The following is a 111,373-nucleotide window of genomic DNA, read 5'->3' as shown; positions in this document are numbered from 1 at the left end:
TTGCGGGCACGCCGCTGGTGGGCCACCGCGCGGTGGTGCTGGCTCTCATCGGCGTGGGCGTGGTGAGCTTTGCACTGTGGGCGCACCACATGTTCACCGCGGGGCTGGGCAACCTCTCGCTGCTGATCGTGTCGGCAGCGAGCTTCATCGTCGCCATACCGAGCGGCGTGCAGGTGTTCGCATGGATCGCCACCTTCTGGCGCGGCCGCGTGGCGCTGAACGCGCCCACGCTGTTCCTGCTCGGCTTTCATTTCATCTTCGTGCTGGGCGGCCTGACCGGGGTGATGGTGGCGGTGCTGCCCTTCGACTGGCAGGCGCACGACAGCTACTTCGTCGTTGCACACCTGCATTACGTGCTGATCGGTGGCATGGTGTTTCCGGTGTTTGCGGGGTTCTACTACTGGGCACCGCTCTTCAACGGCCATTGCCTGTCGGAGCGCTGGGGCCGCTGGGTGTTCGGGCTGATGTTCGGCGGTTTCAACCTGGCGTTCTTTCCAATGCACATCGCGGGCATGCTCGGCATGCCGCGGCGCGTGTACACCTATGACGGCAGCTTGGGCTGGAACGCGCTCAACATGCTGTCGACCGTGGGTGCCTACATCCTGGCCGCCGGGTTGCTGATCTTTTTCATCGATGCGTTCCGCACGCTGCGGCGGCCCTCCACCGACCACGGCAATCCATGGGGCGCGGGCACGCTCGAATGGCTGCCGCCGCGGGAATACGGCGCGCGCAGCATCCCGCAGGTCGATTCGGCCTACCCGCTGTGGAAGAACCCCGCGCTGCCGCGAGAAGTCGAGGCCGGCCACCACTGGCTGCCCGGCACTGTGTTCGGCGGCCGGGAAACGCTGATGACCAGCCTGCGCGACGCACGGCCGCTGCACCTGCTGCGCCTGCCCACCGACAGCTGGTGGCCGCTGGGAGCGGCCGCGGGCACGGCGGGCTTCTTTCTTCTATTGACGGTTTCGCAGCCGCTGCCGGCGTTTGCATGCGGCGTACTCGCTGTAGCGTTCATCCTGCGCTGGTTGTGGGATTCGGATCAGCCGCCGCCGGTTGCAACCGTGGACGTGGGCCACGGCGTGCATCTGCCGGTGGGCGCGCACGGCAGCACATCGCATTCATGGTGGGCGATGATCGTGCTGATTGCGGTGGACATGACGATCTTCGTCTCGCTGCTCTACACCCACGTGCACCTGGCAATGGCGAGCGACGTGTGCCCGCCGCCCGGTGCCGCGCTGCCGGCCATGCGCTGGCCGCTGGCCGCGGCCTTGCTGCTCGCGGCCAGTTCGGGCGCCATGCTGGCTGCCACGCGCATGGTCCGCACCTCGCATGCGCGCGGCCAGCGCTGGCTGCGCGTGCTCGTGGCGCTGGCCATGGCCGGCGCGGCTGCCTCAGCCGCGCTCGACATCGGCGGGCATTTGCTGGAATCGCTCGACCCGCGTGCGGAAGGCTGGAGCGCATCGGTCGGCATGCTGCTGGGCTACCAGGCCTTTCACATCGCCGTGCTGATGCTGATGGGCGGCTACGTGCTGGTGCGCTCCTGGACGGGCCGGCTGCAGCCCGCGGCCCGCGCGACCATCGACAACACCGGGCTCATGTGGCACTGCGTGACCGCGCAGGGAATCATCGGTGCACTTACGGTGCAACTGGTGCCGCGACTGCTGGGTTGAATAGCACCGACGTGCTCGCAATCAGCACCCACTTCGCAACCCAGCCGGCGCCATAAAGCCCAAGGCCGAATACCCCGTGCGTCACCAGGCTCTGCAAGCGCGCCGCGGCCGGGCGCGGCGTGCGGCTGGCCGCAATGCCCGCGCCCATGCCCGGCTGCATCAAGAAGAACGGGGCCACCACGCTGCCGATTCCGACAATCAATGCAGGGCCGAGCGACGGCTGAAAAACCCAGCCAAGTCCCCACAACGCGAGCAGCACGCCCGCAAACAAAATTCCGGTCAGGTAGTGAGCAATCCAGCCGATCAGCCGCTCGCCCTTCACCGGCGGCGAGGCAGCAATCGGATGGTGTCGAAAGCGCCCACGCCCCAGATAGACGAATCAGCGGCCGACCAGGGCGTAGTCGAGCGAGGGAGCGCCCAGCAGCCGCTTGCGCACGACCGCCCAGATGTCCATCACCGCCGTTGCGCCGGAGCCAATCAGCACGGCGCACACCACGTAACTCACGGCCTCAGGCATGGGTGGCTCCCTTCGGCTCGGCCGGCACCGAAAGCGCCTGAGCGGCGATCATCCAGCAGGCGGCGGTGAAGCGAGCCCCGGCGCCGTATACATACGGCTCGAACGCGGCGCGAACGGTTTCGACGACCTCCGCGCGCCTGCGCTCGTCAGCCTCGTCCTGGAGAGCCAGGCCGACGGGGCCGAGCCGGGTGAGATAGCCCAGCAGATCGCTTTCTGAAAAAGTGCACTCCACGTCGATCGCACGAATGTCGATGCCGCCCCAGCCGCTCTCTTCGAGGATCGAAGCGACCCGATCCCGATCTGCAAAAGCAAACTGCCCCGCCGCGCCTGGCTTGCGGACTGGCAGATTTGGCAGCAGAGGCGCCGCAGCCTGCTCGGCAGTGGTCATGAACGGGTTTTCTGCAGCGCTGCGCCACGCAATTGCCCGAAGCGCCGCGCCATCGTTGGCGGCGTGCCGCAGGTTTGCAAAGGCCTGCACCGGGCTGTCGAAGAACATCACGCCGAAACGCGACACGATCATGTCGAAGCTTGCCGACTCGAAAGGGTATCTCTGCACATCGCCGCAAATGAAGCTTGCGGAGGCGCCCTCCCGCTCGGCGCGTGCGCGCGCTGCGGCAATCATCGGCTCGGAAATGTCGGCGCCGGTGCAGGCGCCCTCCCCGCCGAGCGTCCGTGCGATGGCCAGCGTGGTCGCACCCGTTCCGCAGCCCACGTCGAGCACCCGGCGCGCAGCCGCAGTGCGTGCCTCGCTCACCAGCAGGTTTTCAAACGGCGCGAACAACCGGTCGAGCGAGGCCTGAGCATCGACCCAGGCGCGCCCTGCGCGGCCGTTCCAGAGCGCGGCCTGTTCGTGGCCTTCCGCGGTGTGCTGTTTGATATTCATGGTCGTCGTTTTCCTTGCATGCCCCAAGAGGCGGAAGCTAGACTGTGCAACTTCAAGTCGACTTGAGGTCAAGAGGTAATGGCAGCAATTCATCTGGACATTGCCGAAGTGGCGCAGCAATCGGGCGTTCCCGCATCGACGCTGCGCTTCTACGAAGAGAAGGGGCTCATCGCCTCCACCGGCCGGCGCGGCCTGCGCCGCTTGTTCGACGCAGACGTGCTCGAGCGGCTGGCGCTCATCGCAGTGGGCCGTTCCGCGGGCTTTTCGCTCGAAGAGATCGGCCACATGTTCGCGCCCGGGGGAGTGCCGCGCATCGACCGGCAAGTGCTCGCGGCCAAGGCCGACGAGCTCGACAAGACTATTCGCAAGCTCACTGCCATGCGCGACGGCCTGCGCCATGCCACCGCCTGCCCCGCGCCCAGTCACATGGAATGCCCGACCTTCCAGCGCATCTTGCGGGCTGCAACACGCGCAGGCGGCCGAAAGGCGCCTACAACACGACGGTCTCTCGACCGATGTGGCTGAATTTTCGAACGCGGAGAGTTGCAGCTCTGGGCTTTGCAACATTGAACGCCGTCATCCCCAGAAATGCCGGCCGGAGACATCCTTCCATGACAAGTTCCAATCCGGTTATTTCTTCAGAGCGTGTCGAGGGGACCACCGTGTACAACGCGGCGGGCGACAAACTCGGCACCATCGACGACCTCATGATCGACAAGGTTTCGGGCCAGGTCCGCTACGCCGTGATGGAGTTCGGCGGCTTCCTGGGCATGGGCACCGACCGCTATCCGATTCCCTGGCCCATGCTGAAGTACGACCTTTCGCAGGACGGCTATGTGGTGCCGCTGGACAAGGCGCAGCTCGAAGGCGCGCCCAAGTATGCGAGCGACCGCGTGCCTGACTACGACGATACGTACAGCGGCACGGTGGACAAGTACTACGGTCTGTAAGAGAGCCAGAGGGAACGTTGAGCGCATCCCCGCCGAACCATGCGGTGGCGGCGGGGAGCGTCCTCCTCCTCAATCGACCTTCGACGCCTGGAAGTAAGGCTGCGAGGACTCCATGAACGCATGGTGCAGGCGCGCAAGCTCGCGCGCTATCTCCTGCGCCTGCAAGCGGGCTTGCTCTGAGCCCGCCTTCATCTCGCGAACGGCGGCCTCGAAACGAACGGTCGCCTCTTTCCACTCGCCGTAGCGCGCCAGGAACTCGTCCCAATCGAGGGCATTTTCCGCCCGCGGGCCTTCGAGCGGTGTTTCTCCCCGCGCGGCCTGGAGCTCCCAGGGGCTTGCTTCGACGTTCGGCCCTTCGGTGAATTCGTCGGCGGCCCTTTTCAGGTCTGCTGGCGATGGTGCGGGATGACCGGGGCTGTGGGATTCGCTCCTGTCGATTGGTTGGTTAGGTTGAGCCATGCAATTCTCCTGAAAGTGTCTTCATGGCACGGTCGGAGATTTTGGGGAGAGAGGATGTCGGACAGATGCCGGGCAGGTGGTCGGCCCCTTGGGAATTTGAGAAAGCCTGCTCGCTATACTGCGCCCATCACGTCCCACCATGGCGTGATTGGGTTTAGCAGCCCGAAGCACCTCTGCGACGAAAGCCGCAGTTCCCCGCAGAGCCTTGCGGCTTTTTCGTTCGTGCCTCCAGTTTTGGCGGCTCGGATGGGAGGGCGCGAGCCCTGCCGGTTCTCGCAAGAGGTGCCCGGTCTGCTAACCCGTCCGAGTCGCCGCCATCGTTTAGCAGCGAATGCGGCGGTTTTCGCAAACCGCACCTCTTGGAGGCCACTCATGGCTGCATCCGCTCGCGCCCCCGCGCTCCCCACCCCTTCCGAAAACGTCACAGCTGCGCCGGACGCGATACCAAGTCCAGACGCCGCAGCTGAATCAAGCTTGTGCCCGCTGCAAGACAGCGCCGAGTCGCTCGCGCTTCAGGCGTCCGATGACATCAACAACATTCACGACGTGCACCGCGCATACGCATGCCTCGAAGGACTCATCGAGACACAGCGCTTGAAAGACCCGGCAGAGGTCTACATGAACCGGAGCGAACTCGGCGCGCTCTTGAGGTTGCTTAACGCCGAACTGCAACACCGCATCTGCACCGCCGATACCGCGATCGAATCCGTGCGCGTGGCCTTGGCCGCGAGGGTTGCGCAATAAACTTCGTCCCACGATACGGGTCTTCGAGTACTACTCGTCCCATCTAACCTCTTCTTCTCGAATGTCTGGTTGACCCGACTGTATCGTCGGACGCGCGCTGCAAATGTCCGCTTCCGAACGAATTCTGAGGCGAGATCGACCGTCCGGTGTTGGCCGAAAGTACCCATTCGTACGTGTTCTGCAGATGTCGGCAATCGCTGCATGCCGGTCATACGCGCGAGTTCCTCACCTGGCCGCCGGATCCCAAAAGAGAAGCCCCCGCGAAGGTTTGACGCCTTTGTCCTGCTGGGGCGGCGAAGGAAGCGATCAGATTGCTGCTTGCTGGCTCGCTACGCATTCCTGGTCCCTTCAGGCGACGATGGGATGCAAGTCGAGGCAACCGCCTCAATGCGCGTGGGCCTGCGGCGCTGCGGCCGGCCGGTCTGGAACGGTCACTGAAACGGTCTCGCTGGTCAGAATCTTGTGGGTCGGGTCGGCGACCTCGATCAACATCTTGTGCACGCCGGGCGTGAGCCCGACGACGATGATCGGGTCCGAGCTGGTGTGCGCCCAGGTGCCCGGCCGGTCATCGACCGTGATGTGAAGGTGGCCTACACGCGGCGACACGCTTCGAGCCCCCTCGCCGAAGACCGGGATGACGCGCACGTTCTCGGTCCGGTACTGGATGATCACGACTCCCCGCGCCAGTGCCTCGGGCAACGGCGAATAAACGACCAGCTTGGGCTGCGACTCCGCCGCGATCGGCAGGATCGGCGCCGGGCGCCCGACCTCCACCGCGGCCTCGCCTGCCGCATGGACGGAAGTCAGGGCGAGCGAGGCAAGCGCTGCGGCGGCAACGAGGGACAGTTTTTTCATGTTGGTCTCCAACGGGAGTCGGTGAGATTTGCAGGGCGGCAACGTTCAGCCAGTCGCCGGCTTGTCGATCGCTGTGTACGCAGCCGGTCGCGTCGTGTTTGCCTACTTCGCCGGCACGAAGCCGGGCTTGCCCTTTTCAACGACATAGGTGGCGAGTTCCGACGCCTTGCCGTCGCCCACGTTCCTGGCCGAGTGAATCGCGCCGTCCGGGATGAACAAGGCATCTCCCTTCCTGAGCGTCACCGGCGGGTTGCCGTCGATCTGGTATTCGATCGTGCCTTCGAGGACATAGGCGACTTCCACGCCCGGATGCGAGTGCCTCGGTGCCAACACGCCCGGCGCGAAGTCGACGCGTACCTGCACGACCTTGCGCTCCGCGATGCCGAGATCGTGCTGCAGGACGTCGGTGCGTCCCAGTCCGGAGGGCTGGGCATAGGCCAGCGGTCCCATGCCACCGAAAGCGGCGACCAGCAACGCTGCCGCCATGAGCCGAGTCGTTTTCATTGGATGCTCCGTTATCTTGATAATTGGGAAGAACTCGCTGCATCAGGCGCCGCTGCGCACCGTGATGCGGGCGAACCCAGTGCCGGAGCGGGATGGGGTGCCGACGGAAGCACCATCGCCATAGGGATTGCCGGCGTGAGCAGCAGCGACGGCCTCGGCGCGGATCGACGCGCGATCGGCCAGGCCTGCGACTGCAACAGGTACTCCGGCCGACGCGCCTTCGGCATATGGGTCGGCGCTGCGGGCGGCAACTGCGGCCTGCGCGCGCACATCGGCACGGCTCGCGGTGGAACTGAACTGCAGCACGCCCTGATATTCCTCGGCACTGGCGCCAGCGGAGAGAAGCGAGGCGAGCGACATGGCGGCGATGGCGGTCAGAAGCTTTCGGGTGTTCATCGTGGATTCCTTCAACAACGGGATTGAGCGGTACATCGGCTGAACCGGTCTCACCCGGGTCTTGTCCGATGCGTCGATTGAATCGATCGCTTGTATCTCCGATGTGTCGAGCCGCCGGGGTTTTTGGACCCTCATGTATCCGAGTCGCCATGCGACACATTGGCATACAGAAAGGCGTGAATTCGAGCTGTCTAGCACCGCAAGCCAGCCCAACACAGGGGACAGGCTGGGGTGCACTTGTGTCCATGTAAGTACCCATCCAGTCCGTTCAAGCGAATTCTTCGCAGCGAACGCCTGGCGACACCGGGTGCCCGCAGATCGGCAAGGTACCAGTCCTGTGCTCAGGGATCGATCAAGTCCTCTCTTTGCAATCACCGAAATTTGGCGCGGTCAGAGGTGCTGGTGAGCAAGCACCGTGATCTGAACAGTCCACGACCATCTTTGCAAATCCGAGGCCCTCTAGCGGGCGCAGTTCGTAGAGCTTGTCATCGAAGAATGGCGTGCCATTCGACGCACCCATCTTTGCAATACCGGCGGTGGAGCGCTTGGCGTTGCGAATGCGTTGATTGATGCGGTTGCGGGCTGCGTATTCGGGGTGACTTTCCCGATACGCTGACCAGTAGGCAGAATTTCGTTTCGACCACGCGCGCAGGGCCTGCACCTGGTTCTGGAGGTAGTCGAGATCGCTTCGCCGCTTTGTTTGCTGCCAAAGTCGTCGTCGTTCGCGCTGGCACTGAGGCTCTGCGCAGTAGCGTTGGTGGGGCGCCTGCGCACGAGCGAGGAATGCACAGCCGCAAGCGGTGCACCATCGTTTGTCCATGAGCCGCTCCAAGAAGGTGCCCGGTGGAGGACCTGCGTGGTGTTGCTCGAATTTGGAGGCAACTTCGATGGATACTCGGCCGGCAAGAGTGGAAAAAGGTGGCGCGCTATCTCGCCGGAAGTGGCGGGCGATTCTTGCGGTACGAGTTCTTGACCGCAATCTTTCCCTCCCGGAAAGTGAACACGTCGCAACCGTTGACCTCGACGCGCGAGCCGTCTGCCTGCGTTCCGGTGAATGTCCATTCGGACACCCCGCGGTCGCCGCAAACGAAGTGATGAGGATAAAGCCACCGCGCGTCGGGAAAAGTCTTCCAGGCATCGGAGAAGCCGGCCTGAACGGCCTCTCTGCCGACGTACGAGGTTCCGCAAACCTCGAGGCCGGCGGACGCTTCGAACACACAGTCGTCTGTCATGAAGCTCATGAGCGATTCAACATCGTGGCTGTTCCAAGCAACGGCGAAGGCCTGCAGGGTTGCAACAGTGACATTCATATTCCACCCCCAATCTGGTGCGACTTGGGGATTGTTGCTCAGGTGAGTCGCCGTAGCATTGGAACGTCGAGCCGACCGGCGAATTCGAGAACGATCCCAACGTGACGGACAAGAAGTTTCCTGGAAATCCGACGCGCTCATACAGAAGCCGGCATCCTTTGAAGGTCGTCGGTGAGATCGAGTCCTGGGAGACCTTCGATGCCGGGTTCGTTCGGGAACTGAGGCGCCGTGTGCAGGAGGGCATGGGGGAAATTATCAACTAAGCCCATCATGGCTGGAGAACGCACGGGACCGGCTAGAGCCGGCCGTTCGCCGTGCCGGTACGATGCGACCAGAACCAGTCATTCGCTGGCGGCAGAATGCGGGCAAGACCAGGCCTGCTTGTTAGACCGAAATGCCCTGCCGTCCATACTTGAACCGTAAAAATGACCACCCCCTCGGCTGCGCACACCGGCGTTTCAGGCTTTTCATGGAGAGCCGCTGTGCTCGGCGCCGGATTTTCCGCCGGTGGCCAAGCCTTTCTTGGCACGCTGGTTGCGGTTGTCAGTCAACGAGTGTGGATGGCGAAGGGAGCGTCGCGGGAGCAAGCAGCCAGCTTGCTTGCGTCGAGCTTTTTTTCAACGGTCGGCCTTCTGAGCATGCTCGCAACTGTTTGCGCGGCCGCACTCGGCGGCTATGTATCCGCCCACTACGGGCGGGGCCGACCGTTGGTTCAAGCGAGCGCTGCGGGAGCCCTTGGCTTGCTGTTTCCGCTGGTTATGCTAGCAAGCCCTGAGGCTCAGACCGGTCCAATCTGGTTCTTTGGCTGGTCCTTCGGAATTCCTATGGCATCAGCGATTTTTGGGGGTTACCTATATGGCCTTAGGAACCCTTGCCGCCACGGGACTTAAGTCAGCCTGCGGCCATCAACGGACATCCATGAAATCACCGGCCGCTCTACTTGCTAAGTTGCATCGCACTCTGGAGGAGACGTATGCGCTCGAGCGGGAGACTGGCTTCCTGCGCTTAGATGCTATGCGATCAGATGCAACGTTTTGGGTCGCAGAGCAACTTGCGAGCGGCGCTTCACTTGATCTTCTGGAGGCGTCGCCCGATTGGCTGGTTGATGAACTCTATGAATGGGTCACGGTGTTCCGGCGGGATGGACGCTTCGGGTTCGTTTCCAACCTTGGCGAGGTAGATCACTCTGCTTTGTTCGCGCTCGTCGCTGCTAAGCTACCCGCCAAGCGGGTTTGACCTGTCTGTTTTGGCATGCCGGCCCTCGCGCTGCGCGCAGAAAGCGGCCAGGAGCGGAAGTTCAGAATGTTTGACCCATCCTTCATCAATACCTCAAGCGTCGACTATTGGTATGACGAAGGGTGCAAACACTCGCAGGCGGCTATCCGCGAAATGGGCGATGTGGATTTTGCGGAGATGGCCGCTGGCTGGGAAACCCAGAGTGTGGATTGGCAAGACAGGCTCGCCTACGTACTTGGCTGGGACATGTCTGCAAGAGAGGCGGCGTTGCTTCTGGCGATGTACCGCGTAGGGCCGGCGACGGTGCGCTTGACCGCAGCCGAATCTCTTCGAGGGCTTCCGCTTCAATTAGTTTCTCAGGCATTGCCCCCTGCTGATGCCGACAGATTGAAAGCAGAAGCGGGTCAGCCAACGAGCATCAACGCCATTTTGGAATGGGTGTCGAAAGACAGGCGTTGAGACAATCTTTGTCCGCATCGCGGAGTTTGAAGGTCTGCTTCGGAGAAGCATGAACTTCCGCTAGGGGCCCTATCCGGCTGTACGCCTTGCTCCAAAGCGGTCACTTAACGAGTGCGGTACACGGCCCCTACGTATGTCTGGCGACGACCTTCATGTAGCGATCAGGTGTGTGGTGGTCAGGTTTTATTCTGACGAAGGATGACAACCTTCACCGCGGTCGAACGGTCCCGCGCGCGCCCTTCGAGGGTGTTCTCATGTCTGGGCGCAGCGGCCGTCACGATGATGCGGCCTGGCGGGATGCCACGGGCCTCGAAATACTTGCGCATGAACTCTGCACGCTTGCGGTCCACAGCCCACTGCGGCATCTCGGTGCGTTCGTTGGGATCTGCGTAGCCGGTGATCTCGATGCGAGTCACCTCGAACCCCTCGCTGATCCTGGCTGCGAGCTGGTCCAGTTTGGAGAAGGCAAGGGGATGCGGGTAGGCTTGCATGAGGTTGAAAAAAACGTCCGCCTCGAGGGTAACCGCGACCACCTGCGCCCCGGCAACACGCCGCTTGAGAGCAATGGGCTGCAGATTGCTTGGGGCTGGCAAACCGTTGAGCTTTTGCAGGGCGGGAATGGATGCCTCGGTATCCCAGCCGCAACGATCGAGCAATGCTTGCAATTGCTCTGCGCTGGTGGCCGATTCTGCGTATTGGCGAGCGCAGACACTTGTGCTTGCTGGAGCATTGGAGGGGGCGTCAGCGGGCCTGCTGGCGCAACCAATAAGCCCTGCTACCAAGGCAGCGGCAAGCGAACACTCAAGGATGTAATTCATTTTTTCGAATTGGTGCTGTCAATCAATGCAATGAGACGCGGCTGGCGTGCTCGCTCTGTCTTCCATCGACGCTAGTCAGTCAGAGGGATGAGTTGGATCGACCCAACGAGCGTCCGCTCTTGGCCGGCTGACGTCAGTCGAGGGGCCTGCCGATTGCGAAATCACATTCCAGCCCAAGGATTGCCGCGACCGACGACTGCAGTTCTTCAACCAGTTCTGGATCCATAAACTTGTAGTTGTCGGGGATGTCCATGACGTGAACCGGTTTTTCAGCGATCACCCGGGTGAACTCGGCGAGCAGTCGTGACTTGTGCTTCTCCTCCATCACCAAGATCACGTCGGCCCAGCGAATGTCCTCTACCGACAACTTGCGTCGGGCATTCGGACTCGTTCCGGCCGAGCGAACGGACAACTTGGGGTGCTTGCGCCAGACCTGCTCGGCGGTGGGACTGCGCCACTGATTCCTGCTGCAGACGAACAAGACGTTTCGCCCCTCGCCGACGAACTCGCTCGCAGCTTCGCGCAGAAGCTGATTTTCCGAGACCCGCGGATAGTCGAATCCGAGTTGATCGGCCCGAGCCACCTTGTCGGATCGCGTGTAGAGGTCTTTCCACCGCTTTTCCCGCGGCCAGCTATCTTTTCCAGACATGCTTTCTGTTCCAAGAAAAAGGAAGGTTCGTCGATGCTAGCGAATGAACATTTCCATGAAATTGAGTGCTCGCACCGAATGACCGGTCTTGGCCGACTGTAGCCGGTCGCGACCTCGGAGCTTCGGGCCCGAAGCCGAAGTTCGTTTTGCTCCGAAGCGGTCGTTCAGCTAGGTATCAACCGCGTGAGAAAAGCCATCGTTCTGGTTTGCCGTCGTTCTCATCGAGGTAAGCGATGAACTCGTCGTCAGTATCGAGTTCGTGTCGGACTCGCTCAATGTGGTGGGACATTCCAGCAGCACGAAGCACGGCCGAAAGGCCTTCAATGTCGCGGTCAGCGCCGCAAGCTCCGTACAAGTACGAATCGCCCTCGCGCGCTTCGAAGAAGAAGCCGGTCGTGGGCGACACTCGGTCCTGAACAAGCACCCCGGTATTCGCCTCCTCTGACCACTCGATGGTCAACGGGAACGGACATGAAGGCAGATGGGGCCTGAGGGCCTCATGGCCTTTCGGGGCAAACACCTCGATTGAGAAGTCGTTATCCATCGATCATTCCAAAGTCTGGTTCTGACCGACTGTAGCCGGTCGCGGCCTTGGAGCTTTGGGTCTGAAGCGGACATCGCGCTTGCTCCGATGCAGCCACTCGCTTCATGCTCCACAAGCACAGGCGTCTCTCGCTTGAGCGAAAGTGCGTTAACTGTTCCTGGCTAAAGCAGCGTAGCGTGACGCTTCCCAAGCCTCCAGCCATCTACTCGCATCGGGATTGCTTAGCGAACTGCGGATGTACTCCCTGACCTCCTGCGACGTTTCATCATCCGCTCCGGCCAAGAACGCCAGTGTCGGTGCCACGCCAGCACCAACAAAAAATCCGACCTCCAGTTCACCGACGTCCTGGTTTAAATACTGGGCCTTCCAGATCTCTAGTGCATCCGCAGGCTCGCCACACCGGCTGAGCAGGTAGGCACAGTGGAAAATCCCCTCCGCGCTTTCCTCGTCGCCCGCAACGCTTCCTTCCCAGACGGCGGTTCTGAATGAAATCTCCTTGTCCAGCAAGCGAAGAAGTAACCGGCGATAGGGACGAGGCTGCGTTTTGAATAGCAATCGGTACAACGCCTGCCGTTCAGTTGCGCTGTCCAGCATGCGCTCTAGTTCAGCGGCTGGCTGTCCATCTTCGATGTAGGAGCGAAGCAGCTCTTCAGTGGTCATACGTGGTGGTGGATTTAAGCCTCAGTGGTCGATGTCCGCTGTTGGCCGAGTGCGGGCTCTGCCTTAACGGACTCGAAGTCGCCTCGAGATCGAGAGCAAGGACGCAGCTAGCGCGCTAGACATCGAGCGCTCGCTGCCTGCGGATTTGACGTTTCTCCTCAGCACTAGGCGGCTTGTAAGCGTCGGAACGGCGTCGCCGGAGGGACTTTATCGCGGTAGATCTTGCGCGCATCGCCCCAGGATCGTTCACCGTCTGGGCTTCTGCCCACTCCAATGAACCTTCGATGGGCGCTCCTCTCAACGCGCACAGGCAAAGCGTCTGCTGATATGCCGTCCCGGAGTTGGAGAATGTTCTGATCACGAGCTCTTGCAGCTTTTTCTGTTGTTCTTGCGGCGGCACCAACCCGTCATCGAAGCTCGTCAATCCGTTCAACGCGCCCAGCGCTCGCCAGAACGGATCATCTGGCTCGTCCGATAGAGGGGTGGTCGACATGCAGTAGTCCAACAACACCGTTACGCTAGATTCAGAGCGAACTTCGCTTAAAACCGCAATGGCAAATATTGCAAGTGCTCGATCGGCGAGCAACTGCTTCAGTGAGGCGATGCCGCCGCGGCCGTAGGCGATGCAGGCTGCAGCCCAGCGCGCGAGCGGCGTTACTCTTGTTCCGTCTGCCAGCACGCCGTCCTGGTGCCATCCATGCTGCTCGCAGAGCCGCTCAATCTCATCAGCACCGTCCGCGCCGTACGCGAGTGAAAACCGAATCAAGTCTTCCGGATGAACCGCGCCACCGTAGGACAGTGGGCCGGAGCCCTTGGCGGCCTTGCGGGCAAGATCATTGAATTTCATCGGAGTTCGGCAGGCGTGCTTGCGGCGATTATGTTGTTCGCCAGCTGCCATCTAGGCCAACGTGGCGAAGGTCTGCTTTGGCCGGATGTTGCCACAAGCGGCGGAGCAGAGATGAGCCAGAGGTGCCTTCCCAATCCTCAATAGCGTCCTGCTCAGGCGGCCCTCTTCGCAAGAATCCTGCGAGCGATCACATCAACCCCTTCGTCGGTTTCGCCTGCGCTCGGGTTCAGGGCCATGCGCAGAAGGTGCGGCTCGACCGCCGCCGCGAGTTGAGATGACGGATCAACAAGTTTCTCGAGTACCCAGTACTTCCAGACGTAATCCTCGGATTCGAAGATCGCGTGCAAATGAGGTGCCAGCGGCTCACCAATTCCGGCCAAGAAGGGAGTGAGGACCTTTGTGACAGGCCAGTTGATGTCTTGCATCCAGGCGAGCAACGCAGGAAGCAGCGCGTCGACGGCTGGGTAGCCGAGAGCGACGATTGCTTCTGCCTTTGGGAGATCGTGTTTGTCGACTGGTAGAAGGTGCGCCGTGTTGGGCAAAAAATTCTCCTTCCTCTTCAACAGCCGCTATTGGCCGGCTGCAGCCTGTTGCGGTCATCTGACCTTCAGCCCTGAGCAAGAAGGCTGTTGCTATTCGGCGTCTGCTTCTTCGTCGCGCAGCCACTCCTCAGCCTGCTCGATGCCAGCATCGCTTTCGACCAGGAAGGTATAGGAGAAGTCGAAACGAAAGGCGTTTGATTGCTTCGCCGCTCTCCACCCAACGGGCGAATTGGCCTGCTCGGAAGGGACGTCCTCTGGTCGCGTTAGCTGAGCGGTAGCACGGCGAAATATCTTGCCGGTCACCTGCACACTGAACTCAAGGGCCGCTCCAACCGCCCTCGGCTCATAGTACTCGCCGCAAGCGGCGATCGCCTCGGCAAAGTCCGAGAACGGTCGCCGTACCACGATTTCGCGTTGGTCTTGGAAGACGGAAAGAAAGTACATGTTTAGGCGAACTATGCCATCCGAACGTCACCGGCCTGCTTGTCCGTGGCAACGAATTCGACGATTGAGGTGTTGTTGACCGCCATTGGGAAGCTGGAGGAAAGTCCGCTGTTGGCCGACTGTAGCCGGTCGCGGGTTTTAGCTTTGAAGCCCGAAGCAGCCGGTCGCGTCGCCCCTAAGCGGTCAATCGCCCGATCACGCAGGGCGGGCGCTGCGACATGGACCGGGCCCGACATATTGCGTGGTTCAGCGGCGTTCTCACCAACCATGGAAGCGCTCCCAGGTTTGCACCGTGCCATCCGCAGCCAGCGCCTGGTAGGCGGGAAACTGCGCACCGGTCGCGCAGGCATGGTTGGGCAGTATCCGCAACCGGGTTCCCGCCGGGAAGCGCGCCACGATGTCCGGGTCCGCGGCGCCTTCGCGCGACAGGATGCCGTGCTCTTGGTTGGCGGCCGACAGCAGGTAGCCCTCGATCGGCGTCCCGTCCACGGTGCACACCTGGCCATAGCCGTAGTCGCGCTGCTGCTTGCCCGTGCCCCGGTCGCGGCTCATGGCCATCCAGCCGGCATCGACGATGGCCCAGCCCTTGTCGGCCTGGTGCCCGATGACGGTGGTGAGCACGCTCAGCGCGATGTCTTCAACGCTGCAGACGCCCACGTTGCGCATCACCAGGTCGAAGAAGACATAGACCCCGGCACGCAGTTCGGTCACGCCCTCTAGAGACGCGGCTTCCAGCGCCGTGGGCGTGGAGCCTACCGACACGATGGGGCACGGCAGGCCCGCGGCGCGCAGGCGCTGCGCAGCCTGGACGCAGCCAGCGCGTTCCTGCTCGGCCAGGGCGGCCAGGGCCTGGGGCGTGTGCAGTTCGTAGCTGGAGCCCGCATGCGTGAGCACGCCAGCCAGGCGCATGCCGCCTTCGTGCAGCGCGCGGCCGACTTCGAGCAGGACGTCCTCGCCCGGCTTGATGCCGGAGCGGTGGCCGTCGGTGTCGATCTCGATGAGCACCTCGAAGACGTGGCCATGCGTACGGCCGTATTCGGCGATGGCCCGCGCGCCCTCGACGCTGTCGGTCAGGATCTGCAGCGCGCAGCCGCGCTGGCGCAGGTCCAGCGCATGCGCGAGCCGGTGCGACGCCATGCCGACGGCATAGAGGATGTCGGTCACGCCGCGGGCGAAGAACTGGTCGGCCTCCTTCAGCGTCGACACCGTGATGCCCGCCGCGCCGGCGGCAAGCTGGGCTGCGACCACTTCGGCGCATTTGCTGGTCTTCACGTGCGGGCGGAAGCGCACGCCCAACGCATCGGCCTGCTGCTGCATGCGCGCGATGTTCCGCTGCATGCGCTGAAGCGACACGATCGCTGCGGGGGTGTCGATCTCGGCAAGATGACTTGGCGGGGCGTTCTGCATGTTGTTCTTTCGGATCAGTCCAGGTATTGGCCCTTGGCCTTGAGGGCCGGCACGTCGTCGCGGATGCCGCGCGCGATGAGCGCGGTGACGGCCGCGGGTGTTGCATCGGCGGGTGCGGGCAAGTCGACACCCAGCCCTTCCATCTGCTTGCGAAGCGCCGGATCGGCCACTGCCTGCTGCAGCGCGCCGGTCAGTTTGGCGAGCACGGGCTGCGGGGTGTCGCGCGGGGCGAAGAAGGCGTTCCAGGAACGCACGTCCAGGGCATGGCCAGCTTCCGCCGCGGTGGCTGCACGCGGCAGCTGCGTGAGGCGCGTGCCCGACAGCACGGCGACGGCCTTGATGCGCCCACCGGCGATCTGCGGCAGCGCGGTGGTGGTCTGGTCGCACATGAAATCGGTCTGCCCGCCCATCAAGTCGTTGATTGCCGGCGCAACGCCCTTGTAGGGCACGTGCGTGACGTTCTGGCCGAGGGAGGACAGCAACAGCACGCAGCCATAGTGCGAAATCGACCCCACCCCCGCGCTGCCGTAGGAGGCCTTGTCCTTGTGCTTCGCCAGCCAGGCGCTGAACTCGCGCAGATCGTTCGCCGGCAGGTCGGCGCGGGCCAGCAGCAGCATCGGTGCCGCGCCCGCGGGGCCGATGGGCGCGAAATCGGCAACCGGGTCATAGGCCAGCTTCTTGTACAGCGCGAGGTTGGCCACATGCGTGCCGATGCCTCCGAACGAGATGGTGTAGCCGTCGGCGGCGGCCTTGGTCGCCTTGGTCAGGCCGATGACGCCGTTCGCGCCACCGAGGTTCTCGATGACGATGGGCTGGCCCAGCGGCGCAGCCATCTTCTGTGCGACAGCGCGGGCCAGTGCATCGCTGGGGCCGCCGGCCGGGAAGGGGACGATGAGGGTGACCGGGCGGTTTGGATACGACTGTGCGAAGGCGCCAGACGCAGCCAGCAAGCCGGCACAGAGGGAAGCAAGGCTGCCGGCCAGGCGAAGGGAGCGAATCATGGGCAGGTCCTGGAGTGGTGGGTTGAATCAGGAAGCGGCCGGACGGAAGCCGCGCAGCCATGGCAGTGCGTCATCGAGCGTGGGCGACTCGACCTCCGCCGGCGGCGCGCCTTCGGGCCGGGCGAGGCCGACGCGGTTGTGCCAGTAGGTGCGCAGGCCCACGCTGGCGGTGCCGAACATGTCGTAGCCTGAACCGGCAACGAAGGCTGCCTCGGCCGGCTCCACGTTGAGGCGCTCCAAGGCCATCCGGTAGGGCCTCGGATCGGGCTTGTAGAAGCCCGCCTCCTCGGAGGTCACGACCACGTCCCAGTCGATTCCCAGGCGCTCGGCGGCACGCTGGCCTAGGCGCCGCGAGCAGTTGGTCACCACGGCCAGCTTGCAGTGAGGCTGGAGCGCCCGCAGCAGTTCGGTGGCGCCGCTCCATGCGGGCAGCTCGTCCCAGTGGTCGTCCAGCGACTGAGGCGCGCTCGCCGGCAACCCCACCGTAGCGGCAGCCTGCCGCACCAGCTCTTCGTAGGGCACGTAGGCGCCGCAGCCATAGGTCAGCCGCAGGTATTCGGCGCGCCAGGTACGGCCCATCTGCTCGGAGCCCGCAGCCGCGTTCCAGACGGTCCACGAGTCGAGCAGCGCAGTGAGCAGGTCGAACAGCACGGCCCGGGGGTAGCGCCCGGTCGCGGCGGCAATGGGAGTCGAAGTGTTTTGCATGGCGCTCACTTTAGGTGTGCCAAGGCGCTTTCGTGCTTCACTCTTTCGTCATCAATAGTTAAGCTTTACTGAATGATGCAGATCGAAGACCTTCGCCTGGCTGCCGCGCTGCTGCGCGAGAGCTCGCTCAGCGCGGCTGCGCGCTCGCTCGGTGTCACGCCGCCCGCGCTGTCGATGCGCTTGCGCAAACTCGAGGCTTCGCTGGGCCTGGTGCTGGCCAACCGCACGTCGCGCAAGCTGCACCTGACCTCGGAAGGCGAACGGTTCGGGCGCGAGGCCTATGAACTCCTGCTGAAGTTCGACGGCCTGCGCGAATCCCTGCAGCGCGACGACCGGCGCCTGAGCGGAACGCTTCGGGTGGCCGCGTCCTTCGGCTATGGCCGCACGCATGTCGCGCCGTGGCTGTCCCGTTTCTCCCGGCTGCATCCGGCCCTGCGGCTGCAGCTGGACCTGCGCGAAACACCGTGGCCCGACAAGCACGATTCCGACGCGGTGGTGCACGTGGGCGCGGTGCGCGACTCGTCCTGGGTGGCCCATCCGCTCGCTTCCAACGAACGCTGGCTATGCGCGAGCCCGGGCTACCTGCGCGAGCACGGCACGCCCCGCAACCCGGCGGACCTGGCCTACCACGCCTGCATCTGCATCCGCGAGAACGACGAGGACGTGACACTGTGGCACATGCGACCCGCGGGCAGCGGCGCCCGCAAGAGCGAGACGATGCGCATCAACCCGGCGTTCGTCAGCAACGACGGCAGCGTGGCGCGCCAGTGGGCCGAGGATGGCCTGGGCATCGTGCTTCGTTCGCAATGGGATGCCGCCGAAGCGCTGGCCGCCGGCCGCCTCGAGCGCGTGATGGCGGACTGGGAATTTGGCGCCGCGCCGGTGGTGGTGCTGGTGCCCACGCGCAAGGGGCGCAGCGCGCGGGTGCAGGCGCTGGTCAGTTTCCTGGTGGAGGCGGCGGGTCGACCGGACGGGCGTGGCGCCGAGTCGCACCCGTGAATCCGCGTGCGGTGAGCGAAGACCAAGCGGCCGACATGCGAGACCTATCCTATCGATGACTGCTTGCGGACGAATAAACCCGGCGCATTGTCGAGGGGAGAACGCCTTCGGCGTCCAATTTGGAAAGACGTGCGCTACGTCCGCTCTTGGCCGACTGTTGCCGTACCCTTATGGCACTTTCTCCCGTGACCGCATCGCTGATGTCTCGAGTCGGCTTACCCAAGCGCCCGTGTTGAAGGATTGTTCCTGGCCAATTGTTGTCTGACGCCAGTTCAAACGTCGTGATGAAAGCTCACGCAGGCGCAGGCTCACTTCTCCACCGCTGCCGCCCCACCCTTCACCAGCGGCGAGTCTTGCACAGCATCGACCAGAAAGTCGACCATCACTCGCACCTTTGCGCTGAGGTGCCGACGGCTTGCATAAATCGCCAGGATGTCGACCGGTGGCATGTGATAACCGGGCATGACCTCCACCAGCCGACCGGCCTGCACATCATTGCCGATCACGAAGCTCGGTTGCCAGATGACGCCGGCACCAGCCAGCGCCGCGGCCCGGGCGGTTTCGCCATTGTTGGCGCGCAAGGCCCAGCGCACCCGCACGGACTCCAGCGTTCCGCCGGGGCCGGCAAACTGCCACTCGTCGGATGTCGCACCGTACGTGTAGCCCAGGCAAAGGTGCCTGGCAAGGTCTGCCGGCACCTGGGGCATGCCATGGGCCGCAAGGTAGCCGGGCGAGGCGCAGACCAGGTTCGGCGAGCGGCCCAGGCGGCGTGCGATATGGCTGCCCGAGGTGGTGCGCGAGATGCGGATGGCCAGGTCGTAGCCCTCTTCGACGATGTCGACCACGCGGTCGATGAGCGCGACGTCGAGTTCGACGTCGGGGTACTTCGCCATGAACTTCGGCCACAACGGCGCCAGCACGAGGCTGCCAAAGCTCAATGGCGCGTTGATGCGAAGGCGCCCCCGAGGCTGCAATGACGCAGTGGTGGCCAGGGCCTCGGTCTCCGCCACTTCTTCAAGAATCGATTTCGCCCTGTCAAAAAGCGCTTCACCGCCTTCGGTGAGCGACAGCCGGCGCGACGTGCGGTTGATGAGCCGCGTGCGCAGGTGTGCCTCAAGCTCGTTGATGTAGCGCGTCACGTTGGCTGGCGAGGTGTCCAGCGCGTCGGCCGCCTTGGTGAAACTGCCCCGCGCCACCACGGTGACGAACACCTCATACGCACGCAATCGGTCCATGAGCGGCACGTCCAATCATTCATGAAAGCTGAATGAGTAAACCACTTTTGGCCTCTTTCTGGAAGTGAAGCTGAACCATAAATTCACCCCATCCCAGAAACCAACAGAAGGAAGCTCAACATGACCGCAACCCGTTTCAACCCCGCCGCCCCCTCCACTCCCACCCGCCGCGACCTGCTTGCTGGCGCGCTCGCCGTCGGCGCCGCCCTGAGCTTGGGCGGCACCGCGCACGCGGCACCCGCCTCCGACGCGGTGCCGGGCTTCCGCTCGGGTAAAGCGGAAGTGAACGGCACCCGCATCAACTACCGCATAGGGGGCAGCGGGCCGGCTGTCGTGTTGCTGCATGGCTACGCCGAAACGGGGCACATGTGGAACCCGCTGATGCCGCTCTTGGCCAGGACGCACACGGTGGTTGTGCCCGATCTTCGGGGCGCCGGCAATTCCTCGAAGCCCGAGACGGGCTATGGCAAGAAGAACATGGCTGTCGACATCCACGAGCTTGTGCGCTCGCTCGGCATTCGCAGCGTCAGCATCGTCGGGCACGACATCGGCCTGATGGTGGCCTACGCGTATGCCGCGCAGTTTCCGTCGGAGACCGACAAGGTGGTGCTCATGGACGCCTTCCTGCCCGGGATCGGCGAATGGCAGAACGTGTGGCTCTTGCGCGACCTGTGGCATTTCCATTTCCACGGTGCCACGCCGCTGGCGCTTGTGAAAGGGCGCGAGCGCATCTATTTCGAGCACTTCTGGAACGACTTTGCGGCCGACCCCAAGCACTCGGTGCCCGAAGCCGACCGCCAGTTCTACGCCAGGGCCTATGCGCAACCCGGCGGCATGCGAGCAGGGTTTGAATATTTCAAGGCCTTCGAGCAGGATGCGGCCGAGTTCGCCGAACTGGGCAAGACGCCACTGCCCATGCCGATGCTGGTGCTCTCCGGTGAAAAGGCCGGCGGGAGCTTTCTGATCGAGCAGGGAAAGATGGTCGCAACCGATGTGCAGGGCGTCATCGTCAAAGGCTCCGGGCACTGGTTGATGGAAGAGGCGCCAGAGCAGGTCATTCCGGCATTGGTCAACTTCCTCGGCTGACGGGGAACTGCCGCGAACTCGCGGCCCGCGGGTGGCACGAACAACAGAACTCGGCGAACATGAACGCCGAACCAACCCAGGAGAACCAAGATGGATCTGCAACTCGATGGAAAGCTCGCGCTGGTGAGTGGAAGCACCGCCGGCATCGGCTACGCAATTGCGCGCACGCTCGCCCAGGAGGGCGCAAGCGTGATCGTGAACGGCAGATCGCAGGCCGCGGTCGAAGAGGCGGCAGAGCGCATCCGTTCGGAAACGCAAGGCACGGTGCTCGGCTACGCCGGCGACCTGAGCCGGGCAGATGCCGCCGAAGAAGCCGTGCGTCGTCATCCCGGCATCGGCATCCTGGTGAACAACCTAGGCATCTTCGAGGCCAAGGCATTCGAAAATATTCCCGATGAAGACTGGCAGCGCTTCTTCGATGTCAATGTGCTGAGCGGCGTTCGCCTCGCACGACTGGTACTGCCGGAAATGAAGCGAGCCAATTGGGGAAGAATCATCTTCATCTCGAGTGAGAGCGCCGTGCAGATACCAACCGAGATGATTCACTACGGCATGACAAAGACCGCGCAACTGGCGGTGTCGCGCGGTCTTGCCGAATCGCTCGCCGGAACGAACATCACAGTGAACAGCGTACTTCCGGGCCCAACCAAATCGCGCGGCGTCGGCGACTTCGTGGAAGGCATGGCACGCTCGAGCGACAAGAGCTTCGAGCAGGTAGAGGCAGAGTTCTTCGACCACGTTCGCCCCACCTCGCTGATCAAGCGCTTCGCCTCGCCGCAGGAGGTGGCCTCGCTCGTGGCTTACGTGGCAAGTCCGCTCGCCTCGGCGACGACGGGTGCGGCCCTTCGCGTCGACGGCGGCGTCGTCAAGAGCGCCTTCTGACGAACGCTTGATGCCTAGGTGTCGGCGTTGACGGCTGCAGTAGCACGACGATTCGGGCGGCGCGCGAAGTGCGCGGGGGGCTGGCCTACATGGCGCGTGAATGCGACGCTGAAAGCACTGGCCGAGCCGTACCCGACGCGCCCAGCGACGTCGGCGACCGTTGCGCCATCAAGGCTGAGCAAGCGCTTGGCGACCGCGATGCGCCACCCGAGCAGGTATTCCATCGGCGTCACGCCGACGAGTCGGCTGAACCGGGTGAAGAACGCAGACCTTGACATCGCGGCCTCGCGCGCGAGCTGGGCGACGGTCCACGATGCGTTCGGCTGCTCGTGCATCCGTCGGATCGCCTGGGCCAGTCGCTCGTCGGCCAGGCCGCGGACGAGTCCGGGCGAGGCCGCCTGTTCCGGCGTCGATCGAAGCGCCTCGATCAGCAGCACGTCCAACAGGCGGGCGAGCACGACGTCGCGCGCAGGGCGCCGGGCGCGGAACTCCGCGTGGACCAGCGACACGAGCGTGGTGAGCGTCGGCTGGCCTCGGACGTGCACGAGCTGCGGTAGCAGCGACACCAAAAGTTGCGCGTCCGGCGACCCGAAGATGCAGTAGCCGACCAGCAGCCGCACATCGGGCGGCGCGTCCGGGTCACCGTGCCGGATCTCGCCGTCGGGGCGGAAGGCGTACGCCGTCTCCTCGCCGTCGGCCGGTGGCTCCAGGCTCGACACCGAGAAGTCGAATGCGGCAGGAACGAGGACGAAGTCTCCCTCTTCGAGTACCAGGGCTTCCTGCCCCTGAACCGTCAGCCGAGCGGCTCCTTCCAAGACGGCGCAGAAGAACGGGCGGCCTGCTTCAGCGCGACGCGCCACCCACCGCCCGGCGGCCGTGGCTAGCTTTGCGAACGGAGCACTCGGGTGCAGCAGGGTCACGACCTCGGCGAGGGGATCGACCAACATTCTTTGGACTCTTGAACACGAATCATGGACTTTGCATTGTATGCAGTCCTGTCTTCCAACAGTATCGTTGACCGATTGGTACCGCGCCGTCGGTCGTCGATGCGAGCCAAGCAATCCCAACCTCTGAAGGAAACCTCTCATGTCCACCTCCATCTCGCCCCTTGGCGCCATCGCCGCCGTTGAGCCTGTTCCCGTCGTCTCCGTCAGCCCGATCGTGCTTCCGGCGCCGGGGCGCGCCGTCGCACTGCAGGTGCGCGTGTCCGCACCGGCGACCGGCCGCGATCTCCCGATCGTCCTTCTTTCCCACGGGCATGGCGCGTCGAACAACCTGTCGTCGCTGAACGGGTACGGGCCCCTCGCCAACTACTGGGCTGCTCGCGGCTTCGTCGTCATCCAGCCGACGCACCTGTCGTCGGCAACCCTGCGTGGCGTCGTCGACCCGAGCGGACCCGAGGGAGCGCTGTTCTGGCGCTCACGCGCCGAGGACATGAGCCGAGTCCTTGACGCGCTCGACGCGCTCGAAGAAGCCGTCCCGGGGCTGCGTGGGCGGGTGGACCGGAGTCGGGTCGCGGTGGCTGGACATTCGCTTGGCGGCATGACAGCGGGGATGCTCCTCGGCCAGCGCGTCACCGACGCCGACGGTACCGTGGTCGATCTGCGCGACCCGCGCATCGCCGCGGGCGTCATCATCGCCGGGCCGGGCAATCCGGCGTTTCTGACGGGGGCTGCGCGAGACCGCTATCCGATCCTCCGCACGATCGACTTTTCCGCGATGACGGCGCCCGCGCTCGTTGTCGTCGGCGATCGGGACATCAATCCGATGTTCTCCGACCAGGCGGCCTATCGGGCCGGCGCGTATACCCTGAGCCCTGGCCCTAAGGACCTGCTCACCGTGTTCGCAGGCGAGCACATCCTTGGCGGGATCTCCGGCTATGACGCGGCGGAAACTACCGACGAAAGCCCGGCGCGCGTAGAGGCGGTGGCGCAGCTGACGTGGGCTTACCTGCGCACCGCGCTCAACCCGGCAGACTCGGCGTGGACGGCCGCGTGCGCCGCGCTGCGCGATGCGCCTAGCCCGATCGCTCGGGTTGACGCCAAGTGATGCATCTCTGAATCCGCACCGAAGATAAGGTGCACTGCCGCTTGCCTCTTCAGATGCCTCAATTCCGGACGCTGACGGAATATCCGCTTTCAGTGCGAAGAGCCTTGACCATCTGGACACCCCGCGCGGTCCGCGGGGCGCGTCGTAGGCCTTGCGGGATGTGGCGTGTGACGGCCGTGAACAGCGCCGAACAGCACGCGCCGTGAACGGTGGCGGCGAACTGGAACGTCTTTGTAAAAGGGCAATCCCCCTCATCGCTCTCAAAAGACTCCGAATACCTTCAACAAGATGATGACGCCAATGGGGACGCCGCATAGCCAGAGGATGATGCTTTTCATTTGACTGCCTCGGTGGTGGATACGCTGTCACGGTAGCCAGCGTCACCTCGGCCGGCGAAGGGAAAAAACGACCTTTGCAGTAGGAAAACGTCCGCGCCGGTGATCTCCGACGGTTTGCGCCGGGATAGGGCTGATGCTTCGCCTGGGTGTGTCGAGCGAGTCACGCCGATGGTTCCGCGATTTGGATGAAGGCGGCCCACGGCATCCAACAAAACGCCCCTTCGAGCGGGACGACATTGCCGTCCGCTACGAGCGCTTCCCCAGTAAGCACATTCGTTAGCCTCGCACCCCCAAGCCCTTCAGGCAACACCACCCTCGTCCCCCGCCACGCAGCCGCTTCAGGAAGCACCGGCGCACCCCTTTCCGCCTCACCACGCGCAATGCCAGCAAACAACCGCCCGGCAATCACCACCAACGTGCGCCCTTCATGCCTCCGCGCAAAGGCCACCACATGCCGGGCCAACGGCCCTTCGACCGCGAGCCCTTCATAGCTGCCGTCGCGAAAAAGCTCCGCGTGCTCGCGTCGCAGCGACAACATCCGCCAGATGAACCAGAGCTTCGCGCTTCCGTCGTGAGGCGCCTCGGCGAGCGACTGCACCCGCGCCGGCTGGTCGGTTTCGCCGGCCATCGCCTGAAGCTGATCGAGCCGCTGACTGCGCAGCTCATAGTCCACCGGCCGACGGTTGTCAGGGTCGACCAAACTCAGGTCGATGAGTTCACTGCCCTGATACAGATCGGGCACGCCCGGCGAGGCGTACTTCAGCAGCGTCAGCGTGAGGCCGTTCCACGCGCCGAACCACGCGAGGCGATCGGCCATGCGCTGGATGTCGGCAAGGCAGCCGCCTTGCGAACGATCGGAAAGAATCTTTCGTACCAAGGCCTCCAGTGCCTCTTCGTACTGCGCATCGGGCTGGGTCCAGCGCGTGTGCGACTTGGATTCGCGCGCGGCCTTTTGCATGTACTGCAGCACGCGCTGTTCATACGCAGGCGCGGCTTCGGCGCTGAGTCCGCCGAAGGGCAAGGTGCCGAGCAGGGTCTGGTAGAGCAGGTATTCGTCCGCGCGCGAAGGCGCAGCCGCCTCGTGCCCGCCGCGGCAGAGCGCATGCCAGCGCGTGAGCGCATCGCGCCACTCGTCCGGCATTTCCGAAAGCACGTCGATGCGGTTGCGCACATCTTCCGAGCGCTTGTTGTCGTGCGTGGAAGTGGCCAGCATGGTGTGCGGCCAGTGGCACGCGCGGTCGGCGCTGAGCGAATGAAACTCTTCCACATCGAAGCCGAACTGATCGGGCTCGCCGCCCACCTCGTTCAGCGCGCTGAGCGGAAAGTAGCGGTAGAACGCGGTGTCTTCCACGCCCTTGGCCGCAACGGGTGCGCTGAACTGCTGAAAGCGCACAGCAAACCGGCGCACGCGCTCGGCCAGTGCCGGGGTCGCATGCTCAGCGGCCTCTCCGCGCAGGGAGCGGCGCACAAAGGCGAAGATGGAACGGTCGGCATCGAGGCTCTGGCGTTCGGCGGCGTCGGTGGCTGCATCGATGAAATGCGCGTCTTGCGCGGATGGCGCATCGACGATGTAGGTGCGGTACACCGGCATGCATGCGGCCACGCCGGCCAGTGCGCGGCGCAGCGCGTTGAGCGTGTAGTCGCGCGTGGTGCGGTCGGCGCGTGCAATTCGCAGCAGCTCGGTGGAGAGCACGTTCAGCTCCGACGCGAGCGCGCTGCGCATGACCTCGTGCTTGCCTGCGCGGGCCACTGCATCGAAATCTTGCGCATCGCCGGTGAAGCGGTGCCAGGTTTGCCGCAAGGCGTCGGCCGCGGCGGTGTCCACCAGCACGCCGTTAGCCACGTTGGCAAAACGGTAGCCGGTGGTGCCGTGCACATGCCATTCAACCGGCACCTCTTCTTCAGAGGCGGCGATTTTCTCGGCCACCACATACAGCGGGCGCTGGGGCCTGCCGTCGGGCCCTGGGGCCGGCAGCACGATGCCGGCGCGGCGCGCATAGCCTTCCTGCAGTTGCCTGAAGTAGCGCGCGGGGTCGTACAGGCCGTCGGGGTGGTCAATGCGCAGGCCGTCCACCACGCCGGCAGCGGCCAGGTCCAGCGCAAAGGACTGCGTGGCCTCGAACACTTCGTCGCGCTCCATGCGCACCGCCGCCAGGTCGTTGATGTCGAAGAAGCGCCGGTAGTTGATTTCATCCGCCGCCACGCGCCAGTACGCGAGCCGGTAGGCCTGCACCTCGATGAGCCGGTGCAGTTCGTCGCGCGCGCTGTCCGATGCCAGGTTCAGTTCGGCCACCGCTGCAAGCACGGCGCGCGCCAGCGCGGGATGCGCCTGCACCAGTTGCGCGAGCCGGGTCTTGAACAGCTCCTTGTCGCGCACGCGCTCGGTGCGCTCTGAAGGCGCCTGCGCATGGCGGCCCGGCAGGTGGCCGAAGGCGGCCGAGAGACTGGCCAGTTCCGCCGCAAGCACCGGGTCCTTCAGGTGCGGCAGCGCACGCCCCAGCACCACCGGATAGCTTTCGGGCGCAAGCGGAAACCGGTGGTCGAAATAGCGCAGCGCAAAACTGCCCTGCGCCGCTTCGAAATGCAGCACCAGGTCACCGCCGGAGAGCACCTCTCCGTAGTGGCCGCCGAGCACCGGCAGCAGCACCTTGCCGGTCAGCTCTTGGTTGAGCGGCTGCCAGTCGATGTCGAAATACTGCGCGAATAGCGAGGCCGGGCCGTTCTCGAGCACGTCCATCCACCAGGCGTTGTCGGCGCCGAGCACGCCCATGTGATTGGGCACCATGTCGAGCAGCTGCCCCAGGCCGTTGGCCTGCAGCGCTTCAACAAAGCGCGCAAAACCTTCGGTGCCGCCCAGTTCGGGATTGATCTGCGCATGGGCCACCACGTCATAGCCGTGGGTGCTGCCCGCGCGGGCCCGCTGGATGGGCGAGCAATAGACATGGCTCACGCCGAGCTGCGCCAAGTAGGGCAGCACGCGGATGGCATCGTCGAAGCTGAAGCCCTTGTGGAACTGCAGGCGATAGGTGGCCCGCGGCACGCGCGCTTGCATGAGCGGCACCGGCTCCGCGCTTGCGCTTGCGCTTCGGCGAGGCCGCGCAGCGCGCAGATGCCCGGCCAGGCCCTGCATGGCGTCGCTCGCGGCCAGTGCATCCACCGACGACGCGAGCTTGCGCCGCCAGTTCGGATGCGTGTCGACCGTGCCGGGCATGTTGGCCTGTTCCACCTCGCCGGCCACGTCTTCGAGCTGGAACACCATCAGCGCCGACGGCGCAGCGGCCAGAAACGCGTGGATCGCTTGCATGGTCTGCGGCGAGGGTGTTGCCAACGCCAGTGCCTGCGCGGCTTCGTCGTGCGACAGCAGCCCCGCCTCGCGCACCGCCAGCATCAGCCGGATTCGCTCCTGCGCCCGATCGAGCAGTTGCCGGTCGAACAGCCCAGGGTCCGGAAAAAGGCCCAGCGCCAGCCTGAGCCGGAGGTCATGTCCCGACCACCAGCCCGCGAGCGTGGCAAGGTCGTGCGTGCTGATGGCCACCAGTGCCGCCGGTGGATATGCCGCGGGCGGCGTGAACACGCCGCCCTGCTGCTTTTCGAAGTAAAGGAGCCGGTAAGAAAGCACATCGGCCCGCGCGAGAGCATCGCGCATTGCGTCTTCGACCGTGCCCAGGTCTTCGCCCACGACCATGCAGCGATGGCGATGGCTTTCCACAGCCACGATGGCGAGCATCTCGTCGACCGCATAGCGCACGTAGGCGCCGTCGTGCGCGGTGCGGCCCGGTGGAATCCAGAACAGGCGCATCAGCCCCATGACGTGGTCGATTCGCAGCGCGCCAGCGTGGCGCATGTTCTCGCGCAGCATCTGCACGAAGGGCTGGTAGTGATTGGCGCGCAGGCGGTCCGGCCGCAGCGGCGGCAGCCCCCAGTTCTGCCCGGCCGGGTTGAACTCGTCCGGCGGCGCGCCGATGCTTGCGCCCACCGCAAAGCAATGCTGCGCGCCCCATGCGTCCGAGCCGCCGCGATCCACCGAAACCGCCAGGTCGAGGTAAAGGCCGATGCCCATGCCGAGCGCCTCGCAGCGTGCACCCGCACGCGCAAGCTGGCGTTCGGCCAGCCATTGCAGGTATTGGTGGTACTGCAGGCGGTCCGCATGCCGATCCGCAAACTCCCGCACTTCGGGCGAGTCGATGTCGCGGTAGGCCTCGGGCCACACGAGCCAACCCCAGCATTGCGGGTCTGACGCCGCAAAGTGGGCCTGCAGCGCTTCGAACAACGCGTGGCGCCGGAGCGATTCGCCCTGCCCGGCAACGAATTCCAGGAAGGCCTTGCCGGCCGGGTCGGCACCGCCGGCGAGCGAAAGGTGGTGCGTTCTGAAGTGCTCGAAAAGCAGTTCCAGCACTTCGAACTTGGCAGCGGCCACGCCCACATGGTCCACCAGCGGTAACTCGCGCAGTGCGGCCAGCTTCGCCTGGAACTCGGGCGATTCCACGCGGCGGCGCGCGGGCTCGCACGCGGCAAAGTCGTCCACCGCCTCGATGTCGATGTACAGCACGTTGAGCCGTTGCCGCGACGAAGGGCTGTAGGGGCTCGCGCGCTGCGGGTCCGTAGGGAACAGCGCATGCAGCGGGTTCAGCCCGATGACATCGGCGCCCTGCCCGGCCATGCTGTCGATCAGCGCGTCCAGGTCGCCAAAGTCGCCGATGCCCCAGTTGCGCGGCGAGCGCAGCGCATACAGCTGCACTGCCGGCCCCCACACACGGCCACCGTCGCGCACCGCCGGCGGCCGGTAGCAGCGCCCGGGTGACGCGACGACCATGGTCTCGCCGTCCAGCCCATCGATTCGCAGCCAGTGATAGCCGGGCGCAAGCGGTTCCGCCAGGTGCAGGATGCAGCCGCCGTCGTGCAGTGCGTGCGCATCGGCCTCACCGTCGCGAAGGCGGCCTTCTTCATCGCGCAAGTGCCAGCGCAGCCTGCCCGCCAAATGGCCTTGCCGCGGCAGATGCACGCTCCAGTGCGGCGCCTGCGCTGCGACAACGAGCACCGGCGGCATGGCCTGCTGCGCAATATCGCCCGCTGCGGCACCCGCCTGCACACCGAACTCGGCCAGCAATGCGACAAGGCTTTCGGGCGTCGCATGGCGCTGCGTGCCGAAAGCGTCGAAATAGGCGGCGGAGATGCCGTAGTGCCTGCAAAGGCGCTCCAGCGCATCGGGGGACCACTGGGTCGAATCAGCCACCGGACACGTCCTCCAGCGTCGCGTGCACCGCGCCGCGCTCAAGCCGCAGGCCCGCCGCATCTGCCGCAGCACCTGAGCTGTAGACCTGCGCACCGGGCGGCGCCGCGGCTTGCGTGGCGGCCTGCGCACCGAAGTTGGCCAGCAGGTGAAGGCGCCTGGCCGGCTCGCCGGCCGTGGAGCTCACCAGCTCCCACTGCACCTGGACCACGCCGTTTTCGCAGCGATAAGTTCCAGCGTGCCGGGCACCAGCCAGGTGCGGCACCAGCATGCGGTGGCGCGCCTCGAGCAACTGCTGCATTTCGCACAGCCGTGCAAAGTGCGGTTGCGTGCCGCGCTCGCGCCACCGGAGCTTCGAGGCGGTAAAGGTCTCTTCGGCGTTGGGGTCGGGAATACGCGCGCGGGCCGCTTCGTCCGCAAAGGCCGCAAAGCCGCCGAACTCGGCCCGCCGCCCTTCTGCCACGGCAGAGGCCAGCTCGGGACCAAAGTCGCAGAAGTACAGGAACGGCGACGACGCCGCGAATTCGTCGCCCATGAAGAGCATGGGCACGTGCGGCGAGAGCAGCACGCAGGCAAACGCGGCGCGTACCAGCGCCGGGTCGCCCATGGCATGGATGCGTTCGCCGAAGGCGCGGTTGCCGACCTGGTCGTGGGTCTGCAGGTAGGACACGAAAGCGGTCGATGGCAACTGCGTGCTGGGTTCGCCGCGCAACTCGCCGCCGCGGAAGGCCGATGCCTGTCCCTGGTAGATGAAACCCTCGGCCAGCGCGCGCGCAAGGCGGCACGCGGGGTCGTCGGCATAGTCGGCGTAGTAGCCGTCGTGCTCGCCGGTGGTCAGCACGTGCGCCGCATGGTGGAGGTCGTCGTTCCACTGTGCGGTGCCCGCAACGGGCAGGCCGGCGCCGTCGCGTGCCAGCAGCGAGGCCAGGTTGGCATCGTTCTCCAGCACCAGGTGCACCTGCCTCTCGCGCGCCGGGCCGGCGTTCAGCGCCTCGCGGATTTCCTGGACGATGTGCTTTTCGGACGAGTCGCGAATGGCATGGATCGCATCCATGCGAAGGCCGTCCATATGGAACTCTTCCACCCAGTACAAGGCGTTGTGCATGAAGAAGTCGCGCACGGTGCGCGACTTGTCGCCGTCGAAGTTGATGGCGGCGCCCCAGGGTGTGCGCTCCGCCGCGTTGAAGAATTCGGGGCAGCACGCGTGCAGGTAGTTGCCTTCGGGCCCGAAGTGGTTGTAGACCACGTCGACCAGCACCATCAGGCCGAGTGCGTGCGCGGCATTGACCAGCGCCTTGAGATCGTCCGGCGTTCCGTAGCTGGCGTCGGGCGCAAATTGCAGCACGCCGTCATAGCCCCAGTTGCGCGCGCCCGGAAAATCCGCCAGCGGCATGAGCTCGATGGCAGTGATGCCCAGTTCCGCAAGCTCACCGAGCCGCTCGCGCGCAGCCTCGAAGGTGCCCTCTTCCGTAAAGGTACCCACGTGCAGTTCGTAGACCACCGCCTCGTGCCAGGGGCGCCCGCGCCAGTCGGTGTCGGTCCATTCGAAGCGGTGCGGGTCGACGATGCGGCTGGGGCCATGAACGTCGTCCGGGTTGTAGCGCGATGCCGGGTCGGGAATGGTGGTTCCATCCGCCAGCCGATAGGCGTAGCTATCCCCATGGCGCGCATCCGGCAGCGTCAGGCGGTGCCATCCATCCTCGCTGCGCGGCATCGCGTGCGAAGCGTCCGCACCGCCGGCAGGCGTGTGCACCAGCGTGATGCCGTCCGCGGAAGGAGCCCAAAGTGCAAAGTCGACGCCGCCGCCGTTGTTGCTGTTGACGGTAGCCCCAAAGGGCATGCGATGAGCGCGTTTCATGGCCGTACATCCGGTCGGCTCAGCACCACGAGCGAGCGGCACTGCAGCGGGTAGGCGGGCTCCGACCACGCGGGCGCAAGCGCGGCCACGTCTTCGGTGGCGGGCGGTGGCGAGGCGCTGGCGGTGTCCAGCAGCAGCCGCCATGCGCCGTACGGCGCGGGCGGCAGCGTGAACTTGATCTCGTCGTGGTGCGCGTTGAACAACACCAGAAAGTCGTCGTCGTGCAGCGCCTCGCCGCGCGGCCCCCGGTCGACGATGCCGCCGCCGGACATGTACATGGCAAAGCACCTGGCGTTGGCGTCGCCCCAGTCCTCCGGGCGCATTTCGGCGCCGTCGGGCTTGAGCCAGAGCACGTCGGTCACGCTCTCGGCCTCGCTCGGCTTGCCGGCAAAAAAGCTGCGCCTGCGAAACGAGGGGTGCGCGCGCCTGAGCGCGATCGCGCGTTCCACAAAGGTGACCAGCGCCTGCCGCTCGGGCGTGGGCGTCCAGTCGAGCCAGCCGAGCTCGTTGTCCTGGCAGTAGACGTTGTTGTTGCCGTTCTGCGTGTGGCCGCGCTCGTCGCCGGCCAGCAGCATGGGCACCCCTTGCGAAAGCAGCAGCGTGGCCAGCATGTTGCGCTTCTGGCGCTCGCGCAGCGCCACGATCGCGGGGTCGTCGGTCGGCCCTTCCGTGCCGCAGTTCCACGAGATGTTGTGGCTGTTGCCGTCGCGGTTGTCTTCGCCGTTGGCTTCGTTGTGCTTGTCGTTGTAGGAGACCAGGTCGTTGAGCGTGAAGCCGTCGTGCGCGGTAATGAAGTTGATGCTCGCAGTGGGCTGCTTGCCCGACCAGCCGTACAGGTCTTCGGAGCCGGTGAGCCGCTTGCCCACTTCGCCGATCACGCCCGCGTCGCCCTTCCAGAAGCCGCGCATGCCGTCGCGGTAGCGGTCGTTCCATTCGGCCCAGCCCAGCGGAAAGTTGCCGACCTGATAGCCGCCATGGCCCAAGTCCCATGGCTCGGCAATGAGCTTGACGCGGTTGAGCGTCGGGTCCTGCCGGATCGCATCGAAGAACCCGCCAAGGTTTTCGACCTTGCCCGACTCGCGTGCCAGCGCAGAAGCCAGGTCGAAGCGAAAGCCGTCGACATGCATTTCCTCGGCCCAGTAGCGCAGCGAATCCATCACCAGCTGCAGCGCATGCGGATGCTCCAGGTTGACGGTGTTGCCGCAGCCGGTGAAGTCGTCGTAGTAGCGCCGGTTCTCGGCGTTGACGATGTAGTAGGAGGCGTTGTCCACGCCTCGCATCGAGAGCGTCGGCCCCAGCTGGTTGCCTTCGCAGGTGTGGTTGTAGACCACGTCGAGAATGACCTCGATGCCGGCCGAGTGCAGCGTTTTCACCATGGTCTTGAACTCCTTCACCTTGCCGGAGGCGCTGTAGCGCATTTCGGGTGCGAAGTAGGCCAGCGAGTTGTAGCCCCAATAGTTCTGCAGGCCCTTCTCGGCCAGGTGCCTGTCGTTCAGGAAGCTGTGCACCGGCAAAAGCTCCACGGTGGTCACGCCCAGCCGCTTCAGGTAGTCGACCACCGGCGCGCAGCACAAGCCGCCGTAGGTGCCGCGCAATTCGGTCGGCACGTCGGGATGGCGCATGGTGAAGCCGCGCACGTGCAGCTCGTAGATGACCATGTCCTGCCAGGGTATGGATGGCCGGCGGTCGTCGCCCCAGGTAAAGGCGGTTTCGAGCACGCGGCCCTTGGGCACGAGCGGTGCGCTGTCGCGCCGGTCGAACGACAGGTCTTCCCGCTTGCTGCCCACGGTGTAGCCATAGAGCGCATCGCCCCAGCGCAGCTCGCCGATCAGGTCCTTCGCATAGGGGTCGACCAGCAGCTTGTGCGGGTTGAAGCGGTGCCCCTCTTCGGGCTTGTACGGCCCGTGCACGCGGTAGCCGTAGGCCAGGCCCGGGCGTGCCTCGGGCAGGTAGCAGTGCCAGATGCCGTCGGTTCGCTCGCGGATCGGAATGCGCTGGATTTCGTGGCGGCCTTTTTCGTCGAAAAGGCACAGGTCGACGCCCTGTGCGTGTTGGGAGAAGAGCGCGAAGTTCACGCCCTCCCCGTCCCAATTGGCGCCGCGCGGATACGGGCGGCCCGGCCACACGGCCGTGATGAAAGGTCGTTTGCTGCGTGTCATCGAGTCAGGTATGAGAGAAAGAGGCGAAGAAGAAAGAGAGAAGGCGCTCAGCGCGGTGGCCGCTCGCCGGGCGAACTGCCCTTGTTGGGCTCGACGACGATCGTCGGTGTTGTTGTGGTGTTGCTCTTGTCGTGGGGCGTGCGCGGCCACCAGCGCTCGATCTGCGCCGCGGCCCAGTCCTTGCCCGCGAGCCCGAAGGCCAGGGCCAGCGCAAACACCACGCCCGCCAGCACCACCAGGAAGCTCTCGCGCACGATGTCGCCGCCCACCTTGATCTGGTCCAGCGCAATCAGGATGACGAAGGCCATGACCGCATAGCGCGCAATTTGCCCGAGCAGCACGGCATCGCGCATCTGCGCGCCGCGAAAGTAGCTCGACACCGCCTCTCCCACGAAGCGGGCGAAATACGAACCGAAGGCCAGCACCAGCAAGGCGACGAAGAGATTCGGCACGAACCACACCACGCGCCCGAGCAGGTCGGCGATGTAGCTCAGCCCCAGGCCGTTGAAGGCCACCAGCAGCGCGGCAAGAACGACGAGCCAGTAGGCCAGCACGCCGAAGAGGCTGCTGGTGTCGCCGCCCCACCCGCCCTGGCGCAAGAAGTTGTCCAGACCGGCGCGTTCCGTCAGCACGTTGAAGTTGATGGCGCGCAATGCCTTGGTGACGGCAAACCGCACCGTCTTGGCGATGAGCCAACCGGCGAGCACCACGACGAGTGCAATGGCCAGGCGAGGCACGAAGGCCCCAACCTGGTAGAGCATTGCGTTCAGCGGCTCCAGGTGAATGCCAAATCGGTCCATGAGTCTCTCCGGTGCGTGAATGCGGTTGCGGACGAAAGCGGCGGATGCGGTGCAGGCATCAACCGGGCCGCTCTGCCTGCAGGAGCGCCAGCACGCCGTTCAGCGGCACCTGGGCCCAGTCGGCGCGGTTGTTGAGCTCGTAGCGCAACTCGTACAGCGCCTTTTCGAGTTCGAACAGCGCGAGCAGCTCGGTGTCGATGTGCGCACTGCCGTCGCCGCCGGCTGCCTGCGAGTAGCCGTCCATGAAGGCCTGGCGCGTGGCCTGCTCCCATGCCGCGGCGGGCGGCGCCAGGTAGGCGGCTTCTTCCACGCTCTGCGCCACGCGCCGCAGGGCCGACCATCGCGCATAGTTGAACGAGCGCAGCATGCCCGCCACGTCGCGCAGCGGCGATCCCTTGGCCCGGCGCTCGTCGAAGCTGCGGGCCGGTTCGCCCTCGAAATCGATGATGACGAAATCGTTGTCCCGCACCAGCACCTGGCCCAGGTGGAAGTCGCCGTGGTAGCGGCTCTTGATGCCGCCCTGCGTTTGCGGCTTGCGCGCCGCGATCGAAGCCTGCAGCGCGTCTTCCATGGTGAGCAGCGCCTGGCCGTCGATCTGCGCCGGCCCGGGCAGTTGGCCCAGCCTGTCGCGCAGGAGCGAGAGCGTCGTGGCAACGTCGGCCCTGGCCTGCGCTGCATAGCGGGCGATGTCCTCGGCCAGCAGCGGCTCGGGCTCGAAGGCCGCGGCGCCCGTGCGCATTGCCAGGGCCCTGTGCAGCTCGGCGGTGCGCCGCCCCAGCGTGGCCATGAGCGCGAGAAAGCCGCCGTGCGCGGCCAGCGGGTCGGGCAGCGCGCCGTTGGTAGTGGCAAAGTCGCGCAGGAACCGCTCCAGGTAGCCCAGCGTGTGCTCCCACCCGTCGCCCTGGTTCGACACATACGACTGCACCATGGCCAGCGTCATGGTGCGGCCGTCGTTGGCGGTGTATTCAAGCGCGCCCAGTACCGGAACGCAGTGCGGGAAGTGCGCCACGTCCGTCAGGAAGCGGCCCATCTCCAGTTCGGGGTTCAGGCCTTCGCGCAGATGCCGGTAGCCCTTGAGAAACAGGGTTTCGTTCACCGTGACCACCGTGTTGCTGCTCACGCCGCTCGGCCGCCCGACAGGCAGGCTGTCGATGTCGGCCTTGACGGCGGCAAACGCCGCCGTGGGACGGAACCTCAGCCGTCCATGTGCGGTTTCCAGGTCCATGCCGCTGCGGATGGCCTGCAGCAGCGCACGGCAAAAAGCCTCGTCGTAGAAGGCGTCGCCCATCAGGCCCACTTGCGCCTGCTGCCGCACCTTGGCCACCGCGGCCTGTGCCACGCCGGCCATGCGCTCTTCGTCGCGCTCTTCCCAGGCCAGGGCCAGGGGCATGAAATAGGTGGCGCCGCCTTGCGGACCGTCCAGCTCGAGCAGCGGCAGCATCCAGCTCAACGAGCCGGACTCCCACACCGCGTGGTCCGCCAGCCGCGCACGCTCGATGGTGGTTCCCTTCGATGCGTACCACCGCTGGATCTCGATATGCCGCGGCAGCACCTCCTGCTCGAACTGCGCGCGCATGCGCTCGGACATGCCGATGCGCCACGGCATCACCCGGTCGCGGAAGAAGCTGGTCCAGCCGTCGAACAGCACCAGCGTGGGCCATTCCTGCAGCGCCACGCCTTCCTGGTGCCAGCTGGGCATCTCGGCGTCGGACGTGAGCCTGAACCAGTAGAACCCATACGAGGCCAGCGTGAGCAGGTACGGCAGCTCGCCGATGGGAGGAAACGGCGCGCGGCCCAGCATCTCGATGGGCACGCGGCCCTTGAAAGCCGAAAGGTCGAGTTCCACCGGCTGCGCGGCGCGCGAGAGGTTGAACACCGTCAAGATGATGTCGTCGCCGTACTCGCTCAGGTAGGCGAGGATCTTTCGGTTGCCCGGCTTCAGGAAGCGCCGCTTGCCGCGCCCGAAGGCATGGCTGGTCTTGCGCACGGCCAGCATGCGCTTCGTCCAGTTGAGCAGCGAGCTGCTGTCGCGCGCCTGCGCCTCCACGTTGAGCGCCTCGTAGCCGAACATCGGGTCCATGATGGGCTGCAGGTACAGGCGCTGCGGGTCGGCGCGCGAAAAGCCGGCGTTGCGGTCGGGGCTCCACTGCATGGGCGTGCGCACGCCGTTGCGGTCGCCCACGAACACGTTGTCGCCCATGCCGATTTCGTCGCCGTAGTAGATGATCGGCGACCCCGGCATCGACAGCAGCATGCCGTTCATGAGCTTCACGCGGTCGATGTCGTTTTCCATCAGCGGCGCCAGCCGCCTGCGAATGCCCAGGTTGATGCGTGCGCGCAGGTCGGCGGCATACATGGTGTACATGTAGTCGCGCTCCTTGCTGGTCACCATCTCGAGCGTGAGCTCGTCGTGGTTGCGCAAAAAGATCGCCCACTGGCAGCCCTCCGGAATGTCCGGCGTCTGCTGCATGATCTCGACGATGGGATGCCGGTCTTCCTGCGCAATGGCCATGTACATGCGCGGCATCAGCGGAAAGTGGTACGCCATGTGGCATTCGTCGCCGTCGCCGAAATACTCGCGCACGTCTTCCGGCCACATGTTGGCCTCCGCCAGCAGAAAGCGGTTCTTGTACTGCGCGTCTATGGCGGCGCGCAGCTTCTTGATCACCGCATGCGTCTCGGGCAGGTTCTCGTTGCTGGTGCCGTCGCGCTCGACCAGGTAGGGAATGGCGTCGAGCCGGAAGCCGTCCACCCCCATGTCCAGCCAGAAGCGCATCACCTTGAAGATGGCCTCCAGCACGGCCGGGTTGTCGAAGTTCAGGTCGGGCTGGTGGCTGAAGAAGCGGTGCCAGTAATAGGCCTTGGCCACCGGGTCCCACGCCCAGTTCGATGTTTCGGTATCCGTGAAGATGATGCGCGTGCCCTGATAGAGCTGGTCGGTGTCGCTCCACACGTAGAAGTCGCGCTCGGGCGAACCGGCCGGCGCGCGGCGCGCGGCCTGAAACCACGGATGGTCGCTCGAAGTGTGGTTGATGACCAGTTCGGTAATCACCCGCAGCCCGCGTTCGTGCGCGGCTTCGAGCATCTCGCGGAAGTCGTCCAGCGTGCCGTACTGCGGGTTCACGTCTTCGTAGGCCGAAATGTCGTAGCCGTCGTCGCGCAGCGGCGAGGGATAGAACGGCATCAGCCAGATGGTGTTGACGCCCAGCTCCTTCACGTAGTCGAGCTTGGCCGTCACGCCCTTGAAGTCGCCGATGCCGTCGTTGTTGGAGTCGAAGAAGGCCTTGACGTTGAGCTGGTAGATCACCGCGTCCCGGTACCACAGCGGGTCGTCGCTGATGTCGATCTCGACCGTTTCAAGCGCAATGTGGGAGACAGGTGCATTCATGGTGGCGCGGCCTCACAGGAAGTAGTCGAAGTCGCGCTCGTCGCCATGGCGCCGCCGGACCACGAAGATGTGCGCGGGCACGCTGTGCGGATCGAGCCGGATGTAATGCCATCCGCCCTGCCACGTAAACCTCTGTCCACTCAGCAGGTCGTGCATCTGGAATGCGCGCGAACTGTCGATGCCGGCGCTCTGCGGATCGAACTGGAGCCAGCCCGACTGCACGTTGTGCGGGTCCAGGTTCACCACGGTCACGATCACGTTGTCGCCGCCCTCGGACACCTTGGCATAGGCCAGCAGTTGGTCGTTGTCGATTTCCAGAAAGCGCAGGCTCCGGTCCCATTGCAGCGCCGGGTTCTCGCGGCGGATTCGGTTCACGCGGGCGATGAAGGGCGCCAGGCTGCCGGGGTCCTCGTGGTTCCAGTGCCGCAGCTGGTATTTCTCGGAATCGAGGTATTCCTCGCTGCCGGGCGAGCGCGGCAGGTGCTCGCGCAATTCGAAAGCCGGCCCGTAGATGCCGTAGTTGGCCGACAGCGTGGCGGCCAGCACCAGCCGCGCCATGTACACCGAAGGCTCTCCGCCCTGCAATTGCTCATGCAGGATGTCGGGCGTGTTCGGCCACACGTTGGGCCTGAAGTAGTCGACGCCCGGCGCAGTCGAAAGCTCGGTGAAATATTCGGTGAGCTCCTGCTTGGTGTTGCGCCAGGTGAAGTAGGTGTACGACTGCGAGAAGCCCAGCTTTGCCAGCCGGTGCATCACCTTGGGCCGCGTGAACGCCTCGGCCAGGAAGATCACCTCCGGGTGCTCGCGCCGAATTTCTCCTATGACCCACTCCCAGAACGAAAAGGCCTTCGTGTGCGGGTTGTCCACGCGGAAGATGCACACGCCCTCGCCGATCCAGTGCTCGATCACGCTGCGCAGTTCCACCCACAGGCCGCGCCAGTCTTCGCTCTCGAAGTTGAAGGGATAGATGTCCTGGTACTTCTTGGGCGGGTTCTCCGCGTATTGCACGCTGCCGTCGGGGCGCCACCGGAACCAGTCGGGGTGCGATTTCACGTAGGGGTGGTCAGGGGCGCACTGGAACGCGATGTCCAGCGCAATCTCGAGGCCGTGCGCCCTGGCTTGCGCATACAGGTGGCGAAAATCCTCCGCCGTGCCGAGGGCCGGAAGAATGGACTTGTGCCCTCCTTCCGCCGCGCCGATGGCCCAGGGACTGCCCACGTCTTCGGGACCGCTGGCCAGTGCGTTGTTGGGGCCCTTGCGCTGCACGCGGCCGATGGGATGGATCGGCGGAAAGTAGAGCACGTCGAAACCCATGGCGGCAATCGCCGGCAGGCGCGCCTCCACGTCCTTGAAGGTGCCGTGCACGCCTGGCGTCGGACTCGCCGAGCGCGGGAACAGCTCGTACCACGTGCTGAAGCGGGCGCGCTCGCGCTCGGCCTCCAGCGGCAGCTCGACCGAATAGCGCACCTGGTGCCGGCGGTCGGGATGGCGGCGGGCGAGCATGGCCAGCTCTTCGTCCAGCGCAAGCGCCTTGAGCGTCGACACCTCCGTGGCCGGATGAGCGGCCACGGCATCGAGCTCGGTGGCCCAGCGCGCGAGCGCCTGCCGGTCCGCGCCTTCGGCCCGCTCGGCGGCAGCGGCCACCTCGAGCGCGCCCACCTGCGATGCGATGCGCACGTCTTCGGCGTCCACGCGGCGTGCCATTTCACTGCGCCACGATTCGAAAGGATCGACCCATGCAACCACGGTATAGAAGTAGCGCCCGAGCGCGGGTGGCGAAAAGGCGGCCTCCCACACGTCGTTGACGAGCGGCTTCATCGGCACTTCGCGGAATTCGGTCTTGTCGTGCGGCCGCCAGCACAGCACCACTCGCAGCACGTCGTGGCCGTCGGTAAAGCAATGCGCCTTCACGTGCACCATTTCGCCCACGATGCATTTCACCGGGAAGCGGCCGTTGTCCACCGCCGGCAAGACGGCGTCGACCACGGCGCGGCGGTTGCCGTCGCTCATCTCGGGCATTCTCGAAGCTGCGGGCGTCTGCGGGGTTGCGAACAGTTTTTTCATGATGGCCGGTGCTCGAGAATCAGCGTGGAAAGCGGCGGCAAGGTGATGCACACCGACTGCATGCGGCCATGCGAGCGCACCGGTGCGGACTCGACACCGCCCAGGTTGCCCCAGCCCGAACCGCCGAACTCCACTGCATCTGTATTGATGAGTTCGCGCCAGTAGCCGCCTTGCGGCACGCCCAGCACATAGTTGGTGCGCGGCACCGGCGTCAGGTTGCTGACCACCAGCAGCGGCGGATGGCCGTCGCGAGCCTTGCGTACGAACGCGAACACGCTGCGCTCGGCGTCGTCTGCCACCACCCACTCGAAGCCCGACGGGGTGAAGTCCTGCTGGTAGAGCGCGGGGGCACCGCGGTACACCCGGTTGAGCTGCGACACCAGCCGCTGCAGGCCCGCGTGCCCTTCGAGGTCGCACACCCACCATTCGAGTTCGCCGTCGTGCGTCCATTCACGGCGCTGGCCGAACTCGCCGCCCATGAACAGCAGCTTCTTGCCCGGGTGCGCCCACATGAAGCCGAACAGCGCGCGGAGGTTGGCAAACTGCTGCCAGGGGTCGCCCGGCATCTTGCCGAGCAGGGAGCCCTTGCCGTGCACCACCTCGTCGTGCGAGAGCGGAAGCACGAAGTTCTCGTGGAACGCATACACCAGCGAGAACGTCATCTTGTGATGGTGGTACTTGCGGTTGACGGGCTCTTCCTTCATGTAGGAGAGCACGTCATGCATCCAGCCCATGTTCCATTTCTCGCCAAACCCCAGGCCGTCCATGTCGGTGGGGCGCGAAACGCGCGGCCACGCGGTCGACTCCTCGGCCACGGTGATCGCATCAGGGTGCTCGCGGTACACGGCGCGGTTCAGCGTCTGCAAGAAGTCGATCGCCTCGAGGTTCTCGCGACCGCCATGGCGGTTGGGAATCCACTCGCCGTGCTTGCGCGCGTAGTCGAGGTAGAGCATCGACGCCACCGCATCCACCCGTAGCCCGTCCAGGTGGTACCGGTCGAGCCAGAACAGCCCCGACGACACCAGGAAGCTGCGCACCTCCGCGCGGCCGTAGTTGAAGATGCTCGAATTCCATTCCGGGTGAAAGCCCTGGCGCGGATCGGCGTGCTCGTAGAGGTGCGTGCCGTCGAAGAACGCGAGCCCGTGCTCGTCGGTCGGAAAGTGCGAAGGCACCCAGTCCAGCAGCACGCCGATGCCGTTCTGATGCAGGTGGTCGACCAGGTACATGAAGTCCTGCGGCGATCCGAAGCGCGCCGTGGGCGCGAAGTAGCCCGTGGTCTGGTAACCCCAGGAACCGTAGAACGGATGCTCCGTCACCGGCATGAGCTCCACGTGCGTGAAGCCCATGTGCTTCACGTACTCCGCAAGCTCATGGGCGATTTCCCGGTAACCCATGAAGTGCCCATCGCGCCGCCGCCAGGAGCCAAGGTGCACCTCGTAGACCGACATCGGCGCGTCGAGTGCATTGCGCGCGGCGCGCGTGGCCATCCATTCGCGGTCGTTCCATTCATACGAAAGCTCGCAGATGCGTGAAGCCGTGGCAGGCGGATGCTCGGAGCAGAAGGCGAAGGGGTCGGCCTTGTCGACCGTGTACCCGCCAAACCGCGAGCGGATGCGGTACTTGTAGGTCTGGCCGAGGGCCGCGTTCGGCGCATGGCCAAGCCAGATGCCCGTGCCGTCGGGGGACGGCACCAGCGGGTCGGCATCGCCGGACCAGTGATTCCAGTCGCCGACCACGGCAACGGACTCCGCATTCGGCGCCCACACCGCAAAGCGGGCGCCGCCCTCTTTCAAGAGGTGGCAACCCATCAGGTCGTACAGGCGGGAGTGCGTTCCTTCGCGGAACAGGTAGGCGTCTTGAGCCTCGGGCTCGGGTAGCTGCTGAGTCACTGGCACCGGTCTTCCTTGCTTGCTTGAAGGCCAGCGACCGGGTGTCCAAAGGAACACGCTCTCGGCAACCCAAAGGCCTGAGCACACAATTTGCAAAGAATTCGGGTCCGGCGGGTAAGGCTGAAACCTCCTTGCCTTGTCGGAGAGTTCCCCATAACGCGAAGAGGGACGAAAAATGGCCGCGCCGCGCGCGCGGCTATCTCAGGCCGCAAGCGAGGCTGCCGGCCATGCGCCTTGCACCCCGGCGGAGCGCGGAAGAATGCGCCGGGAGAAGTCGTCCACTGTCAGGTTGATGGCCTGATTGGGGTTGGTCCGGTACCGCTTGAGCGCTGCGGCGCCGATGTCGCCGAAGTGCGTCCTGCATGTTTCGAGCAACTGGTCGCCGAGGTTCCTGGTGCCGAAAACATCGTGCAGGGTTTCTTCCGAAATCTGCGCGATGATGCGCGCGCCGTCGGGACCGTCCGGATAGATCGCAAAGCGGACGGTCGCCGTGTCAAAGCAGTAGATGCCTTCGAAGTCCATGTCTGTCTCCTGTGTTCGCTTGTGTAATTGCGAACCGCATTGAGCGCGGAAGTGCGCATGCGTCGGCATGGACTTCCGCGCATGTTCAGGAAGGATGCGGCCTACACGCTTCGGGAGGGCCGTGAATCATGGCTTCGTGACAGCAAACCTTGCTGCAATCCATGCCTGCGGCGCCCGCCGGCGAGCCAGTTTTTCAAGCCCATGTGGCGCGGTTTGCTGCTTTGCGGCGCTTCGCCCGGATAGCGCACCCGTGCCAGCTCCTCACGCCCTTTTTCGGTAATGGCAAGCACCTGCGCCGCGGGCTCCGCGCCCGACAGTTTCAACGGGTCGGCGGGTGCCGGAACGAAGGCAATCACGAGCCCGGCCTGGCGAAGAATCCTGACCTCGTCGATTTCCTTGGGCGTCCGGAAGGACATGGGAAGGCGGGATGCGGCAATCTGCTTGAGCAGGTCCATCGACATGACAAATCTCCTCTAGGTTTGGAATGACGACTGACGATTTCGACGACGTTCGAATTAGGTCCGCCTTGCCGGGCTTCAAGGGCGCGGCCGGAAGGTCTTTTTTATCGCGCGCGGCTGGCCCATAGCGTTGACTCCTCCCGCCGCAGCAGCTGCAAAAGGGCTCTTGAAAAAAGCATGGCCGCGCCTATTTCGCTGATCGGAAGCGCTGGAGAGGCCTCCGGCGCCCTGTTCAACTTTCGAATGGAGGTTTTCGCCATGTACCGATCCTTGTTTCCGCGCGACATGTTCGCCGAGATGGATCGCCTGCAGCGCGAGATGCAGCAGGCCCTCGATCTGTCGCCCACCATCCGCGGCTTGGGCCGCAACGGCTTCCCTGCACTGAACGTCGGCGGCACACCGCAGACCGTGGAGATCTACGCGTTTGCGCCGGGTGTCGACCCGTCCAGCCTGGAAGTCAACCTGGAGCGCGGCCTGCTCAGCATCGCCGGCACGCGCAGCAACACGCTGCCCGAGACCGATGCCAAGGCGGCCGTTCACATCAACGAGCGCTTCGAGGGCAGCTTCCGCAGGGTGCTGACCTTGCCCGACGATGCCGACCCCGACGCCGTGCAGGCCAAGTACCGCGACGGCGTGCTGCACATCACCGTGCAGCGGCGCGCCTCGTCGCAGCCCCGGCGCATCACCGTTCAGTGACAAGCAAAGAAAGGAGAGACGATCATGAACAGCAACACATCGCCTCGCGTCGCCGAATCGAAAGAGCTCGCCCGCAAGGAGAACGCGCGCTACAGCGACGCCGCCCTCACGCCGCCAGTCGACGTGATCGAGGACAGCGGCGGCATCACGCTCTTTGCCGACCTGCCCGGCGTCTCGCGCGAGAAGCTCGGCCTGCACGTGGCGTCCGACACGCTGACCATCGAGGCGGAGTCCGACCTGGCCGTTCCGGAGGGGCTGGAATCCAGCCACACGGAGGTGGGCCTCGGCCGCTTCCGCCGCGTGTTCACGCTGAGCAAGGAGCTGGACACGGCCGCGATCTCGGCTGAACTGAAGCAGGGTGTGCTGAAACTGCGCATTCCGAAGGCCGAGCACGCCCAGCCGCGGCGCATCGAGATCCAGGCCGCGTGAAGCAGCCCGCCATGAGCACATGCTCCGGAGGTGAGGAATGAGCGGTACCGAGTGCCTGGCGCGTTTGCGCGCCGACGCCGAAACCCTGAGCCCGCGCGCGGCGCATATCGCGCTGGCGCTCCTGCCCGCCGTCGATCACCTGCCGGATGCATGGAAGGCGGGCCTGCGCAAGACGCTGACGCATCGCGCCAGCGCAACGCCGCCGCTCGCTCCTACCGAATTCGATGCGATCCGCGTGACGGCGTCCAGCCTTCCGCACGCGTATCCGGAATGGGTGGTGACAGACCCTGAGCACCCGAAGGCCCGCGCGCTGATCGTCGAGGCCTGGGAGGCGGCGCAGCGCTACCGCTCGGAGCCGGGGCAGAGCACGCCTACGCCGATGTGAGCATCCCCCTACAGCGCTGGCGCTGGAGCAAACCTAAGGTGGCCGCAAGGACACCGAAATGGCATTCGAGTATTTCAGGAACCGGCAGCACGCGGGCCGCGTGCTCGCCCAGGAGCTGGCCATCTATGCCGTCAGGCCCGACGTGATCGTGCTGGCCCTGCCGCGCGGCGGCACGCCGGTTGCGTATGAAGTGGCCCAGGCGCTCCAGGCGCCGCTGGACGTTCTGGTGGTGCGCAAGCTGGGCGTGCCGGGCCATGAGGAATACGCCATGGGCGCCATTGCGAGCGGCGGCGAACAGGTGCTCGATGGCAATCTTGTGCGCGAGCTCGGCATAGGCGCCAAGGCGGTCGATGAAGTGGTGAGCAACGAACAACATGAGCTTGAGCGGCGCGAACGTACCTACCGCGGCGACCGGCCCGCGCCCGACCTGGCGGGCCGCATCGTCATCCTTGTGGACGACGGGCTTGCCACGGGTGCCACCATGCGCGTGGCCGTGCGCGCGGTGCGCCAGCAGGAACCGGCCCGTGTCGTCGTTGCGGCGCCTGTCGCATCCCCCGAAGCCTGCGCGCTTTTGCACGGCGAGGCGGACGATGTCGTTTGCGCCGAGATTCCCGACCCTTTCCTGGGTGTCGGCCGGTGGTACCTCGACTTTTCCCAGACCAGCGACGAGGAGGTATGCCGCCTGCTCGAAGAAGCGAGCCGCCCCCGCACGCGGCAGCCCGAGGACCTTGCACGATGAAACCATCCGATATTTCGAAGGAAGCGGAAGCGCTGCGCTCGGCGGCGCACCCGATGGAAGGAAACCCTTGCGACCATGACGCCCTGCTCGAACTGATCGGCGATGCGCACTATGTGCTGCTCGGCGAGGCCTCGCATGGCACGCAGGAGTTCTACGCCGAGCGCGCCAGCATCACGCGGCGCCTGCTGGCCGAGAAGGGCTTCAACGCCGTGGCCATCGAAGGCGACTGGCCCGATGCCTATCGCGTGAATCGCTATGTCAGGGGGGCCAGCGATGACACCAGCGCGGCCGAGGCACTCTCCGGCTTTCGGCGCTTTCCCACCTGGATGTGGCGCAACGAAGAGGTAGCGCGCTTCGTCGAATGGCAGCGTGCCTTCAACGACTCCGCGCCGCCGCAGGGAAAAACCGGCTTCTACGGGCTCGACCTGTACAGCCTCTCGGGCTCCATGGAAGCCGTGCTCGCGTACTTCGAGCGAACCGATCCCGATGCGGCCCGGCTTGCGCGCGAGCGTTATGGCTGCTTCGACCGCTTCGGCGACCGTGGCCAGATGTACGGCCTGATGGCCGGCGTCGGCAACACGGCCTCCTGCCAGCAGGCCGTGGTCGACATGCTGCTTGAAATGCGGCGTGCCGCCGGCGAGGCCTGGCGCAGCGGCAACACGGCCAACGAGGAAGACGCGTTCAATGCGGAGCAGAACGCGCGCCTCGTGAAAAATGCCGAGGCGTACTACCGCTCGATGTACCTGAGCGACGTTTCATCCTGGAACCTGCGCGACCGGCACATGGTCGAGACGCTGGGCGAAGTGGAGCGCCATCTCTGGCGCGGCAGCGAGCGCCCGAAGATCGTGGTGTGGGCCCACAACTCGCACCTGGGCGATGCGCGTGCCACCGAGATGGGCGAGGAGCGCGGCGAGCTCAACGTCGGACAGCTGGTGCGCGAACGCCAGGGCCGCGATGCGGTGCTGGTGGGCTTTACCACCCACACCGGCACCGTGATGGCGGCTTCCGACTGGGGGGCACCCGCCGAACGGAAGCAGGTTCTGCCCTCGCGGCCGGACAGCTACGAGGCGTTGATGCACCAGACCGGATTCGAACGCTTCATGCTGCCCCTGCGCGGCGAAGGGAGCCACTATTTCGCGCTGCGGGAGCAGCGGCTGGAACGCGCCATCGGCGTCATCTACCGGCCCGAGACCGAGCGGCAGAGCCACTACTTCTTCGCGCGGCTGCCGGTGCAGTTCGATGCGCTGCTGCATATCGATCGGACCCAGGCGGTGGTCCCGCTGGACCGCGATGCCGCGCCTGACGACGCGGGCCTGCCAGAGACATATCCGTCCGGCAAATAGCCCACCGGGGCGCACGCTCGCGAACGCCGGCTACTGCGCGACGATCACCCCTTCGAGCGGCTGCAGCGTGAGCTCGCCCTTCACCGCGCCGGTCCGGTCGGCATGCGTTGAAGCCAACACCACGACTTCGTGCGGCAGCAGGTCGGCGCGGACCCGCGTTTCCGTGATGCCGAAGTTCAGCAGCACCACCAGCCGCCTCGTGCCCGAGCTTCTTGCATAGGCCAGCACGTCGGCACCCGCATCGAGCTGCTCGTGGCTGCCTTCGTGCAGCGCGGATTCATGGCGGCGCAACGCGATCAGGCGCTTGTAGAGCTGCAGCATCGAGGCCGGATCGGCCATCTGCGCCTCCACGTTGCGCATGTGCCAGTCGCCGCCGAGCCGCAGCCATGGCGTGCCGTCGGTAAAGCCGGCCGCGTGCGCGCGGCTCCACTGCATGGGCGTGCGCTGCGGGTCGCGCCCCAGGCCCTTGCCGGGCTCGTTCTTCTCGAACGGGTCCTGCACTTCCTCGGGCGGAATGGGAACGTCGGTCAGGCCGATCTCGTCGCCGTAGTAGAGCGTGGGCGTGCCACGCAGGGTAAGCAGCAGCATGGCCGCGAGCCGCGCCCTCTCCTGCCCCACGCGGCTCGCAATGCGCGGCTTGTCGTGGTTGCCGAGCACCCAGTTGGGTGCCGCGCCGTGCGGCAGCGCCGCTTCGTAGTTGCGCACGATGCGATCGATTTCGGACGCATGCCACGGCGCGGTAATGAGCTGGAAGTTGAACGGCAGCTGCACGCCTTGCAGCAGGCCTTCGGACGTGGCGCCGTAGTAGGCCATGAGCCGTTCGAGCGGAAGATAAAGCTCGCCGATCAATACGCGGGCCGAGCTTTCATCGCTGAACTCGTCGGCCACGCGGCGCATCTCGACGACGATGTCCTGCATCTCCGGGCGGTCGGTGGTGTAGAGCGCAAGCAGGCGGTGCGAAGGGTCCTGCCCCGGCTGGAAGGCCGGGTTCGGCGGGTTGTCCCGAAACAGCTCGTCCTTGATGAGGTGGTACAGCACGTCGATGCGAAAACCGTCCACGCCGCGCCGCAGCCAGAAGCGCAGCACGTCGTACATGGCTTCGCGGACTTCGGGGTTGCGCCAGTTGAGATCAGGCTGCTCTTTCAGGAACGAATGGCAGTAGTACTGCCCGCTGGATTCATCGAAGGTCCACGCCGGCCCGCCGAAATTGCTGAGCCAGTTGTTGGGCGGCCCGCCGCCCGGAGCCGGGTCGCGCCACAGGTACCAGTCGCGCCTCGGGTTGTTGCGCGAGGCCCGGCTTTGCACAAACCACGGATGCTGGTCCGACGTGTGGTTGGGCACGAAGTCCAGCACCAGCTTGAGACCTCGCGCCTTGCACTCCGCGGCCAGGGCATCGAAGTCTTCCAGAGTGCCAAAACGCGAATCGATGTTGCAGTAGTCGGAAATGTCGTACCCGAAGTCGGCCATTGGTGAGGGGTAGATCGGCGATATCCAGACAGCATCCACGCCGAGCTCGACCAGATAATCAAGCCGCTTCTGTATGCCCCGCAAGTCGCCGATGCCGTCTCCGTCGCTGTCCTGGAACGAACGCGGATAGATCTGATAAACGATTCCGTTCTTCCACCAAGCATCGGCCGACATCAGGTTTTCCTTTCGTTTTCTGTGTTGCGAGGCTTCCATTTTTAGGAGGTTCCCCCGGCATGATCAACGACCTTTGGTACAAGAACGCCGTGGTGTATTGCCTCTCGGTGGGAACCTTCATGGATTCCAACGGAGATGGCTGCGGCGACTTCGAGGGCCTGACACGGCGGCTGGAGTACCTTCACGGCCTCGGCGTGACAACGCTGTGGCTCATGCCGTTCCATCCATCGCCGGGGCGTGACGACGGCTACGATGTTTCGGACTATTACAACGTAGACCCCCGCTTCGGCACGCTCGGCGATTTCGTCGAGTTCACGCATTCGGCCGAGCAGCTCGGCATGCGCGTGCTGATGGACCTGGTGGTCAACCACACCTCCGACCAGCACCCCTGGTTCCAGGATGCGCGCAAGGGTCTGAAATCAAAATACCACGACTGGTATGTGTGGTCAGACAAGAAGCCGCCCCGCTTCACCGACGGTGTGGTCTTTCCGGGCGTGCAGAAATCGACCTGGACTTTCGACAAGCTTGCAAGGCGTTGGTACTTTCATCGCTTCTACGAGTTCCAGCCCGACCTGAACACGGCCAACCCGCACGTGCAGGCCGAAATCCTGAAGATCATGGGCTTCTGGACGCAGCTGGGCGTGTCGGGCTTTCGCATGGATGCGGTGCCCTTTGTCATCGGCGCGAAGGGGCCGAAGGTCGTGTACCCCACCGAAAGGTTCGACATGCTGCGGCAGTTCCGCGAACTGCTTCAGTGGCGCCGGGGCGACGCCATCATCCTGGCCGAGGCCAACGTGCTGCCCAAGACCAACATGGCCTACTTTGGCGACGAGGGCGAGCGGCTGCACATGATGTTCAACTTCCAGGTCAACCAGAACCTGTTCTATGCCATGGCCGCCGGCGACACGCGGCCGCTGGTCAAGGCGCTGGAGGCCACACGGGAGCGCCCTGCCACTTCGCAGTGGGTCATGTTCCTGCGCAACCACGACGAGCTCGACCTCGGGCGCCTGCGGCCCGCGCAGCGCAAGCGCGTGTTCGAGGCCTTCGGGCCCGACAAGGACATGCAGCTCTATGACCGCGGCATACGCCGGCGCCTTGCGCCGATGCTCGGCGGCAACCGACGACGGTTGGAGCTCGCCTACAGCCTGATGCTCACCCTGCCCGGCACGCCGGTGATGCGCTACGGCGACGAGATCGGCATGGGCGACGACCTGAGCCTGCCGGAGCGCAACTGCGCACGCACGCCCATGCAGTGGTCGACGGAGCGCCAGGGCGGGTTCACCACCTCGTCCAAGCCAGTGCTACCGGTAGTCACGGGCGGCGCCTACGGCTTCGAGCACGTGAACGTGGCGGCGCAGCGGCGCGACCCCGACTCGCTGCTCAACTGGATGGAGCGCGTGTTCCGCATGCGCAAGGAGGTGCCCGAGATCGGCTGGGGCGACTTCACCGTCATTCCGAACGAGGAAAACTCGGTGCTGGTGGTTCGCTACGAATGGCGCGGCAATGGGGTGGTCTTCGTCCACAATTTCGATGCGAACCCGCTGGAGATCAAGCTCGATGCCAAGGCGCTGGGCAAGCACGGCGGGCAACTCATCAACCTGCTGTCGAACGCCCACAGCCGCGCCAACGCGAAAGGAAAGCACTGCATGGTGATCGAGTCGTACGGTTATCGGTGGTTTCGCGTGGGTGCGCTGGACTACCTGCTCAAGCGCGACGAGATGTGAGCCCCCTCCGGTTAACGCAGCGAGGTATGGGGGATTGCGCGAAGTACCCGAGACCCTGCTTCTGACACACTACATGCGCAACGCGGATTCCATCGCGATGCCTGTCCACGACAATGAACACATCAGGCCTCAGGAACATTCGCCTCAACTTGAATACGCGCCTCGGCATCGGCGTTGCCGCGGTGGTCCTGGCAGCCACGGCAGCCATCGGCACGGTGGCATTGCAGCTGGTCAAGGCCAGCATGAAGGCCTCGATCGAAAGCGAAGAGTTCGCGAGGCTGTCGGCCGTTGCAAACACAGTCGACCAGAAGTTCATCAGCCGGCGCACCCTGCTCGAGACTTTTGCCACCAGCGTGGAGTCGAACGACTTCCAGGACACGCAGGCGCTGCAGGCCTTTCTTGAAAAGCACCAGCCGCTGCACAAGGCGTTCAGCAATGTGGCGTTCTTCACCGCCGACGGCGACCTGATTGCCAGCCTCAACGGCGCGCAGCAGCCCGGCAGGGTGAACATCAAGGACCGCCCGTACTTCCAGAAAACGCTTGCGTCCAAGGCCAGCGTCATTTCCGAGCCCTACCTCAACCGGCTGACCGGCCTGGCGCAGATTGCCATCACCGAGCCGGTGCTGGACCCGGCCGGCAATGTGAAGTACGTGATTTCGGGCGCCCTGAACCTGAAGGACCGCAACGTGCTGGGCGAACTGGCCGACGTGAAGTTCGGCGAAACGGGCTACCTGTTCATCACCAGCACGGACGGCGTGGTGATCGACCACCCGCGCACCGAGCTCATCACCAACCAGCCCGGCCCGAAGGGTGCCGGCAACCCCGAGATCGACCGCCCCATCGAGGGCTACGAGGGCGCCGCGGACGGCGTCAACCATGCGGGCGTGCACGGCCTGTACGCCTTCAAGCGCATACAGCAGACGAACTGGGTCATAGGCTCGATGTATCCGTCCGCGGAGGCATTCGCGCCCATCGACGCCCTCGAGCGCGCGGCCTGGGTGGGCGCGCTGGTACTCGCGGTAATTGCCGGTGCCGTAGCCCTGACGGTGGTGAGCTGGCAGCTGCGGCCATTGCGCTACCTGCACCGGCACATGCTGGATGTGGACAACGCGGCGCTCGAAAGAACCATGCCCCGCACCTATCCGAACAACGAGATAGGCGATATTGCGAGAACCTTCGACGAACTGATGCGCCAGCGCAAGACGAGCGAGAAGTTCCTGCGCGACATCACGGACAACCTGCCGGCGCTGGTGTCGCACGTGGATGCGCAGGGCCGCTATACCTTCGTGAACGCGCCGCTCTGCAGAAAGCTCGATCGCGGCGCGGCGCAACTGATCGGTCGCACGGCGCAGGTCATCGGCGAGAACGAGGCGGTGGACGCCGCTGTTCAGCGCGTGCTGGCCGGCGAGGCGGTCAGCTTCGAAAGCCCGGGCGACGCACGCCTTGGCGAGCAGGACCGCTTCTTCCAGACCGAGCTGATTCCCGACCGCGACCAGGCCGGGCTGGTGCGCGGCTACTACGCCATGACGTTCGACGTGACCGAGCGCAAGCGCATCGAGGTGAGCCTTGCGCACAGCGAAGCGCAGGTGCGCATCATTGCCGACAACATCCCGGCCCTGGTTTCGCATGTCGATTCGTCCCTGAGATACACGTTCGTGAATGCAAAGGTCAAGGCGCTGCACAAGGACAGGGCCATGATCGGCCGTTCGATGCCCGAGGTGCGCGGCGTCGAGGATTTTGCGGTGGTCGAAGACTCCTACCGGCGCGCGCTTGGCGGCGAAACGGTGGTGATCGAAAAAGCCGGCGATCCCGCGCTGGGCATCGGCCATCGCACCTTCAAGGCGCACTACATCCCCGACCAGGACGCAAACGGCGTTGTGCAGGGCGTGTTCGCCATGACCTTCGATATCACCGACGAGGTGAACATCCGCAAGGCCCTGACCGAGCAGCAGAAGCGGCTGCGCGACGTGACCGACAACATTCCCGCGCTGGTGGGCTACTTCGACAACGACGAGAACTGCCTTTTCGCGAACGTGCGGGCACGCCGGATGGCCGGCCTGGACGACGGCCCGCTCACCGGTGTCGACCTGCGCATGGCGGTGGGCGACACGGTGTACCGGCAGCAGCAGCCCTACCTTCCCATGGTGCGCGAGGGCAAGGCGGTGAGATTTCCGGTGCGGGCGCCGCTGCATGGCAAGACCGGCTACTTCCAGGTCAACCTCATTCCCGACAAGGACCTTGAAGGCAAGGTGCTGGGCTTCTACCTCATGACCTTCAACATCACCGCATTGAAGAAGGCCGAGGTGCGGCAGGCCGAAAGCGAGATGCGCCTGCGCACCATCACGGACAACCTGCCGGCGCTCATCACCTACATCGACCGCGAGGAAAAGATCACCTTCGCGAATGCCACTTACCGCGAATGGCTGGGCGTGGAGCCTTCCAAGATCCTGGGCCACCACATCAGCGATGTGGCAGGGCCTGAACTGTATCTCTCGCGCAGGCACATGATCCAGCGTGCGCTGGCGGGCGAGCGGGTCGAGTTCGAGGCCCAGACCCTCACGCAAGACGGCGAACGCACCACGCGCGTGAGCTACGTGCCCGACACCGGGGCCGACGGCGTCACGCGCGGCATCTTCTCGCTGAGCCTCGACATCAGTGCGCTGAAAGCGGTGGAGCGCAAGCTGAGCGACCTGGCGCGGGTGGACACGCTCACCGGCCTGGCCAACCGGCTCGCGTTCAACGAGTTCCTGCCGGGTGCCATCGCCCGCACCCAGCGCACGCAAAGCGCGCTGGCGGTGCTGTTTCTCGATATCGACCGCTTCAAGACCATCAACGACACGCTCGGCCACGCGACCGGCGACGCTGTGCTGGTGGAATACGCCCGCCGCCTGCTGGCCAGCGTGCGAGCCACCGACACCGTGGCCCGGTTCGCGGGCGACGAGTTTGTGGTGGTGCTCGAAAACCTGCAGGCGAAAGAAGCGGCGGCCGCCATTGCGCGGAAGATCGTCGATCAGATTGGCGGCGCGCCGTTCGAGCTCGACGGGCAGCGCCTTCGGGTTACCACCAGCATCGGCGTGGCGTTTCACCCGGCGAGCGAAGCACCCGCCACGCCGTCGGAGCTGCTCGCGCGTGCCGACACCGCGCTGTACCGCGCCAAGTTCGCGGGGCGCAATACCTACGGTTTTTCCGATTGACGCGCTTCAACTGAGAACTTTGGTAGTGACGCGGCGTTGCACCGAGCCTTCGCACGGGGTGTGCTCCTGCTGACAAGCCTGCCGGTGCACCCCAGAATCACCGCATCAGGAGATTCAATTTAATGTCGCCCACCGAAGTCGTCACGCCCGAGCAGTTGCTGCACGCCCTGGAAGTTCAAAGCCGCATGCCGATCTTGCGGATCGGCCAGGCGCTGATGGCCCTGGGCACGGTCACCGAAGAGCAACTGCGCGAGGGCCTGGCGCAGCAGCAGCTCGACCGCAGCGTGCCGTTGGGCGAAACGCTGGTCCGCATGGGCGTGGTCACCCGGGAGCAACTGAAGGCCGCGCTGGTACGAAAGATGGGTTACCCGCTGGTCAACCTGCACCTGTTCCCGGTGGCGGTCGACGCCTTGCGCACCATCAGCCACGGCGTTGCCCGGCGCCTGCAGGTCATGCCACTGATGCTCCACCAGGGCCGCCTCATCCTTGCCCTGGACGATCCGGCCAGCCGCCGCGCCGCCATCGACGAAGTCGAGTTCATCTCGCAGATGAAGGTGGTGCCCGTGATCGGCGAATGCCTTGTCCTGGACACGGTGCTCTACAAGGCCTACGGGAAGATCGGCAACGACACCATCCTGGACCCGACCATCGTGCACGACCCCTCGCGGCCGCTCGACTTCGAGCCGGCCGCCACCAGCGAGCTCCTGGTCACGCTCGAGAAGGAACGCCCCGCTCCCACCCTCGAAGAAGAAAAGAGCATCGAGCAATCGGACAACTCGCTGGTGCGAATGATCAACAGCATGATCGTCGATGCGCACCGCGAAGGCGTGTCCGACATCCACATCGAAAGCTATCCGGGCAAGGAAAAGACCCGCATCCGGTTTCGGCGCGACGGGCGTCTGCACACCCACCTGGAACTGCCGGCCAGCTACCGCAACGCGGTGGTCGCGCGCGTGAAGATCATGTGCGACCTGGACATCAGCGAAAAGCGCAAGCCGCAGGACGGCAAGATCAACTTTGCCAAGTATTCGCCGCAGCACCGTATCGAGCTGCGCGTGGCAACCATCCCGACCAGCAACGGTCTCGAAGACGTGGTCATGCGCATCCTGGCTTCGGCAAAACCCATTGCGCTGGAACAGCTCGGCCTGTCGCAGCACAACCTCGCGGAGTTCACCAAGGCGGTGGAGCGCCCCTACGGCATGGTGCTTTGCGTGGGCCCCACGGGGTCGGGAAAGACGACCACGCTGCACTCGGCGCTCATGCACATCAACACGCCGGAACGCAAGATCTGGACGGCCGAAGACCCCATCGAAATCACCCAGGCCGGCCTGCGCCAGGTGCAGGTCAATCCGCGCATCGAGTGGACCTTTGCCAAGGCGCTGCGGGCCTTCGTGCGCGCGGACCCGGACGTGATCATGGTCGGCGAAATCCGCGACGAGGAAACCGCCAAGACCGCCATCGAGGCCTCGCTGACGGGCCACCTGGTGCTGTCGACGCTGCACACCAACAGCGCACCCGAAACCGTGACCCGGTTGCTGGACATGGGCATGGACCCGTTCAACTTCGCGGATTCGCTGCTGGCCGTGCTGGCGCAGCGGCTGGTGCGCCGCCTTTGCAGCCACTGCGTGACCAGCCGGCCGATGCGCTCCGAGGAAGTCGAGGAACTGCTGTCCGACTACATGCACTCGTTCGGCGCGCATGACACTCCGGCCGAACGCGAGTCGGTACGCCATGGCTGGCACCGCCACTATGGCCAGGACGGCCAGCTGCTCGCCTATGCCAGCACCGGATGCAAGCACTGCGACAACACGGGCTTCAAGGGACGCGTGGGCATCCACGAGCTGATGGTGATCTCGAAAACGCTGCGGCGGCTGGTGCAGGGCGGCGCCCGCGCCGAGGAGCTGCAGGAAGCGGCGCTGCGCGAAGGCATGCGCACCCTGCGGCAGGACGGCATCGAAAAGGTCCTGGCCGGAAAGACCACCATCGAGGAAGTCCGCGCGACCAGCAACGTCTGAGTCAGCGCCGCGTTCGGTCGCGGCTCGTCAGGGCATGGCTGACCGCTTCAGGCGGCATCCCATGCCACCGCCGGCAGCATGGCCACGGCGGGCCGGGCAAACAGGTAGCCCTGGAACAGGCCAACGCCCAGTGCCTGGAGCGCGTGCACTTCGTCAGAGCTTTCGACGCCCTCGGCCACCACCCGGATGCCGAGTTCGCTGCAGGTGCCGACAAAGCCTTTCACGATGCTGAGCCGGACCGGATCGGTGTGGATGTTGCGCACCAGGCCCATGTCGACCTTCACCACATCGGGCTGGAAGCCGGCCAGGAGCTCGAAGCCGGCATAGGCGGCGCCAAAGTCGTCGATGGCCGAAGTGAAGCCGAAGGCCTTATGGGCATGGAAGGCGGCGGCCAGCCTCGGCAGATCGGCCACGTGTTCGCACTCGGCAATCTCGAACATCAGGCGGTGCAGCGGGAAGTTGCACCGCCGGGCCGTGTCCATGGCGGTGTGGAAGCACTCTGTGCGGTCGGTGAGATCGTTGGGCCACACATTGAGGCTGAGCTTCGATTCCATGCCCAGCGCGGAAGCCGTCTCGATGGCCTTGATGCGGCAGGCCTCGTGAAACGCGAACCGGTGCCGCGGACTCACCCGCGAAAGCACCTGGACCGCCCCTTCCCCCGACGTGCCGCGCACCAGCGCCTCGTGCGCGAAGATTTCTCGCCGCTCGAAGTCCACGATCGGCTGGAAAGCCATCACAAACCCGGCATCGGAGCCGGGAAAGCTGGCATTGGCCGCTGTTTCGGTAGTCACTGGTGTGGATTCTCGCGGGGGAGAGTTTTATTAATTACTTTTACCTACAACGCGGACGATAGCGCATAAATGTAACCCGCCAATCAGCCAATACCCTTTTGAGCCAACTGGCGAGTGCGTTCGGCAATGGCCAGCCTCTTGGCTTCATCGTAGCCATGGGCCTTGATGGAGAACGCCTTGCTCACGCTGCCCTTGCCTGCGGTGTAGGTAATGGCCAGCCAATAACCGGGGTGGTCGGGCCGGGGCTGCTTGTAGTGCACGCCGCTGACGCCGCTGGAATTCGACTTGCGAAGGATCTCGGAGCGGGAGCGCTTGCGCGGCGCTGGAGTCGCGGTCGGTGCGCTCGCGGACTTGCGAATCGACTCTTCGGCGGGATGCAGGGCCGCCAAGCCGGTCATGTGCTTCAACTGCTTGGCCCGCTCCTCGATGGCCATGGTGCGCGCCGCATCGCCCCAGTTGTGAATCGGAAAGTTGGCGCGCAGTATTTCTTCGGCCGCGATGTAGGTCTTGGCAAGCCACGACAGCCCTCTTCCGTCGGGCGCCACCAGGCAGAAGACGCCCGGCACACCGGTGGTGTTGCTCGCCCGGAGCTTCTCCGCCCGCTCGCGCCGCGTGGCCGGCGGCACGCTTCTCACGACGGCATCGCGCCATTCCTGCGCCCGCCGCAGCGCATGCTCGGCGCCGCCGTAGCTGCCGTTGCCGAACTGCTGGAAATACCGGACCCCGCGCCGGACGATGGAAACCTCGAAACCCCAGGGGCGGGCATAAATCCCGTACATGGGGGCTGGATTGGGAACTCCTTTTGGCATTGGCGGGAATTCTAGGAGGGCAAGTCGAGTTCGATCCACACCGGCGCATGATCGCTCGCGCCGGAGCGGCCGCGCACCTCGCGGTCCACATTCGCATCGACCAGCAAGGGCGCAAGTTCCTCGTTCAGCAGCAGGTGGTCGATCCGCAGGCCCGCATTGCGCGGCCAGCGGTTGCGCCAATAGTCCCAGTAGGTGTAGATCGCCTCGCCCGGGTGGCGGGTTCGGATCGCATCGGTCCACCCCTGGGCCAGCAGACGCGCGAAGGCGGCGCGGCTTTCGGGCTGCAGCAGCGCGTCATTGCGCCACGAAGCCGGGTTGTAGCTGTCGGCGTCCGTCGGCACCACGTTGAAGTCGCCGGCCAGCACGACCGGCAGGCCGCAGCTGTAGAGGCGCTTCGCATGGGCATTGAGCCGCTCGAACCATTCGAGCTTGTAGTCGAACTTGGGGCCGGGCTGCGGATTGCCGTTGGGCAGGTACAGGCAACCGACCACCACGCCGTTCACCACCGCTTCGAGGTAGCGGCTCTGGCTGTCTTCGGAGTTTCCGTCGAGCCCGCGTCCGGTTTCGATCGGCTCCCTTCCGCGCGCGAGGATGGCCACGCCGTTCCATGAACGCTGGCCATGGAACAGCACGCCGTAGCCCGCCTCGCGGATGGCCGCCGCGGGAAAGTTCGCATCGGGAGACTTGAGTTCCTGCAGGCAGGCGACGTCGGGGCGGGACTCCTCGAGCCATTCGAGCAGGCGTGGAAGCCGGCTGTTGATGCCGTTGACGTTGAAGGTCGCAATCTTCACGGGCGCTGCATGAAACAAGAAGCAAGTGGCCGGATCATGGCCCGAAAGCCGCCCTGGTCTTGTCGGAGAACACGCCCTGCGATGGCGGAAGCGTGCAAGCACGCATCCAAAAACAACGGCGAGAAGTGTGAACTACGACGCGCCCGGCACGTCAGCGCCCGTAAATCCCGGCCTGTAATGAGCCGACATCGAACGACCACATCAGGTGAAACCGTGCGCCTGAACTGCCGAGGTCACTCGCTCGAAACACAAGGCACCACAGCCAAAGGGAAACACCATGACCATCTGCCCCGAATTGCGAACCAAATTGATGCATTGCCCGCGGGCGGCCGACGTTGGACAGCAGGTTGTTCGGCGCAACGGCTATCCGGCAGGCGATGAACTCTCAAAGAAGGCCGCATGAGCAAATCCACGCCCGTTGCTCAAACCACGGCTTCTGCCTGGCGCAACCCCTTTGGTCTTGCGTTGGTGGCGTACTACCTTGTCATGGCCGTTGTGGGCTTGCTGATTCCCGACGACATCCTCCAGGCCAACGCATGGGCTCGGGACTTCAGCGATTTCATGGCTTCCGTCGTTCCTCAGATCGATCGCATTACGGCGCTGAACATCAGGCCCGACGTGAATCGTTTCTATTTCTCCGTTCTGTGGGCCGGTAATCCGATCTTGTTCGCAATCTCGCTCTTGTTGGTGTGGGATGGGCGAAAACGCGGCTACGCCATGTGGACCATGCCACTGTTCAAGGCAATCGGACTCATGTCCATCTGCGTGGTGATCGTCGTGTGTGCGCAGTGGATGTACTGGATGGAAGACGTAACGAACCGTCAACTGAGGCTGATGTTGGGCAACACACTCGGGCGTAGCTTCTGGGGGAGTTCGGTGTACGCCTTTGGATCAGCTGTGCTTGGTGCCGGCTTCGTTGTCCTGTTTTCAGGATGGATAACTGGGTACATACCCCGCAATATGAAGGAGGGGCGCGATGACCGAACCAAAATTCGATAAAAGTTCAACTGTCCAAATTGGAAGGATCTTTCTTTTCAGTGAAGGATCGCTCACCGCGATTGCTAACGGCGGCAGCTTCGAAGTCAACGCCGCCATTCTTAGTACAGCGATGCCGCGTCAACGCATTGGCACGGTAGAAGTGCTTTCCGACAGACCATCGGCCGTCGTTTCAGGCGTTGAGCATGGCGCTGCAAGCGCCTCGGTCGGCATATCTTCTCGGCGCTTGTTACCGGCCACTTCGTGTCGGCCGCCACGGCGTAGGCAGATGTCAATGACGCATTCACCATCGACCGACATCGCGCAGGGCAACCGACTAGATGCTACCGATCTATCCTTAATCGAAAGTAGGAAGGGAAGAAAATGAGCCGACTCTCTGGCAGCAATTCGACCAGTACGTCTCACTGGGGAAGTCCGTTGGTTATTGCGCAGTTGATCTATTTCAGCGCCATGGTCGGGCTCGGTGTTTTTCTCCCAGACAGCGTCCTTGAAGGGAACGCATGGAAGCGAGACTTCAGCGACTTCATGGCTTCTTTCGTTCCTCAGATCGATCGAATCACTGCGCTGGACATTGAGCCGGGCGTGAACCGCTTTTACTTCTCAATCCTGTGGGCGACCAGTCCAGCCTTGTTTGGATTGCTGTTTCTCAATATTTATCGGACACGCTCAACTCTTCGGAAGCTGTGGGATACCCCACTTAGGAAAGTGCTCCTGTCCATGTGCGGACTCGCAATGATGCTTGCATGGACTCAACACTTGTGGTTCGTCGAATCCTCGATGCGCCTCTCTCTTTTCCTTTTTGGATCGACCATTGGTCGCAGTTTTTTTGCGCAGCTAGCGTTCTATATCGGGGCAGTATTTTGTATTGCTGCTCTGATGGTTTGGTGTGTCGGTTGTCTCAATGGCTACATCTCTCGCAACGGTAAGGAAAAGCACCATGAATAAGCCTATCTCAACCGTCCATGTTGGAAGCGTATTTTTCTTCCACGATGGTATCGGTGGACGTCACGTTGTTCAGGGCAACGGCTATCCGGCAAGTGGTGAATTCCGGAAGAAGGCCACATGAGCAAATCCACACCCGTTGCTCAAACTGAGACATCTGCCTGGCGCAACCCCTTTGGTCTTGCGCTCGTGACGTACTACCTTGTCATGGCAGTCGTGGGTCTGCTGATCCCCGATGACATCCTGCGGGCCAACGCATGGGCTCGGGACTTCAGCGATTTCATAGCTTCCATTGTTCCTCAGATTGATCGCATTACGGCGCTGAACATCAAGCCGGATGTGAATCGCTTTTACTTCTCGGTGCTATGGGCCGCAAGTCCGTTGCTATGCGCCATGGTGGTTGGAGAACTGATCAGTGGAAGAAAGCGTGGTTACTCCATGTGGCATTCCACTCCACGGACTATGCTCTCGGCGCTTTTGGCGGTTGCATTCGTCATCCTTTGGTCAATCAATTTATGGTGGGTCGATCCGAGCCTCAGGCTGACCCGTACGTTGTTCGCCGCGCCTCTCGGCAGATCAGCATTTGGGAGCATCGCGTTCTCACACATTCCTGTCGCATGTGCTACTGCCGCAGCTGTTTGGCTGCTAGCTTGGTGCACCGGCTATATCCCACGCAACATAAGAAGCCATCGTCATGAGTGACCCGATTTCCACTCCAAACGCACTCATTCAAGTCTCAAACGTTTTCGCATTCTCGGGAGAATCGCTATCGACAATATCTAATGCTGGTACCTTCCAGGCCAACGCAGCCATCTTTGCGGCAGCATCGCGTCGGCGCGCTGGCACGATTGAGGTGCTTTCTGATGGCCCTTCGGCTGTCGTTTCAGGCATCGAGCAGGGTGCTGCTAAAGCCGCGATCGGCATACCTTCTGCGGCGCTTGTTGCAGCCCGCATTGTGTCCGCGGCTACGTTGGCAGGAGGTATCAATGACGCGCTCAACGTCGGCCAACATGTTGTGCAAGGCAACGGAGCAGAAGCTCTAACCGAGTCCATTGGCGTTGGCGGGCAAGCGGGCAGTGCCGTGTTGGGCGCACGCCTCCTAGGTGGTGCACTTGCGCCATTTGGTCCATACGTGTCAGCGGGTGGTGCGTTTGTCGGAGGTCTTGCGGGCGCCTTCGCAGGCGCCCAAGGCGCCAAGTCCCTCGGCACCTATCTCACAGGCGGCGACACTCCCGACAAACTCGGCCCGCCGCTGACGCTGCCCAACAACACAGCGCTGATACCGACTGTCACGACATCGGACGGAAGCCAATACGCGCTGGTGCAGATCGAAGGCAAGTACACCTGGTTCTCGATCCAGGACAACCTCGCGCTGCCCAGCCGCTATGTGGAAGTCGTCAGCGGCGCCAAGGCGGCCGAACTCACCGGCAGCTACCTTCAGGCGGCGGGCTTCGAATCGCAGCTGACCCAGGCTCAGGCAGAGGCCGCCCAGCAGCAGCGCGAAGCTTTGCGGGAAGCATTTGCGCGCAGCGAGATCCATTCGGCCAACAACATGGGGCCCAATGGACTGCTGTGGGGCACCCCCTCCGCCATCGGTGCCCACGCCACCCAGACCTGGGCTCGGTCGCCCGAGCCGGGCCAAGCCCTGAACATCCTGGACGTGCGCAATGCCGATGGCTCCGCCAGCCGCATCGTGCAGGAAGTCGACAGAGCCCGCGGCGAGCTTCTCGGCGAGAAAACCTACGAGAACCACAGTGCGTCTCCGGACGGCTTTCGCCTGGTGGCAACCAGCGACTATCAAAGCGGCGTTCACTGGACGCTCAACCGCGAAACGGGTGTCATGGAGCAAGCCGGGGGCACACCCGCCAAGGCTGGCGGCCCATCCGTCGAGGATGGGTTCGCTCCTGACGGCTCGCCTCTGGGACTGGCCGCAACGGTGATTCATGAAGGCAGGGCCCACACGACCATCTGGGCTCGCGATGCCGCAACCGGCCATTACACAGAAACCGAGACCATCACCCGGCGCGATGGCGCGGGCAACGTTACGCAGTCGGCAACTGAGGTTCGAACCTACGCGGCCGACGGCACGCAGTTGCAAAGTGCGGCGCCGCAGAATCCCGCACGGAACGAAGAGGGCGCTGTCCACGCCATCCCCGGTTCGTTCAGGACGACTGCGCCTGCAACGGCTCCTGCGCAGCAGGACCCCATTCCCCAGATCACCACGCATGAATCGCGCGTCGTGCCCACGCCGGGCGGCATGAGCTTTGCCGAGGCGCACCGGCGCCGCGACGAACCCGAGCAGATTTCCCCGGGCTCGTTGCGGCCCGTGGGCAAGCTGGATACATCCCAGATGGACAAGGGCAGCCCGTTGTACCGGATGCACCTGGCGCAGGAGCAGGCCCATATGCGCGACCTGGAGATTGCGCTGGCGCAGGACAGGGAGCGGTTCAAGAACGAGCCGAGCCCTCAGCGGACGCGGCAGTCTTCGGTGGAGCGCACGCAGGAGCGCGTGCAGGAGCAGGCGCCGGCCCCAAGCCGAGAAGAGCATGTGCCGAACCGCCAAGGCGCCGCCGGGGAGCGAGCCGCCACGCTCCCACCTTCGCAGCCGATGGCCCAACCCGCTGCGGCAGCCATTGCGGCGGCGCAGGCCGAGGCGGCTGCGGCACAGGCCCGGGCGGCTGCGGCGCAGGCCGAATTGGCCGCGATGCGGGAGCAGGTGGCACGCATGGCCGAGCAGCGCAGGCCAGACGGCCTGGAGCGACGCGATGAGCGAGATGAGAGGGACCCGATATCCGAAACTGCCGCCACTGCCGCGGCTGATGCGAGCCGCCCGCTTCTGCGCGAATTCAGCGACCCGCGTCATCCCCAGCATGCGCTGTACAACACCCTCAAAGAGGTGCTTCCCGAGGGTACGTCTCCGAGATGGGTGGCACAGGCGACGGCGGCCTGCTACATGTCGAACATCAGGAAGCCCGACGATCTGGGCGACGTCCACGGCATCAACGGAACAGTTCTGTTCAGGTCGACCTCGTTGCCCGGCCGATACGCCACTCTTGAAGCCACGGAGCCTTTGCGCACAATGCAGCAGACCATGCAGGACGTGCAGCAGTTCGACGAGCAGCGCGCGATCGAGCGCGCCCAGGCTCAGGCTCAGGCACAGGCCGCAGCGCAAGCCAACCAGCAGCAGGGGCCGGTGATGGGCGGGCGATGAGGACGCACGCCAAGAGCCACGTCAAACACGGCTGCGATCGCGCCCTTCCGCTCAGGCCTTCTTCGTGCCTCGTTCATACCACCCTTGCGACCGGTTGACCACGGCAACCACCAGCAGCATCACCGGCACCTCGATCAGCACGCCCACCACGGTTGCCAGCGCGGCACCCGATTGAAAGCCGAACAGGCTGATGGCGGTGGCCACCGCAAGCTCGAAGAAGTTGCTGGCGCCGATCAGCGCCGACGGACCGGCCACGCAGTGCGCCACGCCCAGCTTGCGGTTGAGCAGGTAGGCCAACCCTGAGTTCAGGAACACCTGGATGAGGATGGGCACCGCGAGCAATGCAATCACCAGCGGCTGGCCGATGATGGCTTCGCCCTGGAAGGCGAACAGCAGCACCAGCGTAAGCAGCAGCGCCGAGATCGACCACGGACCAAGCCGCGCCGTAACGGCCTGGAAGTGCGCCGTGCCTTTCTTGAGCAGGTGCTTTCGCAGCAACTGCGCAATGATCACCGGCACCACGATGTACAGGCCGACCGACGTCAGCAGCGTGTCCCACGGCACGGTGATGGACGACAGCCCGAGCAAGAGCGCAACCACCGGCGCGAAGGCCACCACCATGATCGCGTCGTTGAGCGCCACCTGCGAGAGCGTGAAGTACGGGTCGCCCTTGCACAGCTGGCTCCACACGAACACCATGGCCGTGCACGGCGCTGCCGCCAGCAGGATGAGGCCCGCGATGTAGCTGTCGAGCTGCGACGGCGGCAGCAGCGGCGCGAACACATGGCGAATGAAGATCCACCCCAGCAGCGCCATCGAGAAGGGCTTGACCGCCCAGTTGATGAACAGCGTGACGCCGATGCCGCGCCAATGCGCCTTGACCTGCCCGAGCGCTGCGAAGTCGATCTTCAGCAGCATCGGGATGATCATCACCCAGATGAGCACGCCCACCGGCACGTTGACCTTGGCGACCTCCAGCGAGGCGATGCCGTGGAACACGCCGGGCATCCATTGGCCCAGCGCAATGCCGGCCACGATGCACAGCGCGACCCACACCGTGAGATAGCGCTCGAAGAAGCCGATGGCCGGTGGGGGTGCGGACGATACAAGAGCCGCCGCGGCATGGGTGCTCATTTCAGCACGCACAAACCTGCGCCGCTGCGGGCAGGCAAGCCTCGCCCTGGCAGCAGTTTTCGGTGAGGTAGCCGATGAGCGCGTTCATCTTTTCGAAGGCGGCGCGGTATATGAGATTGCGGCCGCTTCGCTCTTGCGTCACAAGGCCGGAATGGGTCAGTTCCTTGAGGTGGAACGAGAGGCTGGTGGCCTGGACGTCCAGCGCGTTGACCAGCGCACCGGGGGTGAGGCCCTCGGGGCCCGCCACCACCAGCGCGCGAAACACCTGAAGCCGCACGGGCTGGGCCAGTGCCGCCAGGGACCTGACGATGTCTTGTTCTTCCATAGTTCAATAATAGTTGCATAATTGGTCAAATGCAATCGACCAACTCATCCATCACCATCTTTCACAACCCGGCGTGCGGCACCTCGCGCAACACGCTGGCGCTGATCCGCAACAGCGGCGAAGAGCCCCGCGTCGTCGAATACCTCCAGACGCCGCCCGGAAAGGAGACCCTGCTCGAGCTGCTCGCCGCCATGAAGATGCAGCCCCGCGCGCTGCTGCGCGAAAAGGGAACACCCTATGCCGAACTCGGGCTGGCCGATCCAAAGTGGACGGACGAACAACTGGTCGACTTCATGCTTGCGCACCCCATCCTGATCAACCGGCCCATCGTGGCCACATCCCTGGGCACCCGGCTGTGCCGCCCTTCCGAAGAAGTGCTCGACATTCTTCCTTCGCCGCAAAAAGGCCCCTTCACCAAGGAAGACGGCGAAGTCGTCATCGATGCGGAGGGCCGCCGTGTCAAATCCGCTGCCTGAGCTTCCGAACATCGATGCTGCCCTGTTCGACCGGCCCTCGCGCGAGCGCCTGTCCGGCAACGCACCGGCGCGCCATGCACCGCGCTTTCTGCTGCTGTACGGATCGCTGCGCGACCGCTCCTACAGCCGCTTGCTGACCGAAGAAGCCGCACGGCTGCTGCAGGCCATGGGCGGCGAGACGCGCATCTTCAACCCCGCCGGCCTGCCCCTGCCGGACAGCGCCCCCGACGACCATCCCAAGGTGCAGGAGCTGCGCGACCTGGCGCAATGGGCCGAAGGAATGGTGTGGTGCTCGCCCGAGCGCCACGGTTCGATGACCGGCATCATGAAGGCGCAGATCGACTGGATTCCGCTGAGCATGGGCGCCGTCCGGCCCACGCAGGGCAAGACGCTCGCGGTCATGCAGGTGTCGGGTGGCTCGCAATCGTTCAATGCGGTAAACCAGTTGCGCGTGCTCGGGCGCTGGATGCGCATGCTCACCATTCCCAACCAGTCCTCCGTTGCCAAGGCTTTTCTCGAGTTCGACGAAGCCGGGCGAATGAAGCCCTCTTCTTATTACGAGCGGGTGGTCGACGTGATGGAAGAACTGGTGAAGTTCACCCTGCTCACGCGCGATGCGGCCGGCTACCTGGTCGACCGCTACAGCGAGCGCCGGGAAAGCGCCGAAGAGCTTGCCAAGCGGGTGAACCAGCGCGCCATCTAGGGCGCTCTGTTCGCGCCGCGTCCTACGCCGGCATGCAGGCTGTCTCCGACACCGGCGTGCAGAGGCGCCAGTAACGTGGGTTCATTCAGGAGGCATGCATGAGCCCATCCAAGCCGAACCCTACCCGCAGCCCGCGAACCGTTCAGCCCGCCACGAGCCAGCGGGCGCCGGTTACCAAGAAATCCGAAGGCCCGGTGGCCACGCCCAAGGTCAACGAAGGCGCATCGCTGGGCAAGTCCGCCAACTCTTCCGCCGGCGGTGCGGCAGGACAGCTGACACCCAAGGACTGAAGCGAAAGTGCAGTGGAAAGGCGGGTGCCCGTTGGCCGACAATCGGCGCCCATGAATGCCAAGCCATCGGCAACGGCCCCGGCGAACCCGCCGCAGCCAGCGCCCCGCCCCACCCGCACTGCGGCCACATTGATCCTCTTGCGCGACGGCGCCGAGGGCATGGAAGTGCTGCTGCTGCGCCGCGCCGAGAAGGCCGACGACCAGAACAGCGGCGCCAGCGTGTTCCCCGGCGGCGTGGTCGACACGCACGACCGCAGCCTGCACCTGATGTGCAAGGGACTCGATGACGCAGGCGCGAGCAGGCGGCTCGGCGTGGCCGAAGGCGGACTCGACTACTACGCCGCCGCCGTGCGCGAATGCTTCGAGGAAGCGGGCGTGCTGTTCGCCTGCGATGCCGAAGACCGCGTGGTCGAGCTCGACCGGTTGCCCGCCTCGCGCCTCGAAGCCATGCGGCACGCCGCAGAGCAAGGCACCGACGCGCTGCTGGCCATGTGCGATGCGCAAGGCTGGCGTCTCGCGGTCGACCGGCTGGCGTACTTCAGCCACTGGCTCACGCCGCCTGGCATGCCGCGCCGTTTCGACACCCGCTTTTTTATCGCAGAGATGCCCGCCGGACAAAGCGTGAAGCCGGACGGCCGCGAAACCGTCGAGCACATGTGGCTCAAGCCCGCAGACGCGGTACTCCCGGACCGCGGGCTCAAGCTGATGAACGTGACGCGCCGTACGCTCGAGCAGCTGGCCGCATTCGAAAGCACCGCCAGTTGCATGGCCCATGCGCGCGGCCTGGCCGGCATTGCGCTGAACATGCCGCGCCTGGCCGACGGGCCTGCCGGACGACGCGCGGTGAACATCGACGAGGCGGCCTATCAGGAGATCAGCCGCCTCGACCCCGATGGCACCGGCCATGCGCGCTATGCGCTCGAGGCCGGCCTGGCCATGCAGTTGTCCGCCCGCGTGCGGCGAGTGACGGGCAGCGCCGGCGCGTCGTCGGCGGAACCGGGTGCCAACAGCTATTTCGTCGGCGGCGAAAGCGGCTCGTGGGCATTGATCGACCCACTGCCGCACGGCACGGTGCCGAGCGACCTGCTGCGCAACGCGGCACCGGGAGAGGTGCGATGGCTGCTCTCGACAGCCCCGCGCACCGAGGCGGCCGAGAACGCGCTCGAGAGCCTGCGATCGTCGTGGCCCGGTGCCGTGGTGCTGTGGCCTGCTCCTGGCGAATCGCTCGACCTGGGTGGCGCCACGCTGGTGGCCCGGTCCGCTCCAGGCGGCACCTCAGCTCCCGCGCTTCAGTTTCTGCTGGCCGAGGAGCGCACGCTGTTCACCGGCGCAGCCGACCCAGCCGCCGTACATGCCAGCGACGAGGTCGAATGGATTGCGCCTGCCAACGGCTTCCTGCTGCGGCACGGCGCCTGAGGCGCACACACGCTCACAGCTTGCCGATGGCCGCCTTGAGTTCGTCGATGGAGGCGGGCTTGGGCAAGTGCGCGTTGAAGCCGGCCTCCAGCGCGCGGCGTGCATCGGCGCGCCGGCCGAAGCCGGACATGGCAATGGAGCGCAACTCGCGCGTCTCCGGCCGCCGCCGCACTTCGGCTATGAACTGGTAGCCGTCCATCTCGGGCATGCCGAGGTCGGACACCAACAGGTCGTAGACATTCGATTCGAGCAGTTCCAGGCCCTTTTTTGCGCTTGGCGCAATGTCGACAATCGCGCCCTCGAGCCTCAGCACCTCGGCAAACGGGGCCAGCGCGTCGGCATAGTCGTCCACCGCGAGCACGCGCCAGCCGCGCAGGCTCACTTCGGCCGGGGCTTTTTCCACCACCGCTTCTACCGCCACCCCCACGCGGGGCAGCCACACGCTGAACTCGGCCCCCAGGCCCAGCCCCGGTGAATGCACTTCGACGCGGCCACCGTGGGCCCGCGTCAGTTCATGCACCAGTGCCAGGCCGATGCCGAGCCCGCCGTTGGCGGGCGTCGCGTCGCTGCTGGCCTGGTTGAACATGCCGAACACATGCGGCAGGAACTCCGCCGCAATGCCGCAGCCGGTGTCGGCCACGGTCAGCTTGCCGAAGCTCTCGTCGGCTGTAACGCGCACCGTGATGCGGCCGCCGTCCGGCGTGAACTTCACCGCGTTGCTGAGCAGGTTCCACACGATCTGCTCCATGCGTATGCGGTCGCCGTTGCACAGCACGCCGGCTTCGCAGTTCGCGTCCAGCGCCAGCTTCTTGCCCGCCACATCGTTCACCGCGGCTTGCGCCGTGGTCTGCACCAGTTCGCCCAGGTCGACGGGCACGCGATTGAGCCGCAGCTTGCCGGTGCGGATGCGCGAGAGGTCGAGCAGGTCGTTGATGATGCGCGTCTGGCTCGCCACGGCGCGCTTGATGGTTTCGCCCAGCCGCCGCACCGCCGGTACCTCTGCGGTGGCCGGCATATGCATCAGCAGCTCGGCGTTCATCTGGATGAGGTTGAGCGGCTGCTTCAGTTCGTGCGACATCACCGCCAGGAACTTATCCTTCAGCTCGTTGGCCGCCTGTGCGCTGAGACTGGCCTTCTTTTCCTTGAAGAGCCTGTGCTCCTGCGCAAGCTCATGCTGCTTGGTGCCCGTCATGTCGCGCGCGATCTTGGCAAAGCCGCCGCCCGCGGCGGATTCCATCGGCGTGGTCACGCCGCTGCAGAAAAAGCGGCTGCCGTCCTTTCGCTGGTGCCAGCGCTCGTCTTCGGCCCGGCCAAGCTCCACCGCGCGGCGCATCTCGCGTTCGGGCACGCCGTTGGCCTGGTCTTCGGCGGTGAAGATCACCGCCAGGGGCCGGCCGATCATCTCTTCCTCGCTGTAGCCGAAGATGCGCTGGGCGCCGGCGTTCCAGGTGGTGATCTGGCCCTGGTCGTCGCTGGTGATGATGGCAAAGTCGCGCGTGGTCGCGGCCACCATGCGCAGCCGCTCTTCGCCCGCGCGCACTCTCTCTTCCGCGGCGCGCAGCTCGGTAATGTCGAAGAAGTTCAGGATCGCGCCTTCGATCTTGTCTTCCGCCGTGCGGTACGGGAGTATTCGCGCCATGAAGTGCCGCCCGTCCACGCTGGTCACGTGCCGCTCGGTAATGCGCAAATCCTTGAAAGCCGAGGCCGTGTCTTCCGCAAGCTCCGGGTAGTTGAGCCGGCTCGTAATGTCGAACAGCGAACGCCCCAGGTCCGACGGAATCAGGTTGAACAGCTTGCTCGCATGCGGCGTGTAGCGCTTGATGTGCATGCCCCGGCTCACGAACACCGTTGCAATCTCCGACGAGGCAATGAGGTTCTGCAGGTCGTCGTTGATGTGGCCGCGCTCTTCCACCTTCATCTTGAGCTCGAAGTTCACCGTCACGAGCTCCTCGTTCATCGACTGCAGCTCTTCCTTGCTGGTCTCGAGCTCTTCGGTGGCGGAGCGCAACTCTTCGTTGATGGCCTGCAGTTCCTCGTTGGAGGCCTTCAGTTCCTCGGTCGAGGTTTCGGCGCCTTCGATGGTTTCCTGCAGATGCAGCTTGAGCTGGCGAATCTGGTCTTCCATCTGGCCGATGAGCAGCTCGCGCGCCGCATCGGCCGGCTCGTCGCCTTCCGGACGCACGCTGTCCTCGACCTCGTCGAACACCACCAGCGTGAGCCTCGGCGCGTCCTTGTCCTCGCCATCGCCCCGCTGCAGGGGGCGCACGGTGATGTTCAGGAACACCTGGCTCCCGTCGTCCCGCCTCTGCATCAGGCGCGTTTCCACGCTGCCCGAGGTTTGTGCGGCCTTGAAGAGCGCGGTGCGCAGTTCCAGCCGCAAGTCGGGCCGCACGTTGTTCAACAGGTTGTTCGACGGCTCGCCCCCAGCGCGCTCGAGAAACCGGCCGACACCGCTGGACAGGTGCAGCACCTCGTGCTCGCTGTTGATCAGCACGCTCGGCGGCGAGAACTGCTCGAGCGCGCGCTGGTGCAGCTCGGCAAAGCTCAGGCGTTCGGCGCGCTTGGGCGAGCGCAGCGCTTCCATGGGGCCGGGCGAGCCCGCTTTGAACGGCGTGTCGCTGATGAGCGGCATGTGGCGCCCGGTCGGCAATTCGGGGTTCGCGCGGTAGATGCGGTTCTTCTTGTCGACCGCGGTGAAGAGGCTGCCCACCGCATCGATCGATTCCGAAGTGCCCAGGAACAAGTAGCCCCCCGGCCGCAGCGCAATGCGGAACATCTCCAGCACATGCGCCTGCGCCGCACGGTCCAGGTAGATCAGCAGGTTGCGGCAGCAGATGATGTCCAGCCGCGAGAACGGCGGATCGCGCAGCAGGTTGTGCAGCGCAAACAGCACTGGCTCGCGTACCGAGGTCGTCACGCGGTACTGGTCCTGCTCGGGCACAAAGAACTGCTGCAGCCGAGACGGAGAAATGTCCTCCGCAATGCCCTGCGCATAGAGTCCCCTGCGCGCCGTGGAAATCGCCCGCCCGTCGATGTCGGTGGCAAAGATCTGTACGTCGAGCGGCTTGGCCTGCCGGTCGATCTGCTCGCGCAGCAGGATGCTCAGCGAATAGGCCTCCTCGCCGGTGGCGCAGCCCGCCACCCAGGCGCGCACCTGCTCGCCGGGCTGCCTGGCCTCGATCAGCTTGGGAAGCACGTCTTGCTCGAGTGCCTCGAAGGCTTCGGGGTCTCGAAAGAAGTTGGTCACGCTGATGAGCATGTCCTGCAGCAGCGGCACCGCCTCATCGGGATGGTCGTGCAAGAAGTCGCGGTAGGCCGGCAGGTCGGCCAGGCGGTTCACCTGCAGCCGGCGTTCGATGCGGCGCAGCACCGTCGCGCGCTTGTAGTGCCGAAAGTCGTGCCGCGTGTAGGTGCGCAGCAGGCCCATGATCTCCTGCAGCGCTTTTTCGGCCCGCCTGCCTGCATCGCCCGTGTCGGGCTCCTGCACGAGTTCCGCGTTCTCGCCGTAAGGCATGCGAATGCGCTGCGCGTTGCGCCAATGCTCGACCAGGTGTTCGCCCATTTCGGCGGCGGGCAGCACGATGTCGACCATGCCCGTTGCAATGGCGGCGCGCGGCATGCCGTCGTGCGCCGCGTCTTCGGGCGACTGCGCCATGGCAAGTCCGCCGTGCTCCTTCACGCGCGTGAGCCCCACCGCGCCGTCGCTTCCGGTGCCCGACATCACGACGCAGACGGCCCGCTCCTTGTGCACTTCGGCCATGGTGCGAAAGAACAGGTCCACGGCCAGGTGCTGGCCCTTGACCCGCTCGCTGGGCGCCACCTGCAGGTGGCCGTCGTTCATCGTCAGTTCGACGCCGGGCGGAATCACATACACATGGTCCGCTTCGACCGGCACCGTCTGCGTGACCTGCATCACAGGCATTTGCGTGCAGCGCTGCAGTATTGCAGCCGCATTGCTCTCATGCTTGGGCGACAGGTGCAGGATGACGACGAAAGCCATGCCCCCATCGGCCGGCATCTGCTCGAAGAAGCGGATCAGCGCCTCCAGCCCCCCCGCGGAGGCGCCAATGCCGACGACCGGGAAACTCAGCGTGCTGGGCGTGAGCTTGCGTTTGTCGGCGGAAGAAGGCGAAGGCGGATTCGATGTGGGCATTGAGATGTCATTGCGGGGCCGCGGCCCCGGAGCCTGCCGCGTACGGCATTCGGTTCTGAAATTCTGCCCCTTGTGGCCGCCATATTCCGGATTTCAGGTCGGTTTTTTCCCTGATTTTCGCGGTTTGCGCCTTGCAGAACGGCCAAGCCCACAGGCAACGGGGGTTTTCGCGCTGTTCCTACACACCGCGTCGGCCGCCTCTTGCCGCCGGCGGGCGCCTGTGGCGCATGGTCGCTGTTTTCGCTTCTCCCCCTTGAGGACCACCATGCAAGCCACGCCATTGCGATTCCTCCTTCCGCTTGCCCTGGGCGGGCTGCTCGCGGCATGCGGCGGCAGCAATACCGATTCCAGCGTCGATTCGCCGGGTGCCGGCAAGAGCGCAAAAACCGCCACGCTCGAAGCCGGCGCCGCTGCCCTGCAGGACAAGCCGCCCCTCGATGCGTTGAACGCGTACCTGGACGGCTTTCATTTCTACAGCGGCAACATGCAGGCCCAGATGGAGGCGCACCACTACTGCTCGGTACTGAACGAAGAGCTGATCCAGTGCGTGATCTATGACGGCAATGTGAAAAACGCGAGGATCATGGGCGTCGAATACATCGTGAGCGAGCGGCTTTTCAAGTCGCTGCCGCCACAGGAAAAGGCCTTGTGGCACAGCCATGTGCACGAGGTCAAGTCCGGCCAGCTCATCGCGCCCGGCATTCCGCAGGCCGCCGAGCACGAGCTCATGAAGAAGCTCGTCGGAACCTACGGCAAGACCTTTCACACCTGGCACACCGACATGCACAAGGAACTCCCCACCGGCGTTCCGCAGCTCATGATGGGATTCACCGCCGACGGGCAGGCCAACGCCGACATGGTGGCGCAGCGCGACAAGCGCTTCGGCGTCGATTCCGCGGAGAAGAAAAAGAACCGCGAGGACATTCCCGCCCCCGCCATTGCCGAAGGCGCGGACAGCTGGCAAAAAGGCAAGGCGATGCAGATTGCAGACCCCACCGGCCCCGGGCCGCATGACGCGCACGGGGCACCGGTTCCCGGCAAGTAGGACGACTGCCATCGCCATGAGGCGCGCGCACCGGCCGACGGCACGTCGTCCGACGCATTGCCCGCGGTGCAATGCCTAGCGTCGGACCGATGCAACCGCCCGCCCTCACCCTCGCCTTCGACTCGTCCGCGCACTCGTCCGCGCATCCGCCGGCGCCCTGCGCAGCGCAGCCGATGAACATCGGCGTGCTCACCTTTCATCGCTGCATCAACTACGGCTCCTACTGGCAGGCGCGCCTGCTGGTGGAAGCACTGCGAAACATGGGCCACTGCGCCGTGCTGCTCGACCATCACTCGCACCGCGTGAACATGGCCGAGTGGCGCTGCGCCCTTCAGCCGGTGCTGCCCACCCCGGTTTCTCCAGCGGACCGCACGCTCTATGCGCACAAGACGCGCAAGTTCCTGGCGTCGATCGCCTCGCTCCCGCTCTCGCGCCCGTTCGCGCTGGAGAACCCGCAGGGCATGGAGGCATTCGACGCCGTGGTTGTCGGCAGCGACGAGGTGTGGAACCTCTCCCATCCCTGGTACGGGCGCTGCCCGCTGTTCTTCGGTGAACGGATCCGCGCCAGGCGGCTCGTGGCCTACGCGGCAAGCTTCGGCAACTACCCGGCCGAGCACGGTTTGCCGCAACAGTGGGCAAGCGTGCTGCACAAATTTCAAAGCGTGTCGGTGCGCGACGCCAACTCTCGCGCGCTGCTGGGCAAGGCACTGGGCCATGCGCCCGAACTGGTGCTCGACCCTTGCCTGCAGTTCGCACCGCCGCCCGAACCCGTCGAGCTGCACCGCAAGAGCGCGCGGCCGCCGCGCCATGTGGCCGTGTATGGCCACAACTTCAGCGACTGGTTCGCGGCGCGCATGCGCGAGTGGGCGCGCAAGCGGAACATGCGCCTGGTGAGCATCGGCTACCGCAACGACTGGGCCGACACCCAGTGGCTCGCCGCCGGACCCGAAGACTTCGCCCGCTTCATGGCCGACGCGGACGCGGTGGCGACCAACTTCTTTCACGGCTGCGTCTTTGCACTGCGAAACCGCAAGCCCTTTCTCTGCGAGAACTCGGCCTACCGCGCGATAAAGATCCACGATTTGTTGTCTGCACTGGGCGCGCAGCACCACTTGGCGCATGCAGGTACGCCTGCTTCGCATTGCAACGCGGTGTTGTCCGAAGCTCTCGCGTCTTCGGTGGAGGCGCGCATTGCGGCCCTGCGCGCCTCGTCGGCAAACTACCTCCATCAGGCGCTGCGGGAAGAACTGGATGTCCCCGCACGGGAGCGTGCCCATGCATGAGCCGCGGCCGCAGCTGACACCGGCCAGCATCGTGCGCTCGGGCCTTTGCATCGGGTGCGGCAGCTGCGTCGCGCAGTCGCGCAGCGAGCAGCCGGCTGCCTTCGCGAACGACGGCGAAGCGCCTCGCATGCGGCTCGACGCGCACGGCGAACTCAAGCCCCAGGGCCCCGCGGAGTGGCTGCGCCAGGGCCCCGCCGCCTTCTCGCGCACATGCCCCTTCTCTCCGGCAGCGCGCAACGAAACCGAGGTCGCAGACGACCTGTTCCCCGGTGCCGCTCACACCGACGCGCTGGTGGGCCGTTTCGATGGCGCCTATGTGGGGCATGCCGACGAAGGAAGCTTTCGCGCACAAGGCAGTTCCGGGGGCATGGTCAGCTGGACCGCCTCAGAGCTGCTGCGCGCCGGGCTGGTCGACGCAGTGGCCCACGTGCTGCCGTCTGGAGGCGACCGCTTCTTTCGCTATGGCCTGTCGCGCACGCCCGAGGAGATCGGCACCGGCGCCAAGTCGCGCTACTACCCGGTGGAAATGTCGGAAGTGCTCGAGACGATTCGCACCGTTCCCGGCCGCTATGCCGTGGTCGGCGTGCCGTGCTTCATCAAGGCCGTGCAGCTGTTGCGGCGCGAAGACCCGCTGATGCGCGAGCGTATCGCGTTCACGCTGGGCCTGTTTTGCGGCCACATGAAAAGCGCGCGCCTCGTCGAGAGCTTCGCCTACCAGATGGGCGTGAACGTCGAAGACATCCGCAGCGTGGAATACCGGCTGAAAGACGAGCGGCGGCCCGCCAACTGGTACACCGCGCAGTTCGTGCTGCGCGATGGCCGCAGTGTGCAGCGCGACTGGTTCCACCTGGCGGAGGGCGACTGGGGATCGGGGTTCTTCCAGAACGAAGCCTGCAATTTCTGCGACGACGTGGTTTCGGAGACGGCGGACATTTCCTTCGGCGATGCATGGGTGGAGCCCTATGCGTCGGACGGGCGCGGAACCAACGTGGTGATCGTCCGCTCACCGATGCTGCATGAGCTCGTTGCCAACGCCATGGCGGCCGGGCGCCTGAACCTGGCCCCGGTCGATGGGGCGTTTCTCGCGCAAACGCAGGCAGCGGGTTTTCGCCAACGGCGCGAAGGCCTGGCCTACCGGCTCACCTGGCGGCGCCGCGGCCTGCAACCGGTCAAGCGGGTGCGCCCCGGCCGGACGCTGCCCTGGCGCCGAAAGCTCATCTACCGCATGCGCGCCGCCATTACGCGCTGGAGCAGGCGCCTGTTCGCAGCCGCACGATGGGCGGGCGGCCGTTCGCTCTACGTGCACTGGGCGCAAGGTGCGCTGTCGTTCTATCACGCACTGGCCTATTCGCGGGGGCGCATCGGCTCATGGGTAGCGCGGCTGGCGCCCGACGACCGCAGCGGCTGAAGCCCTGCGCCGCGAGCTCAGCCGCCGCCAACGCCCACGTTCACCTTGCCCGTGCCGCCGCACTCGGGGCAGCTATCGCCGCCCTCGCGGCGTCCGCTGCCGCCGCACAGCCGGCAAACGGTTTCCCCGGTCCCTGGAGTGCCGCGCGGGGCCTCGTCGCCGGGCTGCATGGGCGGGGGTTGCACCAGGTCGACCGATGCGCCCGGGTCTTCTTCGCCCGCGACCGACTCCGAGAACGCGCCGGGCCGGATCTGCTTGACCGAATCCTTGTTCATGCCTGTCTGCTCCGTAGAAAGTGGCACACGGCAGCAAGCATCGGCCGCATGTAAAGGCGCCGCGCCAGCAGACGTCCACAGGCACCGTCGGATAGCACCCACAGCCCCGGCGGCACCGCGCATGGGCATGCCGCTTGCCGAAACAGGCGCGGCGCGCGCCCCGTTTCCGCGATCGTGCCCACAGCCGGAGAAGAAGTTGCCAAGCCCCGCCGACCACACCGCACTTGCCGACGCACAAGCCCAGGTTTTCGAGCCCGGCAGCGCGCACGCCCCGGTGCGCTGGAACCTTCGGCGCAACGTTTCAATGAAGCCGCGCGTCTTCATGCTGCACATCGGCGCGGCGGCCGGCATCAGCTGCGCGATCGGCATCGGGTTCTGCATTGCAGGCTATCCGCTGGTGCTGGCCTTCTGCGCCTGCCAGGCCCTTGCGCTTTTGGCTGCCATGGTCCACTACGCGGTTCATGCGCTCGACGGCGAGCAGCTGGTGCTCACCGGCGAGGCGCTCGAAGTGCGATGCACGCGCGGCTTCCGCTCGCACACCGTTCGCCTCAACCCTTGCTGGACGCGGCTCGAATGCACGGCGAGCGCCGAGCCACCCACGCTGTGCAGCGGCGGCACCCGCGTGCCCGTTGCGGTGTACCTGGCCGAGCCGCAGCGCCGCCGGTTTGCCGCGGAGTTCAGCCGCATGCTCGCTGGCGCCCGGATGCCGGCCGCGGCCGATCGCGAGTCGTAGCGCGCCCTCACCCGCGCCATCGCCTTTACCCGCGCAGCACGCCGGGCACGCGGCTTGCCGAGGGCGAATGGCCTTCACCCACGCGCCACCACCATGAGCTCCACCCCGCATCAATTTTCTTCCCTTGCCGCGGCGAACGATGCAGTGCCGGACGGCCACGCGCATGATGAGCACCACGCCATGCCGTACGGTTGGCGCCGGTGGGTGCTGGCCACCAACCACAAGGACATCGGCACGCTCTACCTGCTGTTCAGCCTCACCATGCTGATGGTGGGCGGAGTGCTGGCGCTGGGCATTCGCGCCGAGCTCTTTCAGCCGGGGCTGCAGCTGCTCAACCCCGAGGTGTACAACCAGTTCGTCACCATCCACGGGCTGGTCATGGTGTTCGGCGCCATCATGCCGGCGTTCGTCGGCTTTGCGAACTGGATGATCCCGCTGCAGGTCGGCGCATCGGACATGGCCTTCGCGCGCATGAACAACTTCAGCTTCTGGCTGCTGCCGCCGGCCGGGCTGATGCTGATTGCGCCCTTCTTCACGGCCGACGGCGCCGCCGCTTCGGGCTGGACGCTCTACCCGCCGCTGAGCCTGCAGATGGGCCCCGCCATGGACGCCGGCATTTTTGCGGTGCACATCATGGGCGCGAGTTCGATCATGGGCGCCATCAACATCATCGTCACCATCCTGAACATGCGCGCTCCCGGCATGCAGCTCATGAAAATGCCGATGTTCTGCTGGACCTGGCTCATCACCGCCTACCTGCTGATCGCCGTGATGCCGGTGCTGGCCGGCGCGGTGACCATGCTGCTCACCGACCGCCACTTCGGCACCAGCTTCTTCAACCCCGCGGGCGGCGGCGACCCGGTGCTGTTCCAGCACATCTTCTGGTTCTTCGGCCACCCGGAGGTCTACATCATGATCCTGCCGGCCTTCGGCATCATCAGCCAGGTGGTTCCGGCCTTCTCGCGCAAGCGGCTGTTCGGCTATGCGTCGATGGTGTACGCCACGGCGTCCATCGCCATCCTGTCGTTCATCGTGTGGGCGCACCACATGTTCACCACCGGCATGCCGGTAACGGGGCAGCTGTTCTTCATGTACACGACCATGCTGGTGGCGGTGCCCACGGCGGTGAAGGTGTTCAACTGGATCGCGACGATGTGGCAGTCGTCGCTGACGCTCGAAACCCCGATGCTGTTTGCACTGGGCTTCATCTTCGTGTTTTCGATCGGCGGGCTCAGCGGGGTCATTCTTTCGATCTCGCCCATCGACATCCAGGTGCACGACACCCACTATGTGGTGGCGCACTTCCACTATGTGCTGGTGGCCGGCTCGCTGTTTGCCATGTTCTCTGGCTACTACTACTGGTCGCCCAAATGGACCGGCGTGATGTACGACGAGCTCCGCGGCCAGATCCACTTCTGGGTCTCCATCGTGAGCTTCAACGTCGGCTTCTTCCCGCTGCATTTTCTTGGCCTTGCCGGCATGCCGCGCCGCTATGCGGACTATCCGATGCAGTTTGCCGACTTCAACCACATCGCCAGCATCGGCGCCTTCGTCTTCGGGCTGGCACAGGCCTACTTCGTCCTCTTCATCGTGTGGCCGGCAATGAGGAAGCGCGGGCAACCCGCGCCCGCCAAACCCTGGGAAGGCGCCGAGGGGCTGGAGTGGGAAGTGCCTTCGCCCGCCCCCTTCCATACCTTCGAGACTCCGCCCCGGCTGGACAGCACTGCCACCCGGGTGGTCGGCTGAACCGTGCCGCCGGCAACGACGAAGCGACGCACCGCCAAGCGCACGAGTGCGCGTGCGCGCACTGCGCCGCGCATCGCGGTGCAAAAACCCGACGACGAAAAGCTCGCCCAGCTGCGCGAGGCCCATCGGCGCGGCAAGGTGGTGCTATTCGTGGGCGCAGGCATCTCGATGGAGCTGGGGCTGCCGCCGTGGTCGGCGCTCATCGAGCACATGGCGCGCGAACTCGGCATCGATGCGCGCTCCTTCGGCGACAAGGGCGGCTATCTCACGCTGGCCGAGTACTTCCGCCTCCGGCACGGCAGCATCGGCCCGCTGCGCAGCTGGATGGACCGCGAATGGCACCGCGGCGACGTCCGGGTGGAAAGCTCGCGCATCCACGAGCTGCTGGCCAAGGGCCGCTTCCCGATCATCTACACCACCAACTACGACCGCTGGCTGGAGACCGCCTTCGAGCACCACAAGGTGAAGTACACCAAGATCGTGAGCGTGGCCGACCTCGCCAAGCTGCATCCGGGCGTCACGCAGATCATCAAGTTCCACGGTGACCTGGAGGACGACGCCTCCATCGTGCTCGACGAGAGCAGCTACTTCGCCCGGCTCGACTTCGAGTCGCCGCTGGACATCAAGCTGCGCGCCGACGTGCTCGGGCGCTCGGTGGTCTTCATCGGCTACAGCCTCGCGGACGTGAACATCCGCTACCTGTTCTACAAGCTCTCGCGGCTATGGAAACAGTCGGTGCCCGACGTGGCGCAGCCGGTTTCCTACCTGTTCTCGCCTTCGGCCAACGAGGTGCAGCAGGCCGTGCTCGCGCAGTGGGGCATCGAGATGATTCCGCTGGCGCGGGACGATCCGTCGAAGGCCCTCGTCGAGTTCCTGGAAGCCGTGGTGGGGTAGCCCCGGAGATTCCGGCTCGGCGGCTCAGCGGCTCGCTCTAACGTCGCGTGTCCGGATCGGTCTCGCTTTTGTGCGGCTTGGGCGCGTCCCTGGGCGGAGGCTTCTCGCCCACCTGCATGCTTTGCGAGGCGTTGGTGCCGATGTCGCGCGAGCCCGGGTAGCCGTGGCGCTTGTTCGCCTCGCGGCCGATCTCGCTTCCCTCTTCAGGGCTGTCTTGCCCCACGGCGCGGTTCTGGTCGATGTTCACGGGCGATATTTCGGGAGGACGGGTCATTCTTTACTCCTGGATACCGGCTCGGCAGCATTGCCCAGCGGGTTTGCGATTCATGATGGCCGACACCGCGGCGCACCTTGTCGTCCTGGCGCCGAGGCCGCTGTAAGCCGCATACCGGGTCATGCGCGCCGGAAAAACTTGCGGCAAATAGCGGAACGAGCGGCAGCCCGATGCCCTTGCCCTTGCCCTTGCCCTTGCCCTGCTCCCGCGCCGGGCACGCCGTATGCCACGGAAAGTGTCGCCTTCAATGTTCCAGATTCACATGTCCCAATCTTCCATTGTCGATGACCCGAAGGATCTGAGCCGCTGCGTGCACGACGCGCGCAATGCGCTGGCCGCCATCTCGTCCGCGAGCGAGGTGCTCGCACGGGTCGAACTTCCGCATGACGTGTTGCACGAAGCGGCCGTCGTGGTGTCGCGGCAGGTCCGGCAGCTCTCGGCCCGGATGAGCGAACTCGTCGTCCATGCGCAGCGGGCCGCAGGCGAACCCGGCCGAGCGCTGGTCGTGTCGGACGACGCCAGGCTGCTGGCGGTGCTGGGCGGGCTTCTTTCGGATGCCGGCTACAAGGTCGATCTTGCTGCCAGCAGCGACGGCGGCTACCACGCCCTCATGAAGCGGGTGCCTGAAATCGCCGTGGTCGACGTGCGAACCTCGACCGGCACGGCGCTCTCGATGGCGCGGCGCGCGCGCGAGGCAGGCTTCGAAGGCCGCATGGTGGCCGTGTGGGGTTCCTCGCTGGCGCAAGAACAGCAGGACAAGGGCGGAATTGCCGGGTTCGACGCCGTGCTTGCAAGGACCTTCGAGCCCGCCGCCCTTCGCGCCGCGATCGCCTGACCGCGGCGGCCTGATATCTACTTACTCCTGCTGCGGCGTGGTCGCGGCAGCTCCCTGCGCCCGTGCACTCAGGCTCTTGGCCCTCGCGTTGCGGGCTTCCTCGGGGGTGAATTCATGGGCGAGCCCCAGTTCGTGGGCAGTGCGCCCGCCCTTCCTGGCGATCTCTCTCTGGCGTTCGGGGTCCATTCCTGCAAAACCGCGGCGGCTACGGATGCGCCCTTCTTGATCGTTCATTGTCATGCTTTCCTTCGCTCCGCGAACACAGTGCGGGCCTGTGCGCGCAACCGCTGCGCGCCGACCTCACTCGGGGCAAACGGCGTGCCCGCCCCGCAGAGGTGCGGGCATGGAAAGCTGACTCGCTCGCTTACTCCTCGGCAATGGCCTCTTCCATGGCCTGCGCCTCGGCCAGCGCGCTGAGCTTGCCGTCCGTGGCGGTTTCCTCGGCCAGCGAGGCTTCCAGCAAAGAGACGGCTTCGGTGTGTCCGAGTTTCTTGGCCAGCGTGCACAGCGAGTTGTAGCCCGCAATCTCGTAGTGCTCCACCTTGCGCGCCGCGCCGATCAACGCAGCATCGAGCACCGGGCCCTTCTCGATCTGGTCGATCAGCGAATCGCCTTCCTCGACCAGGCCGGCCATGCCTTCGCATTTGATGCGCTTGATCTTGATCTGCAGCAGCTCGGCGATCTGTTCGATGCGCTCGACCTGGCCGCGCGTCTCTTCCAGGTGAGTCTCGAAGGCCGAAGCCAGGCCCTCGTCGGTGGCGGCGCGGGCCAGCTTGGGCAACGAGCGCGTCATCTGCTTTTCGGCGCTGTAGGTGTCGGAGAGCTCGTGAACGAAAAGATCGGAGAGGCTTTTGACGGGCATGTTGATTCCTAAAAAAAGTTGGTGAAAGAAACAAGGCCGATGTTTGTGATGCGTGCGCACAGACCAAGCAAGGCTGCTTCCCAACGCCTTGTCAGTCTTCGCCGCACGCGCGGGGGGCACGCCGCTTGCCGCGAAAAAAGCGCGGCGATGCCGAAGGGCGCAGCCGTTCATTCATCAGACCCAGACCCAACCCAACGCAAGGAGTCCCCATGTTTTCTCACAACAAGCGACTGCAATACACGGTGCGCGTCAGCGAGACCAATCCCGGCCTCGCCAACCTCATGCTCGAGCAGTTCGGCGGCCCGCAGGGCGAGCTGGCCGCGGCCTGCCGCTATTTCACTCAGGCGCTCGGCGACGACGACCCGGGCCGCAAGGACATGCTGTTCGATATTTCGACCGAGGAGCTGAGCCACCTCGAGATCATCGGCACCATCGTCGGCATGCTCAACAAGGGCGCCAAGGGGCGGCTGGCCGAAGGCGTGGAAGAGCAAGGCGAGATGTACCGCACCATCACCGGCGCGGGCAACGACAGCCACATCACGCAGGTGCTCTACGGCGGCGGGCCGCCGCTGGTCAACTCCGCCGGCGTGCCTTGGACGGCCGCCTACATCGACACCATCGGCGAGCCCACGGCGGACTTGCGCTCCAACATCGCGGCCGAGGCGCGCGCCAAGATCGTGTACGAGCGGCTCATCAACCTGACCGACGATCCGGGCGTGAAGGACGCGCTGACCTTCTTGATGACTCGCGAGATCGCGCACCAGAAGTCTTTCGAGAAGGCGCTCTATTCCATCGAGCCCAACTTCCCGCCGGGCAAGCTGCCGGGCGACCCGCGCTTCACCAACGTGTACTTCCGCATGTCCAAGAGCGACGCGGACCTGCGCGGCCCCTGGAACCAGGGCGAGCGGTGGGACTTCGTACCCGTCACGCAAGAGTCGGGGCCGGTGGACGGCGGCGACGGCCTGGCCACGGTGGAGCTCAGCGACGCCGATGCACCGGTGCTGCAGCAGATGGCCGCGCGCACGCAGTCGCGCCCCGACGGCGATCCGCTCACGGGCGCGGAGCTTGGCATGGGCGAAGGCCCGGCGCTGCCCGCGGGCGCCGATGGCACCATGCCGCCAACAAAGAAGTAATGCGCAGGAACGAAGGGCTCAGCTCGCGTCGAAACTCGCGGGGCTGGGCGCCTTCAACGTGAGCTTGCGCAATGCGGCGCTCACGATCGCGAGCTGGTCGGCCTCGCGCAGCGACTCTTCGGCGTTGCCGACGCCTTCCGCCTTCTGGACCTCGGCCAGCCGCCGCAGGATGGATTCCTTCTCCTGCATGGTGCGCAGGCTGGTCCACAGGGCGGCGTCGGTCACCTGTTCCTGCGTGGCTGCAAGGCTGCGCGCGCTGAAGGCGTGGCCGGTGTGGCAGCGGTAGCGCACCGGGTGCTTGTCGTGCAGTTCGAACAGCACGCCCCCGCAGTCGGGGCAGCTGAACATGGAGGCCTCGCCGATCACCTTCAGGTTTTCCACAGTGCGCTCTCCCAAGGCCACGGCGTACTCGCGGCGCAACGCAGCCGACGGCTCCCAAGCCGGCAGTTCGCGGCGCGGCTGCGCCAACTGGAATAAAAACTGCCCCATTCCCCGCAGCGCGACCACGTGGTCCACCTGCACTGCGGCCATCGCGCTCTGCGGCATGCTGGGTTCATGGGCTTCGGCCGGGTCCTGCACCACGGCAATGCCGCCGCAATCCTTGATGGCGCGCAGGCCGGCGCTGCCATCGTCGAGCCTGCCGGTAAGCACCACGCCCACGGCGCGGGGGCCGTAATCCAGTGCGGCGGAACGGAACAACGGATCGATGGCGGGGCGGGCATGGTGTTCCTTGGGTCCACGCGTCAGGCGAACCACGCCGCCCTCGAGCAGCATGTGGTGGTCGGGGGGCGCGATGTAGATGGTGCCCGCTGCAGGAACGTCGCCCTGCTGCGCCTCGACGGCCCGGTTCGGCCCGCGGTCGTTGAGCAGGGAAGCAAGATGGCTGCGGTGGGCGCCGATGTGCTGCACAAAGAAAATCGGCGCGGGGAAACCGGCCGGCAGTTCAGCGACCAGATCGAGCATTGCATAGACGCCGCCCACGGAAGCGCCAATGAAAATGGCTTGGTTTTGGGGAACAGAGTTCAGCATTCCTGACCAGCAGAAGTACACGAAAGTACGTTGTCTTCCTGCAGGGCAAGCGGCATGCCCGGCGTGCCCCTGGGGTGTGCCCGGGAGCGTCAGCCGCCCGCGGCCGCTGCCCCGTCGCGCGCCCGCAGCAGGCGCTGAACGTCGGCCGCGGCCACCGGCTTCACCAGGTGCTCGTCGAACCCCGCCGCCAGTGCGGCAAGCTTGTCTTCGGGCTGGCTCCACCCCGTGGCGGCCACAAGAAGCATGCCGCGCCCCCACGGTTGCGCACGAATCCGGCGCGCCACCTCGTGGCCGTCGAGCCCGGGCATGCCGATGTCGAGCACGGCCGCATCCGGCCGGAAGTGCTCCGCCACCCGAAGCGCGTCGACCCCGTTGTCGGCGGTTTTTACGCTGAAGCCGGAGATCGACAGCATGCGCGCCATGCCCCAGAGGGCGTCCACGTTGTCGTCCGCAAGCAGCACGCGCTGCGGCGCACCCTCCGCCGCAGCACCCGGGGAGGCAGTTTCGGATTTCACGTACACCGGCACGGCTTCGGATGCGAGCGGCTCCGCGAGCGGAATGTGCACGGTGAACCGGCTGCCATGGCCGAGCCCCCTGCTCTCGCCGGTGACGGTGCCGCCATGCAGCTCGACGATATTGCGCACCAGCGCCAGCCCGATGCCCAGCCCGCCGGCCGAGCGATCGTGCGCGTGCACGCTCTGCGTGAACATCTCGAACATCGTGTCGACCGTGTCCGGGTCCATGCCGATGCCGTTGTCCGTGACGGTGAAGATCGCATGGCCTGCATCCGCATCGGCATGCACCGCCAGCTGGATCTCGCCTCTTTCCGGCGTGTACTTGGCCGCGTTGGACAGCAGGTTCGAGATCACTTGCGTCAGGCGCATCGGGTCGGCGTCCAGCGGAATCTCGGCGGCGAAGATGTCGAGCTCGAGCTTGTGGCGGCCCTGCTCCATCAGCGGGCGGGTGGCCTCCAGCGCCGCATCGACGATGTTCTGCGCCGTGACCCGCTCGCGCCGCAATACCAACCGGCCACGGCGCAGGCTGGACACATCGAGCAGGTCGCCCAGCAGCACCTTCATGGCTGCCGCCTGGCGCCGCACCACGCGCGCGGCGCGCGCCTGCTCCTGCGTGGGAAGCTCCTCAGGCGCCAGCAGTTCGGCGGCGCCGCTGATCGAGGCGAGCGGATTGCGTAGCTCGTGCGAGAGCACGGCCAGAAAGCGGTCCTTGGCCGCGTCGGCGGCTTCGAGCGCCTGGCGCGCGGCCTCGTTGGCGCGCAGCGCATCGAGCAGTTCGCCGCGGCTTTGCTCCACCTCCTGCTGCGCCGCGCGCTGCTCGCTCTGGTCGCGCAGCACCTTCACCATGCCGACGACCGCACCCTCGCTGTTGTGCATGGGCATGAGCGCGCCGCTGGCCCAGAAGCGCGAGCCGTCCTTGCGCTGGTGCAGCCGGTCGTCGGCCGCCCTGCCGGCGCTGAGCGCGGTTCGGGCCTCTTCCAGCGGGGCGCCCGCCGCGCGGTCTTCCTCGGTAAAGATGATGTCGGCCGACCGGCCCAGGATCTCGGCCTCGGTGTAGCCCAGGAGCCGCTCGGCGCCGGTGTTCCAGCTTTTGACGCAGCGCTCCATGTCGACCGAGAAGATCGCGTAGTCGACCGCGTTTTCCAGCATCAGCCGGAAGCGCTCCTCGCTTTCGCGCAGCGCTTCTTCGGCGGCCCTGCGCTCGCTGATGTCGCTGCACACGATGAGCGCGGAATCAGGCTTGCCGCCCGCATCCGTGAGCACCGTCACGCTCTTGTGCAGCCAGATGAAGGAGCCGTCCTTGCGAACATTGCGGCTCTCGCTCTGGAACGGTTCGCCGTATTGGGCCAGCCGCGCGAACAGCGCCGAGATGGCCGGCTTGTCGGCGGCGTGCACCAGGTCGAGCGCGCTCACGCCGGCGAGCTCGTTCTCGCCGTAGCCCATGAGCTCGTGATAGCAGGTGTTGGCAAAGGTGATCTCGCCGTCGAGCCGGGTTTGCGCCACGCCCACCGAGGCCTGGTTGACGATGGCGCTGAAGCGCTCTTGCGACTGCCGCAGCGACTCCTGCGCCTCCTTGCGCTCGGTGATGTCCACGAAGGTGAGCACCACGCCGGCAATGCGGTCTTCGATGGTGCGGTAGGGCCGCACGCGCGCCAGGTACCAGTTGCCGGCGCTGTCGCCCACTTCGCGCTCGGAGGGCTGCAGCGTCTGGAGCACCTTGCGCGCATCCGCCGCAAGCTGCGGGTAGTCCAGCGGCGTGGTCAGGTCCGAGAGCGGCCGCCCGACGTCGGTGGCAATCAGCTTGAAGATGGCCACCGCGCTCGGCGTGAAGCGGGTCACGTGGAACTCGCGGTCCAGAAACACCGTGGCAATGGCGGTCGCATCCATCAGGTTCAGCATGTCGCTGTTGGCCTGGCCGAGATCGTCCACCTTGCTCTTGAGCTCGTGGTTGACGGTGGTGAGCTCTTCGTTGATGGACTGCAGTTCTTCGCGGCTGGTCTCGAGCTCCTCGGTCGCAGAGTGAAGCTCTTCGTTCATGGCGTGCAGTTCCTCGTTGCTCGCCTTGAGTTCCTCGGTCGATGTCTCGTACTGCTCCACGGTCTCGCGCAACTGCGACTTCAGGCGCGTCACCTCGCGCTCCAGGTGCTCGGCAATGGGCTCCGCATCCACGCGCGGAACCACGATGCTGCCGCGCGCGCCGGAGGGCTCGGCCTCGCGCAGCAACACCAGCAAGCCGCCGCCGATTTCTTCCACCGGCATCACATGGAGCGACACCTCTGCTTCGGCTTGGCCCAGCCGCACCCGCACCGGCGCCACTTCGACAGGTTGGCGCCTTTCGTTCACGTGATAGAGCGCGGTCTGCAGCTCGGCCTTCAGGTCGGGCACGATGGCGCGCAGCACGTTGCGCGAGGGCTCGCCGCCGCTGAAGTGCAGGAACGGCGTTGCCGCGGGCGAGACGTGCAGCATCTCGTGGTCGGAATCCAGCAGGATGGACGGCGGCGCCAGGCGGTCGAGCAGCCGCAGGTGCAGCTCGCCCCAGGTCATGGTGCGGCCGTCGGAGAGCGGCGCCAGCGCGCTGCGCTGCAGCTGCGCGAACGCCGCCCCCGGAATCACGGGCAGCGCGCGCTTGACGTCCAGCGCCAGCGCGGCGCTGCTGCGGCCCGTAGGCACCGGCAGTGCGGCCTTGGGCGCATGGCGATGCGCATAGATGCGGTGCTTCTTGTCGAGCACCGAGAACAGCGGGCTGTCCTCGTCCACCGCCTCAGATGCGCCGATGAACAGCCGGCCGCCGGGCACCAGCGCAAAGTGCAGCGTCTCGAATACGCGGGCCTGCGCCTCCCGGTTGAGGTAGATGAGCAGGTTGCGGCAGGTGGCCAGGTCTACGCGCGAGAACGGCGAATCCTTCAGCACGTCGTGCACCGCGAACAGCACCATTTCGCGCAGCTCGCGGCGCACGCGGTAGCCGCGCTGTTCACGGATGAAGAAGCGCCGCAGCCGATCTTCCGAGACATCGGCCTCGCTGACCATGGGGTAGATGCCTTCACGGGCGGCGCGCACCGCGTCTTCGTCCAGGTCGGTGGCAAAGATCTGGATGGACGGCGGGCTTTCCAGCATGCGGGCATGCTCGCTCAGCAGCATCGCAACCGAATAGGCCTCTTCGCCGGTAGCGCAAGCCACCACCCACACGCGAATAGTGTCGGCCGATGTCTTGTTGCGGAACAGCTCGTGCACCATGCCTTCCAGCGCCGAAAAGCATTCGCCATCGCGAAAGAAATTGGTCACGCTGATCAGCATGTCCTGCAGCAGCGCGCCGGCCTCGCCGGGGCGCGTGCGCAGGCAATCCAGGTAGGCGGCCAGGTCGCTCACGCCGTTCACCTGCATGCGGCGGCCGATGCGCCGCAGCACGGTGGCCCGCTTGTAGTTGACAAAATCGCGCCCGCTGCGGCTTCGCACGAAGGCCAGCACCTCGCGGAAAGCCGCCTCGTCCACATCCGGCGCGGGCGGTGCATCGTCTTCGCTGTCCGGCAGTTGCTCGGGCGGCAGCTTCAGTTGCCGTTCGATGCGGTAGTAGGCGCCAATGCGCGCGCCCATTTCACGCACCGGCAGCACCCAGTCGATCATGCCGGTGGCAATGGCCGACTGCGCCATGCCGTTGTGGCGGGTTTCCTGCGGGTCTTGCGCGACCGTGAGGCCGCCGCGCTCCTTGATGCGCTTGACACCGATGGTGCCGTCGCTGTCCACGCCCGAAAGAACCACCGCAATGGCGTGGGGCCCGTGGGTGTCGGCCAGCGTGCGAAAGAAAAAGTCGACTGCCATGTGGCGGGCCTGGCCCGGCGGAAGCGCCGCCAGTTCGATGAGCTCGCCGCGTGTGCGCAGCGTCCTGCCGGGCGGAACCACGTACACCGTGTCGCGCTCGATGCGCTGCCTGCCACCGACCGGCACCACCCGCATCCGGGTGGACCGCGCCAGCACCTGCACCAGCGCATGCTCATGCGCCGCGGGCAGGTACAGAACGACCACGAAGGCCATGCCCGTGTCTGCCGGCGTGGCCTCCAGGAACTCGCCCACGGCCTCGATGCTGCCCGCCGAGCCTCCGAGCCCGACGACGGGCAGCATGCGATAGCCCCGCGACGGCACGGCGTCGTCGATCTGATCGCCCAGTGCTTCCTCGGCATGGTCGGGATTCATTTCATCCAATGCGCTTTCTCCTTCTTGCTCTTCGGCAAACGGCGTACCGACTCGGCAGCGTCACCACCGGCACGCAGTTTGCCGGACGGTGAACGCCTTGCGCGAGACCTTCGCCGAGCGAGAACCGTCACGCACCCGGAGATACGCATGAACGAACTCAGCAGCTATTTCGCCCGCTATCCTCTTGAAAACCCGGCGAATTATCTGGGAACAGACTTCGATCCCGCAGGCGCCGCGGCCTACAGGTTTCGGCTGCGCGGCTGGAAGGAACGCTATCGCACACGAATGCGCGCGGCGTCCTCCGCCGCTGGGCCGTCCTTATGCCGCCGGAACACGCCGGTGCAGCCGCCGGCGCCTTCTCATTGCTGGTACTCCTTCAGCCGGTTGTAGAGCGTCTTCATGCTGATGCCCAGCAGCGCCGCGGTGCGCTCCTTGTGGCGTCCGCAGCGCTCGTAGGTGGCAAGAATGACGCGCCGCTCCACGTCCGCGAGCTGCGTGCCCACTTCGATCACGATCTGGTCCTCCCCCGCATCGGGAGGTGCCGCAGCCGAGTCCCGGTGGCCGTTGAGCGCGCCGGGCGCGAGCGGGCGGCCGCGCGCTGCCTCGGCTTCGATCCCGGGAGCCGCACTGTCCCCGGCGGGCAGCCATTCCTCGTCGATCTCGTTGCCGGACGCCATCACCCACGCGCGCTGCACCACATTGCGCAACTCGCGCACATTGCCGGGCCAGCGGTGCGCTGCCAGCCGAGCCAGCGCGCCCGGCGTGAAATGCTTGCTGCCGCCTTCCTGGCGCGCCAGGTCTTGCAGAAAGCTCGTGGCAATGAGGGCGATGTCGTCGCCGCGTTCACGCAGGGGCGGCAGCGCGATCGGAAACACGTTGAGGCGGTACAGCAGGTCTTCGCGCATGGTGCCGCGCGCCACCGCCTCGCCGGCATCGCGGTTGGTGGCCGCGATGATGCGCACATCGGTCTGCTGCACCTGGGTGGAACCCACCCGCATGAAGGTACCGCTCTCCAGCACGCGCAGCAGTTTCACCTGCAGCTCGAGCGGCATTTCGGTCACCTCGTCCAGAAACAGCGTGCCGCCGTGCGCGCGCTCGAAGAAGCCTTGGTGCTGGCGCTCGGCCCCGGTAAAGCTGCCGCGCTCGTGGCCGAAGATTTCGCTTTCGACGAGATGCGGCGACAGCGCGCCGCAATTGACGGCAAGAAATGGTTGTTCCCGCCGCCGGCTCAGGTCGTGCACCGCGCGGGCCACCAATTCCTTGCCGGTTCCGCTCTCTCCGTGGATGAACACGGTCACCGCAGTGCCGGCCACGCGCGAGATCTGCCGGTACACGCGCTGCATCGGTTGCGAACGGCCGATCAGGTGGCCGAAGCGCCCGGTCTCGCGCCAGAGTTCCTGCACCTCGTCAAGCTCGGCGCGCAATTGCGAAGGGGCAATCAGGCGCGACAGCAGGCCCTTGAGGTGCTGCGGATTGATCGGCTTCACCAGGTAGTCGGCCGCACCGAGCCGCAGCGCCTTGATGGAGGTTTCCAGGCTTGCCTGCCCAGTCATGAGGACCAGCATGGTGTCGCTCACGATCTCCGGCTCGTTCAGCAGGTCGAACCCGTTCCCGTCCGGCAGGTGGAGATCGAGCAGCAGCAGGTCGGGCCGCTGCATCGCGACCATGCGGCGTCCGGCGGCGATGGAATGCGCACACATCACGGTGTGCCCCTCGCGCGCGACCAGGGCGGCAATCATTCGCGCCGAATCTTCGTCGTCTTCAACAATTAGTGTGTGGCCCAACTTCGTACCTGGCTTGACGCCTGTGCTGCACCGCGAAGGAGTGCTTGCCTCGAACTTCCCGCGTAGATATCCCACTGCGAATCTTGCTCCACCGAGCAGGAAACGCCGGACGGTTCAATCGTTCAAGCCCTGTGCGAATTCGTGCACTTGCTCTGTCAGAGAGGTCATACGCGCGACTTGCCGCTCAAGCACTTCCAGGGCTTCGCGTTTTGTGTCGTCGTCATCGGCGGTCCGCAAAAGCTCCAATGCCACGGCCATGGCCCCCACGGGGCTTCGCAGATCGTGTTCGAGGCGCTGCGCGCACAGCGCCTGGCGCGACATGCGCGCCTGATGCAGCGCCAGCTTCTCTTCTGCAGCCCATGCGGTGCGGGCCTTCTTCCGGAACGCGAGTCCCAGCCCCGCGAATCCCGTAATGGCGAGGCAAGCTCCGATCAGCAGCGCCGGACACGCCGGGGGCTGCCCCCTGTCTCCCGATGAATTTTTCATGACGCGAGTTTGCGACAAACGCACCACCCCTGTCTGCCCCGGGAGAACCGCAAGATTTGCCGCAAGGCTTCCAAGGCACCGACGGCGAAGACGCGTTCGAACCCCATTTATGCGTACTTTAAAACTAATTTCCGGCGTTGCGGGAGCCGAAATACCCTGGCACGACCGTTGCGCAGCAGTTCCGCCACCGGGATCGGAGGCGCTACGGAGAAACATGAACACTTCGATTGTTTTGCAGGCCCGCCAGGTGCAGGCCCCCATCTTTTCCCCTCGCCTGCAGCAGGCCGTGCGGCTGCTGCAGATGTCGTCGCAGGAATACGCGCAGGCGCTGCGCGACGCGGCCGAACTGAATCCGTTTCTCGAGATCGAGCCCGCCCCGCAAGACGGCCACGAATCCATCGCCGAGACCGTGTCGGCCGCCTCCGAAGCGGCCGCGGACATCGAAGCGGCGGCGGCCTTCGACAGGATCACCGCGGCACCGGCCTCGAGCGATCGGCACCTGTCGCATGACGAGAGCTTCGACCTGATGCAGCGCGTACCGTTGCCGGATTCGCTGCGCGCCCACTTGCACGTGCAGCTCGGCGTGTTGCGTATTTCCGCCCGCGAGATGGCATTTGCGCGCGCCGTGGTCGAGGCGCTGGATGACGACGGCTACCTTCGCATCTCGCTCGAAGACGTGGGCGCCGCACTCGGAGAAACCGGCGCGGATGCGGAACGCGAGCTGCGCACGGCCCTGAGGCGCGTGCAGGCGCTCGACCCTGCGGGCGTGGCGGCACGCAGCGTGGCCGAGTGCCTGTGCCTGCAACTCGAGGCCGCCTCGATGCATGCGAATGATCCGGACGCGGGCACCCGGCAACTCGCACGCCGGATTCTCGAAGCGCACATCGGCCTCCTTGCCACGCACGAGGTCGGCAAGCTCGCCAAGGCGCTCGATGCGGCACCGCAACAAGTGCAGTGCGCAATCGATTGCATCCGGCGCCTGAACCCGCACCCGGGCTGGCAATTCGGCGAGACGGCGGCGCGAATCGTGATACCCGACGTGACCGTGAAGAAGGTGCGCGGCACCTGGAGGACTTCGCTCAACGCCAGCGCCCTGCCGCGCGTGAAGGTGAACTCGGCCTATGCGAAATTGTTCGAGCAGCATGGCCAGAAACACGGCACGGGCCAGTGCGCCGCCATGAAGGAATGCCTGGAGCAGGCGCGCTGGATGGTGGGCAGCGTGTCGCAGCGCGCGTCCACCATTCTCGACGTGGCCCGCGCCATCGTCGCGCGGCAGAAGATGTTCTTCGAGCACGGTCCGCTCGCCATGAAGCCGCTCGGGCTGCGCGAGATCGCGGAGGAAGTGGGCGTGCACCCGTCCACCGTGTCGCGCACCGTGCACAACAAGTACATGGCCACGCCCGCCGGCGTTTTCGAGCTGCAGCACTTCTTCTCGCGCGGGCTCGAGCACGCCGCCGGGGGCGCGAGCGCGCCGGTGGCATTGCAGGGGCTCATCCGCGAGCTCATTGCGGTCGAAAAGCCGGTGGCGCCGCTGAGCGATGCAGCGCTGGCGCGCCAGCTGGCGCAGCAAGGCTTCCGCATAGCGCGCCGCACTGTCACCAAGTACCGCCAGAGCATGAACATCGACCCCTTCGAACGCCGCCGCGCGCAAGGGGGAGAAATGGGAGCTGCGGCCTAGACCGCACAAGGAGACAACATGTCCATTGAGTTTCTGCGCGCGCTCGCGAAGCACCCCGCGCCTGTCACGCTGACCAACCCGCACGACATCGACAACCTGCTGGTGCTGCGCGCCGCGGGCCTGGTTGCGGCCTTGACCTTCAAGCTCGATGCCGGAGGCCGCGAGGTGGGCCGCTTTCTCGCGCTGACGCCCGACGGCCGCAGCGCGCTCGGTACAGCCACCGACGGCTCGAGCCACGGCGCGCAGGCCGCTTCGCGGTTGCCGCAGTAAGAGGGTATATCCGCATGTCCTACCGCTATCTCGAAAGACTGGCCCGCAAGCGGCTGCCCATCTTCGTGGCACGGCCGTCCAAGGTGCGGGCCCTGCGACGGCTCGCGGCTACAGGGCACGTGGACGTGCGCTTCTATCCACCGGACTCTTGCGACGGGCAGTTCGGCGAAGTCCGCGCACTCACCCCCGCCGGCTGGGACGCCATTCGCGGGGCCGACTCACCCTGAAACGCCCGCCGCAAGCAGCGGCGCAGCGCGCTCAGCGGCGCCCGGCACTCTGCGCGGTGGCGCTGCGCATCATGCAGGCGGCGCGGCCTTCAGCGGTAATGGCCGTGACGATGGCACGTTCGATCCGCCGCTCGCCGGTGCGCAAGACCACCGTCGGCTCGGTCATTGCCTGCAGCAGCGAAGCGCTGCGCAGCGCAAGGATCTTGTGGATGTCGTCTGGCTCCGAGCACACCACGGGCATCTGGCGGCGCGAGAGGAATTCAAGCAGTTCATAGCACTCGCTGGCATGGCCCATGCGCGATTGCGATCTTTTCATGACAGGACGTCCAAGGCGTTGAAAAGAAGAATGGAGGAAGAGGGAACAACGCGAGCGGCAAGCGGCATGCCCGCACGGCGCCGGGCATGCGCGTTGCCAAGAGAAAACCTGGACACCCGCTTCACCGGGCGGGCCCGAAATCACCACCCTCAAGGAGCACATCGATGACCATCCAAAGCACCGCATTCCGATTCGGCATGGCCGCAGTGGCCGCTTGCGCATTTGCTGCGACTCTTCCCGCTGCCGCGCAGAGCGCAAGCTCGCGCGGCGACCAGGCCACGCAAAGCCGCAGCGCCGCCGGCAAATCGGACCAGGCAGGCAAGACCTCGAAAGGCGACCAGCGCATGATGAGAGACATTGCACAGGCCAACCTCGCCGAAATCGAAACCGGAAAGCTGGCGCAGGAGAAAGCCTCGAAAGACGAGGTGAAGCAGTTCGGCAAGACCATGGTCGACGACCATACGAAGGCGCTGAGCGAATTGCAGGAAATCGCATCGAAGAAAGGCGTGGAACTGCCGACCGAACCCGACGCCAAGCACAAGGCCACCGCGACCGCGCTGAAGGCCCTGAGCGGCGACACCTTCGACAAGCAGTACATGTCGATGGCGGGTCTTTCCGACCACAAGAAGACGCATGAAATGCTGCAGAAGGTGCAGCGCAATGCGGCCGACGCGGACTTGAAGGCCTATGCGGCCAAGACGCTCCCGGTGGTTCACGGGCACCTGACGACCGCGCAGGGAATCACCGGCAAGAAATAAGAAGGAATGAACAGCCGGCCGGGAGGGTCGCCCTACTCGTCCGGCCGCCCGGTCTCTTTGGAAGGGCGCTCGATGCGGTCGAGCACCCGCTCCGGCGAAACGTTCTCCCGGAGCTCGTCGAGCTCGGGATCGTGCGCCGCCGGAATGTCCATGCGTTTTGCGATCTCCGTGACGAGGGTGATGACCTTCGTGATCTCGTGCTCGCCCAGCAGGCTGATCTGAAGATCCAGGTCGGCGCGCTGGTCCGCCAGCGCCGCCATGCGGTTCTGGCTGATCATCACGAAGGTCGAGATGAAAATGGCCTCGACCGATGCCACCATGGCCAGCACGACGAACGTGGGGTCGAAGGCGCGCACCATGGGTACCCACCCGAGGTTGACGGCGATCCACCCCCCATAGATCAGCAGGTGCAGGTACACGAACTTCATGCTGCCCGCAAAGCGGGTGATGGCGTCGGCAATCCGGTCCTGCAGGCCGGTCGATATCTTCTGCTGCTGGCGCCGCCGCACCAGCGCGGCAATGTTGCGGTCGACCACGCCCGCGACGGGCGACTCCCCGGTCCGGCCTTCCTGGCCTGGTTCAGCCGCCGCCACGGATCACCCCCGTGGCCGACTCGTATTGCGAACCATAGATGGCGCGTGCACCCTGCGCCTGTGCATCGGGCACGCACAAGTAGATCTCATGCCCCGGCCGCGCCTCTATGCGAAGCCCGCTGGAACGCAGCATGGCCTCCACGCCGGCATGGTTGGGCGCCCACCAGTTGGTCGGGTCGTTGGCGAGCCGGTGTTCGATGAAAGCCATGCGCGGCCATCCGCTCTCGAGCAGCGGCGTGCGGTCGTCGATGTTGCAGTCGGCCGTGTCGGTATAGACCGAGTCGCCCGGCATGGTGAGCGTCTGGAACATCATGATGCGGCGCGTGCGCTCGGCCAGCAGGTCGAGCGCGAGCAGCGGATAGCGCAGGTGATAGAAAACGCCCATGAACCAGACAAGGTCGAAGGTTTCGCCGGAGCGCGCCAGGTCGTACACCTGCATTTCCCGAAACTCCACCTGCGACTCCATCCCAAGCTGGCCGGCGGCCCACCGCGCCTGCGCGAGGTAGTGCGCATCGACATCGATGCCCAGCACCGAGGCGCCGCGCCGCGCCAGCTCGAAGCTGTAGAAGCCGGCGTTGCAGCCCACGTCGAGCACGCGCCATCCACTGAGGTCTTCCGGCACGAAGGGCTTGATCTCCTGCCATTTGAAGTTGGGAAAGTCCCCGCCGAGAAAATGCTTGGGCAAGGTTTGCACGCCGCCGGGCAGGTGCAGGTTGTGGAACCAGGGGCCCAGCGCCTCGATCTGCTGGCGAACGGAGTCTGTGCCTGGGTCGGCTGCGGTGGTGGCGGTGCTGGCCGCGGCTGCTTTCTGGTTGTTGTGCACGTGCATGCCTCCTCTTTTCATGCCGCCTCGCGCACTTGCAGCAGCGTGCGGGCGTAGCCTTCGAGCTCGGCGGCGCGGTGAGCGGCGGTGTGTTCCGAAAGAATGCGCCGGCGCGCGCGCTCGCCCACGGCGCGGCGCTCTTCTTCCGGCAGTTCGCGCAAGAGCCGCAGCACTTCGCCGGGCGAATCGGCCAGGAAGATCTCTTCGCCCGGAACGAGCAGCGATTCGATGCCGTCCCAGCGGTCGCTGATGATCGGCGTGCCGCAGGCGGCGGCTTCGAAGATGCGCACGCTGGGCGACCAGCCGGCCTGGATCATGTCGGCGCGCGTCACGTTGAGCGTGAAGCGCTGCCGGTTATAAAAATCGCGATGCATGGCCGGGGGCAAATGCGCCGTGTAGCGCACGTTTCGCGGCCATTCGATGCTGCTCGGGTACTGCGCGCCGGCCACTTCGAAGCGCCCTTGCGCCCACTGGCGCGCGGGCTCGAGCAGCAGCGCTTCGAGCGTGGGCTGGCGGTCGTCGCTGTAAGTGCCCATGTAGCCGAGGTCGCAATCCTGCGCCACGGGTTCGGGGTAATACAGCTCGGGGTCGACCGAGCAATAGAGCATGCGCGCGGCAGGCGAGCCGAACTCGCGCTCCAGCCGGTCGAGCGTGGGGCCGCCGGTGAAAGACAGGTACATGTCGTAGCCCGCAATCTGGCGCGCCTGCAGGTAGGTGGTGCCTCCGCGTGCGAGCGCGGCCAGCGTGACCGGCGTATCGATGTCGTAGAAGGCCGTGCGGCCCGGCGCCTCGGCCTGCACCCAGTCGCCGACGGCCACGCCGTCAGGCACGAACGAGCCGACGATGACCAGGTCGGCCTCGCCGATCTGTGCCGCATGGTCGCGCTGCAGGCCGGCAACGTCGGCATACAGCGCGGTGCGCCCAAAGGGAGGATCGGGCAGGTCGCGGTGCCCGGCATACCAGGGCACGTCGCGCTCGAGAAACAGCACATCGTGTCCGCGCCGCACCAGTTCGCGCACCAGGCCGCGGTAGGTGGTGGCGTGGCCGTTGCCCCAGGATGAAGTGATCGAGAGCCCGAGGATGACGATCTTGAGCGGTGAAGCCTGCATGCTCATGCCACCTCCAGCGCTTGTGCGGCGTCGCGGCCTTCGAGCAGCGCCTCCAGCTGTGCGGCGCGGTGCGCATAGGTGTGTTCGGCCAGCACGCGCCGGTATGCAGCCTCGCCGATGCGGCGCGCGGTTGCAGCATCGAGCTGGCGCACATGGGCCGCCACCTCTTCGCCGTCGGCGGCCACCAGCACTTCCTTTCCGGGCTCCAGAAAAAGCTCTATGCCCTCCCATGCATCGGTGATCAGGCAGGCGGCGGAACCGGCCGCCTCGAACACGCGCGTGGCCGGCGAAAACCCGTAGCGCGCCATGCTGTCGCGGCTCACGTTGAGTACGGCCATGGGCGTGCGGTTGAACGCGTTGTGGTCGGCGGTGTAGACATGGCCGACGTAGCGCACGTTGCTGGGCATGGCCTTGTCGCTCCAGCCGCTGCCGCCCAGCAGAAAGCGCTGCTCGGGCAGCAGGCTGGCGGCGCGAAGAAAGAACTCTTCCACCCGCGCCTCGCGGTCCGGCAGGCGATTGCCGAGGAAGCCCAGGTCAGCCTCGAAGCGTGCATCGGGCCCGACGGGGTGATGCGTGGAGGGATCGAGCGCGTTGTAGATCGGAATGCAATCGCGCGCACCGGCACGGCGGTAGGCCTGCACCACGGGGTCGCCGCCGCCGTAGGTCAGCACCATGTCGTAGCGCGGCACCAGCGCATGGAACGGGTCGGCCGCGTCGGCCTGCAGCCGGTCGAGCGTGGCGGGTGCATCGACGTCCCAGAACACGACTCGCGTGCCGGGGCCCTGCAAGTCGAGCACGGCCTCTTCGAGCAGCGCATCGAACACGCCCACACCGCTGGCCTTGACCACCAAGTCGGCGCCGCGCGCATGCTCGACCATGCGGCGCGCGTTGGCATCGCCCTCGCCCGGATAGACGATGACCTCCGCCCAATCGGGATCGTCCATGTCGCGGTGCTGCTGCCGGCCGAAGGCATCGGGCTCGTAGAAGCGCACGCGATGGCCTCGCTCGTGCAGCGCGCGAACCATGCCGCGGTAGTAGGTGGCGGCGCCGTTCCAGTAGGCCGACACGAGGCTGGAGGCAAAGAAGGCGATGTTCATCTTTTTCTTCATGCGGGAATGCTCCGGAGGTGAGTGGGTTCGCCTTCGAGCTCGGCGTGAATGGCCAGCAGCTCGTCGACGCGGTGGGCGCAGGTGTGGCGGGCAAGCACGGTCTCCAGGCCCTGCTCGCGCAGCGCGCGCGCCAGGTCGGGGTCGTGCAGCACGTCGCGCAAGTGGCGGCGCATGGCGCCGCCATCGTTGGCCACCAGAAAGTCGCGGCCGGGCGTGAACAGCCCTTCGGCGTCGTTCCACGGCGCGGAAACCAGCGGAATGCCGCAGGCCAGCGCCTCGAACACCCGAATGGTCGGAATGCCCGGCAGCGCCTGTACGTAAGGCCTGCGCGGCACATGCACCGTGACGCGGTGGCGCGCGAAGACGCGCGGCGCCCGGTAGTTGGGGAGCCAGCCGCCGAAGTGGATGCGGGCGGCACGCAGGCGGTCCAGCGCCCTGTCGGGGTAGCGCACGCCGTGCATGCGCGCCTTCAACCGCAGGTCGTGCACCGGCTGGAGCAGGAACTCGTCGAGCTCGGCCTCGCGCTCGTCGTCGCCCCAGTTGCCGATCCAGACCAGGTCGCCTTCTTCCACTTCGTCCGGTATAGGATGGAAGTGGCGGATGTCGGCGGCCTCGTGCCAGGTCCACGCACGGCGCGCCCAGCCTTTCTTGCGGTACAGGTCGCGGATCACGTTGCCGAAGGCCAGCACGCCGTCGTAGTGCGACAGGTCGTAGCCGGCCATGCTCTTTTCTTCGGTCACCGAACGGTGGTGCGTGTCGTGGAAGAAAAGCCGGTAGCGCCCGCCGTCACGCCGGTGAAGGCCGATGCGGCGCACCAGCGCGTGGTCGTTCCATTCGTGCACCAGCACCACATCCGCGTCTTGCAGCGCCTCGTCGAGATCGAGCGTGGCGGGGTCGTAGGTGGTGCTGTGCAGTTCCGGGTACACCCGCGCGAACTCTTCGATCGGCGCCTGGCCGTGCTCGGCCTGCAGGTTGGTGCGGCTCCATGCGCCGTGCGGCTCGTACACGGCAAGCTCGTGGCCGCGCGCAAGCAGCTCGCTGCAGACGCCACGCAGAAAGTGCGCATTGCCATGGTTCCAGTCGGACACGAGCGAATGGCAGAACATCACGAAGCGCATGCGGCCTCCTTTGTTTTTCTTCGGGTCCGCCCCGCGCCGCCCGCACGGGAGGACGCCGCCGGCGCGAGCAAGCGGCCGTAGGCGGACATGTAGGCGTCCGCCATGCGCGACGGCGTGAAATGCCGCGCACGCTCCGCCGCCCGACGCGCCATTTCCTGGCGCAGCGGCGCATCGTCGATCAGCCGCATCAAGGCTGTCTGCAGTGCATCGTGGTCCTCCGGCTGCACATACAGCGCGGCGTCGCCCCAAACCTCGCGCAGGCTCGGCACGTCGCCCAGCACCAGCGCGCACTGCGAAAGCGCCGCTTCCAGCGCCGAGAGTCCGAAGGGCTCATAGCGTGCGGGCAAGGCATAGATCGATGCACGCGCGAACTGCGCGGCCATGGCGTCGGGAGCCAGCTCGCCGAGCCACAGCACGCCGGGCGCCTGGATGCTTTTCTCGCCGGCACCCGGCGCCGACGCCGATCCAGCCACGCACACCGGCCAGGGCAAGCGCGTGGCCACGGCCTGCAGCGCCGATACGTTCTTGGCGGCATCCCACAGCCTGCCGGCCGAGAGAATGACCGGCTCCTTGTCGCCTGGAGCGAACATCGCCGCGCTGCGGCCATTGGGCAGCACCAGGCCGCCGTGGATGTAGCCATAGTCGAGCGCGAGCGACGAGAGCATGGCTTCCGTCGGTGCGCCGACGAGGTCGGCACCGTCGAGCCCTTGCCGCACCGTGCGCCGATAGGTGTCCCAGCTCGCCGGCGCAAGCTGGCGATGCACCGCGCGCCACCACGAGGCCACGCACGAATGAGCGACCACGAGCTTCGGTGCCCCAAACGGAAGTGCGCCGAAAGCGAACTGGTTCAGGTGCACCACGTCCGGAGCCAGTTCGCGTTCAAGGCCGAGCAGCCATTGGCCGGCGCGGCGCACATCGTCCCACGGGTTCTCCATCCATTCGAGGCGCCACTCGCTCACGTGCAACTGCAGGCCGGGGAGCGACGCGGCCTGCGCGCGCTGCGCCGGCGTGGGCAGTGCTCCCATGGTGGCCAGCGACACGCGCACGCCCCGCTCGGTGAGCGCAGCGGCAAGCTCCAGCGCATGGCTCCAGACGCCGCCGACCGTGTCGGCCGTCATCAGCACATGGCGCGGCGCTTGTTGTGGTGTTTCAGCGTTCATAGATCGCATCCAGCACAGCCGCCACCTCGGTCAGCCGCTCGATCTCGGGGTCGAAGGCCCCGCCGTTCGCGAGCGCGCGAGCCCAGTGCACGGCGGCGCGCCCGCCCCAGTCGTCAGGGGGCGAGGCGAGCGGTATTGCACGCGTGCCGTCGAAACGCTCGGCGACAAAGTCGTAGAAGGAGCCGCCAACGTTGCGGAACGAGGCTCCGCCGCGCGTGCCGTGAAAGTTGGCTTCGATGACGGCGTCCCGGCCCGCCGGCAGGTTCCACGAGCACGCAAGCCGCGCCACGCAACCGCCCGCGAGATCGATCTGCGCCACCGCATGGTCTTCGACGACCGCCGAAGGCAGCGCCAGGCGTCGGCCGCCCGCGTGAAGGCGGCTCGACACCGCCTCGACGCGCGGAAAGCCCAAGGTCCAGAGCGCCAGGTCGACCATGTGGATGCCGAGATCGATCACGCAGCCCCCACCCGAAAGCACCGGGTCGCGGAACCAGGGCTTATCGGGGCCGTAGGCGTTGTGGAACACCAGGTCGACGGCATACACATCGCCGATCTCCCCGGCGGACACCAGCTCGCGGATGCGCTGCATGCCGGCCGTGCGCCGGTACGACAGGTCGACGCCCAGCAGCCGGTCGGCGCGCCTCGCTGCGTCGATCACCCCTCTGGTTTCCTCGGCCGTACGTGCCAGCGGCTTCTGGCAGAACACCGCCACGCCACGCGCGAGCGCCGCCTCGGCCTGCCGCGCATGAAGCGCGCTTGGCGTGGCGATCACGAGCCCGTCGAGATCGCGTTCGAGCAGCGCGTCGAGCGAGCGCAAGCTGGCCGCGCCGGGCGCCATCGCGCAGGCGGCTTCGCATGCATCAGCCTGCGCATCCGCCACTGCAGCAATTTCCGCGCAGCCGTCTTTCGCGATGGCTTCCATGCGGTTCCTGCCGATCCAGCCGACCCCCAGGAAGCCGAGCCGAGGCCGCCGAAGCGGCGCGGCGTGCGTGCGCGCGGACGGCGCAGTCGCCAACGCCGGCTCCAGCGCATTCGTCATGTGCGCCGCCCTCACGTAGTCACCACCGCTTTCAGAAAACCGTCAGGCCGGGTGCGCGTGAGCTCCAGCGCCTCGCCTAGCCGGTCGAGCGGCAGGCGGTGCGTGAAGAGCGGCTCAGCATCGAGCACGCCCGCGGCCATCATGTCGACGGCTTCGCGGATGCCCTGCACGTACATGCGCGGGTCGCGCTCATGCGCGTTGATCACATCGATGCCGCGCCAGTTCCACATCTGCATGTTGACCTGCCGAGTCCCGTCCTGGTGATAGCCCGCAATCACGAGGCGGCCGCGCTCGCCGGTGATCTCTCCGGCCAGGTCGAGCGGCCACTGCAGGCCGACGGCTTCGATGGTGCGTTCGCACATCTTCTCGCCGGTGAGGCGTTTCACCTCGTCCAGGATGCGCCAGTGGTCGTCCATCACGATGGTGTGCGCGGCGCCCGCCTGGCGCGCGACCTCCAGTGCAAAGGGCCGCCGCGATATGGCGATGACGCGCGCGCCTGCTTGCGTGGCAAGCCGCGTGAGAATGGCGCCGAGAAACCCGATGCCGACGATGGCCACGGTCTGGCCGGCGCGGATGTCGCTGCGGCGGAAGATGTTGACCGCACAGCCCAGCGGCTCGCCGGGCATGGCCACATCGGCGAGCGAGGCCGGCAGCGGCACCACCGAACCCGCATCGGCCACGTCGTATTCGGCATGCGCGCGGTAGGTGAGCGCGGCCACGCGGTCGCCCACGGCCAGGCCGGTGACGCCCTCGCCCACGGCTGCCACGCGGCCCCAGCCTTCGTGCCCCGGCGCACCGGCCGGCTGCGGGTATTCGAACCATGAGCGGCCCTCCCACAGCGGCAGGCTCGAAGCACAGACACCCGAGCCCTCGAGCTTGAGAAGCACCTGGCCCGCAGCGGGTTCGGGCGTATCCACCTGCCGCAGGACAGCCTGTCCCGGCGAAGCAATGACACTGGCGAACATGCTCACCTCCCGGCCGCTGCAAGCACCGGGCGGCGCTGCCCGCTCTTGCGGGTGGTGGCAGGCTGTGCCCGCATCTCTCGCAGCCACTGGTGCAGCCGCTCGATGCCGTGCCGCGCGTCGACGGCCGGCCGCCAACCCGTGGCGGCCTCGAAGCGGCGCGTGTCCGACACGTAGTAGCGCTGGTCGCCGGTGCGCCAGTCTTCATGCGCGGTCTCGGGGCGCCTGCCTTCGAGCACTTCGATCTGGTCGAGAAGGTCGAGCAGGCTGATCACGTTGCGCGGCCCGCCGCCGATATTGAAGGCGCCGCCGGCCAGCTTGCCGATGTTGCGCTGGGCCAGCATGAACGCATCGACGAGGTCGTCGACGAACAGGATGTCGCGCACCTGCTTGCCGTCGCCGAAGAGCGTGATGGGTTCGCCGTCGAGCGCGCGCAACAGGAAGTGCGCCACCCAGCCCTGGTCTTCGGTGCCGAACTGGCGCTGTCCGTAGATGCAGCTCATGCGGAAGACCACCGTCTTCATACCGTAGCTGCGCGCGTAGTCATGCACGTACTGGTCGGCCGTTCCCTTGGAGCAGCCATAGGGGCTGTGAAAGTCGAGCGGCCGCGCTTCGGAAATGCCGTGGCTTGCGATGTCCGCCGTCACCGGTCCATAGCGCTGGCCCTCGAGCTTGAGCTCCACGTCTTCCAGGCCGCCGTAGACCTTGTTGGTCGAGGTCATCAGCACCGAGGGCGGCACCGGCTGCGCGCGGGCCGCCTCCAGCACGTTGAGCGTGCCGAGCGCGTTCACCGCAAAGTCTTCTCGCGGGTCGACCAGGCTCGTGGTCACCGCGACCTGCGCCGCAAAATGAAAGACATGGTCGGCCCGGGCAACCGCGCGCTCCACCGAGGCGGCATCGCGGATGTCGGCCACGGCCACGTCGAGTCCGGTCGCATGGTTCTGCTGCAGCCAGTCGAGGTTGCGTTCCACGCCGGGGCGCGAAAGGTTGTCGAACACCAGCACGCGGCGGCCTTCGGACAGCAGCCGGTGCGCGAGGTTGGCCCCCACGAAGCCCGCGCCACCCGTGATGAGTGTGACCCGATCCTTGCCGTTGAGCGCGCGCCGGGGAGTGAGTACTGCGTCCCGGCTGTTCATATGGCCAACCCGCGCGCGGAAAGCTCTGCACTCGCTTGCGCCACGCGGTCGACCGCCGCTTGCCCCTCCAACCAGGCCGCGAGCTCGGCCAGGCCGTCTTCCAGGCTCACGCGGGGCGAATAGCCCAGCACGCGGCGAGCCTTGGATATGTCCGCATAGCAGTGCCGTATGTCACCGACGCGGTACTTGCCCGTGATTTCGGGCGCGAGGTTTTCCTTGCCCACGGCCTCGGCCACGCGCTGCGCGATGTCTCGCACGCTGTAGGCCTCGCCGCTGCCGATGTTGAACACCTCGCCGGCGGCGGCCGGCATTTCGAGTGCAAGCCGCGAGGCGCGGGCAATGTCGTACACGCTCACGAAGTCGCGCTGCTGGTGGCCGTCCTCGAAGATCTTGGGAGGACTGTCGTTGAGCAGGCGCGACGCAAAGATCGCGAGCACGCCGGTGTAGGGATTCGAAAGCGCTTGGCGCGGGCCGTACGCGTTGAAGAATCGCAGGGCCGCTGTCGGAATGTTGTAGGCCCGGCCGATCATGAGGCACATGCGCTCCTGGTCGAACTTGGACAACGCATACACCGAAGCGAGTGCGGGTGCCTTGTCTTCCGGCGTGGGCGCGGGCACCAGGGCCAGCCCGTCTTCGTCGCGCCATTCCCAGTCGCCGCGCCGCAGCTGCTCTAGCGTGCGCTCCTGCACCGTGCGGAGCTCGCCGCTCGCGGTGCGGTAAAGGCCCTCGCCATACAGGCTCATGCTCGATGCGACGATCAGCTTCTTCACCGGCTTCTCGATCAGCGCCTCCAGCAGCACCGCGGTGCCGAGGTTGTTCACACGCGTGTAGTGCGCCACCTCGTACATGCTCTGCCCCACACCCACTGCCGACGCGAAGTGGTAGACCGCGTCGACGCCCTTGAGCGCGTTGCGCACCGCAGCCGGGTCGCACACGTCGCCGACGACGAGTTCGATGTCCGCCTCCAGGTAATCGGGCCGGCGCCCGCTGTCGCCATGCACCTGCGGCGCAAGGTTGTCGAGAACGCGAACGCGATAGCCGTGGGAGAGAAGCTCGTCGGCAAGATGCGAGCCGATGAAACCGGCGCCGCCGGTGATGAGAATTTGCTGCGACATGAAACCCCTTTTTGTTTGAGCCGCCGGCGAATCGTCGAGGGAGATATCTTCTTTTTCAACGCCTTGGCGAAGCCCTAAATTCGACGAAAAATTGCCGCCTTCATGTGCGAAGGTACTTACCTGTGTGTAGGCGCGTTGCCCTGTTACGCCACTGCAGAGTTGGGTCTGTGCATCGAGGGTGTTTCGCGTGCGCGCGAGGCTTTAAACGAGCGTAGATTGCGAAGGAACAAAGCTTCGGCTTTGTGTTCAATCACGTCCGCCCCGTGCATGCGCGGCGGCTCTCGCAAAGGTCTCCAACATGAGCAAGATACGTGTCGCAATCGTCGGAGTGGGCAACTGCGCCTCCTCACTGGTGCAGGGTGTTCATTTCTATGGCAACGCCCAGGGCACCGACTTCATTCCCGGCCTGATGCATCTCGATCTCGCGGGCTATCGCCCGTCGGACATCGAGTTCAGCGCCGCCTTCGACGTGCATGCGCAAAAGGTCGGGCGCGACCTGGGCGAAGCCATTTACGAGGCGCCCAACAACACCATCCGCTTTGCCGATGTGCCCAAGCTCGGCGTGCCGGTGCACCGCGGCCCCACGCACGACGGCATCGGTACCTACCTGAAGGAGGTGGTGCCGCTCGCGCCCGGCAAGGCGCAGAAAGTGGCGAAGATCCTGAAGGAGACCAAGACCGACGTGGTCGTCTCCTACCTGCCCGTGGGCTCCGAGAAAGCGACCGAGTGGTATGCACAGCAGGTGCTGGAGGCCGGCTGCGCCTTCGTCAACTGCGTGCCGGTGTTCATCGCCTCAAGGCCCGAGTGGGAAAGGCGCTTTGCCGAACGCGGCCTGCCGATCATCGGGGACGACATCAAGTCGCAGGTGGGCGCGACCATCGTGCATCGCATCCTCACCGACCTGTTCAGGAAGCGCGGCGTTCGGCTCGACCGCACCTACCAGCTCAACTTCGGCGGCAATACCGACTTTCTCAACATGCTCGAACGCGATCGGCTGCTGTCCAAGAAGATCTCGAAAACGCAGGCCGTGACGAGCCAGCTCGGCCACCCCATGAAGGCGAGCGACGTGCACGTGGGCCCCAGCGACCACGTGCCGTGGCTGGACGACCGCAAGTGGTGCTACATCCGCATGGAAGGCACCACCTTCGGCAACGTGCCGCTGCAGTGCGAGGTCAAGCTCGAGGTGTGGGACTCCCCCAACTCCGCAGGCGTGGTGATCGATGCGGTGCGCTGCGCCAAGCTCGCGCTCGACCGCGGCGTGGGCGGCGCGGTGCTGGCGCCTTCGAGCTATTTCATGAAGTCTCCGCCGCAGCAGTTCACCGACGACGAGGCGCGCGAGCTGGTGGAGGCGTTCATTCGCGGCGACGCCGAAGCCGCCGCCCCGCCCGAACGCAAACCCCGTGCGCATGAACATGCGCCGCGCCACACGAAGAGGAGCAAGCTCGCATGATCGAAGCCGTCAAGTTCTGGAACGAGCCCAACAACAAGTCGCACTGGGACCTCGAGCTCGACCCCGACTGGTCGGCCTACGCGCAGATGGTCAAGCTCGCATCGAGTGCCGTGCGCGCAGAGAACAGCACGCTCACTCAGGTGCTGGGCGGCATTTCACCCATCGACGCGCACTTCATGGCCGGGCTGCGCGACCGCGGCGTGCTCGACGGGCTCGACGCGGTGGCGGTGCACGGCTTTCCGCTGGACTGGAACAACTGGCAGATCCACGAATGGCCGCGCCGCATCGCCGAGATCGAGGCGGTGACGCACCTGCCGGTGTGGGTGACCGAAGTCGGCGTGTCGACCTTCGGCGCTGAAGAGGTGCAGGAGTTCGGGCTGCGCCGCACGGCGGAGCTGCTGATCGGCCGGGTGCCGCGCATCTTCTGGTATTCGCTCTACGACCTGCCCCAGGCCTGGCCGGCAACCACGCGGCACCGCGAGGCCGAGGGATCGAGCTATTACCGGCACTTTCACATGGGCCTGCTGCGCGAAGACGGAACGCCCAAGCTCGCATGCGAGCAGTTTGCGAGCTACACGCCCTCGATGGGCATTTGCCAGTGGTTCCACTTCGAAGACCACCGGCTCGATGACGCGGTGCGCTGGCTCGAGCGGCTCGGCGTGCGCCACCTGCGCACCGGGCTGAGCTGGGCCGACAGCTTCCGGCCGAACGCCGAGCGCTGGTTCGACCGCCAGATGCGCGCGCTGGAAGACTTCGACGTGACGCTCACCTTCTGCTTCACGCCCGAGCACCGCGGCATTGCGCCGCACCACACCAGCCCGCCGCAGCAACCCGAGGAGTTTGCCGAGTTCTGCGCGAGCATGGTCCGGCGCTATGCGTCGAACCGGGCGTGCACGGTGTTGCCTTTTGCGGCCGCCGGCACCACGGCACCGTCGCGCATGCCGGCGAGCTGAGCCGGCGAAAGCTCTCCGGCCGATAGCAGGCCGTCGAAGTATTCGATGGTCTTGCGCAGCCCTTCTTCGAGCTGAACGCTCGGCTGCCAGCCGAACATTTCCTTGGCAAGGCGGATGTCCGGCCGGCGCTGCATGGGGTCGTCCGAAGGCAGCGGAGCGAACGCGAGCTTGGACGATGAGCCCGTGAGACGGATGACCTGCATCGCAAGCTCGCGCACGGTGAACTCGACCGGATTGCCGATGTTCACCGGACCGGTCCCGCCGGGCGACGCGTCCATGAACCGGTTGAGCCCTTCCACCAGGTCATCGACAAAGCAGAAGCTGCGCGTCTGCAGGCCCTCGCCGTAGATGGTGATGGGGTCGCCGCGCAGCGCCTGCACGATGAAGTTGGACACCACGCGTCCGTCGCGCGGATGCATGCGCGGCCCGTAGGTGTTGAAGATGCGCGCCACGCGGATGTCCACCTGGTGCTGGCGGTGGTAGTCGAAGAACAGCGTCTCGGCGCAACGCTTGCCCTCGTCGTAGCAGCTGCGCACGCCGATCGGGTTGACCTTGCCCCAGTAGCTCTCGGGCTGCGGATGCACGTCGGGGTCGCCATACACCTCGCTGGTGGAAGCCTGCAGGATGCGCGCGCGCACGCGCTTGGCAAGGCCCAGCATGTTGATGGCGCCATGCACGCTGGTCTTGGTGGTCTGCACCGGGTCATGCTGGTAGTGCACCGGCGAGGCGGGGCATGCCAGGTTGTAGATCTGGTCTACCTCCACATACAGCGGAAAGGTGATGTCGTGGCGCATCAGCTCGAAGTGCGGGTTGCCAAGCAGGTGCTCCACGTTGCGCCGCGTGCCGGTAAAGAAGTTGTCGGCGCACAGCACGTCGTGGCCTTGCGCCAGCAGCCGCTCGCAGAGGTGGCTCCCGAGAAAGCCCGCGCCGCCCGTCACGAGAATGCGGCGTTGGGAGTTGTAGACACGCATGATCGAAGCTCCTGTTGTGTGTTGGTCTGTCTTTGTTCAGCGGCCGATGGCCAGGTAGTCGAAACCCTGCGACCGGATCTCGGGGTCGTACAGATTGCGTCCGTCGAAGATCAGCGGCTGCCTGAGCGCGGTCTTCAATGCACTGAAGCTGGGGCTCTTGAAGGCTTTCCAGTCGGTGAGGATGACCAGCGCGTCGGCGTCTTCCGCGGCCTGCATCGGGTTCTCGACGTAGCGCAGGCGCGCAATCAGCTCGGGCATGCCGTCCAGGTCGCCTGCAAGCACCCTGCGCGCCTCGGCAATGGCCACGGGGTCGTGCGCGACGACTTCGGCGCCGCGCACCAGCAGCGCCTTGATCACCAGGCGGCTCGGCGCTTCGCGCATGTCGTCGGTGTCGGGCTTGAAGGCCAGCCCCCACACGCCGAAGCGGCGGCCGCGCAAGTCTTCGCCGAAGCGGCGGACGATCTTTTCTATGAGCACCTGCTTTTGCGCGTCGTTCACAGCGCGCACCGCCTCCAGCACATGCAGGCGCTGGCCGTGCGTGGCGGCGGTGTGCACCAGCGCCTGCACGTCCTTGGGGAAACAGCTGCCACCGTACCCCAGCCCCGCATACAGAAAGCTGTAGCCGATGCGCGGATCGGAGCCTATGCCGCGGCGTACCTGCTCGATGTCGACGCCCACTTTTTCCGCAAGATTTGCAAGCTCGTTCATGAAGCTGATGCGCGTGGCGAGCATGGCGTTGGCGGCGTACTTGGTGAACTCGGCCGCCTTCACGTCCATGTGGATCATGCGGTCGCGCTGCCGGTTGAAAGGCGCATACAGGCGGGTCATCACTTCCCTGGCATGGCGCCCCGCCTCTCCGGGCTCGGTGCCCACCACGATGCGGTCGGGCCGCATGAAGTCATCGACGGCCGCACCCTCCTTGAGGAACTCGGGGTTCGACACGATGGCGACCGGGACCCCCTGCAAGCCGCTGCCCGCGGCATGGTCGCCGTTGCTGCGGCGCTCCGAAAGCTCTTCCTCGATGGCTGCGCGCAGCTTGCCGGCGGTGCCCACCGGCACGGTGGACTTCTCAACCACCACCTTGAAGCCCTGCATGTGGCGGCCGACGCTGCGGCCGGCGGCGAGCACGTATTGCAGGTCGGCACTGCCGTCTTCGCCGGGCGGCGTGCCGGCCGCGATGAAGATCAGGTCGCCGTGGTGCACGGCGCGCGCCACATCGTTGGTGAAGTGCAGCCGCCCGGTGCGCACGTTGCGTTCGATGAGCTGCGGTAGGCCTTCCTCGTGGATCGGCACGCCGCCCGATTGCAGGATTTCGACCTTGCGTTGATCGACGTCGAAGCAGACGACTTCATTGCCGATCTCCGCCAGGCAACTGCCCGTGACGAGACCTACGTAGCCGGTACCGAGGACTGAAATTTTCATGGAGAGAGAACGGATGAGTGCCGATGTTCGTGGTGGTGTAAGCGTGTTGAAAAAACCTAGCAGAAATTTTTCTGCGAAGGAACAGGACAGCACCGTGGTGCATGGTTGACTGCATTGATGAGCGCAAATAACGTGGCGTATCGAAAACATAGGCGGCGCCCTTCGGGCATGCCGGTTGCCATGGATCTTTTTCGACGACTACGAACCATGAAGACCTGGACACCCAACTTCAGCTGGATCACGCAGGAGCTTGCCGTCGGTGGCAGCTTTCCGTCGGAGCGGGCCGAAGAGCTCGCCTCCGCGCATCGCATTCGCGCGGTGGTCGACCTGCGCAACGAGGCCAAGGACGACGAGGCCGTGCTTCACCGGCACGGCATGACGCTGCTGCATTTGCCGACCGAGGACATGTGCGGCGTCGATGCCGAGCAGCTCGATGAGGGCGTGGCCTTTGCCAGCGCCGCGCTCGACCGCGGTGAACGCGTGCTCATTCATTGCGAACACGGCATCGGCCGCTCGGCCACGCTCGCGCTGTGCGTGATGGTGTTTCGCGGCGATCGCCCGCTCGATGCGCTCGAGCAGATGAAAAGCCGCAGGGCGCTGGTGTCGCCCTCCCCTGCGCAGTTCGCCTGCTGGACCGAATGGCTCGCACGCCACCGCGAACTGAACCGCGCGCCATGGGAGGTTCCGGATTTCGATGCGTTCCAGGCCATTGCATACCGCCACATGCGGATTCGCTGATGCTGGTCTATGGAGACACGACGCGGCGGGAGCCGGCCGCCCGGAAGCTGGCGCGGCTGCGCGGCCAGCTTGCAGATGCGCGGGCTTCACCGGCAGGCCTTGGTAGGCACAGCCTGCTCGTCGATGCACTCATCGAAGCGGGTGAACTGGTTCAGGGCGTTGCGGATGCGCGCTTTCGTGCGGCCGGAAAGCGAGATGCGACCTCGCCCGAAACGGATGCCGCCATGGCGCTCACCATGGCCTTTGCCAAGCTGTGCACACAGTCGTGGGAGGCAGCCTTTGCGCATGAGCTGCAGCAAGGTTCGCTGGAAGATCTTCTCGCCGCCTGCGAGGCCCGGCTTCCTTCCATCGAGCTGGAAGTGAAGCAGCCCGAAGGCTACGCGTTCTATGCGCTGTATCCGGAAGGCCACTTCGCCGCCGCCAAGCGGCTGCGGGCCGGTCCGTGGCACGTGATCGGCCTTCGCAGCATCGGCACCAGCCTGGCCGCGATGGCGGCGGTGGCACTCGATGCGCCTGCGCCGCTCACACTAAGGCCGGTCGGGCATCCCTTCGATCGCCGTGTTTCGCTGGGAGACACGCCGCTTGCAAGGCCAGCGGCGCACCACGCCATCGTCGATGAAGGGCCGGGTCTTTCGGGATCGTCCATGGCGGGTGTGATGCGGCAGCTGCGCGATGAGGGCGTGCCCGCGGACCGCGTTCATCTCTTTCCAGGCCACGCGAACGGCCCTGGGGTCCAGGCCAATGACGAAACGCGCGCGCTGTGGACGCAGGCTTCGGTGCATGTGGTCGAGTTCGACGAGCTGATCTTGCGCGCCGACCATCCCGCGCATCGGCTGCAGGGCTGGGTCGAGGCGTTGGTCGGCCCGCTTCAGGCGCCGCTCGCCGAGATCACCGGAGGCGCGTGGCGCCGCGCACATGGCCATGGCCACGGCGATGTGCCCCCGGCTCATCCGTGGCAAGAGCGGCGCAAATTCCTGGCGCACAACAGCGGCGGCGCCTGGCTGGCGAAGTTCATCGGCCTGGGCCACGCCGCGCGGCAGCGCTTCGGCTGTGCGAAGAGGCTGGCGGAGGCCGGCTTCTCCCCTTTCGTCGCGGGCCTCTGCCATGGCTTCATGGTGGAGCAATGGCATGGCGAGATGGCGCCGCTGTCGCCCACTCGCCTGCAGTGCGCGGAACTGCGGGCGCGCCTGGTCGAGCGCCTTGCCGACTACATCGCATTTCGCGCGCACAGCTTTCCCGCCGCGGAAGACAACGGCGCGTCGCTGCGGGCACTGCATGAAATGGGGTTGCACAACAGCGCCGAGGCCCTTGGCAACGGGCTGGCGGGCGCATGGGATCGATTGCAGGGGCAGGCCGAACGGCTGCAGGGCCGCGTGCACCGCGTGAAGACCGACAACCGCATGCACGCATGGGAATGGCTGGCGGACGACAGCCGCATCTTCAAGACCGATGCGGTGGACCACCACGCGGGCCATGACCTGATCGGCTGCCAGGACCCGGCGTGGGATGTCGTCGGTGCGCAGGCCGAGCTGGGGCTGACCGCCGAAGAGCTGAGCCGGCTGGTCGACGGCCTCTCGCGGCGCGGCTGCCGGATCGATGCGGAGCTGCTGGGCTTCTACACGCCGGCTTACCTGGCCTTCCAGCTCGGCCACTACCGGCTGGCGGCGCAGGATGCTCCCGAACCCGTCGAGCAAAGACGCCTCGAGGCGCAATGCGAGCGCTATACCCAGGCGCTGCGCCAGCAACTCGCAAGCAGCTGAGAAGCCACTCCAGAGCGCTTGCGAACAGAAGTCCTCAGGGCATCGGCCCGGAGGCCCCGTATGTAGTCTGCGCTGCCAGCCACACGAGAAACGTTCCTACGCGAAGCGCCCGAACCCGCCCCGAATCTGCGACTGGGTGAACACACCGACTCGACAACCATTTTTCCCGTGGGTGCGAGTTTGGCGGCGGCCATGGTGGTCGCCGCCTTTTTTGCGGGCGTATCGCTTGTTCGAAGATGACGACTCTTGATCTGCTGTTTGCGCGAGGCTCCAGGATGCGACCCGTGCGTCGAGTGCTTGGTTTCTGCATCGTCGCACTGGGGCTGGGCTTGGTGGCCTTCGAGGCGGCCGAGGCGATCTTGCGCGGCGATGCACGGGTGCGTGGCGCCTTGCTGGGCGGCAGCCTGGCGGCGCTGGCGACCGCGCTGGGCACCCTGCCGGTGGCTCTTTCGCAGCAGTTCTCGCAGCGCAGCTGCGACACCATGCTCGGCTTCGGCGCCGGCGTGATGCTTGCCGCCACTTCGTTCTCGCTTGTGATACCGGGCCTGGAGGCCGCGCAAGCCCAAGGCGCCGGGACCTGGGCCGCCGGAGGCATCGTGGGCGGGGGTGTGCTGCTCGGCGCGGCGCTGCTGCTGGCCATCGACCGCATGGTTCCGCATGAGCATTTCGTGAAGGGCCTCGAAGGGCCCAAGGCCATGAAGCTGAAGCGGGTGTGGCTCTTCGTGCTGGCCATTGCGCTGCACAACCTGCCCGAAGGCCTGGCGATCGGCGTCGCCTTCGCGGGTTCCGACCCGGTGGCGGCCACCGCGCTGGCCACGGGCATCTCTATCCAGGACGTGCCCGAAGGCATGGTCGTGGCGCTTGCGCTGCGCGGCGTGGGCTACGGGCGTTTCATGTCGGTGGGTCTTGGCGTGGCTTCAGGCCTGGTGGAACCGGCCATGGCGGTGCTGGGCGCCACGGTGGTCACGCTGACCGCCAGCCTGCTGCCCTGGGGCCTTGCATTGGCGGCGGGCGCCATGCTGTTCGTCATCAGCCACGAGATCATTCCGGAGTCGCACCGCCAGGGACACGAGGCCTTTGCAACAGGCGGCCTGATGGTCGGCTTTGTGCTGATGATGGTGCTCGACACGGCACTGGGGTAAAGAAAGGGCACGCCACATGACTGCACTGGACGTTTTGAACCTGGACGTGCTCCTTGCGCGCAGCGTGCTTCTGCGCGCCGATTACCTGCAGGCGCAAAGCCGGATCACCGAGTCGCTTGCCAAGGGGAACGGCGATCCGGGCCGGGGACCGGGCGACCGGGACTTCGAGGAGCTGGCTCTTGCGATGAGCCGCTCGCTCTCGGCCGACGCGCGCTATCTCTGCACGCTATCGTTCATGGTGCGCGGCATCATCGAGCGCGCAAAGGCCATGGCCTGA

At 65.6% G+C, this 111,373-nt stretch carries 104 protein-coding genes and 2 pseudogenes (1 of these 106 running past the window's edge); 49 read left to right on the top strand and 57 right to left on the bottom strand.

Features of this window, described 5'->3' with window-relative positions; translation table 11 throughout:
* Positions 1 to 1,667, top strand: the 3' portion of a protein-coding gene (gene ctaD, locus GOQ09_RS10250) for a cytochrome c oxidase subunit I (RefSeq protein WP_157613329.1). Its footprint begins 862 nt before the window's first position; 1,667 of the gene's 2,529 nt are visible here — the last part of the coding sequence; its start codon lies off the left edge, out of view; it ends in the stop codon at positions 1,665 to 1,667.
* On the opposite strand, the pseudogene GOQ09_RS10245 reads toward ctaD (GOQ09_RS10250), so the two are convergent.
* Positions 1,633 to 2,184, bottom strand: a pseudogene (locus GOQ09_RS10245) (DUF2938 domain-containing protein). The gene ctaD (GOQ09_RS10250) and the pseudogene GOQ09_RS10245 sit on opposite strands and share 35 nt — an antisense overlap.
* Positions 2,177 to 3,067, bottom strand: a complete 891-nt coding sequence (locus GOQ09_RS10240) for a class I SAM-dependent methyltransferase (RefSeq protein ID WP_157616647.1) — start codon at positions 3,065 to 3,067, stop codon at positions 2,177 to 2,179. The pseudogene GOQ09_RS10245 and the gene GOQ09_RS10240 overlap by 8 nt, the downstream one beginning before the upstream one ends.
* Before the next feature lie 78 nt (positions 3,068 to 3,145).
* Here GOQ09_RS10240 and GOQ09_RS10235 point away from each other — a divergent pair, with 78 nt between their 5' ends.
* On the top strand, positions 3,146 to 3,592 hold the full coding sequence (locus GOQ09_RS10235; RefSeq protein ID WP_157613328.1) for a helix-turn-helix domain-containing protein: 447 nt from the start codon (positions 3,146 to 3,148) through the stop codon (positions 3,590 to 3,592).
* Positions 3,593 to 3,678: 86 nt separating this feature from the next.
* Positions 3,679 to 4,017 (top strand): PRC-barrel domain-containing protein, encoded by a 339-nt coding sequence (locus GOQ09_RS10230; RefSeq protein WP_157613327.1) that lies wholly within the window; start codon positions 3,679 to 3,681, stop codon positions 4,015 to 4,017.
* A gap of 69 nt (positions 4,018 to 4,086) precedes the next feature.
* Here the strand turns inward: GOQ09_RS10230 and GOQ09_RS10225 are convergent, their stop codons facing one another.
* The gene (locus GOQ09_RS10225; protein ID WP_157613326.1) at positions 4,087 to 4,476 is read right to left on the bottom strand and encodes a hypothetical protein; all 390 of its coding nucleotides are present in this window, start codon (positions 4,474 to 4,476) and stop codon (positions 4,087 to 4,089) included.
* 372 nt (positions 4,477 to 4,848) lie between these two features.
* Between GOQ09_RS10225 and GOQ09_RS26310 the strand changes: the two genes are divergently transcribed.
* Positions 4,849 to 5,220, top strand: coding sequence for a hypothetical protein (locus GOQ09_RS26310; RefSeq protein WP_242631062.1), 372 nt, complete (start codon positions 4,849 to 4,851; stop codon positions 5,218 to 5,220).
* 384 nt (positions 5,221 to 5,604) lie between these two features.
* On the opposite strand, the gene GOQ09_RS10215 is transcribed toward GOQ09_RS26310, so the two are convergent.
* From GOQ09_RS10215 to GOQ09_RS10195, 5 genes are all read right to left on the bottom strand, one after another.
* Positions 5,605 to 6,075, bottom strand: coding sequence for a DUF6130 family protein (locus GOQ09_RS10215; protein WP_242631061.1), 471 nt, complete (start codon positions 6,073 to 6,075; stop codon positions 5,605 to 5,607).
* 102 nt (positions 6,076 to 6,177) lie between these two features.
* Entirely contained in the window at positions 6,178 to 6,579 is a 402-nt protein-coding gene (locus GOQ09_RS10210; RefSeq protein WP_157613324.1) for a cupin domain-containing protein, read from the bottom strand.
* Positions 6,580 to 6,621: 42 nt separating this feature from the next.
* The gene (locus GOQ09_RS10205; RefSeq protein ID WP_157613323.1) at positions 6,622 to 6,975 is read right to left on the bottom strand and encodes a helicase SNF2; all 354 of its coding nucleotides are present in this window, start codon (positions 6,973 to 6,975) and stop codon (positions 6,622 to 6,624) included.
* 352 nt (positions 6,976 to 7,327) lie between these two features.
* Positions 7,328 to 7,795 (bottom strand): hypothetical protein, encoded by a 468-nt coding sequence (locus tag GOQ09_RS10200; RefSeq protein ID WP_157613322.1) that lies wholly within the window; start codon positions 7,793 to 7,795, stop codon positions 7,328 to 7,330.
* A 106-nt stretch (positions 7,796 to 7,901) separates the two neighbouring features.
* A complete protein-coding gene (locus tag GOQ09_RS10195) occupies positions 7,902 to 8,285 on the bottom strand; it encodes a nuclear transport factor 2 family protein (RefSeq protein ID WP_157613321.1) in 384 nt (127 codons plus the stop codon).
* Between the two features lie 65 nt (positions 8,286 to 8,350).
* Here GOQ09_RS10195 and GOQ09_RS10190 point away from each other — a divergent pair.
* The 3 genes and pseudogenes from GOQ09_RS10190 to GOQ09_RS10180 form a co-directional block, all read left to right on the top strand.
* Positions 8,351 to 8,548 (top strand): annotated as a pseudogene (locus GOQ09_RS10190) (NAD(+)--rifampin ADP-ribosyltransferase); the annotation flags it as partial.
* A 655-nt stretch (positions 8,549 to 9,203) separates the two neighbouring features.
* Positions 9,204 to 9,521 carry a hypothetical protein gene (locus GOQ09_RS10185; protein ID WP_157613319.1) on the top strand — a complete coding sequence of 106 codons (318 nt, stop codon included), beginning with the start codon at positions 9,204 to 9,206 and terminating at the stop codon, positions 9,519 to 9,521.
* 66 nt (positions 9,522 to 9,587) lie between these two features.
* Positions 9,588 to 9,980, top strand: a complete 393-nt coding sequence (locus tag GOQ09_RS10180) for a hypothetical protein (RefSeq protein WP_157613318.1) — start codon at positions 9,588 to 9,590, stop codon at positions 9,978 to 9,980.
* Between the two features lie 176 nt (positions 9,981 to 10,156).
* Here GOQ09_RS10180 and GOQ09_RS10175 read toward each other — a convergent pair whose 3' ends face one another.
* From GOQ09_RS10175 to GOQ09_RS10130, 10 genes are all read right to left on the bottom strand, one after another.
* On the bottom strand, positions 10,157 to 10,798 hold the full coding sequence (locus tag GOQ09_RS10175) for an OmpA family protein (protein WP_157613317.1): 642 nt from the start codon (positions 10,796 to 10,798) through the stop codon (positions 10,157 to 10,159).
* A gap of 133 nt (positions 10,799 to 10,931) precedes the next feature.
* Positions 10,932 to 11,447, bottom strand: a complete 516-nt coding sequence (locus GOQ09_RS10170) for a low molecular weight protein tyrosine phosphatase family protein (RefSeq protein ID WP_242631060.1) — start codon at positions 11,445 to 11,447, stop codon at positions 10,932 to 10,934.
* 175 nt (positions 11,448 to 11,622) lie between these two features.
* Positions 11,623 to 11,991 carry a hypothetical protein gene (locus GOQ09_RS10165; protein WP_157613316.1) on the bottom strand — a complete coding sequence of 123 codons (369 nt, stop codon included), beginning with the start codon at positions 11,989 to 11,991 and terminating at the stop codon, positions 11,623 to 11,625.
* A gap of 147 nt (positions 11,992 to 12,138) precedes the next feature.
* Positions 12,139 to 12,651 (bottom strand): hypothetical protein, encoded by a 513-nt coding sequence (locus tag GOQ09_RS10160; RefSeq protein WP_157613315.1) that lies wholly within the window; start codon positions 12,649 to 12,651, stop codon positions 12,139 to 12,141.
* 115 nt (positions 12,652 to 12,766) lie between these two features.
* A complete protein-coding gene (locus GOQ09_RS10155) occupies positions 12,767 to 13,498 on the bottom strand; it encodes a hypothetical protein (RefSeq protein ID WP_157613314.1) in 732 nt (243 codons plus the stop codon).
* A 152-nt stretch (positions 13,499 to 13,650) separates the two neighbouring features.
* Positions 13,651 to 14,040, bottom strand: a complete 390-nt coding sequence (locus GOQ09_RS10150; RefSeq protein ID WP_157611599.1) for a DUF5071 domain-containing protein — start codon at positions 14,038 to 14,040, stop codon at positions 13,651 to 13,653.
* A gap of 90 nt (positions 14,041 to 14,130) precedes the next feature.
* Positions 14,131 to 14,484 (bottom strand): hypothetical protein, encoded by a 354-nt coding sequence (locus GOQ09_RS10145; protein ID WP_157613313.1) that lies wholly within the window; start codon positions 14,482 to 14,484, stop codon positions 14,131 to 14,133.
* A 258-nt stretch (positions 14,485 to 14,742) separates the two neighbouring features.
* A complete protein-coding gene (locus GOQ09_RS10140) occupies positions 14,743 to 15,891 on the bottom strand; it encodes a DSD1 family PLP-dependent enzyme (protein WP_157613312.1) in 1,149 nt (382 codons plus the stop codon).
* A gap of 14 nt (positions 15,892 to 15,905) precedes the next feature.
* Positions 15,906 to 16,892 carry a tripartite tricarboxylate transporter substrate-binding protein gene (locus GOQ09_RS10135; RefSeq protein WP_157613311.1) on the bottom strand — a complete coding sequence of 329 codons (987 nt, stop codon included), beginning with the start codon at positions 16,890 to 16,892 and terminating at the stop codon, positions 15,906 to 15,908.
* Positions 16,893 to 16,919: 27 nt separating this feature from the next.
* Positions 16,920 to 17,597, bottom strand: a complete 678-nt coding sequence (locus GOQ09_RS10130) for an HAD family hydrolase (RefSeq protein WP_157613310.1) — start codon at positions 17,595 to 17,597, stop codon at positions 16,920 to 16,922.
* A 72-nt stretch (positions 17,598 to 17,669) separates the two neighbouring features.
* Here GOQ09_RS10130 and GOQ09_RS10125 point away from each other — a divergent pair, with 72 nt between their 5' ends.
* Entirely contained in the window at positions 17,670 to 18,596 is a 927-nt protein-coding gene (locus tag GOQ09_RS10125; protein ID WP_157613309.1) for a LysR family transcriptional regulator, read from the top strand.
* Between the two features lie 308 nt (positions 18,597 to 18,904).
* On the opposite strand, the gene GOQ09_RS10120 is transcribed toward GOQ09_RS10125, so the two are convergent.
* A complete protein-coding gene (locus GOQ09_RS10120) occupies positions 18,905 to 19,831 on the bottom strand; it encodes a LysR family transcriptional regulator (RefSeq protein WP_157613308.1) in 927 nt (308 codons plus the stop codon).
* A 120-nt stretch (positions 19,832 to 19,951) separates the two neighbouring features.
* On the opposite strand from GOQ09_RS10120, the gene GOQ09_RS10115 reads away from it, so the two are divergent.
* A complete protein-coding gene (locus tag GOQ09_RS10115; protein WP_157613307.1) occupies positions 19,952 to 20,917 on the top strand; it encodes an alpha/beta fold hydrolase in 966 nt (321 codons plus the stop codon).
* 90 nt (positions 20,918 to 21,007) lie between these two features.
* A complete protein-coding gene (locus GOQ09_RS10110) occupies positions 21,008 to 21,799 on the top strand; it encodes an SDR family NAD(P)-dependent oxidoreductase (RefSeq protein WP_157613306.1) in 792 nt (263 codons plus the stop codon).
* A 14-nt stretch (positions 21,800 to 21,813) separates the two neighbouring features.
* Here GOQ09_RS10110 and GOQ09_RS10105 read toward each other — a convergent pair whose 3' ends face one another.
* Positions 21,814 to 22,743 carry an AraC family transcriptional regulator gene (locus tag GOQ09_RS10105; RefSeq protein WP_157616644.1) on the bottom strand — a complete coding sequence of 310 codons (930 nt, stop codon included), beginning with the start codon at positions 22,741 to 22,743 and terminating at the stop codon, positions 21,814 to 21,816.
* 142 nt (positions 22,744 to 22,885) lie between these two features.
* On the opposite strand from GOQ09_RS10105, the gene GOQ09_RS10100 reads away from it, so the two are divergent.
* On the top strand, positions 22,886 to 23,848 hold the full coding sequence (locus GOQ09_RS10100; RefSeq protein ID WP_157613305.1) for an alpha/beta hydrolase family protein: 963 nt from the start codon (positions 22,886 to 22,888) through the stop codon (positions 23,846 to 23,848).
* Positions 23,849 to 24,346: 498 nt separating this feature from the next.
* Here GOQ09_RS10100 and GOQ09_RS10095 read toward each other — a convergent pair whose 3' ends face one another.
* The 9 genes from GOQ09_RS10095 to GOQ09_RS10055 all read right to left on the bottom strand — a co-directional run bounded on the left by GOQ09_RS10095 (position 24,347) and on the right by GOQ09_RS10055 (position 42,557).
* Positions 24,347 to 29,419: a malto-oligosyltrehalose synthase gene (locus GOQ09_RS10095; protein ID WP_242631059.1), complete on the bottom strand. Its 5,073-nt coding sequence runs from the start codon at positions 29,417 to 29,419 to the stop codon at positions 24,347 to 24,349.
* Positions 29,412 to 31,274 carry a malto-oligosyltrehalose trehalohydrolase gene (treZ, locus tag GOQ09_RS10090; RefSeq protein WP_157613303.1) on the bottom strand — a complete coding sequence of 621 codons (1,863 nt, stop codon included), beginning with the start codon at positions 31,272 to 31,274 and terminating at the stop codon, positions 29,412 to 29,414. Before treZ ends, GOQ09_RS10095 begins: the two co-directional genes overlap by 8 nt.
* On the bottom strand, positions 31,271 to 33,433 hold the full coding sequence (gene glgX / locus GOQ09_RS10085; protein WP_157613302.1) for a glycogen debranching protein GlgX: 2,163 nt from the start codon (positions 33,431 to 33,433) through the stop codon (positions 31,271 to 31,273). Before glgX ends, treZ begins: the two co-directional genes overlap by 4 nt.
* Positions 33,434 to 33,480: 47 nt before the next feature.
* Positions 33,481 to 34,233, bottom strand: coding sequence for a mechanosensitive ion channel family protein (locus tag GOQ09_RS10080; protein ID WP_157613301.1), 753 nt, complete (start codon positions 34,231 to 34,233; stop codon positions 33,481 to 33,483).
* Positions 34,234 to 34,291: 58 nt separating this feature from the next.
* On the bottom strand, positions 34,292 to 37,621 hold the full coding sequence (gene treS, locus GOQ09_RS10075; RefSeq protein WP_157613300.1) for a maltose alpha-D-glucosyltransferase: 3,330 nt from the start codon (positions 37,619 to 37,621) through the stop codon (positions 34,292 to 34,294).
* A gap of 12 nt (positions 37,622 to 37,633) precedes the next feature.
* Positions 37,634 to 39,685 (bottom strand): alpha-1,4-glucan--maltose-1-phosphate maltosyltransferase, encoded by a 2,052-nt coding sequence (locus tag GOQ09_RS10070; RefSeq protein ID WP_157613299.1) that lies wholly within the window; start codon positions 39,683 to 39,685, stop codon positions 37,634 to 37,636.
* A complete protein-coding gene (glgB, locus tag GOQ09_RS10065) occupies positions 39,682 to 41,580 on the bottom strand; it encodes a 1,4-alpha-glucan branching protein GlgB (protein WP_157613298.1) in 1,899 nt (632 codons plus the stop codon). Before glgB ends, GOQ09_RS10070 begins: the two co-directional genes overlap by 4 nt.
* 195 nt (positions 41,581 to 41,775) lie before the next feature.
* On the bottom strand, positions 41,776 to 42,096 hold the full coding sequence (locus tag GOQ09_RS10060) for a hypothetical protein (protein ID WP_157613297.1): 321 nt from the start codon (positions 42,094 to 42,096) through the stop codon (positions 41,776 to 41,778).
* Between the two features lie 101 nt (positions 42,097 to 42,197).
* Entirely contained in the window at positions 42,198 to 42,557 is a 360-nt protein-coding gene (locus tag GOQ09_RS10055; protein ID WP_157613296.1) for a hypothetical protein, read from the bottom strand.
* A 255-nt stretch (positions 42,558 to 42,812) separates the two neighbouring features.
* Here GOQ09_RS10055 and GOQ09_RS10050 point away from each other — a divergent pair, with 255 nt between their 5' ends.
* From GOQ09_RS10050 to GOQ09_RS10030, 5 genes are read left to right on the top strand one after another with little or no spacing between them, the layout of a single operon-like run.
* Complete coding sequence (locus GOQ09_RS10050) at positions 42,813 to 43,250, top strand: Hsp20/alpha crystallin family protein (protein WP_157613295.1); 438 nt, start codon at positions 42,813 to 42,815, stop codon at positions 43,248 to 43,250.
* A 24-nt stretch (positions 43,251 to 43,274) separates the two neighbouring features.
* Positions 43,275 to 43,679, top strand: coding sequence for an Hsp20/alpha crystallin family protein (locus GOQ09_RS10045; protein ID WP_157613294.1), 405 nt, complete (start codon positions 43,275 to 43,277; stop codon positions 43,677 to 43,679).
* Positions 43,680 to 43,716: 37 nt separating this feature from the next.
* On the top strand, positions 43,717 to 44,064 hold the full coding sequence (locus GOQ09_RS10040) for a hypothetical protein (RefSeq protein WP_157613293.1): 348 nt from the start codon (positions 43,717 to 43,719) through the stop codon (positions 44,062 to 44,064).
* A gap of 58 nt (positions 44,065 to 44,122) precedes the next feature.
* Positions 44,123 to 44,803 carry a phosphoribosyltransferase gene (locus GOQ09_RS10035; RefSeq protein ID WP_157613292.1) on the top strand — a complete coding sequence of 227 codons (681 nt, stop codon included), beginning with the start codon at positions 44,123 to 44,125 and terminating at the stop codon, positions 44,801 to 44,803.
* Entirely contained in the window at positions 44,800 to 46,146 is a 1,347-nt protein-coding gene (locus GOQ09_RS10030; RefSeq protein ID WP_157613291.1) for an erythromycin esterase family protein, read from the top strand. Before GOQ09_RS10035 ends, GOQ09_RS10030 begins: the two co-directional genes overlap by 4 nt.
* A gap of 30 nt (positions 46,147 to 46,176) precedes the next feature.
* Here the strand turns inward: GOQ09_RS10030 and GOQ09_RS10025 are convergent, their stop codons facing one another.
* On the bottom strand, positions 46,177 to 47,787 hold the full coding sequence (locus tag GOQ09_RS10025) for an alpha-amylase family glycosyl hydrolase (RefSeq protein WP_157613290.1): 1,611 nt from the start codon (positions 47,785 to 47,787) through the stop codon (positions 46,177 to 46,179).
* A 59-nt stretch (positions 47,788 to 47,846) separates the two neighbouring features.
* On the opposite strand from GOQ09_RS10025, the gene GOQ09_RS10020 reads away from it, so the two are divergent.
* The 3 genes from GOQ09_RS10020 to GOQ09_RS10010 all read left to right on the top strand — a co-directional run bounded on the left by GOQ09_RS10020 (position 47,847) and on the right by GOQ09_RS10010 (position 54,720).
* On the top strand, positions 47,847 to 49,511 hold the full coding sequence (locus GOQ09_RS10020) for an alpha-amylase family protein (protein WP_157613289.1): 1,665 nt from the start codon (positions 47,847 to 47,849) through the stop codon (positions 49,509 to 49,511).
* Positions 49,512 to 49,660: 149 nt separating this feature from the next.
* Positions 49,661 to 52,705, top strand: coding sequence for a sensor domain-containing diguanylate cyclase (locus tag GOQ09_RS10015; protein ID WP_242631058.1), 3,045 nt, complete (start codon positions 49,661 to 49,663; stop codon positions 52,703 to 52,705).
* A 122-nt stretch (positions 52,706 to 52,827) separates the two neighbouring features.
* Positions 52,828 to 54,720, top strand: a complete 1,893-nt coding sequence (locus GOQ09_RS10010; protein ID WP_157613287.1) for a GspE/PulE family protein — start codon at positions 52,828 to 52,830, stop codon at positions 54,718 to 54,720.
* Between the two features lie 47 nt (positions 54,721 to 54,767).
* Here GOQ09_RS10010 and GOQ09_RS10005 read toward each other — a convergent pair whose 3' ends face one another.
* From GOQ09_RS10005 to GOQ09_RS09995, 3 genes are all read right to left on the bottom strand, one after another.
* A complete protein-coding gene (locus tag GOQ09_RS10005; protein ID WP_157613286.1) occupies positions 54,768 to 55,511 on the bottom strand; it encodes an EAL domain-containing protein in 744 nt (247 codons plus the stop codon).
* 83 nt (positions 55,512 to 55,594) lie between these two features.
* Complete coding sequence (locus tag GOQ09_RS10000) at positions 55,595 to 56,290, bottom strand: AP2 domain-containing protein (RefSeq protein ID WP_157613285.1); 696 nt, start codon at positions 56,288 to 56,290, stop codon at positions 55,595 to 55,597.
* 41 nt (positions 56,291 to 56,331) lie between these two features.
* Positions 56,332 to 57,111 (bottom strand): exodeoxyribonuclease III, encoded by a 780-nt coding sequence (locus tag GOQ09_RS09995; RefSeq protein ID WP_157613284.1) that lies wholly within the window; start codon positions 57,109 to 57,111, stop codon positions 56,332 to 56,334.
* 277 nt (positions 57,112 to 57,388) lie between these two features.
* On the opposite strand from GOQ09_RS09995, the gene GOQ09_RS26495 reads away from it, so the two are divergent.
* Genes GOQ09_RS26495 through GOQ09_RS26485 form a run of 7 tightly spaced genes read left to right on the top strand, consistent with a single transcriptional unit; the run spans position 57,389 to position 62,260 of the window.
* The gene (locus tag GOQ09_RS26495; RefSeq protein WP_278189367.1) at positions 57,389 to 57,514 is read left to right on the top strand and encodes a hypothetical protein; all 126 of its coding nucleotides are present in this window, start codon (positions 57,389 to 57,391) and stop codon (positions 57,512 to 57,514) included.
* Positions 57,511 to 58,110, top strand: coding sequence for a hypothetical protein (locus GOQ09_RS09990; RefSeq protein WP_157613283.1), 600 nt, complete (start codon positions 57,511 to 57,513; stop codon positions 58,108 to 58,110). The genes GOQ09_RS26495 and GOQ09_RS09990 overlap by 4 nt, the downstream gene beginning before the upstream one ends.
* Complete coding sequence (locus GOQ09_RS09985) at positions 58,088 to 58,474, top strand: hypothetical protein (RefSeq protein WP_157613282.1); 387 nt, start codon at positions 58,088 to 58,090, stop codon at positions 58,472 to 58,474. Before GOQ09_RS09990 ends, GOQ09_RS09985 begins: the two co-directional genes overlap by 23 nt.
* Positions 58,471 to 59,052, top strand: a complete 582-nt coding sequence (locus GOQ09_RS09980; protein WP_157613281.1) for a hypothetical protein — start codon at positions 58,471 to 58,473, stop codon at positions 59,050 to 59,052. Before GOQ09_RS09985 ends, GOQ09_RS09980 begins: the two co-directional genes overlap by 4 nt.
* A complete protein-coding gene (locus GOQ09_RS26490; RefSeq protein ID WP_278189366.1) occupies positions 59,045 to 59,173 on the top strand; it encodes a hypothetical protein in 129 nt (42 codons plus the stop codon). Before GOQ09_RS09980 ends, GOQ09_RS26490 begins: the two co-directional genes overlap by 8 nt.
* On the top strand, positions 59,170 to 59,751 hold the full coding sequence (locus tag GOQ09_RS09975; protein WP_157613280.1) for a hypothetical protein: 582 nt from the start codon (positions 59,170 to 59,172) through the stop codon (positions 59,749 to 59,751). Before GOQ09_RS26490 ends, GOQ09_RS09975 begins: the two co-directional genes overlap by 4 nt.
* On the top strand, positions 59,744 to 62,260 hold the full coding sequence (locus tag GOQ09_RS26485) for a hypothetical protein (RefSeq protein WP_157613279.1): 2,517 nt from the start codon (positions 59,744 to 59,746) through the stop codon (positions 62,258 to 62,260). The genes GOQ09_RS09975 and GOQ09_RS26485 overlap by 8 nt, the downstream gene beginning before the upstream one ends.
* Before the next feature lie 51 nt (positions 62,261 to 62,311).
* On the opposite strand, the gene arsB is transcribed toward GOQ09_RS26485, so the two are convergent.
* Together arsB and GOQ09_RS09960 are read right to left on the bottom strand one after the other, a co-directional pair.
* Positions 62,312 to 63,394: an ACR3 family arsenite efflux transporter gene (gene arsB / locus GOQ09_RS09965; RefSeq protein ID WP_157613278.1), complete on the bottom strand. Its 1,083-nt coding sequence runs from the start codon at positions 63,392 to 63,394 to the stop codon at positions 62,312 to 62,314.
* A 1-nt stretch (position 63,395) separates the two neighbouring features.
* Complete coding sequence (locus GOQ09_RS09960; protein ID WP_157613277.1) at positions 63,396 to 63,719, bottom strand: ArsR/SmtB family transcription factor; 324 nt, start codon at positions 63,717 to 63,719, stop codon at positions 63,396 to 63,398.
* Positions 63,720 to 63,748: 29 nt separating this feature from the next.
* On the opposite strand from GOQ09_RS09960, the gene arsC reads away from it, so the two are divergent.
* From arsC to GOQ09_RS09940, 4 genes are all read left to right on the top strand, one after another.
* Complete coding sequence (gene arsC, locus GOQ09_RS09955; RefSeq protein WP_157613276.1) at positions 63,749 to 64,195, top strand: arsenate reductase (glutaredoxin); 447 nt, start codon at positions 63,749 to 63,751, stop codon at positions 64,193 to 64,195.
* The gene (gene arsH, locus GOQ09_RS09950) at positions 64,161 to 64,898 is read left to right on the top strand and encodes an arsenical resistance protein ArsH (RefSeq protein ID WP_157613275.1); all 738 of its coding nucleotides are present in this window, start codon (positions 64,161 to 64,163) and stop codon (positions 64,896 to 64,898) included. Before arsC ends, arsH begins: the two co-directional genes overlap by 35 nt.
* 98 nt (positions 64,899 to 64,996) lie before the next feature.
* A complete protein-coding gene (locus tag GOQ09_RS09945) occupies positions 64,997 to 65,188 on the top strand; it encodes a hypothetical protein (RefSeq protein WP_157613274.1) in 192 nt (63 codons plus the stop codon).
* A 51-nt stretch (positions 65,189 to 65,239) separates the two neighbouring features.
* The gene (locus GOQ09_RS09940; protein WP_157613273.1) at positions 65,240 to 66,604 is read left to right on the top strand and encodes an NUDIX domain-containing protein; all 1,365 of its coding nucleotides are present in this window, start codon (positions 65,240 to 65,242) and stop codon (positions 66,602 to 66,604) included.
* Positions 66,605 to 66,617: 13 nt separating this feature from the next.
* Here GOQ09_RS09940 and GOQ09_RS09935 read toward each other — a convergent pair whose 3' ends face one another.
* Positions 66,618 to 70,757: a CheR family methyltransferase gene (locus GOQ09_RS09935; RefSeq protein WP_157613272.1), complete on the bottom strand. Its 4,140-nt coding sequence runs from the start codon at positions 70,755 to 70,757 to the stop codon at positions 66,618 to 66,620.
* Positions 70,758 to 71,022: 265 nt separating this feature from the next.
* Here GOQ09_RS09935 and GOQ09_RS09930 point away from each other — a divergent pair, with 265 nt between their 5' ends.
* The 3 genes from GOQ09_RS09930 (at position 71,023) to GOQ09_RS09920 (ending at position 74,493) form a co-directional block, all read left to right on the top strand.
* A complete protein-coding gene (locus GOQ09_RS09930) occupies positions 71,023 to 71,802 on the top strand; it encodes an OBAP family protein (protein ID WP_157613271.1) in 780 nt (259 codons plus the stop codon).
* 89 nt (positions 71,803 to 71,891) lie between these two features.
* Positions 71,892 to 73,085 (top strand): polysaccharide pyruvyl transferase family protein, encoded by a 1,194-nt coding sequence (locus tag GOQ09_RS09925; protein WP_242631057.1) that lies wholly within the window; start codon positions 71,892 to 71,894, stop codon positions 73,083 to 73,085.
* Positions 73,054 to 74,493 carry a Coenzyme F420 hydrogenase/dehydrogenase, beta subunit C-terminal domain gene (locus GOQ09_RS09920; protein WP_242631056.1) on the top strand — a complete coding sequence of 480 codons (1,440 nt, stop codon included), beginning with the start codon at positions 73,054 to 73,056 and terminating at the stop codon, positions 74,491 to 74,493. The genes GOQ09_RS09925 and GOQ09_RS09920 overlap by 32 nt, the downstream gene beginning before the upstream one ends.
* A 17-nt stretch (positions 74,494 to 74,510) precedes the next feature.
* Here the strand turns inward: GOQ09_RS09920 and GOQ09_RS09915 are convergent, their stop codons facing one another.
* Positions 74,511 to 74,768, bottom strand: coding sequence for a hypothetical protein (locus tag GOQ09_RS09915; protein WP_157613270.1), 258 nt, complete (start codon positions 74,766 to 74,768; stop codon positions 74,511 to 74,513).
* Between the two features lie 196 nt (positions 74,769 to 74,964).
* On the opposite strand from GOQ09_RS09915, the gene GOQ09_RS09910 reads away from it, so the two are divergent.
* The 3 genes from GOQ09_RS09910 to GOQ09_RS09900 all read left to right on the top strand — a co-directional run bounded on the left by GOQ09_RS09910 (position 74,965) and on the right by GOQ09_RS09900 (position 78,141).
* Complete coding sequence (locus tag GOQ09_RS09910) at positions 74,965 to 75,501, top strand: DUF2244 domain-containing protein (RefSeq protein ID WP_157613269.1); 537 nt, start codon at positions 74,965 to 74,967, stop codon at positions 75,499 to 75,501.
* Between the two features lie 180 nt (positions 75,502 to 75,681).
* Positions 75,682 to 77,247, top strand: coding sequence for a cytochrome c oxidase subunit I (ctaD, locus tag GOQ09_RS09905; RefSeq protein ID WP_242631115.1), 1,566 nt, complete (start codon positions 75,682 to 75,684; stop codon positions 77,245 to 77,247).
* 78 nt (positions 77,248 to 77,325) lie between these two features.
* Positions 77,326 to 78,141 (top strand): SIR2 family NAD-dependent protein deacylase, encoded by an 816-nt coding sequence (locus tag GOQ09_RS09900; RefSeq protein ID WP_242631055.1) that lies wholly within the window; start codon positions 77,326 to 77,328, stop codon positions 78,139 to 78,141.
* A gap of 37 nt (positions 78,142 to 78,178) precedes the next feature.
* On the opposite strand, the gene GOQ09_RS09895 is transcribed toward GOQ09_RS09900, so the two are convergent.
* Positions 78,179 to 78,415, bottom strand: coding sequence for a hypothetical protein (locus tag GOQ09_RS09895; protein WP_157613267.1), 237 nt, complete (start codon positions 78,413 to 78,415; stop codon positions 78,179 to 78,181).
* A 262-nt stretch (positions 78,416 to 78,677) separates the two neighbouring features.
* Between GOQ09_RS09895 and GOQ09_RS09890 the strand changes: the two genes are divergently transcribed.
* The gene (locus GOQ09_RS09890) at positions 78,678 to 79,250 is read left to right on the top strand and encodes a hypothetical protein (protein WP_157613266.1); all 573 of its coding nucleotides are present in this window, start codon (positions 78,678 to 78,680) and stop codon (positions 79,248 to 79,250) included.
* A gap of 21 nt (positions 79,251 to 79,271) precedes the next feature.
* On the opposite strand, the gene GOQ09_RS09885 is transcribed toward GOQ09_RS09890, so the two are convergent.
* On the bottom strand, positions 79,272 to 79,484 hold the full coding sequence (locus GOQ09_RS09885; RefSeq protein WP_242631054.1) for a KGG domain-containing protein: 213 nt from the start codon (positions 79,482 to 79,484) through the stop codon (positions 79,272 to 79,274).
* A 130-nt stretch (positions 79,485 to 79,614) separates the two neighbouring features.
* Positions 79,615 to 80,112 carry a ferritin-like domain-containing protein gene (locus GOQ09_RS09880; protein WP_157613264.1) on the bottom strand — a complete coding sequence of 166 codons (498 nt, stop codon included), beginning with the start codon at positions 80,110 to 80,112 and terminating at the stop codon, positions 79,615 to 79,617.
* A gap of 209 nt (positions 80,113 to 80,321) precedes the next feature.
* Here GOQ09_RS09880 and GOQ09_RS09875 point away from each other — a divergent pair, with 209 nt between their 5' ends.
* Positions 80,322 to 81,245 carry a manganese catalase family protein gene (locus GOQ09_RS09875; RefSeq protein WP_126748683.1) on the top strand — a complete coding sequence of 308 codons (924 nt, stop codon included), beginning with the start codon at positions 80,322 to 80,324 and terminating at the stop codon, positions 81,243 to 81,245.
* 18 nt (positions 81,246 to 81,263) lie between these two features.
* On the opposite strand, the gene GOQ09_RS09870 is transcribed toward GOQ09_RS09875, so the two are convergent.
* Positions 81,264 to 82,208 carry a chemotaxis protein CheB gene (locus tag GOQ09_RS09870; RefSeq protein ID WP_157613263.1) on the bottom strand — a complete coding sequence of 315 codons (945 nt, stop codon included), beginning with the start codon at positions 82,206 to 82,208 and terminating at the stop codon, positions 81,264 to 81,266.
* A gap of 155 nt (positions 82,209 to 82,363) precedes the next feature.
* A complete protein-coding gene (locus GOQ09_RS09865; RefSeq protein WP_242631114.1) occupies positions 82,364 to 86,977 on the bottom strand; it encodes a PAS domain S-box protein in 4,614 nt (1,537 codons plus the stop codon).
* A 147-nt stretch (positions 86,978 to 87,124) separates the two neighbouring features.
* Here GOQ09_RS09865 and GOQ09_RS09860 point away from each other — a divergent pair, with 147 nt between their 5' ends.
* On the top strand, positions 87,125 to 87,367 hold the full coding sequence (locus GOQ09_RS09860) for a hypothetical protein (RefSeq protein ID WP_157613261.1): 243 nt from the start codon (positions 87,125 to 87,127) through the stop codon (positions 87,365 to 87,367).
* Here GOQ09_RS09860 and GOQ09_RS09855 read toward each other — a convergent pair.
* Complete coding sequence (locus tag GOQ09_RS09855) at positions 87,337 to 88,761, bottom strand: sigma-54-dependent transcriptional regulator (RefSeq protein WP_157613260.1); 1,425 nt, start codon at positions 88,759 to 88,761, stop codon at positions 87,337 to 87,339. The two genes, GOQ09_RS09860 and GOQ09_RS09855, sit on opposite strands and share 31 nt — an antisense overlap.
* Before the next feature lie 114 nt (positions 88,762 to 88,875).
* On the bottom strand, positions 88,876 to 89,247 hold the full coding sequence (locus tag GOQ09_RS09850; RefSeq protein WP_157613259.1) for a histidine kinase dimerization/phospho-acceptor domain-containing protein: 372 nt from the start codon (positions 89,245 to 89,247) through the stop codon (positions 88,876 to 88,878).
* A 214-nt stretch (positions 89,248 to 89,461) separates the two neighbouring features.
* Here GOQ09_RS09850 and rpoN point away from each other — a divergent pair, with 214 nt between their 5' ends.
* The 3 genes from rpoN to GOQ09_RS09835 are packed head-to-tail and all read left to right on the top strand — an operon-like array spanning position 89,462 to position 91,422.
* Complete coding sequence (gene rpoN / locus GOQ09_RS09845) at positions 89,462 to 90,925, top strand: RNA polymerase factor sigma-54 (RefSeq protein ID WP_157613258.1); 1,464 nt, start codon at positions 89,462 to 89,464, stop codon at positions 90,923 to 90,925.
* Positions 90,926 to 90,943: 18 nt separating this feature from the next.
* On the top strand, positions 90,944 to 91,195 hold the full coding sequence (locus GOQ09_RS09840) for a hypothetical protein (protein WP_157613257.1): 252 nt from the start codon (positions 90,944 to 90,946) through the stop codon (positions 91,193 to 91,195).
* Between the two features lie 14 nt (positions 91,196 to 91,209).
* Positions 91,210 to 91,422 (top strand): hypothetical protein, encoded by a 213-nt coding sequence (locus GOQ09_RS09835; RefSeq protein WP_157613256.1) that lies wholly within the window; start codon positions 91,210 to 91,212, stop codon positions 91,420 to 91,422.
* Positions 91,423 to 91,453: 31 nt separating this feature from the next.
* Here GOQ09_RS09835 and GOQ09_RS09830 read toward each other — a convergent pair whose 3' ends face one another.
* Positions 91,454 to 91,738 (bottom strand): hypothetical protein, encoded by a 285-nt coding sequence (locus tag GOQ09_RS09830; RefSeq protein ID WP_157613255.1) that lies wholly within the window; start codon positions 91,736 to 91,738, stop codon positions 91,454 to 91,456.
* 164 nt (positions 91,739 to 91,902) lie between these two features.
* Between GOQ09_RS09830 and GOQ09_RS09825 the strand changes: the two genes are divergently transcribed.
* A complete protein-coding gene (locus GOQ09_RS09825) occupies positions 91,903 to 92,496 on the top strand; it encodes a DUF4142 domain-containing protein (protein WP_157613254.1) in 594 nt (197 codons plus the stop codon).
* Between the two features lie 32 nt (positions 92,497 to 92,528).
* Here GOQ09_RS09825 and GOQ09_RS09820 read toward each other — a convergent pair whose 3' ends face one another.
* The 10 genes from GOQ09_RS09820 to GOQ09_RS09775 are packed head-to-tail and all read right to left on the bottom strand — an operon-like array spanning position 92,529 to position 102,660.
* On the bottom strand, positions 92,529 to 93,089 hold the full coding sequence (locus tag GOQ09_RS09820) for a DUF1003 domain-containing protein (protein ID WP_157613253.1): 561 nt from the start codon (positions 93,087 to 93,089) through the stop codon (positions 92,529 to 92,531).
* Entirely contained in the window at positions 93,076 to 93,918 is an 843-nt protein-coding gene (locus GOQ09_RS09815) for a TIGR04290 family methyltransferase (protein WP_157613252.1), read from the bottom strand. The genes GOQ09_RS09820 and GOQ09_RS09815 overlap by 14 nt, the downstream gene beginning before the upstream one ends.
* 11 nt (positions 93,919 to 93,929) lie before the next feature.
* Positions 93,930 to 95,027: a CgeB family protein gene (locus GOQ09_RS09810; RefSeq protein ID WP_157613251.1), complete on the bottom strand. Its 1,098-nt coding sequence runs from the start codon at positions 95,025 to 95,027 to the stop codon at positions 93,930 to 93,932.
* Positions 95,024 to 96,130 carry a CgeB family protein gene (locus GOQ09_RS09805; protein ID WP_157613250.1) on the bottom strand — a complete coding sequence of 369 codons (1,107 nt, stop codon included), beginning with the start codon at positions 96,128 to 96,130 and terminating at the stop codon, positions 95,024 to 95,026. Before GOQ09_RS09805 ends, GOQ09_RS09810 begins: the two co-directional genes overlap by 4 nt.
* Positions 96,127 to 97,248, bottom strand: coding sequence for a CgeB family protein (locus GOQ09_RS09800; RefSeq protein ID WP_157613249.1), 1,122 nt, complete (start codon positions 97,246 to 97,248; stop codon positions 96,127 to 96,129). Before GOQ09_RS09800 ends, GOQ09_RS09805 begins: the two co-directional genes overlap by 4 nt.
* Positions 97,236 to 98,408, bottom strand: coding sequence for a glycosyltransferase family 4 protein (locus GOQ09_RS09795; RefSeq protein ID WP_242631053.1), 1,173 nt, complete (start codon positions 98,406 to 98,408; stop codon positions 97,236 to 97,238). Before GOQ09_RS09795 ends, GOQ09_RS09800 begins: the two co-directional genes overlap by 13 nt.
* Positions 98,398 to 99,447 carry a Gfo/Idh/MocA family protein gene (locus GOQ09_RS09790; protein ID WP_157613247.1) on the bottom strand — a complete coding sequence of 350 codons (1,050 nt, stop codon included), beginning with the start codon at positions 99,445 to 99,447 and terminating at the stop codon, positions 98,398 to 98,400. Before GOQ09_RS09790 ends, GOQ09_RS09795 begins: the two co-directional genes overlap by 11 nt.
* Before the next feature lie 11 nt (positions 99,448 to 99,458).
* Positions 99,459 to 100,412: an MDR/zinc-dependent alcohol dehydrogenase-like family protein gene (locus tag GOQ09_RS09785; RefSeq protein WP_157613246.1), complete on the bottom strand. Its 954-nt coding sequence runs from the start codon at positions 100,410 to 100,412 to the stop codon at positions 99,459 to 99,461.
* A 2-nt stretch (positions 100,413 to 100,414) separates the two neighbouring features.
* Positions 100,415 to 101,545 carry an NAD-dependent epimerase/dehydratase family protein gene (locus tag GOQ09_RS09780; RefSeq protein WP_157613245.1) on the bottom strand — a complete coding sequence of 377 codons (1,131 nt, stop codon included), beginning with the start codon at positions 101,543 to 101,545 and terminating at the stop codon, positions 100,415 to 100,417.
* On the bottom strand, positions 101,542 to 102,660 hold the full coding sequence (locus GOQ09_RS09775) for an NAD-dependent epimerase/dehydratase family protein (protein WP_157613244.1): 1,119 nt from the start codon (positions 102,658 to 102,660) through the stop codon (positions 101,542 to 101,544). Before GOQ09_RS09775 ends, GOQ09_RS09780 begins: the two co-directional genes overlap by 4 nt.
* A 298-nt stretch (positions 102,661 to 102,958) precedes the next feature.
* Between GOQ09_RS09775 and GOQ09_RS09770 the strand changes: the two genes are divergently transcribed.
* A complete protein-coding gene (locus GOQ09_RS09770; RefSeq protein ID WP_242631052.1) occupies positions 102,959 to 104,110 on the top strand; it encodes an inositol-3-phosphate synthase in 1,152 nt (383 codons plus the stop codon).
* Positions 104,107 to 105,063 (top strand): glycosyl hydrolase, encoded by a 957-nt coding sequence (locus tag GOQ09_RS09765; RefSeq protein ID WP_157613243.1) that lies wholly within the window; start codon positions 104,107 to 104,109, stop codon positions 105,061 to 105,063. Before GOQ09_RS09770 ends, GOQ09_RS09765 begins: the two co-directional genes overlap by 4 nt.
* Here GOQ09_RS09765 and GOQ09_RS09760 read toward each other — a convergent pair.
* Positions 104,982 to 106,034 (bottom strand): UDP-glucuronic acid decarboxylase family protein, encoded by a 1,053-nt coding sequence (locus GOQ09_RS09760; RefSeq protein ID WP_157613242.1) that lies wholly within the window; start codon positions 106,032 to 106,034, stop codon positions 104,982 to 104,984. The genes GOQ09_RS09765 and GOQ09_RS09760 overlap by 82 nt on opposite strands.
* Before the next feature lie 36 nt (positions 106,035 to 106,070).
* Complete coding sequence (locus tag GOQ09_RS09755; RefSeq protein ID WP_157613241.1) at positions 106,071 to 107,456, bottom strand: UDP-glucose dehydrogenase family protein; 1,386 nt, start codon at positions 107,454 to 107,456, stop codon at positions 106,071 to 106,073.
* Between the two features lie 207 nt (positions 107,457 to 107,663).
* Between GOQ09_RS09755 and GOQ09_RS09750 the strand changes: the two genes are divergently transcribed.
* From GOQ09_RS09750 to GOQ09_RS09735, 4 genes are all read left to right on the top strand, one after another.
* Positions 107,664 to 108,194 (top strand): protein-tyrosine phosphatase family protein, encoded by a 531-nt coding sequence (locus GOQ09_RS09750; RefSeq protein WP_157613240.1) that lies wholly within the window; start codon positions 107,664 to 107,666, stop codon positions 108,192 to 108,194.
* A complete protein-coding gene (locus GOQ09_RS09745) occupies positions 108,194 to 109,954 on the top strand; it encodes a hypothetical protein (protein WP_157613239.1) in 1,761 nt (586 codons plus the stop codon). The genes GOQ09_RS09750 and GOQ09_RS09745 overlap by 1 nt, the downstream gene beginning before the upstream one ends.
* 275 nt (positions 109,955 to 110,229) lie before the next feature.
* The gene (locus tag GOQ09_RS09740; protein ID WP_157613238.1) at positions 110,230 to 111,096 is read left to right on the top strand and encodes a ZIP family metal transporter; all 867 of its coding nucleotides are present in this window, start codon (positions 110,230 to 110,232) and stop codon (positions 111,094 to 111,096) included.
* Between the two features lie 16 nt (positions 111,097 to 111,112).
* On the top strand, positions 111,113 to 111,373 hold the full coding sequence (locus tag GOQ09_RS09735) for a hypothetical protein (protein ID WP_157613237.1): 261 nt from the start codon (positions 111,113 to 111,115) through the stop codon (positions 111,371 to 111,373).

Origin of the sequence: Variovorax paradoxus (genome assembly GCF_009755665.1) — a bacterium.
In the GTDB taxonomy this organism is placed as follows: Bacteria; Pseudomonadota; Gammaproteobacteria; order Burkholderiales; family Burkholderiaceae_C; genus Variovorax; species Variovorax paradoxus_G.
Note: the sequence above shows the minus strand (reverse complement) of the source record. Positions and strands in the feature narration are given on the sequence as shown.

Bases quoted from the DNA above. Each gene is read 5' to 3' on its own strand.
- glgX (WP_157613302.1), bottom strand. From the start codon at position 33,433: ATGACACGCAGCAAACGACCTTTCATCACGGCCGTGTGGCCGGGCCGC.
- GOQ09_RS09935 (WP_157613272.1), bottom strand. From the start codon at position 70,757: ATGCCCACATCGAATCCGCCTTCGCCTTCTTCCGCCGACAAACGCAAG.
- GOQ09_RS09750 (WP_157613240.1), top strand. From the start codon at position 107,664: ATGAAGACCTGGACACCCAACTTCAGCTGGATCACGCAGGAGCTTGCC.
- arsC (WP_157613276.1), top strand. From the start codon at position 63,749: ATGCAATCGACCAACTCATCCATCACCATCTTTCACAACCCGGCGTGC.
- GOQ09_RS09745 (WP_157613239.1), top strand. From the start codon at position 108,194: ATGCTGGTCTATGGAGACACGACGCGGCGGGAGCCGGCCGCCCGGAAG.
- GOQ09_RS09880 (WP_157613264.1), bottom strand. From the start codon at position 80,112: ATGCCCGTCAAAAGCCTCTCCGATCTTTTCGTTCACGAGCTCTCCGAC.
- GOQ09_RS10175 (WP_157613317.1), bottom strand. From the start codon at position 10,798: ATGAATTACATCCTTGAGTGTTCGCTTGCCGCTGCCTTGGTAGCAGGG.
- GOQ09_RS09740 (WP_157613238.1), top strand. From the start codon at position 110,230: ATGCGACCCGTGCGTCGAGTGCTTGGTTTCTGCATCGTCGCACTGGGG.
- GOQ09_RS09985 (WP_157613282.1), top strand. From the start codon at position 58,088: ATGACCGAACCAAAATTCGATAAAAGTTCAACTGTCCAAATTGGAAGG.
- GOQ09_RS10215 (WP_242631061.1), bottom strand. From the start codon at position 6,075: ATGAAAAAACTGTCCCTCGTTGCCGCCGCAGCGCTTGCCTCGCTCGCC.
- GOQ09_RS09835 (WP_157613256.1), top strand. From the start codon at position 91,210: ATGTCCTACCGCTATCTCGAAAGACTGGCCCGCAAGCGGCTGCCCATC.
- GOQ09_RS10130 (WP_157613310.1), bottom strand. From the start codon at position 17,597: ATGCAAAACACTTCGACTCCCATTGCCGCCGCGACCGGGCGCTACCCC.
- GOQ09_RS10205 (WP_157613323.1), bottom strand. From the start codon at position 6,975: ATGAACACCCGAAAGCTTCTGACCGCCATCGCCGCCATGTCGCTCGCC.
- GOQ09_RS09960 (WP_157613277.1), bottom strand. From the start codon at position 63,719: ATGGAAGAACAAGACATCGTCAGGTCCCTGGCGGCACTGGCCCAGCCC.
- GOQ09_RS10125 (WP_157613309.1), top strand. From the start codon at position 17,670: ATGATGCAGATCGAAGACCTTCGCCTGGCTGCCGCGCTGCTGCGCGAG.
- GOQ09_RS10230 (WP_157613327.1), top strand. From the start codon at position 3,679: ATGACAAGTTCCAATCCGGTTATTTCTTCAGAGCGTGTCGAGGGGACC.
- GOQ09_RS10110 (WP_157613306.1), top strand. From the start codon at position 21,008: ATGGATCTGCAACTCGATGGAAAGCTCGCGCTGGTGAGTGGAAGCACC.
- GOQ09_RS10185 (WP_157613319.1), top strand. From the start codon at position 9,204: ATGAAATCACCGGCCGCTCTACTTGCTAAGTTGCATCGCACTCTGGAG.
- GOQ09_RS09825 (WP_157613254.1), top strand. From the start codon at position 91,903: ATGACCATCCAAAGCACCGCATTCCGATTCGGCATGGCCGCAGTGGCC.
- GOQ09_RS10145 (WP_157613313.1), bottom strand. From the start codon at position 14,484: ATGTACTTTCTTTCCGTCTTCCAAGACCAACGCGAAATCGTGGTACGG.
- treS (WP_157613300.1), bottom strand. From the start codon at position 37,621: ATGAATGCACCTGTCTCCCACATTGCGCTTGAAACGGTCGAGATCGAC.
- GOQ09_RS09975 (WP_157613280.1), top strand. From the start codon at position 59,170: ATGAGCAAATCCACACCCGTTGCTCAAACTGAGACATCTGCCTGGCGC.
- GOQ09_RS10140 (WP_157613312.1), bottom strand. From the start codon at position 15,891: ATGCAGAACGCCCCGCCAAGTCATCTTGCCGAGATCGACACCCCCGCA.
- treZ (WP_157613303.1), bottom strand. From the start codon at position 31,274: ATGAAACGCGCTCATCGCATGCCCTTTGGGGCTACCGTCAACAGCAAC.
- GOQ09_RS10210 (WP_157613324.1), bottom strand. From the start codon at position 6,579: ATGAAAACGACTCGGCTCATGGCGGCAGCGTTGCTGGTCGCCGCTTTC.
- GOQ09_RS10070 (WP_157613299.1), bottom strand. From the start codon at position 39,685: ATGAAAAAACTGTTCGCAACCCCGCAGACGCCCGCAGCTTCGAGAATG.
- GOQ09_RS09925 (WP_242631057.1), top strand. From the start codon at position 71,892: ATGCAACCGCCCGCCCTCACCCTCGCCTTCGACTCGTCCGCGCACTCG.
- GOQ09_RS10100 (WP_157613305.1), top strand. From the start codon at position 22,886: ATGTCCACCTCCATCTCGCCCCTTGGCGCCATCGCCGCCGTTGAGCCT.
- ctaD (WP_242631115.1), top strand. From the start codon at position 75,682: ATGCCGTACGGTTGGCGCCGGTGGGTGCTGGCCACCAACCACAAGGAC.
- GOQ09_RS09760 (WP_157613242.1), bottom strand. From the start codon at position 106,034: ATGCGTGTCTACAACTCCCAACGCCGCATTCTCGTGACGGGCGGCGCG.
- rpoN (WP_157613258.1), top strand. From the start codon at position 89,462: ATGAACACTTCGATTGTTTTGCAGGCCCGCCAGGTGCAGGCCCCCATC.
- GOQ09_RS09860 (WP_157613261.1), top strand. From the start codon at position 87,125: ATGAACGAACTCAGCAGCTATTTCGCCCGCTATCCTCTTGAAAACCCG.
- GOQ09_RS10235 (WP_157613328.1), top strand. From the start codon at position 3,146: ATGGCAGCAATTCATCTGGACATTGCCGAAGTGGCGCAGCAATCGGGC.
- GOQ09_RS10115 (WP_157613307.1), top strand. From the start codon at position 19,952: ATGACCGCAACCCGTTTCAACCCCGCCGCCCCCTCCACTCCCACCCGC.
- GOQ09_RS09940 (WP_157613273.1), top strand. From the start codon at position 65,240: ATGAATGCCAAGCCATCGGCAACGGCCCCGGCGAACCCGCCGCAGCCA.
- GOQ09_RS09775 (WP_157613244.1), bottom strand. From the start codon at position 102,660: ATGTCGCAGCAAATTCTCATCACCGGCGGCGCCGGTTTCATCGGCTCG.
- GOQ09_RS09765 (WP_157613243.1), top strand. From the start codon at position 104,107: ATGATCGAAGCCGTCAAGTTCTGGAACGAGCCCAACAACAAGTCGCAC.
- GOQ09_RS09785 (WP_157613246.1), bottom strand. From the start codon at position 100,412: ATGTTCGCCAGTGTCATTGCTTCGCCGGGACAGGCTGTCCTGCGGCAG.
- GOQ09_RS09800 (WP_157613249.1), bottom strand. From the start codon at position 97,248: ATGCGCTTCGTGATGTTCTGCCATTCGCTCGTGTCCGACTGGAACCAT.
- GOQ09_RS10020 (WP_157613289.1), top strand. From the start codon at position 47,847: ATGATCAACGACCTTTGGTACAAGAACGCCGTGGTGTATTGCCTCTCG.
- GOQ09_RS10030 (WP_157613291.1), top strand. From the start codon at position 44,800: ATGAAACCATCCGATATTTCGAAGGAAGCGGAAGCGCTGCGCTCGGCG.
- GOQ09_RS09870 (WP_157613263.1), bottom strand. From the start codon at position 82,208: ATGCTCGATCTGGTCGCTGAACTGCCGGCCGGTTTCCCCGCGCCGATT.
- GOQ09_RS10040 (WP_157613293.1), top strand. From the start codon at position 43,717: ATGAGCGGTACCGAGTGCCTGGCGCGTTTGCGCGCCGACGCCGAAACC.
- GOQ09_RS09780 (WP_157613245.1), bottom strand. From the start codon at position 101,545: ATGAACAGCCGGGACGCAGTACTCACTCCCCGGCGCGCGCTCAACGGC.
- GOQ09_RS10055 (WP_157613296.1), bottom strand. From the start codon at position 42,557: ATGTCGATGGACCTGCTCAAGCAGATTGCCGCATCCCGCCTTCCCATG.
- GOQ09_RS09945 (WP_157613274.1), top strand. From the start codon at position 64,997: ATGAGCCCATCCAAGCCGAACCCTACCCGCAGCCCGCGAACCGTTCAG.
- GOQ09_RS09915 (WP_157613270.1), bottom strand. From the start codon at position 74,768: ATGAACAAGGATTCGGTCAAGCAGATCCGGCCCGGCGCGTTCTCGGAG.
- GOQ09_RS09810 (WP_157613251.1), bottom strand. From the start codon at position 95,027: ATGAGCATGCAGGCTTCACCGCTCAAGATCGTCATCCTCGGGCTCTCG.
- GOQ09_RS09990 (WP_157613283.1), top strand. From the start codon at position 57,511: ATGAGCAAATCCACGCCCGTTGCTCAAACCACGGCTTCTGCCTGGCGC.
- GOQ09_RS10165 (WP_157613316.1), bottom strand. From the start codon at position 11,991: ATGGATAACGACTTCTCAATCGAGGTGTTTGCCCCGAAAGGCCATGAG.
- arsH (WP_157613275.1), top strand. From the start codon at position 64,161: ATGCGGAGGGCCGCCGTGTCAAATCCGCTGCCTGAGCTTCCGAACATC.
- GOQ09_RS09795 (WP_242631053.1), bottom strand. From the start codon at position 98,408: ATGAACGCTGAAACACCACAACAAGCGCCGCGCCATGTGCTGATGACG.
- GOQ09_RS10195 (WP_157613321.1), bottom strand. From the start codon at position 8,285: ATGAATGTCACTGTTGCAACCCTGCAGGCCTTCGCCGTTGCTTGGAAC.
- GOQ09_RS09805 (WP_157613250.1), bottom strand. From the start codon at position 96,130: ATGAAGAAAAAGATGAACATCGCCTTCTTTGCCTCCAGCCTCGTGTCG.
- GOQ09_RS09850 (WP_157613259.1), bottom strand. From the start codon at position 89,247: ATGAAAAATTCATCGGGAGACAGGGGGCAGCCCCCGGCGTGTCCGGCG.
- GOQ09_RS09930 (WP_157613271.1), top strand. From the start codon at position 71,023: ATGCAAGCCACGCCATTGCGATTCCTCCTTCCGCTTGCCCTGGGCGGG.
- GOQ09_RS09885 (WP_242631054.1), bottom strand. From the start codon at position 79,484: ATGAACGATCAAGAAGGGCGCATCCGTAGCCGCCGCGGTTTTGCAGGA.
- GOQ09_RS10120 (WP_157613308.1), bottom strand. From the start codon at position 19,831: ATGGACCGATTGCGTGCGTATGAGGTGTTCGTCACCGTGGTGGCGCGG.
- GOQ09_RS10155 (WP_157613314.1), bottom strand. From the start codon at position 13,498: ATGAAATTCAATGATCTTGCCCGCAAGGCCGCCAAGGGCTCCGGCCCA.
- GOQ09_RS09790 (WP_157613247.1), bottom strand. From the start codon at position 99,447: ATGACGAATGCGCTGGAGCCGGCGTTGGCGACTGCGCCGTCCGCGCGC.
- GOQ09_RS09735 (WP_157613237.1), top strand. From the start codon at position 111,113: ATGACTGCACTGGACGTTTTGAACCTGGACGTGCTCCTTGCGCGCAGC.
- GOQ09_RS09830 (WP_157613255.1), bottom strand. From the start codon at position 91,738: ATGAAAAGATCGCAATCGCGCATGGGCCATGCCAGCGAGTGCTATGAA.
- GOQ09_RS10160 (WP_157613315.1), bottom strand. From the start codon at position 12,651: ATGACCACTGAAGAGCTGCTTCGCTCCTACATCGAAGATGGACAGCCA.
- GOQ09_RS26495 (WP_278189367.1), top strand. From the start codon at position 57,389: ATGACCATCTGCCCCGAATTGCGAACCAAATTGATGCATTGCCCGCGG.
- GOQ09_RS26490 (WP_278189366.1), top strand. From the start codon at position 59,045: ATGAATAAGCCTATCTCAACCGTCCATGTTGGAAGCGTATTTTTCTTC.
- GOQ09_RS09890 (WP_157613266.1), top strand. From the start codon at position 78,678: ATGTCCCAATCTTCCATTGTCGATGACCCGAAGGATCTGAGCCGCTGC.
- GOQ09_RS10240 (WP_157616647.1), bottom strand. From the start codon at position 3,067: ATGAATATCAAACAGCACACCGCGGAAGGCCACGAACAGGCCGCGCTC.
- GOQ09_RS09895 (WP_157613267.1), bottom strand. From the start codon at position 78,415: ATGACCCGTCCTCCCGAAATATCGCCCGTGAACATCGACCAGAACCGC.
- GOQ09_RS09980 (WP_157613281.1), top strand. From the start codon at position 58,471: ATGAGCCGACTCTCTGGCAGCAATTCGACCAGTACGTCTCACTGGGGA.
- GOQ09_RS09875 (WP_126748683.1), top strand. From the start codon at position 80,322: ATGTTTTCTCACAACAAGCGACTGCAATACACGGTGCGCGTCAGCGAG.
- GOQ09_RS10060 (WP_157613297.1), bottom strand. From the start codon at position 42,096: ATGGACTTCGAAGGCATCTACTGCTTTGACACGGCGACCGTCCGCTTT.
- GOQ09_RS10025 (WP_157613290.1), bottom strand. From the start codon at position 47,787: ATGTCGGCCGATGCTTGGTGGAAGAACGGAATCGTTTATCAGATCTAT.
- GOQ09_RS09840 (WP_157613257.1), top strand. From the start codon at position 90,944: ATGTCCATTGAGTTTCTGCGCGCGCTCGCGAAGCACCCCGCGCCTGTC.
- GOQ09_RS09770 (WP_242631052.1), top strand. From the start codon at position 102,959: ATGAGCAAGATACGTGTCGCAATCGTCGGAGTGGGCAACTGCGCCTCC.
- GOQ09_RS26485 (WP_157613279.1), top strand. From the start codon at position 59,744: ATGAGTGACCCGATTTCCACTCCAAACGCACTCATTCAAGTCTCAAAC.
- GOQ09_RS10000 (WP_157613285.1), bottom strand. From the start codon at position 56,290: ATGTACGGGATTTATGCCCGCCCCTGGGGTTTCGAGGTTTCCATCGTC.
- GOQ09_RS10170 (WP_242631060.1), bottom strand. From the start codon at position 11,447: ATGTCTGGAAAAGATAGCTGGCCGCGGGAAAAGCGGTGGAAAGACCTC.
- GOQ09_RS10080 (WP_157613301.1), bottom strand. From the start codon at position 34,233: ATGGACCGATTTGGCATTCACCTGGAGCCGCTGAACGCAATGCTCTAC.
- GOQ09_RS09815 (WP_157613252.1), bottom strand. From the start codon at position 93,918: ATGCACGTGCACAACAACCAGAAAGCAGCCGCGGCCAGCACCGCCACC.
- GOQ09_RS10135 (WP_157613311.1), bottom strand. From the start codon at position 16,892: ATGATTCGCTCCCTTCGCCTGGCCGGCAGCCTTGCTTCCCTCTGTGCC.
- GOQ09_RS09920 (WP_242631056.1), top strand. From the start codon at position 73,054: ATGTCCCCGCACGGGAGCGTGCCCATGCATGAGCCGCGGCCGCAGCTG.
- GOQ09_RS26310 (WP_242631062.1), top strand. From the start codon at position 4,849: ATGGCTGCATCCGCTCGCGCCCCCGCGCTCCCCACCCCTTCCGAAAAC.
- GOQ09_RS10180 (WP_157613318.1), top strand. From the start codon at position 9,588: ATGTTTGACCCATCCTTCATCAATACCTCAAGCGTCGACTATTGGTAT.
- GOQ09_RS09755 (WP_157613241.1), bottom strand. From the start codon at position 107,456: ATGAAAATTTCAGTCCTCGGTACCGGCTACGTAGGTCTCGTCACGGGC.
- GOQ09_RS10045 (WP_157613294.1), top strand. From the start codon at position 43,275: ATGAACAGCAACACATCGCCTCGCGTCGCCGAATCGAAAGAGCTCGCC.
- arsB (WP_157613278.1), bottom strand. From the start codon at position 63,394: ATGAGCACCCATGCCGCGGCGGCTCTTGTATCGTCCGCACCCCCACCG.
- GOQ09_RS09865 (WP_242631114.1), bottom strand. From the start codon at position 86,977: ATGAATCCCGACCATGCCGAGGAAGCACTGGGCGATCAGATCGACGAC.
- GOQ09_RS10035 (WP_157613292.1), top strand. From the start codon at position 44,123: ATGGCATTCGAGTATTTCAGGAACCGGCAGCACGCGGGCCGCGTGCTC.
- GOQ09_RS10050 (WP_157613295.1), top strand. From the start codon at position 42,813: ATGTACCGATCCTTGTTTCCGCGCGACATGTTCGCCGAGATGGATCGC.
- GOQ09_RS10200 (WP_157613322.1), bottom strand. From the start codon at position 7,795: ATGGACAAACGATGGTGCACCGCTTGCGGCTGTGCATTCCTCGCTCGT.
- GOQ09_RS10010 (WP_157613287.1), top strand. From the start codon at position 52,828: ATGTCGCCCACCGAAGTCGTCACGCCCGAGCAGTTGCTGCACGCCCTG.
- GOQ09_RS10225 (WP_157613326.1), bottom strand. From the start codon at position 4,476: ATGGCTCAACCTAACCAACCAATCGACAGGAGCGAATCCCACAGCCCC.